The organism is Paraburkholderia sp. Cy-641 (assembly GCF_011752945.1).
Lineage (GTDB): Bacteria > Pseudomonadota > Gammaproteobacteria > Burkholderiales > Burkholderiaceae > Paraburkholderia.
Genome location: NZ_VWWM01000007.1, coordinates 1 through 115,343, shown reverse-complemented (window position 1 = coordinate 115,343; position 115,343 = coordinate 1). Strand labels below are relative to the sequence as shown.

103 protein-coding genes and 3 pseudogenes are annotated in these 115,343 nt (G+C 62.4%); 55 read left to right on the top strand and 51 right to left on the bottom strand.

Annotated features, from left to right (window positions below; genetic code table 11):
- Positions 1-108 precede the first annotated feature (108 nt).
- Positions 109-1,035: a LysR substrate-binding domain-containing protein gene (locus tag F3J20_RS06010; protein WP_167282463.1), complete on the bottom strand. Its 927-nt coding sequence runs from the start codon at positions 1,033-1,035 to the stop codon at positions 109-111.
- Positions 1,036-1,159: 124 nt separating this feature from the next.
- On the opposite strand from F3J20_RS06010, the gene F3J20_RS06005 reads away from it, so the two are divergent.
- Positions 1,160-2,251, top strand: a complete 1,092-nt coding sequence (locus F3J20_RS06005) for a tartrate dehydrogenase (protein ID WP_167282461.1) — start codon at positions 1,160-1,162, stop codon at positions 2,249-2,251.
- A 289-nt stretch (positions 2,252-2,540) separates the two neighbouring features.
- Entirely contained in the window at positions 2,541-3,851 is a 1,311-nt protein-coding gene (locus F3J20_RS06000; protein ID WP_167038802.1) for an MFS transporter, read from the top strand.
- Positions 3,852-3,949: 98 nt separating this feature from the next.
- Here F3J20_RS06000 and F3J20_RS05995 read toward each other — a convergent pair whose 3' ends face one another.
- Positions 3,950-4,366 carry a DUF4279 domain-containing protein gene (locus F3J20_RS05995; RefSeq protein ID WP_167282459.1) on the bottom strand — a complete coding sequence of 139 codons (417 nt, stop codon included), beginning with the start codon at positions 4,364-4,366 and terminating at the stop codon, positions 3,950-3,952.
- A gap of 371 nt (positions 4,367-4,737) precedes the next feature.
- Between F3J20_RS05995 and F3J20_RS05990 the strand changes: the two genes are divergently transcribed.
- Positions 4,738-5,481, top strand: a complete 744-nt coding sequence (locus tag F3J20_RS05990) for a hypothetical protein (protein WP_167282457.1) — start codon at positions 4,738-4,740, stop codon at positions 5,479-5,481.
- A gap of 64 nt (positions 5,482-5,545) precedes the next feature.
- Here the strand turns inward: F3J20_RS05990 and F3J20_RS05985 are convergent, their stop codons facing one another.
- Positions 5,546-6,805 carry a multidrug effflux MFS transporter gene (locus F3J20_RS05985; RefSeq protein ID WP_167038796.1) on the bottom strand — a complete coding sequence of 420 codons (1,260 nt, stop codon included), beginning with the start codon at positions 6,803-6,805 and terminating at the stop codon, positions 5,546-5,548.
- A 356-nt stretch (positions 6,806-7,161) separates the two neighbouring features.
- Between F3J20_RS05985 and F3J20_RS05980 the strand changes: the two genes are divergently transcribed.
- Both F3J20_RS05980 and F3J20_RS05975 read left to right on the top strand, forming a co-directional pair.
- Complete coding sequence (locus tag F3J20_RS05980) at positions 7,162-7,971, top strand: class I SAM-dependent methyltransferase (protein ID WP_167038794.1); 810 nt, start codon at positions 7,162-7,164, stop codon at positions 7,969-7,971.
- A 137-nt stretch (positions 7,972-8,108) separates the two neighbouring features.
- Positions 8,109-8,285, top strand: a pseudogene (locus F3J20_RS05975) (transposase); the annotation flags it as partial.
- A gap of 11 nt (positions 8,286-8,296) precedes the next feature.
- Here F3J20_RS05975 and F3J20_RS05970 read toward each other — a convergent pair.
- On the bottom strand, positions 8,297-8,704 hold the full coding sequence (locus F3J20_RS05970; protein WP_167282455.1) for a DUF1493 family protein: 408 nt from the start codon (positions 8,702-8,704) through the stop codon (positions 8,297-8,299).
- 170 nt (positions 8,705-8,874) lie between these two features.
- Positions 8,875-8,967, bottom strand: a pseudogene (locus F3J20_RS32010) (IS5/IS1182 family transposase); the annotation flags it as partial.
- Positions 8,968-9,261: 294 nt separating this feature from the next.
- Here F3J20_RS32010 and F3J20_RS05965 point away from each other — a divergent pair.
- Together F3J20_RS05965 and F3J20_RS32370 are read left to right on the top strand one after the other, a co-directional pair.
- Positions 9,262-10,506 carry an aromatic ring-hydroxylating dioxygenase subunit alpha gene (locus F3J20_RS05965; protein ID WP_167282453.1) on the top strand — a complete coding sequence of 415 codons (1,245 nt, stop codon included), beginning with the start codon at positions 9,262-9,264 and terminating at the stop codon, positions 10,504-10,506.
- A gap of 150 nt (positions 10,507-10,656) precedes the next feature.
- Positions 10,657-10,782, top strand: a complete 126-nt coding sequence (locus tag F3J20_RS32370; RefSeq protein WP_275691441.1) for a hypothetical protein — start codon at positions 10,657-10,659, stop codon at positions 10,780-10,782.
- A 413-nt stretch (positions 10,783-11,195) separates the two neighbouring features.
- Here F3J20_RS32370 and F3J20_RS05955 read toward each other — a convergent pair whose 3' ends face one another.
- Positions 11,196-11,876 carry a hypothetical protein gene (locus F3J20_RS05955; protein WP_167282449.1) on the bottom strand — a complete coding sequence of 227 codons (681 nt, stop codon included), beginning with the start codon at positions 11,874-11,876 and terminating at the stop codon, positions 11,196-11,198.
- A gap of 811 nt (positions 11,877-12,687) precedes the next feature.
- Between F3J20_RS05955 and F3J20_RS05950 the strand changes: the two genes are divergently transcribed.
- The 4 genes from F3J20_RS05950 (at position 12,688) to F3J20_RS05935 (ending at position 20,121) form a co-directional block, all read left to right on the top strand.
- Complete coding sequence (locus F3J20_RS05950; protein WP_167282542.1) at positions 12,688-14,697, top strand: amylo-alpha-1,6-glucosidase; 2,010 nt, start codon at positions 12,688-12,690, stop codon at positions 14,695-14,697.
- 51 nt (positions 14,698-14,748) lie between these two features.
- Positions 14,749-17,469, top strand: a complete 2,721-nt coding sequence (locus F3J20_RS05945; protein ID WP_167282447.1) for a glucosidase — start codon at positions 14,749-14,751, stop codon at positions 17,467-17,469.
- A gap of 81 nt (positions 17,470-17,550) precedes the next feature.
- Positions 17,551-19,170, top strand: coding sequence for a glucose-6-phosphate dehydrogenase (gene zwf, locus F3J20_RS05940; protein ID WP_167282445.1), 1,620 nt, complete (start codon positions 17,551-17,553; stop codon positions 19,168-19,170).
- 135 nt (positions 19,171-19,305) lie between these two features.
- Positions 19,306-20,121, top strand: a complete 816-nt coding sequence (locus tag F3J20_RS05935) for an ROK family protein (protein WP_167282443.1) — start codon at positions 19,306-19,308, stop codon at positions 20,119-20,121.
- 56 nt (positions 20,122-20,177) lie between these two features.
- Here F3J20_RS05935 and F3J20_RS05930 read toward each other — a convergent pair whose 3' ends face one another.
- Positions 20,178-20,624: a hypothetical protein gene (locus F3J20_RS05930; protein WP_167282441.1), complete on the bottom strand. Its 447-nt coding sequence runs from the start codon at positions 20,622-20,624 to the stop codon at positions 20,178-20,180.
- 239 nt (positions 20,625-20,863) lie between these two features.
- Between F3J20_RS05930 and F3J20_RS05925 the strand changes: the two genes are divergently transcribed.
- Positions 20,864-21,430, top strand: coding sequence for a YbhB/YbcL family Raf kinase inhibitor-like protein (locus F3J20_RS05925; RefSeq protein WP_167282439.1), 567 nt, complete (start codon positions 20,864-20,866; stop codon positions 21,428-21,430).
- A 25-nt stretch (positions 21,431-21,455) separates the two neighbouring features.
- On the opposite strand, the gene F3J20_RS05920 is transcribed toward F3J20_RS05925, so the two are convergent.
- Positions 21,456-22,451 carry an aldo/keto reductase gene (locus F3J20_RS05920; RefSeq protein WP_167038776.1) on the bottom strand — a complete coding sequence of 332 codons (996 nt, stop codon included), beginning with the start codon at positions 22,449-22,451 and terminating at the stop codon, positions 21,456-21,458.
- 468 nt (positions 22,452-22,919) lie between these two features.
- On the opposite strand from F3J20_RS05920, the gene F3J20_RS05915 reads away from it, so the two are divergent.
- Together F3J20_RS05915 and F3J20_RS05910 are read left to right on the top strand one after the other, a co-directional pair.
- Complete coding sequence (locus F3J20_RS05915; RefSeq protein WP_167282437.1) at positions 22,920-25,166, top strand: TonB-dependent siderophore receptor; 2,247 nt, start codon at positions 22,920-22,922, stop codon at positions 25,164-25,166.
- Between the two features lie 53 nt (positions 25,167-25,219).
- Positions 25,220-25,951, top strand: coding sequence for a PepSY-associated TM helix domain-containing protein (locus tag F3J20_RS05910; protein WP_167282435.1), 732 nt, complete (start codon positions 25,220-25,222; stop codon positions 25,949-25,951).
- Positions 25,952-26,054: 103 nt separating this feature from the next.
- Here F3J20_RS05910 and F3J20_RS05905 read toward each other — a convergent pair whose 3' ends face one another.
- The 4 genes from F3J20_RS05905 to F3J20_RS05890 all read right to left on the bottom strand — a co-directional run bounded on the left by F3J20_RS05905 (position 26,055) and on the right by F3J20_RS05890 (position 30,313).
- Positions 26,055-27,302, bottom strand: a complete 1,248-nt coding sequence (locus tag F3J20_RS05905; protein ID WP_167038770.1) for an enolase C-terminal domain-like protein — start codon at positions 27,300-27,302, stop codon at positions 26,055-26,057.
- A gap of 24 nt (positions 27,303-27,326) precedes the next feature.
- Positions 27,327-28,625 carry an MFS transporter gene (locus tag F3J20_RS05900; RefSeq protein ID WP_167038768.1) on the bottom strand — a complete coding sequence of 433 codons (1,299 nt, stop codon included), beginning with the start codon at positions 28,623-28,625 and terminating at the stop codon, positions 27,327-27,329.
- A gap of 101 nt (positions 28,626-28,726) precedes the next feature.
- Positions 28,727-29,494, bottom strand: a complete 768-nt coding sequence (locus F3J20_RS05895) for an SDR family oxidoreductase (protein ID WP_167282433.1) — start codon at positions 29,492-29,494, stop codon at positions 28,727-28,729.
- 99 nt (positions 29,495-29,593) lie between these two features.
- Positions 29,594-30,313, bottom strand: coding sequence for a FadR/GntR family transcriptional regulator (locus F3J20_RS05890; RefSeq protein ID WP_167038764.1), 720 nt, complete (start codon positions 30,311-30,313; stop codon positions 29,594-29,596).
- Between the two features lie 275 nt (positions 30,314-30,588).
- Here F3J20_RS05890 and F3J20_RS05885 point away from each other — a divergent pair, with 275 nt between their 5' ends.
- The 4 genes from F3J20_RS05885 (at position 30,589) to F3J20_RS05870 (ending at position 34,102) form a co-directional block, all read left to right on the top strand.
- On the top strand, positions 30,589-31,719 hold the full coding sequence (locus F3J20_RS05885; RefSeq protein WP_167282431.1) for a hypothetical protein: 1,131 nt from the start codon (positions 30,589-30,591) through the stop codon (positions 31,717-31,719).
- 1 nt (position 31,720) lies between these two features.
- The gene (locus F3J20_RS05880) at positions 31,721-32,545 is read left to right on the top strand and encodes a hypothetical protein (protein ID WP_167282429.1); all 825 of its coding nucleotides are present in this window, start codon (positions 31,721-31,723) and stop codon (positions 32,543-32,545) included.
- Between the two features lie 101 nt (positions 32,546-32,646).
- Positions 32,647-33,570, top strand: a complete 924-nt coding sequence (locus tag F3J20_RS05875; protein ID WP_167282427.1) for a hypothetical protein — start codon at positions 32,647-32,649, stop codon at positions 33,568-33,570.
- A 214-nt stretch (positions 33,571-33,784) separates the two neighbouring features.
- Positions 33,785-34,102: a high-potential iron-sulfur protein gene (locus F3J20_RS05870; RefSeq protein WP_167038756.1), complete on the top strand. Its 318-nt coding sequence runs from the start codon at positions 33,785-33,787 to the stop codon at positions 34,100-34,102.
- 89 nt (positions 34,103-34,191) lie between these two features.
- Here the strand turns inward: F3J20_RS05870 and F3J20_RS05865 are convergent, their stop codons facing one another.
- Together F3J20_RS05865 and F3J20_RS05860 are read right to left on the bottom strand one after the other, a co-directional pair.
- Positions 34,192-34,554 (bottom strand): DOPA 4,5-dioxygenase family protein, encoded by a 363-nt coding sequence (locus F3J20_RS05865; RefSeq protein WP_167282426.1) that lies wholly within the window; start codon positions 34,552-34,554, stop codon positions 34,192-34,194.
- A gap of 24 nt (positions 34,555-34,578) precedes the next feature.
- Entirely contained in the window at positions 34,579-35,064 is a 486-nt protein-coding gene (locus F3J20_RS05860; RefSeq protein WP_167282425.1) for a GNAT family N-acetyltransferase, read from the bottom strand.
- Positions 35,065-36,129: 1,065 nt separating this feature from the next.
- Between F3J20_RS05860 and F3J20_RS05855 the strand changes: the two genes are divergently transcribed.
- Entirely contained in the window at positions 36,130-36,600 is a 471-nt protein-coding gene (locus F3J20_RS05855; protein WP_167282423.1) for a hypothetical protein, read from the top strand.
- Positions 36,601-36,726: 126 nt separating this feature from the next.
- Here the strand turns inward: F3J20_RS05855 and F3J20_RS05850 are convergent, their stop codons facing one another.
- Positions 36,727-38,688 (bottom strand): carboxypeptidase-like regulatory domain-containing protein, encoded by a 1,962-nt coding sequence (locus F3J20_RS05850; RefSeq protein WP_167282421.1) that lies wholly within the window; start codon positions 38,686-38,688, stop codon positions 36,727-36,729.
- Between the two features lie 450 nt (positions 38,689-39,138).
- On the opposite strand from F3J20_RS05850, the gene F3J20_RS05845 reads away from it, so the two are divergent.
- The 4 genes from F3J20_RS05845 (at position 39,139) to F3J20_RS05830 (ending at position 41,844) form a co-directional block, all read left to right on the top strand.
- Positions 39,139-39,492, top strand: coding sequence for a YciI family protein (locus tag F3J20_RS05845; RefSeq protein WP_167038746.1), 354 nt, complete (start codon positions 39,139-39,141; stop codon positions 39,490-39,492).
- A 185-nt stretch (positions 39,493-39,677) separates the two neighbouring features.
- Positions 39,678-40,091, top strand: coding sequence for a YciI family protein (locus F3J20_RS05840; RefSeq protein ID WP_167282420.1), 414 nt, complete (start codon positions 39,678-39,680; stop codon positions 40,089-40,091).
- Between the two features lie 48 nt (positions 40,092-40,139).
- Complete coding sequence (locus F3J20_RS05835) at positions 40,140-40,559, top strand: VOC family protein (RefSeq protein WP_167282419.1); 420 nt, start codon at positions 40,140-40,142, stop codon at positions 40,557-40,559.
- 10 nt (positions 40,560-40,569) lie between these two features.
- Complete coding sequence (locus tag F3J20_RS05830) at positions 40,570-41,844, top strand: RNA polymerase sigma factor (protein WP_167282417.1); 1,275 nt, start codon at positions 40,570-40,572, stop codon at positions 41,842-41,844.
- Positions 41,845-42,089: 245 nt separating this feature from the next.
- Here F3J20_RS05830 and F3J20_RS05825 read toward each other — a convergent pair whose 3' ends face one another.
- Both F3J20_RS05825 and F3J20_RS05820 read right to left on the bottom strand, forming a co-directional pair.
- Positions 42,090-42,266, bottom strand: coding sequence for a DUF1427 family protein (locus F3J20_RS05825; RefSeq protein ID WP_167038738.1), 177 nt, complete (start codon positions 42,264-42,266; stop codon positions 42,090-42,092).
- 43 nt (positions 42,267-42,309) lie between these two features.
- Positions 42,310-43,284 (bottom strand): zinc-binding alcohol dehydrogenase family protein, encoded by a 975-nt coding sequence (locus F3J20_RS05820; RefSeq protein ID WP_167038736.1) that lies wholly within the window; start codon positions 43,282-43,284, stop codon positions 42,310-42,312.
- Positions 43,285-43,574: 290 nt separating this feature from the next.
- On the opposite strand from F3J20_RS05820, the gene F3J20_RS05815 reads away from it, so the two are divergent.
- Both F3J20_RS05815 and F3J20_RS05810 read left to right on the top strand, forming a co-directional pair.
- Entirely contained in the window at positions 43,575-44,669 is a 1,095-nt protein-coding gene (locus F3J20_RS05815; RefSeq protein WP_167282415.1) for a porin, read from the top strand.
- A gap of 181 nt (positions 44,670-44,850) precedes the next feature.
- A complete protein-coding gene (locus F3J20_RS05810) occupies positions 44,851-45,306 on the top strand; it encodes a VOC family protein (RefSeq protein WP_167282413.1) in 456 nt (151 codons plus the stop codon).
- A gap of 13 nt (positions 45,307-45,319) precedes the next feature.
- Here the strand turns inward: F3J20_RS05810 and F3J20_RS05805 are convergent, their stop codons facing one another.
- On the bottom strand, positions 45,320-46,264 hold the full coding sequence (locus tag F3J20_RS05805) for an AEC family transporter (protein ID WP_167038730.1): 945 nt from the start codon (positions 46,262-46,264) through the stop codon (positions 45,320-45,322).
- Positions 46,265-46,422: 158 nt separating this feature from the next.
- Between F3J20_RS05805 and F3J20_RS05800 the strand changes: the two genes are divergently transcribed.
- Positions 46,423-47,289: a LysR family transcriptional regulator gene (locus F3J20_RS05800; RefSeq protein ID WP_167038728.1), complete on the top strand. Its 867-nt coding sequence runs from the start codon at positions 46,423-46,425 to the stop codon at positions 47,287-47,289.
- A gap of 78 nt (positions 47,290-47,367) precedes the next feature.
- On the opposite strand, the gene F3J20_RS05795 is transcribed toward F3J20_RS05800, so the two are convergent.
- Positions 47,368-48,105, bottom strand: a complete 738-nt coding sequence (locus F3J20_RS05795; protein WP_167282412.1) for a GNAT family protein — start codon at positions 48,103-48,105, stop codon at positions 47,368-47,370.
- A 110-nt stretch (positions 48,106-48,215) separates the two neighbouring features.
- Here F3J20_RS05795 and F3J20_RS05790 point away from each other — a divergent pair, with 110 nt between their 5' ends.
- The 3 genes from F3J20_RS05790 to F3J20_RS05780 all read left to right on the top strand — a co-directional run bounded on the left by F3J20_RS05790 (position 48,216) and on the right by F3J20_RS05780 (position 51,329).
- Complete coding sequence (locus F3J20_RS05790) at positions 48,216-49,973, top strand: PLP-dependent aminotransferase family protein (RefSeq protein WP_167282410.1); 1,758 nt, start codon at positions 48,216-48,218, stop codon at positions 49,971-49,973.
- Positions 49,974-50,188: 215 nt separating this feature from the next.
- Positions 50,189-50,521 carry a hypothetical protein gene (locus tag F3J20_RS05785; RefSeq protein WP_167038719.1) on the top strand — a complete coding sequence of 111 codons (333 nt, stop codon included), beginning with the start codon at positions 50,189-50,191 and terminating at the stop codon, positions 50,519-50,521.
- Positions 50,522-50,738: 217 nt separating this feature from the next.
- The gene (locus tag F3J20_RS05780; RefSeq protein WP_167282408.1) at positions 50,739-51,329 is read left to right on the top strand and encodes a flavin reductase family protein; all 591 of its coding nucleotides are present in this window, start codon (positions 50,739-50,741) and stop codon (positions 51,327-51,329) included.
- Positions 51,330-51,361: 32 nt separating this feature from the next.
- Here the strand turns inward: F3J20_RS05780 and F3J20_RS05775 are convergent, their stop codons facing one another.
- The gene (locus tag F3J20_RS05775; RefSeq protein ID WP_345889847.1) at positions 51,362-51,691 is read right to left on the bottom strand and encodes a low molecular weight protein tyrosine phosphatase family protein; all 330 of its coding nucleotides are present in this window, start codon (positions 51,689-51,691) and stop codon (positions 51,362-51,364) included.
- A 40-nt stretch (positions 51,692-51,731) separates the two neighbouring features.
- Entirely contained in the window at positions 51,732-52,229 is a 498-nt protein-coding gene (locus F3J20_RS05770) for a GNAT family N-acetyltransferase (protein WP_167282407.1), read from the bottom strand.
- Positions 52,230-52,590: 361 nt separating this feature from the next.
- Here F3J20_RS05770 and thrS point away from each other — a divergent pair, with 361 nt between their 5' ends.
- Together thrS and F3J20_RS05760 are read left to right on the top strand one after the other, a co-directional pair.
- Entirely contained in the window at positions 52,591-53,799 is a 1,209-nt protein-coding gene (gene thrS, locus F3J20_RS05765) for a threonine--tRNA ligase (protein WP_167282405.1), read from the top strand.
- Positions 53,800-54,335: 536 nt separating this feature from the next.
- A complete protein-coding gene (locus tag F3J20_RS05760) occupies positions 54,336-54,800 on the top strand; it encodes a hypothetical protein (RefSeq protein ID WP_167282404.1) in 465 nt (154 codons plus the stop codon).
- A gap of 242 nt (positions 54,801-55,042) precedes the next feature.
- On the opposite strand, the gene F3J20_RS05755 is transcribed toward F3J20_RS05760, so the two are convergent.
- On the bottom strand, positions 55,043-55,426 hold the full coding sequence (locus F3J20_RS05755) for a hypothetical protein (RefSeq protein WP_167042840.1): 384 nt from the start codon (positions 55,424-55,426) through the stop codon (positions 55,043-55,045).
- A gap of 149 nt (positions 55,427-55,575) precedes the next feature.
- Between F3J20_RS05755 and F3J20_RS05750 the strand changes: the two genes are divergently transcribed.
- On the top strand, positions 55,576-56,448 hold the full coding sequence (locus F3J20_RS05750; protein ID WP_167282403.1) for an AraC family transcriptional regulator: 873 nt from the start codon (positions 55,576-55,578) through the stop codon (positions 56,446-56,448).
- 87 nt (positions 56,449-56,535) lie between these two features.
- On the opposite strand, the gene F3J20_RS05745 is transcribed toward F3J20_RS05750, so the two are convergent.
- The 5 genes from F3J20_RS05745 to F3J20_RS05725 form a co-directional block, all read right to left on the bottom strand.
- Complete coding sequence (locus F3J20_RS05745) at positions 56,536-57,120, bottom strand: hypothetical protein (RefSeq protein WP_240162710.1); 585 nt, start codon at positions 57,118-57,120, stop codon at positions 56,536-56,538.
- Positions 57,121-57,229: 109 nt separating this feature from the next.
- Positions 57,230-57,622 (bottom strand): hypothetical protein, encoded by a 393-nt coding sequence (locus tag F3J20_RS05740; RefSeq protein WP_167282402.1) that lies wholly within the window; start codon positions 57,620-57,622, stop codon positions 57,230-57,232.
- Positions 57,623-57,638: 16 nt separating this feature from the next.
- Positions 57,639-58,010 carry a hypothetical protein gene (locus F3J20_RS32515; protein ID WP_345889846.1) on the bottom strand — a complete coding sequence of 124 codons (372 nt, stop codon included), beginning with the start codon at positions 58,008-58,010 and terminating at the stop codon, positions 57,639-57,641.
- A gap of 271 nt (positions 58,011-58,281) precedes the next feature.
- Positions 58,282-58,869: a hypothetical protein gene (locus F3J20_RS05730; protein ID WP_345889845.1), complete on the bottom strand. Its 588-nt coding sequence runs from the start codon at positions 58,867-58,869 to the stop codon at positions 58,282-58,284.
- The gene (locus tag F3J20_RS05725) at positions 58,844-59,860 is read right to left on the bottom strand and encodes a hypothetical protein (protein ID WP_167282401.1); all 1,017 of its coding nucleotides are present in this window, start codon (positions 59,858-59,860) and stop codon (positions 58,844-58,846) included. Before F3J20_RS05725 ends, F3J20_RS05730 begins: the two co-directional genes overlap by 26 nt.
- A 221-nt stretch (positions 59,861-60,081) precedes the next feature.
- Here F3J20_RS05725 and F3J20_RS05720 point away from each other — a divergent pair, with 221 nt between their 5' ends.
- The 3 genes from F3J20_RS05720 (at position 60,082) to F3J20_RS05710 (ending at position 62,346) form a co-directional block, all read left to right on the top strand.
- Entirely contained in the window at positions 60,082-61,164 is a 1,083-nt protein-coding gene (locus F3J20_RS05720) for an META and DUF4377 domain-containing protein (RefSeq protein WP_345889844.1), read from the top strand.
- A gap of 80 nt (positions 61,165-61,244) precedes the next feature.
- Entirely contained in the window at positions 61,245-61,859 is a 615-nt protein-coding gene (locus F3J20_RS05715; protein WP_167282400.1) for a LysE family translocator, read from the top strand.
- A gap of 28 nt (positions 61,860-61,887) precedes the next feature.
- Complete coding sequence (locus F3J20_RS05710) at positions 61,888-62,346, top strand: GNAT family N-acetyltransferase (RefSeq protein ID WP_167282399.1); 459 nt, start codon at positions 61,888-61,890, stop codon at positions 62,344-62,346.
- A gap of 57 nt (positions 62,347-62,403) precedes the next feature.
- Here F3J20_RS05710 and F3J20_RS05705 read toward each other — a convergent pair whose 3' ends face one another.
- Entirely contained in the window at positions 62,404-63,927 is a 1,524-nt protein-coding gene (locus tag F3J20_RS05705) for an MFS transporter (protein ID WP_167282398.1), read from the bottom strand.
- Positions 63,928-64,270: 343 nt separating this feature from the next.
- On the opposite strand from F3J20_RS05705, the gene F3J20_RS05700 reads away from it, so the two are divergent.
- Both F3J20_RS05700 and F3J20_RS05695 read left to right on the top strand, forming a co-directional pair.
- Complete coding sequence (locus tag F3J20_RS05700; RefSeq protein ID WP_167282397.1) at positions 64,271-64,939, top strand: hypothetical protein; 669 nt, start codon at positions 64,271-64,273, stop codon at positions 64,937-64,939.
- A 172-nt stretch (positions 64,940-65,111) separates the two neighbouring features.
- Positions 65,112-65,378 (top strand): hypothetical protein, encoded by a 267-nt coding sequence (locus tag F3J20_RS05695; RefSeq protein ID WP_167042827.1) that lies wholly within the window; start codon positions 65,112-65,114, stop codon positions 65,376-65,378.
- A 31-nt stretch (positions 65,379-65,409) separates the two neighbouring features.
- Here F3J20_RS05695 and F3J20_RS05690 read toward each other — a convergent pair whose 3' ends face one another.
- The 10 genes from F3J20_RS05690 to F3J20_RS05645 form a co-directional block, all read right to left on the bottom strand.
- On the bottom strand, positions 65,410-66,633 hold the full coding sequence (locus tag F3J20_RS05690; RefSeq protein WP_167282396.1) for a dienelactone hydrolase family protein: 1,224 nt from the start codon (positions 66,631-66,633) through the stop codon (positions 65,410-65,412).
- A 24-nt stretch (positions 66,634-66,657) separates the two neighbouring features.
- Positions 66,658-68,298: an AMP-binding protein gene (locus tag F3J20_RS05685; RefSeq protein ID WP_167282530.1), complete on the bottom strand. Its 1,641-nt coding sequence runs from the start codon at positions 68,296-68,298 to the stop codon at positions 66,658-66,660.
- Between the two features lie 65 nt (positions 68,299-68,363).
- Positions 68,364-68,759 (bottom strand): RidA family protein, encoded by a 396-nt coding sequence (locus tag F3J20_RS05680; protein WP_167042823.1) that lies wholly within the window; start codon positions 68,757-68,759, stop codon positions 68,364-68,366.
- Positions 68,756-69,208, bottom strand: coding sequence for a thioesterase family protein (locus tag F3J20_RS05675; RefSeq protein WP_167042821.1), 453 nt, complete (start codon positions 69,206-69,208; stop codon positions 68,756-68,758). The genes F3J20_RS05680 and F3J20_RS05675 overlap by 4 nt, the downstream gene beginning before the upstream one ends.
- Positions 69,205-70,395 (bottom strand): acyl-CoA dehydrogenase family protein, encoded by a 1,191-nt coding sequence (locus F3J20_RS05670; protein WP_167282528.1) that lies wholly within the window; start codon positions 70,393-70,395, stop codon positions 69,205-69,207. Before F3J20_RS05670 ends, F3J20_RS05675 begins: the two co-directional genes overlap by 4 nt.
- Positions 70,396-70,429: 34 nt before the next feature.
- Complete coding sequence (locus F3J20_RS05665) at positions 70,430-71,281, bottom strand: enoyl-CoA hydratase family protein (RefSeq protein WP_167042819.1); 852 nt, start codon at positions 71,279-71,281, stop codon at positions 70,430-70,432.
- Positions 71,282-71,323: 42 nt separating this feature from the next.
- Positions 71,324-71,896: a MarR family transcriptional regulator gene (locus F3J20_RS05660; protein ID WP_167282395.1), complete on the bottom strand. Its 573-nt coding sequence runs from the start codon at positions 71,894-71,896 to the stop codon at positions 71,324-71,326.
- The gene (locus tag F3J20_RS05655) at positions 71,893-72,666 is read right to left on the bottom strand and encodes an SDR family NAD(P)-dependent oxidoreductase (RefSeq protein ID WP_167282394.1); all 774 of its coding nucleotides are present in this window, start codon (positions 72,664-72,666) and stop codon (positions 71,893-71,895) included. The genes F3J20_RS05660 and F3J20_RS05655 overlap by 4 nt, the downstream gene beginning before the upstream one ends.
- Entirely contained in the window at positions 72,663-75,035 is a 2,373-nt protein-coding gene (locus F3J20_RS05650) for a bifunctional salicylyl-CoA 5-hydroxylase/oxidoreductase (protein ID WP_167282393.1), read from the bottom strand. The genes F3J20_RS05655 and F3J20_RS05650 overlap by 4 nt, the downstream gene beginning before the upstream one ends.
- 208 nt (positions 75,036-75,243) lie before the next feature.
- On the bottom strand, positions 75,244-75,540 hold the full coding sequence (locus tag F3J20_RS05645; protein WP_167042811.1) for a hypothetical protein: 297 nt from the start codon (positions 75,538-75,540) through the stop codon (positions 75,244-75,246).
- 215 nt (positions 75,541-75,755) lie between these two features.
- Between F3J20_RS05645 and F3J20_RS05640 the strand changes: the two genes are divergently transcribed.
- Complete coding sequence (locus F3J20_RS05640; protein ID WP_167042809.1) at positions 75,756-75,896, top strand: hypothetical protein; 141 nt, start codon at positions 75,756-75,758, stop codon at positions 75,894-75,896.
- A gap of 196 nt (positions 75,897-76,092) precedes the next feature.
- Here the strand turns inward: F3J20_RS05640 and F3J20_RS05635 are convergent, their stop codons facing one another.
- Entirely contained in the window at positions 76,093-77,226 is a 1,134-nt protein-coding gene (locus F3J20_RS05635; protein ID WP_167282392.1) for a citrate synthase family protein, read from the bottom strand.
- Between the two features lie 175 nt (positions 77,227-77,401).
- Between F3J20_RS05635 and F3J20_RS05630 the strand changes: the two genes are divergently transcribed.
- Together F3J20_RS05630 and F3J20_RS05625 are read left to right on the top strand one after the other, a co-directional pair.
- Positions 77,402-78,757: an MFS transporter gene (locus F3J20_RS05630; protein ID WP_167282390.1), complete on the top strand. Its 1,356-nt coding sequence runs from the start codon at positions 77,402-77,404 to the stop codon at positions 78,755-78,757.
- A gap of 48 nt (positions 78,758-78,805) precedes the next feature.
- Positions 78,806-79,792 carry a 2-hydroxyacid dehydrogenase gene (locus tag F3J20_RS05625; protein WP_167282389.1) on the top strand — a complete coding sequence of 329 codons (987 nt, stop codon included), beginning with the start codon at positions 78,806-78,808 and terminating at the stop codon, positions 79,790-79,792.
- 90 nt (positions 79,793-79,882) lie between these two features.
- Here the strand turns inward: F3J20_RS05625 and F3J20_RS05620 are convergent, their stop codons facing one another.
- Both F3J20_RS05620 and F3J20_RS05615 read right to left on the bottom strand, forming a co-directional pair.
- Positions 79,883-80,143 carry a hypothetical protein gene (locus tag F3J20_RS05620; RefSeq protein WP_167042801.1) on the bottom strand — a complete coding sequence of 87 codons (261 nt, stop codon included), beginning with the start codon at positions 80,141-80,143 and terminating at the stop codon, positions 79,883-79,885.
- A gap of 207 nt (positions 80,144-80,350) precedes the next feature.
- Positions 80,351-81,949 carry an MFS transporter gene (locus tag F3J20_RS05615; protein ID WP_167282387.1) on the bottom strand — a complete coding sequence of 533 codons (1,599 nt, stop codon included), beginning with the start codon at positions 81,947-81,949 and terminating at the stop codon, positions 80,351-80,353.
- A 140-nt stretch (positions 81,950-82,089) separates the two neighbouring features.
- Between F3J20_RS05615 and F3J20_RS05610 the strand changes: the two genes are divergently transcribed.
- The 3 genes from F3J20_RS05610 to F3J20_RS05600 all read left to right on the top strand — a co-directional run bounded on the left by F3J20_RS05610 (position 82,090) and on the right by F3J20_RS05600 (position 87,556).
- Positions 82,090-82,995 carry a LysR family transcriptional regulator gene (locus tag F3J20_RS05610; RefSeq protein ID WP_167282386.1) on the top strand — a complete coding sequence of 302 codons (906 nt, stop codon included), beginning with the start codon at positions 82,090-82,092 and terminating at the stop codon, positions 82,993-82,995.
- A 164-nt stretch (positions 82,996-83,159) separates the two neighbouring features.
- Positions 83,160-84,161, top strand: a complete 1,002-nt coding sequence (locus F3J20_RS05605; protein WP_167282384.1) for a DMT family transporter — start codon at positions 83,160-83,162, stop codon at positions 84,159-84,161.
- Between the two features lie 680 nt (positions 84,162-84,841).
- On the top strand, positions 84,842-87,556 hold the full coding sequence (locus F3J20_RS05600; protein WP_167282383.1) for a hypothetical protein: 2,715 nt from the start codon (positions 84,842-84,844) through the stop codon (positions 87,554-87,556).
- 445 nt (positions 87,557-88,001) lie between these two features.
- Here F3J20_RS05600 and F3J20_RS05595 read toward each other — a convergent pair whose 3' ends face one another.
- The 4 genes from F3J20_RS05595 to F3J20_RS05580 all read right to left on the bottom strand — a co-directional run bounded on the left by F3J20_RS05595 (position 88,002) and on the right by F3J20_RS05580 (position 92,019).
- A complete protein-coding gene (locus F3J20_RS05595) occupies positions 88,002-88,826 on the bottom strand; it encodes a hypothetical protein (RefSeq protein ID WP_167282381.1) in 825 nt (274 codons plus the stop codon).
- 188 nt (positions 88,827-89,014) lie between these two features.
- Positions 89,015-89,839, bottom strand: a complete 825-nt coding sequence (locus F3J20_RS05590; RefSeq protein ID WP_167282379.1) for a hypothetical protein — start codon at positions 89,837-89,839, stop codon at positions 89,015-89,017.
- 1 nt (position 89,840) lies between these two features.
- Positions 89,841-91,010: a hypothetical protein gene (locus F3J20_RS05585; RefSeq protein ID WP_167282377.1), complete on the bottom strand. Its 1,170-nt coding sequence runs from the start codon at positions 91,008-91,010 to the stop codon at positions 89,841-89,843.
- Between the two features lie 13 nt (positions 91,011-91,023).
- Positions 91,024-92,019, bottom strand: coding sequence for a DUF2345 domain-containing protein (locus F3J20_RS05580; protein WP_167282375.1), 996 nt, complete (start codon positions 92,017-92,019; stop codon positions 91,024-91,026).
- An 810-nt stretch (positions 92,020-92,829) separates the two neighbouring features.
- Here F3J20_RS05580 and F3J20_RS05575 point away from each other — a divergent pair.
- The 3 genes from F3J20_RS05575 to F3J20_RS05565 all read left to right on the top strand — a co-directional run bounded on the left by F3J20_RS05575 (position 92,830) and on the right by F3J20_RS05565 (position 97,754).
- Positions 92,830-95,178 carry an alkaline phosphatase family protein gene (locus tag F3J20_RS05575; protein ID WP_167042785.1) on the top strand — a complete coding sequence of 783 codons (2,349 nt, stop codon included), beginning with the start codon at positions 92,830-92,832 and terminating at the stop codon, positions 95,176-95,178.
- 243 nt (positions 95,179-95,421) lie between these two features.
- Positions 95,422-96,915, top strand: a complete 1,494-nt coding sequence (locus tag F3J20_RS05570; RefSeq protein ID WP_167042783.1) for a cytochrome c peroxidase — start codon at positions 95,422-95,424, stop codon at positions 96,913-96,915.
- Between the two features lie 167 nt (positions 96,916-97,082).
- Complete coding sequence (locus F3J20_RS05565) at positions 97,083-97,754, top strand: hypothetical protein (RefSeq protein ID WP_167282373.1); 672 nt, start codon at positions 97,083-97,085, stop codon at positions 97,752-97,754.
- A gap of 93 nt (positions 97,755-97,847) precedes the next feature.
- Here F3J20_RS05565 and F3J20_RS05560 read toward each other — a convergent pair whose 3' ends face one another.
- Positions 97,848-98,738: a 2OG-Fe(II) oxygenase gene (locus F3J20_RS05560; protein ID WP_167282371.1), complete on the bottom strand. Its 891-nt coding sequence runs from the start codon at positions 98,736-98,738 to the stop codon at positions 97,848-97,850.
- Between the two features lie 521 nt (positions 98,739-99,259).
- Here F3J20_RS05560 and F3J20_RS05555 point away from each other — a divergent pair.
- From F3J20_RS05555 to F3J20_RS05520, 9 genes are all read left to right on the top strand, one after another.
- On the top strand, positions 99,260-100,561 hold the full coding sequence (locus tag F3J20_RS05555) for an efflux RND transporter periplasmic adaptor subunit (RefSeq protein ID WP_167282369.1): 1,302 nt from the start codon (positions 99,260-99,262) through the stop codon (positions 100,559-100,561).
- A gap of 15 nt (positions 100,562-100,576) precedes the next feature.
- Positions 100,577-103,738 (top strand): efflux RND transporter permease subunit, encoded by a 3,162-nt coding sequence (locus F3J20_RS05550; protein WP_167282367.1) that lies wholly within the window; start codon positions 100,577-100,579, stop codon positions 103,736-103,738.
- Positions 103,735-107,046, top strand: coding sequence for an efflux RND transporter permease subunit (locus tag F3J20_RS05545; RefSeq protein WP_167282365.1), 3,312 nt, complete (start codon positions 103,735-103,737; stop codon positions 107,044-107,046). Before F3J20_RS05550 ends, F3J20_RS05545 begins: the two co-directional genes overlap by 4 nt.
- Positions 107,043-108,701, top strand: coding sequence for an efflux transporter outer membrane subunit (locus tag F3J20_RS05540; RefSeq protein WP_275691440.1), 1,659 nt, complete (start codon positions 107,043-107,045; stop codon positions 108,699-108,701). The genes F3J20_RS05545 and F3J20_RS05540 overlap by 4 nt, the downstream gene beginning before the upstream one ends.
- Before the next feature lie 257 nt (positions 108,702-108,958).
- A complete protein-coding gene (locus F3J20_RS05535; RefSeq protein ID WP_167042873.1) occupies positions 108,959-109,507 on the top strand; it encodes a chromate transporter in 549 nt (182 codons plus the stop codon).
- A gap of 358 nt (positions 109,508-109,865) precedes the next feature.
- Positions 109,866-110,078, top strand: coding sequence for a hypothetical protein (locus F3J20_RS32510; protein WP_345889843.1), 213 nt, complete (start codon positions 109,866-109,868; stop codon positions 110,076-110,078).
- Positions 110,079-110,084: 6 nt separating this feature from the next.
- The gene (locus tag F3J20_RS32505) at positions 110,085-110,309 is read left to right on the top strand and encodes an RNase A-like domain-containing protein (RefSeq protein WP_345889848.1); all 225 of its coding nucleotides are present in this window, start codon (positions 110,085-110,087) and stop codon (positions 110,307-110,309) included.
- Between the two features lie 11 nt (positions 110,310-110,320).
- Positions 110,321-110,614, top strand: a complete 294-nt coding sequence (locus F3J20_RS05525; protein WP_167282363.1) for an ABC transporter ATP-binding protein — start codon at positions 110,321-110,323, stop codon at positions 110,612-110,614.
- Between the two features lie 148 nt (positions 110,615-110,762).
- Positions 110,763-111,299 (top strand): chromate transporter, encoded by a 537-nt coding sequence (locus tag F3J20_RS05520; RefSeq protein WP_167042769.1) that lies wholly within the window; start codon positions 110,763-110,765, stop codon positions 111,297-111,299.
- Positions 111,300-111,316: 17 nt separating this feature from the next.
- On the opposite strand, the gene F3J20_RS05515 is transcribed toward F3J20_RS05520, so the two are convergent.
- From F3J20_RS05515 to F3J20_RS05495, 5 genes and pseudogenes are all read right to left on the bottom strand, one after another.
- The gene (locus tag F3J20_RS05515) at positions 111,317-111,886 is read right to left on the bottom strand and encodes a hypothetical protein (protein ID WP_345889842.1); all 570 of its coding nucleotides are present in this window, start codon (positions 111,884-111,886) and stop codon (positions 111,317-111,319) included.
- 200 nt (positions 111,887-112,086) lie between these two features.
- Positions 112,087-112,857: a hypothetical protein gene (locus tag F3J20_RS05510; RefSeq protein WP_167282359.1), complete on the bottom strand. Its 771-nt coding sequence runs from the start codon at positions 112,855-112,857 to the stop codon at positions 112,087-112,089.
- A 257-nt stretch (positions 112,858-113,114) separates the two neighbouring features.
- Positions 113,115-114,440, bottom strand: a complete 1,326-nt coding sequence (locus F3J20_RS05505) for a ferric reductase-like transmembrane domain-containing protein (protein ID WP_167282357.1) — start codon at positions 114,438-114,440, stop codon at positions 113,115-113,117.
- A 215-nt stretch (positions 114,441-114,655) separates the two neighbouring features.
- On the bottom strand, positions 114,656-114,994 hold the full coding sequence (locus F3J20_RS05500) for a hypothetical protein (RefSeq protein WP_167282356.1): 339 nt from the start codon (positions 114,992-114,994) through the stop codon (positions 114,656-114,658).
- Positions 114,991-115,343 (bottom strand): annotated as a pseudogene (locus tag F3J20_RS05495) (cytochrome ubiquinol oxidase subunit I); the annotation flags it as partial. The gene F3J20_RS05500 and the pseudogene F3J20_RS05495, both read right to left, overlap by 4 nt.

Below are 115,343 nucleotides of genomic sequence, written 5' to 3'. Positions count from 1 at the left end.
AGCACGAAGAAGTGTCCCCGAAGCTTGTAGCTTCAGGGGCCGCAAGACCAGCATCAATAAGACAACTCGGAAAACACAACCACAGCCGCTCATTCTCACCCGATCACCCTACCCAGCCACCCTCACCTCACCACCCAGATCCCGCGCAATAAATTCCACGAACGCGCGAATACGATTCGACATCTGATGGCGCGGCGAATACACCGCAAAGATATCCGCGTTCGGCGTGTCGTGATCGGGCAGTAGCCGGACCAGCGAGCCGTCGGCGAGATACTGCTCGATGTCCCACTCCGCGCGCATCAGGATGCCGTGTCCCTCGAGCGCCCACTTCACGGCGATCTCGCCGTCGTTGGTGGTCAGCGAGCCCTTGATGCGCACCACTTCCGTCCTGCGTGCCGCGCCCCGTCCCGAAGTCAGGCGCCACACGCCATAAGCTTCGTCACCCTGACGGATGCCGATGCAGTTGTGGCGCGTCAGATCATGCGCGGTCTGCGGCACGCCGTGCGCCGCGATATACGACGGTGCCGCGCACAGCAGGCGCCGGTTCGCCGCGAGGCGGCGCGCGACCACGCGCGTATCGGGCGGCTCGCCGAAGCGGATGCAGACGTCGAAGCTGTCGTCGGTCAGGGGCGGGGGCGTGACCGAGAGCTGCAACTGCACCGACACCTGCGGATACTTCGCGACGAAGCGCGAAATGGCCGGCCCGACGTGGCTGCGCCCGAAGCCGAGCGTTGCGTTCACGCGCAGCAGACCTTTCGGCGTCTTCTTCGCCGAGCCGAGCAGTTCGGCCAGTTCGTCGATTTCATCGAGAATCCGCCGCGCGCGCTCGACATACAGCTCGCCTTCGGGCGTCAGCATCATGCGGCGCGTCGTGCGATTGACGAGCGCGACGCCCGCGCGCTGCTCCATCTGCGTGAGGTGCTTGCTGACCGCGGCGGCCGTCAGCCCCAGTTCGCGCGCGGCCGCGCTCAGGCTGCCGGAGGCGGCGAGCGTCGAGAAAAAGCTCAGATCCGATGGCTGGACGGTAGCGCTCATCGCGTTCTCAGCCCCCTTTTATTTGTGAATACAGGTTAAAGATGCTTTGAGTCTAGCACCGGTTTTTACCCGCGAGACAGCGCTAGAGTGCGATCACACCCTTCACACAGCACAGGACGGAGACATGAAAACCTATCGCATCGCAACCATTCCCGGCGACGGCATCGGCAAGGAGGTCGTGCCGGCCGGCGCGCAGGTGCTCGATACACTCGCGAAGAGCACGCGCGCCTTCACGTTCGAGTTCGAGAGCTTCGACTGGGGCGGCGACTACCATCGCCAGCACGGCGTGATGATGCCGGAGAACGGGCTCGACGCGATTCGCGACAAGGACGCGATCCTGTTCGGCTCGGCGGGCGACAAGGACATTCCCGATCACATCACGCTGTGGGGTTTGCGCCTGAAGATCTGCCAGGGCTTCGATCAATATGCGAACGTGCGCCCGACGCGCATCCTCCCAGGCATTGACGCGCCGCTGAAGTACTGCAAGCCCGAAGACCTGAACTGGGTGATCGTCCGCGAAAATTCGGAGGGCGAATATTCGGGCGTCGGCGGCCGCGTGCATCAGGGCCATGCGATCGAAGCCGCAACCGACGTGTCGGTCATGACGCGCGCCGGTGTCGAGCGCATCATGCGTTTCGCGTTCCGGCTCGCGCAGTCGCGTCCGCGCAAGCTGCTGACCGTCATCACGAAGAGCAATGCGCAGCGTCACGCAATGGTGATGTGGGACGAGATCGCGCTCCAGATCTCGAAGGAGTTTCCGGACGTCACGTGGGACAAGGAACTCGTCGACGCGGCGACCGCGCGCATGGTCAATCGTCCGGCGACGCTCGACACGATCGTCGCCACCAACCTGCACGCCGATATTCTCAGCGACCTCGCGGCCGCGCTTGCCGGCAGCCTCGGCATTGCGCCGACCGGCAACATCGATCCGGAGCGCCGCTATCCGTCGATGTTCGAGCCGATTCACGGTTCCGCGTTCGACATCATGGGCAAGGGGCTCGCGAATCCGGTCGGCACGTTCTGGTCGGTCGTGATGCTGCTCGAACACCTCGGCGAATTCGACGCAGCAAAGCGTGTGATGCAGGCCGTCGAAGCGGTCACCGCGAACGAGTCGCTGCATACGCGCGACCTCGGCGGCACGGCCACGACCGCCCAGGTGACGGCGGCCGTTTGCGCGTTCATCGAGAAAGCGGCGTCGGTGCCGAACGCCGCGTGAGTGCATGCGAGGTGTGAACGGAGCGCACCTCAGGCGCGACCTGAGCGCGCGATCGAGCACCGGCCAAAGCCTGGCCGGTGCTCGATCCGGCGGTTGCCTAAGTGTGACCTAAGCGCGACCCGAGCGCGACCTGAACGCACGGACCGTATTCGCTTCAGACAAGGCCGACGCGCGGCTATACCGCGCCATGACACGGCCAGAACACCATCCCAACCCGACTGGCGCGACCCGGAGCCGGCCAGCGTGCAAGCCGCGCGCGGCTCACGGCTGCGCGCCGCAGGAGGAGACAATGACTTCCGAACTCGAAAGCCGGGTGACTCGCAAGCTGATGCTGCGGATCATCCCGTTCGTCATGCTGCTGTACTTCGTGAGTTTTCTCGACCGCGTGAATGTGGGCTTCGCCGCGTTGTCGATGAACAAGGCCATCGGGCTTTCGCCGACCGCCTTCGGACTCGGCGGTGGGCTTTTCTTCATCGGCTATTTTCTGTTCGAAGTGCCGTCGAATCTGATCCTTCACAAGGTCGGCGCGCGCCGCTGGATCGCTCGCGTGATGGTGTCGTGGGGGCTCGTGTCGCTCGCCTCCGCGTTCGTCGTCGGACCGAACAGTTTCTACGCGCTGCGCTTCATTCTCGGCGTTGCGGAAGCGGGTTTCTTTCCCGGCATCATCCTGTATCTGAGCCTGTGGTTTCCGGCGCGCCAGCGCGCGGTTGCGGCCGCGTGGTTCATGGCCGCCGCGCCGATCTCCACCGCAATCGGCTCGCCGATTTCCGGCGCGATCATGAAGCTGCCGCCCCTCGCCGGACTCGCCGACTGGCAAATGCTCTACATACTCGAAGCGTTGCCCGCGATCGTGCTCGGCTTCTTCGTGCTCAAGTATCTGACCGACAAGCCCGCGCAAGCGCAATGGCTTCAGCCGGAAGAGCGCGACTGGCTGATCGCGAAGCTGAAGCTCGAAGCCGACGCGCGGCATGCGCATGCGGGCCACACGGCGGGTGCGCTCAGCGCATTGCGCGATCCGCGCGTGCTTGCGCTCGCGTTGATCTACTTCGGCACCTCGGCGGGACTGTATACGCTCGGCTTGTGGGCGCCGCTGATTATCCGCCAATACGGTTTCGGCTCGTTCGAAACGGGGCTGCTGGCCGGCGTGCCGAGCGTGCTCGCGGTGATCGCGATGGTGTTGTGGGCGAGGCACTCGGACCGCACCGAGGAGCGCACGTGGCACGTCGTGATTCCGTGCGCGCTGGCTTGTGTCGGCTTCGTGTTCGCCGGCCATGCGAGCACGGCGTTGATGATCGTGCTCGCACTCGTGGTCGTGAACGTCGGGATCAGCGCGGCGAAGGCGCCGCTATGGGCGATGCCGAGCATGTTCCTGTCGGGTGCGGGCGCGGCGGCGGGGATCGCGATGATCAACTCGGTCGGCAATCTCGGCGGCTTCGTCGGTCCGTTCGCGATTGGCTGGCTCAAGAACGTGACGGGCGGATATGCCGCGGGCCTCTATGTGGTCGGCGCGACGCTGGCGGTGTCGGCGGTCGTGACGTTGATGCTGAGCCGGCAGTCGAAGCAGGATGCCGTGGCGATGGGGGAGCGGCACGGGCATTAGCGCGTTTCAGGCAGGCTGTTCCACCGCATGGATGAGTGGCGCCGTGTTCGATTTTTCGGGGCGCGCTGGGCCGTCAAGGCCAGCCCCGCGCAGTGATTCTAATCGCGGTACTCGTCGATCTCGATGGTCCCGCCAAGGGCTTCCATCATCGTGCGGATATCCTGCGGGATATCCGTTACACGGTCGCCACTTCGAGTGTTCCAGTAGCAGAAAAAGCGCAGCTTCACCTCTTTTTCGGCGACGACTTGTGGAAGATCGACGCGAGCGAGATTCAGTCTTTGGACGAGAAAGCGAAGATGCGGGGTGAGGTCGTTACTGTGTATGAATCGCTTGCTGCTCGAGCCCCACAGGCCGACACGACCGGGGCCGGCCAGGCGCCCCGATGGCGTCACAAAAGGCTCTCCTTTCGCTATAGCCGTGTCGGGCGACAAGCTGAAGTACTCGGTCCAGAACATGGGCACGACTGCATTGCCCATGACGTGAAACGTCGCATATGCCAGAGGATGGTTGGTCATTGGCCGATTTCGTTAGTTTGCCCAATCGTGGAAGTTTGCGATTGTGCAGCATGAAACCATCCAAAAAACTCCGCCGAAGCGGTCATCCCGTTCAGAAGCACACAACTCGGGCATCAGTGCATGCCGTGGTGTCGATCATGTTTTCGTCTTCGTTGTGAACTACGTGCATCGCATCGGCGCGTGTGAGGTTCACTCATTCGATCATCATGCATGCGACGCCGAAGCACTCTGGAACAGTCAGATCGAAAATGTATGACAAATAGGCCGCCTGGCATCTATGCTGAGGCATAGGAAGCACTCGCGGCTTGCCCGCTGCGCCGCGTTTCGAATCACTGGCCTTGCACCGTGACGTCACAAAACAGGGAGACAAGATGGCAACGCACGACTCTTCGCAGGCGCTCGACCCGTCGGACTATGTCGCTCAACATCTGCAGAATTTTTCTACGCCGGGACCAGCTTCGGTTACGAGCGGAACGCATCCGGCGTTCTTTGTATGGAGTTCTTATATTCTCGCGATAGCGGTCGTGCTATTTGCCGTATTGGCCGGCTTTGCCGCGCTAAAGGACGGCGGCGCGCCCTTCCGTCTCGGCAGGAGCATGAGCTTCGGCCGACGTCTGTACGTGTGGTGGTCGTGCGCGTGGCGTCAGTACCTTGCTGGCATCCTGTTCCTTGTGATCTCGATGTTCGCTTTTCACTTTCTGATTCCCAGGGCGGTGGTGCCGCTCATGACGTTCTCATTCGACGTGCTCACGCCTGATTTTGCGAGGAATTCGCGGGCATGGTCGCTTGCGATCGCGGCAATGCCGGCGATCGTGCTGTTCCTGATTTACATGCTCGCGAGCTTGCCGCTTGCAGGGTACATGGTGCGCGGCGGACTCGTTGCGCATGCGATACGCGGATCGGGCCGCTTCGGCTTCTGGCAGGCCACGCTGCTCGGGGTAACGACGTATGCGTGGGCCGTGCCCGCCAGCCTCGCGATGGCCGGCTTGGCCATTGCGTTGCCGCATCATGCGGAGAATCTGCTGCGTGCGGTTTTTATCGCGGCGTGGGGGATGTATATCGTGTTGCCGCGCCAGCTGCGCAGGATCGAGCGGTTGGGCGGCACGCTTCATTGATTGCGGGCTGCCAGTTTGGATGCGAGATGAGTGGCTTACTGCGTTGCGTCGCGTGTACCGGTGCTCACGCAACCTCACTACCCGCACACACAGCAGCCTCCGGCCGCGCCTGCTCCAGATGGCGCAGCAGCTTCGTCACCATCAGCACCACGACGAACGCGACGATCACGAAGAACACCGCGAGCGGCGTGAGAATCTGCACCGACACGAAGCCGGCGAGTCCCATCAGCGCCGACGACACGAGCAGCAGCGCGCAGCCGAGGATCGCGCTCGTCAGGCCCGCGATGTGCGGGAACAGCGAATTGCCCTTGGCCATCAGCGTCGGATACATCGCGCCCGCGCAGAGGCCCATCAACAGGACGGGTATCGAGAGCGTCCACACGCGCAGGCCGACCGTCAGCGCGAGCAGCAGCATCGCGAGCGAGGCGCCCGCCATCACGCGCGCGCCGATGCGCAGCCGTTGCTCGGCGCTCGGCAGACGCGGACCGTGCAGACGGTTCGACAGGCCGCCGAGGAAATACATCATGCCGATGCCGAGCGCGAGATAGCCGAAGAACGTCGGCGGCCGGTGCAGCGTGTTCTGCACCATGAACGGTCCGATGATGTTGAACACGAGCAGGATGCTGTAGCACAACCCTTGCGCGAGGAAGCAGCTCTGGAACACCGGGCTCGATATCACCTTGCGCGCGTTTGCAATCAGCGTGCGCGGTTCGAGATGCACGGGCTTCGGCAAGGTCTCGCGATAGCGCCACAGCATCGCCCACATCACGATCGAATAGAGAAGCAGGAAGACGAGGCACGCGCGCCAGCCGAACAGGGTTTGCAGATGCGCGCCGATCACCGGCGCGATGATCGGCGCGAGTCCCCACGCGATCGACATGTACGTGAACGCGTGCATCAGCGCGGTGCCCGCGAACGAATCGGTGATGATCGCCTTCGAGAGCAGGTTGGTGGTCGCGATGCCGAAGCCCTGCAGGCAGCGGGCGAACACGAATGTTTCCAGATTCGGCGCCGTGAGCGACAGCAGACAGCCGATCGTAAACACCACGAGCCCGAAAGCGAGCACGCGTTTGCGGCCGTACGCATCGGAGACCGGTCCGAAGATCAGCTGGCCGAACGCGTAAGCGATCATGTAGCCGGTGACGCTCGTCTGGATGGCCTGCGGCGAGGTGGCGAAGTAGCGCGCCATCGCGGGCAGCGCGGGCACGTAGATGTCGATGGCGAGCTGCCCGGCGGAAGCGAACAGGCAAATCATGTACAGCAGGAAGCGCGGCGAGTTCGGCGCGGACTGGGGAAGGACGGACGTAGGGGTATCGGGGGTCATGACTGCGTCAAAAGGGGATTCTGGCGGCGCGGCATCGGCGTGGACGTGTTCGGATTTGGAACAAATCCCGAACGAAAGCGGAGGCGCGGCACATGGTTGGTGCGTATTGTGCCTGTGGTTTGCGGGGAAGACGGGATTTCCCTGGTGGGGGAATGGATTGGGCGGCCTGTGGGGCGGCCGGGCGAGGTGGCGATTCGCATGGGCGAACGCGCAGGGCGAACTCGATGCCGCCGATGCCGGCGCGCCCTCGGCGTTGCCCGCGAAACTGCGCAGCAATGGTGCGTGCGCCGATAATGGACCCCCGTACGGCGAGTTTCCCGATCGCCTCGCTATCACCCTCACCGGACGGAACCGCCATGACCGCCCCGATTCCCTTTGTCCCCGACCGCTTCAGGTTCAGCGCGCCCCACTATCTGCTGGGCCGTCCCGCGTATTCTCCGCAACTGATCCGGCGCGTCGCGCAGTCATGCGAATTGCGCGGCTCGCATCGGCTGCTCGATCTCGGCTGCGGGCCGGGGCAGTTGTCGGTGGCGTTTTCGTCGTGGGTCGGCGCCGGTCTCGCGCTCGATCCCGAAGCGGAAATGCTGCGCATCGCGGCCGGCCTCGGCGCGGGGCTCGCGCCGAACATCGAGTATCGCCACGGCAGTTCGTACGATCTGTCGCCCGCGCTCGGATCGTTCCGGCTCGCGGTGATCGGCCGCGCATTTCACTGGATGGACCGGCCCGACACGCTCGCGCGGCTCGATGCGCTGATCGAAGCGCAGGGCGCGCTGGCGTTGTTCTCGACTTCGCCCGTGGCGGATGCGTCGATTGCATGGCTCGCGCCCTATCGCGCGCTGCTCGATGAATATTCGAGCGACGATCCGGCGCGCGAGCAGCGCAGGGCCGAAACATGGGAGAGCCACGAGACGGTGCTCGCGCAGTCGGCGTTTTCGGCGCTCGAACGGATTGCGGTTATCGAAACGCGGCGCGTGTCGGCCGAAGCGCTGCGGGCGCGGGCCATGTCGATGTCGAGTCTGTCGCGCGAACGGCTCGGCGCGCGGCTCGACGAATTGCTTGCGCGTATCGACGTACTGCTGGAAGCCCATGCAAACGACGAGGGCTGGCTCGACGAGCGCATCGAATCGATCGCGTTGATCGCGCGGCGGCCGGTGAGTGGCGCGTGATGTTACTCCGCTTCGGCTTCGTGTCGGATAACGAGCCCTGAAAACGAGCCCTGAATCGAGGCCGTTTCCTGAGGCTGTTTCTTGAGAGTGGCTAACACAACCGGGACATGAGGCTATGAAGGCCATATCCTGGCAGCATGTCCAGACGCAAAATCAGTAACGAGTTATGCGCGGCGCTGGAGCCGCTGATTCCGGTGTTCGCACCGTGGCCCAAAGGCGGGTGACGCCGAACGGTAGATGACCGTGCGGCCTTGAATGGCATCCTGTATGTCCTGCAAACGGGGATGCCATGGGAAGACCTGCCGCAGGCACTTCTGACAAAAGGCTAAATGGGCGGCTTGTGTGCGCGTTCAATGGCTTTGGTATCCCATCGGCCTACGCGTATCGCATCGAGCAGCATGCCGAGAGTCAGCGTGGGCTTACGGGGTAACAGGTTGACTGGCTTAAGCCTGAGCACGAAACGAACGAACGCCACCACAAGCACGGGAACGATGAGCAGGGCAAATAACGTATTTCCTTCGGGGCCGAAGTAGCGAAGAACGGGAAAGTTTTCACCGCCCGCAACATCGAACCGCTCAAAAAACTGATCGATGAATTCGAACGCATCGTCACCATCGATGCGCAGATCGTCACTGATGCTTGTTGATGGTGTGAGCGGCTCGGTTTTTCCGGCCCAAGGTATTTCTTCACGCGTGAATGCAACGAGCGCTTCCCATTGTGGATCATTCGCCAAGTCTGTCCTCCGGTTTGACGATCTCGTTGTAACGCTTCATGGTGCGATACATGATGAGCGTCGCATCATAGCCGAACACCATGAAGTCAAGAACCGGAACCATTCGGCCAACGACAGCGGCCAGGTGTGTTGTATATATCCACCTCACGCGAAACGGGATCAAACACCGTTCGGCGTCGCCCGCCTTTGGACGACGATGCGAACACCGGAATCAGCGGCCCCAGCGCCGCCCATAACTCGTTACTGATTTTGCGTCCGGACATGCTGTCAGGATATGGCCTTCAGCCTCATGTCCCGGTTGTGTTAGCCACTCTAAGGCCACTTCCCGAGACCATTTTTCACCGTTGCCTCACAGGCCGTTTTTTTCATAGCACCGGTACGCCGCAGGTCGTTCGTTCACACGTGTGCGTCGACGTCGCGGAGCGTTTGCGCCAGGTCATGCCGGGTGTGCCGCCAGCGACGCCACGCTTTAGCCGCTTCAAGTAGACTGGCAAGGACGCCGGCCTCGATATGCGGGGCGGCAACCTTCCATCTGCCCGCGAACGGAGGCTTGATCCATGCATGCTGTTCCCCCGCTCGAACACGATATCGCCGATGCGGCCGTCGCCGCGGAGCCTCTTCAGGCGCCGTCGCAGAATGCCGCTTCTGCCGCATCGCCAGCCGGTGCGCATGCCCCCGGCCGTGCCGCCCATGAGGCGCCCGTGCGCGATCTGCGCCGCGTTGCCATTCACCCGGACCATTGGTATCCGCTTGCGTGGTCGCACGAAGTGAAGCGCGGCAAGACGCATGGCGTGACCTTTGCCGGCGAGCCGATCGTGCTCGCGCGCACAGAGACCGGCAAGGTGTTCGCGCTCGAAGACCGCTGCGCGCATCGCCAGGTGCCGCTGCACCAGGGCGTCGTCGATGGCGAGTCGATCCGCTGCGGCTATCACGGCTGGACCTACGACTGCTCGGGCAAGTGCATCGACGTGCCGTACCTCGGCCGCGACCGGCTGCCGAACGGCGTGCGCTCGTATCCGTGCCGGGAAGTCGAGGGGTTGATCTTCGTGTTTCCCGGCGATGCCGCGCTGGCGGACCAGCGGCCGCTGCCCGGTTTCGGCTCGGTGTCGGACCCGAAGTACAGGACGCGCCGCTTCGGCCGTCCGGTCAATTGCCATTACTCGTTCATGCACGAGAACCTGATGGACATGAACCATCAGTTCCTGCATCGCCGGCAGATGGGCAAGATGCGTGCGCGTTCGGTCGGACGGCGGCGCGGCGAGGGCTGGGTCGAAGTCGATTACACGTTTGCGCGCATGGAGGGGCAGCAGCCGCTCGGCGAGGCGATCGTGTTCGGCCAGAATCGCAAGACCGGCGGCAACAACGACAAGGACATGATGACGATCCGCACCGAGTATCCGTACCAGACGCTGCAAATCCGCAATGCCGAGCAGACGCTCGTGATGGACCTGTGGATCGTCTACGTGCCGCTCGATCGCGAGCAGCGCACCAACCGGACGTTCGGGCTGCTATCCATTCGCAAGCCCGGCATTCCGGGCGCGATGACGTTGCTGTGGCCGCTGCTCGTGTGGTTTACCGAGCGTATTTTCAAGGAGGATCGCGAGATCGTCGAGGCGGAGCAGCGCGCGCACGATGCGCAGGGCGCGGACTGGAATCACGAGGTGTTTCCGGTCATCAACGAACTGCGCGCGCTGCTGCGCGAATGCGGGGTGCCCGATCAGGTGGTGGGCGCGGGTACGGGCGATACCGCGGTGATCCGCTTCCTGGATTCGCGGCACGGCAACCCGATTGCGAAGACCTGAGCGGGGCAGTGTGCGGCGTGCGTTGCACGCCGCTCGCGAGTGGCGATTGGGGCAAGCGGTGCTTGATTGCACGCGAGTTTGCGCCAGTCGAGACGGGTCGCATGCGCGCCCGTGTACCATTGCGTTTTTTCCGAACTTCAAGAAACGCTCGTGACTACGCAACAGACCCCCACCAATTCGCGTAAATCCCTCACTCTGCTGCAATTGCTCGGCCTCATCGGCGGTGTGGCTTTGATCGTTGCGATCGCGCTGAATCTGTTGGTTCAGACGCGCTGAGGCACTGCTTGCTCCGCGAGCGATGGCGATGGGAATGCCACTTCGGCTGCTGAAACGGCTCCGACCGTCATTGCCCGCGCCGTTGTCCCGTATGGCGTTTCGATCGTAGTTGCAGATTGCCGGCGCCAGCCAGGTGGAGAATGATGCGCCGGATGGAGGAAGGCCTGTCCGAGTCGTCTCCGCCCCTGGGGCGCGGCAGAGATTACCCATCGTCCGGGCGCTACTGCGGATTTAATCCGATCCGACGGAACCGATCCTGCCACGAATGACACTCGGCCAGCTTTGGCACTTTGGGATTCTTATGTGTCAAGCCTAAGCCAAATCACGTGCAGGACGACAGCATATGGCCAACGCGTCCCGGCACACACCAACCCACAGTCGTCGTGCGTCGGGACGTTGAAATCGCATCCGCTTTAGCGAGCCGCAAATGCGCGAATCAACTTGTTATGCAGTGGCCGTTGTTCCTCGTTGGCACTCCACCACTGGCGTAACGTCTGGTCACAAACCTGCATCGGGGGCAGTTGTCGATTGGCTGTTACTGCCTGCTGTAGTCCCTGCATGACACTCTGTGCGAACCGACTCAGTTCCGGGTGCCGGCGGAGCTGCAATGCGTATTCGATTCTGTCCTGGGGGCTGGCCTGTCCCAGTTGTGTTTGAAGCTGTAATTCAGCTTGGGGTATAGTTCGTGGAATATCCTGGACGAGGCCGGATTTGTGCATTCGCCGGCTCAGAAGCAAAGTGCCGTTAACGTTTGACCACTTATTGCTCTGTGCCGGGCGAAGTTCCATGAGCCCTCCGCCGAGATCCTTGAAGCCGACCGATTTGTAGAAAGTCTGCCCCGAGAACGCCATCAGCCTGACGGTACCGCCAAACCCCTTGCTTGCCGACATCGCAACGGCTTTTTCGATCAGCAACTCACCTGCTCCGGCAGCACCAGGGTGCGTGACGATGTTGTCGATCCAGAAAGCATCCTTTGCGTCTTCCTCTTTCGGAGAGACGCTGACGGTCATGATGCCGGTGGTATGTTCGCCAGCTGTTACCCGTACCGCATCCCCGGGCATGATTGACCCGTCGTTGACTTGATTCTGGATCATATCCACGACTTCTTCTACGGCACCGAGTCGGGTCGTCCAGTCCTCGTATTCCGTGGATTGTCTTGCTGCTCGAGGCGGTTATCGGCGGGCAGATTCGCCAAAATTCTCAATGCCCGCGCGAAGATTTTCGGCTTCCTGACGGACCCGAGAATTTTCAATCGAAGAAATCTGTACATGACGGCCGACTGGGTTAGCTCGCGTGGAAGTCTGCGGGCGTGTCTCCATCGCCGGCAATCCGGATAGCGTCCCCATGGCAGGCGCCGCCGTGGGAAATCTCTGAGTGCTGCCAGTCGCTTGTTGATGTGTCGAATGCGCTGAGGGTGCACCGTAACCACTCCTCGGGAGATCGAAGTTGCTGCCAAGCCGATGGGGATTTGCCACTTAGGTTGCCTCAATAGGTGCGAAAAAGAGCTGTTATATCCGACGGAGGCGAGATTGTTCTCGACCGAGGCGAACATATGAACATCTGTGAGAAGCACTATTTGAGATTCCCATTTCACATGCACTCGCGGATCGCCATGAGAATTTGCCAGCCAGCAAAAACTGATTCGCGATAACTGTTGCTGAGCGTTACGCGTTCTCTGCCGCAGTCTGGTTTTACACCGATGATCACCTGCAGGCAGTCCTCGTCCGAATCCTCCTCGCGGGCTTGCGTCTGGATGCCGTCGGCCCGTCAGTAGATCCGGCGCGCGGTGGAGACAGAGGCGAGAGTAGAAAGTACCGGCAAGAAGAACGGTCCCGCGAACACCCTCTGCGTGAATGTTTGGCACACTACGCCAATCGACGATTTCGCATGAGCGCGACCGACTTCATGACACGCATCGGATCACCCTTCGACCTCTCGCATCTCGAAGACGAATGGCTGGAAGCGGACGGCTTCGGCGGTTTCGCCTCGGGCACGGCCGGCATGCTGCGCACGCGTCGTTATCACGCGTTGCTGTTGAGCGCGACGCGCGCGCCGGGCGGGCGCATGGTGCTCGTCAATGGCGTGGAGGTGTGGCTCGAAGCGCACGGGCAACGCTTTCCGTTGAGCATGCAGCGCTATGGACCCGACGTGATCTACCCGGACCTGCGCGGGAGTCTCGATAGCTTCGATACCGTGCTGTGGCCGACGTGGCGGGTGCGGGTCGATGCACGGACGGTGGCGATAACTGAAGCGTTCGTCAGCAAGGCAACCGGCGCAACAGTGCTGCGCTGGCGGCTCGAAGGCAACGGCCTCGGCGATCTTGGCGTGCCCGTGCTGAAGGTCAGGCCGTTGCTGTCGGGCCGCGATTATCATGCGCTGCATCATGAGAATCCCGCGTTCAACTTCAGCGCGCAAATCAGCGGCGACCAGTCGTGCGTAAGCTGGCAGCCGTATGGCGGTTTGCCTGTCGTTGGCGCGGCGACGAACGGCGTCTACACGCATGCGCCCGACTGGTATCGCAACTTCTGCTACGTGCGGGAACAGGAGCGCGGGCTCGATTACCGCGAAGACCTCGCGACGCCCGGCGTCTTCAGCTTCGACATCGCAAGCGGCGAAGCGGTGATGATCCTCAGCGCTTCGAGTGCTTCGAGCGCTTCGGGGAAGTCGGACACGGCAACATCAATCCTAATTGCCAACGACAAAACCACAGCCGCCACCCACGCCGCCTATCTCGCCCAAACCGAACAGCAACGCCGCAACGCACTCGGCTCGCGCCTGCAACGTTCCGCCGATGCCTATATCGTCACGCGCAACGAAGGCCGCACGATGCTCGCGGGCTTTCCGTGGTTCACCGACTGGGGCCGCGACACCTTCATCGCGATGCGCGGCCTGCTGATCGCGTCGAACCGTCTCGACGACGCCGAAGCGATCCTGCTCGAATGGGCCGGCACGCTCTCGGAAGGCATGCTGCCGAACCGCTTCCCTGATTATGGCGACGCGCCCGAATACAACTCGGTCGATGCGTCGCTCTGGTTCGTCGTCGCCCTGCACGAGTATCTCGCGACGCAGCATGCGAGCGCCGCGACGCGCGCGCATCTGCAACAGGCGGCCGAAGCGATCCTCACCGGCTATACGAACGGCACGCGCTTCAACATCGCCGCCTGCGCCGACGACGGCTTGCTGCGCTGCGGCGTCCCCGGCGTGCAGCTTACGTGGATGGACGCGAAAGTCGGCGACTGGGTCGTCACGCCGCGCATCGGCAAGCCGGTCGAGGTGCAGGCGCTGTGGATCAACGCGCTGCGTATCGCCTCGGCATGGAACCCGCAGTGGCAGCAACCGGCCGAGCGCGCCACGCTCTCATTTCGCCAGCGCTTCGTCGACCCCGCCACGCAGGCGCTATTCGACAACGTCGACGTCGATCACGTACCCGGCACGGTGGATCGCGCGATCCGGCCGAACCAGGTCTTCGCGATCGGCGGTCTGCCGTTTCCGCTGCTCGAAGGCGCGGCGGCGCGCGCGGTGCTCGGTCAGGTCGAAGCGCAATTGCTCACGCCGCTCGGCCTGCGTTCGCTCGCGCCATCCGATCCCGCCTATCGCGGACACTACGGCGGCTCGCCGCTCGAACGCGACGGCGCTTACCACCAGGGCACGGTCTGGTTGTGGCTGATCGGGCCGTTCGTCGAAGCGTGGCTGCGCGTGAACGGCGCGAGCGCGCCGAATCTCGCTCAGGCGAGGGCGCGTTTTCTCGCTCCGCTGTACGCGCATCTCGATTGCGCAGGCCTCGATCATCTGTCCGAAATCGCCGACGGTGATGCACCGCACACACCGGCGGGCACGCCGTTTCAGGCGTGGTCGCTCGGCGAATTGCTGCGCGTCGAAAACCTGCTGGCCCGATTCGAGCGCGGCGGCGCGTAAACCGCGCTACGATGTGGGGCCGACCGCCAGGCCTGTTGCAAGGACTCCGTCATGCCACCGCTGCGCGCTGCCAATCTGCTTGCCACCGTCGAAGGTTCACGGCTGCATTCGGCCGAGTGCGGCCGCTGGCAGCGCTGGGGGCCGTATCTGAGCGAGCGCCAGTGGGGCACGGTGCGCGAGGACTACAGTGCCGACGGCACCGCGTGGGACTCCTTCCCGCACGACCATGCGCGCAGCCGCGCATACCGCTGGGGCGAGGACGGCCTTGCCGGTTTCGGCGACGACCGTCTGAGCTGGTGCGTGTCGCTCGCGCTCTGGAATCGCAAGGACCCGATCATCAAGGAGCGCCTGTTCGGCCTCACGAATGCGCAGGGCAATCATGGCGAGGACGTGAAGGAGCTGTACTTCTATCTCGACGGCACGCCCACGCATTCGTATATGCGCATGCTCTACAAGTACCCGCATGCGGCGTATCCGTACCAGGACCTCATCGAAGAAAACGCGCGGCGCGGCGGCGACATGCCGGAGTACGAAATTCTCGATACCGGCGTATTCGACGACGCGCGCTATTTCGACGTGCAGGTCGAATACGCGAAACATACGCCCGACGACATCGTGATGCGCGTGACGATCGAGAATCGCGCCGACGAAGCCGCCTCGCTCGACGTGCTGCCGCAAATCTGGGCGCGCAATTCGTGGTCGTGGAAGGAGAACGGCAACAAGCCGAAGCTCGTGATGGGCGCCGATCATGACGGCACGCTTCATCTCGTCGGCCATCATCCTTTGCACGAGCCGATTATCGTGACCGCCTGGTCGAAGGATGCGCCGCTTGCGTGGCTGTTCTGCGAAAACGACACCAACGTGAAGCGTCTTTTCAACGTCGACGGCGCGGGCCCGTTCAAGGACGGCTTCAACGATTACCTCGTGCACGGCGACGCAAATGCGATCCGTCACGATGCGGGCACCAAGGCCGGCGTGCATGCGGCGCTCGAACTCGGCCCGCATGCGCGCGCGGTCGTCTATCTGCGCTGGCGCACGCAAGCGGCCGGCGATGAAGCGCCGCTCGACGCCGATGCGGTATTCGCGCGCCGCCTCGCCGAGGCCGACGCATTCTATGGCGCGTTGCAACACGAGATCGCCGATGCCGATGCGCGCCTCGTGCAGCGCCAGGCGCTCGCGGGCATGCTGTGGTCGAAGCAGTACTACCAGTACGACGTGCAGCGCTGGCTCGACGGCGATCCGTTGCAACCGCGCCCGCCCGCCGAGCGTAAGCACGGCCGCAACGTGGACTGGCGGCATCTGTGCAACGCGGACATCGTGTCGATGCCCGACAAGTGGGAGTATCCGTGGTACGCGTCATGGGACCTCGCGTTTCACGCGGCCGCCTTCGCGCTGATCGATCCCGCGTTCGCGAAGAAGCAGTTGCTGCTGCTCGTGAAGGACCGCTATCAGCATCCGAACGGGCAACTGCCCGCCTACGAATGGGCGCTCGGCGACGCGAATCCGCCCGTGCATGCCTGGGCCGCGTGGCGCGTGTACGAGATCGATCGCGCGCTGACCGGCAAGGCCGATCGCGATTTCCTCGAACTCGTGTTTCACAAGCTGCTGCTGAATTTTTCGTGGTGGGTCAACCGCAAGGACGCCGACGGCCACAATATTTTCCAGGGCGGTTTTCTCGGGCTCGACAACGTCGGCATTTTCGATCGCTCGTCGCCGCTGCCGACCGGCGGTCATCTCGATCAGGCCGACGGCACCGCGTGGATGGCCGCGTATGCGCTCGACCTCATGCGCATCGCGCTCGAACTCGCGTACGCGAATCATGTGTTCGTCGATATCGGCGTGAAGTTCTTCGAGCACTTCCTGTATATCGCGGAAGCGGTCAGTTGCGACGACGACTGCGAGACGGGCCTGTGGGACGGCCAGGACGAGTTCTTCTACGACAAGCTGCGCCTGCCCGACGGCAGCAACATTCCGATGCGCGTGCGCTCGATCGTCGGGCTGATTCCGCTGTTCGCAGTGCACGTGCTCGAAGAGCGTCTGCACGGCGGCTTGCCGGGGCTGCGCGAGCGGCTCGTGTGGTTCCTCGAACATCGCCCCGATCTCGCGCGGCTCGTGTCGCGCTGGAACGAGCCCGGCAAGGGCAATGCGCTGTTGCTCTCGCTGCTGCGCGGCCATCGCATGAAGGCATTGTTGCGGCGCGCGCTCGACGAAAGCGAATTTCTTTCCGATCATGGCGTGCGCGCACTGTCGCGCTTTCATCGCGATCAGCCGTTCGTGTTTCAACACAACGGCAACAGCTTCTGCGTCAAATATCTGCCGGCTGAGTCGGACACGCGCGTATTCGGCGGCAATTCGAACTGGCGCGGGCCGGTGTGGATGCCGGTCAACTATCTGCTGATCGAATCGCTATACGAATTCCACCGCTATTACGGCGACGATTTTCGCGTCGAGTACCCGACCGGCTCGGGGCAGAAGTTCTCGCTGGCCGAGATCGCCGACGAACTCGCGCGCCGCGCGACCACGCTGTTTCTGAAGAACCGGGACGGCGAGCGGCCCGTGATGGGCGCGTATCCGCTGTTGCAGGCGGACCCGCGCTCGCAGGATCTGGTGCTGTTCCACGAGTATTTTCATGGCGATAACGGCCGTGGCGTCGGTGCTTCGCATCAGACCGGCTGGAGCGGGCTCGTCGCGTTGTTGTTGCAGCCGCGCGCGATGGCCGCGTCGGGCAACGTGCCGCTCACTGGCGAGCCGGCGCTTGCGCCGGTCGCGTGAACGCGATTGAACTGTGCGGGTGCGCGTGTGGTCTTTCATATATCGCTATATCCGGTCCATTGGCTTGCACGAGTGAATCCCATGTCGACTCCATCGAATACCCCCGCTGCTTCTTCCGCTCAAACCGGCGTGACGCCCGCGCGTAGCTGCAAGGTCAGCGCGAGTCCGCACGATGCGTTGCCCTCGCCGGCCGGCAAGAACCCGGCGCCGCCCTGCACGCTCGTGATCTTCGGCGCGGGCGGCGATCTGACCAAGCGTTTGCTGATGCCCGCGCTCTACAACCTCGCGGTCGACGGCCTGCTCGACGGCGGCATGAAGATTGTCGGCGTCAATCATGGCGCGCGCGAAACGGCCGCATGGCGCGACGATCTGCACACGTCGCTACAGCAGTTCGCCGCCGATAAAGCCAGCACCTTCCACGCCGGCAAGCTCGACGACGACGCGTGGAACTGGGTCGCGCAACGCCTCGAATACATGGCGGGCGAGTTCGAATCCGACGACACGTTCGCGCAATTGAAGCAGAAACTCGCGCAATCGCCGGGTGGCAACGTGATCTTCTATCTCGCGGTTGGCGCGCGCTTTTTCAAACCGATCGTCGAGCATCTCGGCAAGGCCGGTTTGCTGAAGGAAGGCGAGAGCGCGAACGGCGGCTTTCGCCGTCTCGTGATCGAAAAGCCGTTCGGCACCGATCTCGCCTCGGCGCGCGATCTGAACGCGCATATCCTGCAGTACGCGCAGGAATCGCAGGTGTATCGCATCGATCATTTTCTCGGCAAGGACACCGTGCAGAGCATTCTCGCGGTGCGCTTCGCGAATGCGCTATTCGAGCCGATCTGGCGGCGCGAGTACATCGAGAGTGTGCAGATTACCGCGGCGGAAACGATCGGCGTGGAAGGGCGCGGCAAGTTTTACGAGCAGACCGGCGCGTTTCGCGACATGGTGCCGAACCATCTGTTCCAGCTGCTCGGCATGGTCGCGATGGAGCCGCCCAATTCGTTCGATGCCGAAGCGGTGCGCGACAAAAAGGCCGACATCTTCGACGCGATCCAGCCGCTCACGCCCGACGACGTCGTGTTCGGCCAGTACGAAAAAGGGCCGGCCGGCATCGGCTATCGCGAGGAGCCGGACGTCGCGCCCGGCAGCATGACCGAAACCTATGCGGCGGCGCGCGTGTTCGTCGAGAACTGGCGCTGGGCGGGCGTGCCGTTCTATCTGCGCACGGGCAAGCGGCTTGCCGTGCGCCGCACCGAAATCTCGGTGCAACTGAAGCCGGTGCCGTTCCGTCTGTTTCGCGATACACCGGTCGATGCGCTTACGCCGAACGTGCTGACCCTGCGCATCGATCCCGCACACGGCACGAGCTTCGACTTCAACGTGAAGACGCCGGGGCCGGTCATGCAGGTCGGCGCGGTGCAGTCGTCGTTCGATTACGCCGACTTCTTCGCGGAGCGCGCGAACGTCGGCTATGAAACGCTGCTCTACGACTGCATGCTCGGCGACGCCACGCTGTTCCAGCGCGCCGACAGCATCGAGACGAGCTGGTGCGCGGTCGACGACGTGCTGCATCCGAAGCGCGGCGGCGCGCTTGCCGTACACGGCTATGCGGCCGGCAGCGAAGGGCCGGCCGCGGCCGATGCGCTGCTCGCGCGCGACGGTCATGCATGGCGGCCGTTGCAGCGAAGCGCGGTGGAGAAGAAGTGAGCGCGGCATTCGCCAATTCTGCCAATGCAGATAGGCAATCGTATCAACCACATTCGGGGGGATATCGTGGCGACACGCAAGAAGAGCGCGGTAAAGAAGAGTGCAGTGAAGCAGAGCGCGGCAAAACGGAGCGCAATGAAACAGGCCACACCGAAACAGAGTGTCTCGAAGGGCGGCGGCGAAAACATTCTCGCGATCGACGTCGGCGGTACGGGACTGAAGGCTGCGATCATCGATGCCGATGGCCGGATGAAAACGGAGCGCGTGCGCGTGGCCACGCCGCATCCGTGTACGCCCGATCAACTGGTGGACGCGCTCGCGCAACTCGTTGCGCCGCTCGTCGAACAGGCGCCGCCCACGCTGATGTCGATCGGCTTTCCGGGCGTGGTGCGCAACAACCGCATCCTGACCGCGCCGCATTTCGGCGTCGAAGGCTGGCACGACATTCCGCTCGCGGATGCGCTCGCGCGGCGCCTCGGCGGCTTGCCTGTGCGCATGATCAACGACGCCGAAATGCAGGGCTTCGCCGCGATCCAAGGGCATGGCCTCGAATTCGTGCTGACGCTCGGTACGGGCGCGGGCACTGCGATGTTTCGCGATGGCGAGCTGATGCCGCATCTCGAACTCGCGCATCATCCGGTCAGCAAGAAGGGGGTGGCCTACGACGAATACATCGGCGAGGCGGCGCGCGCGAAGGTCGGCAACAAGCGCTGGAATCGGCGCGTCGAGAAAGTGATCGGCATTCTCAATGCGCTCGTGAATTACGACAAGCTGTGGATCGGCGGCGGCAATGCGGCGCGTCTCAAGTTCGAATTGCCGGCGAACGTGGCGACCGTCTCGAACGACGCGGGGATCGAGGGCGGCGCGCGGTTGTGGCATCCGCTGTCGGTGCGCGAGACGCGGCAGCTGCCGGAAGCGAATCAGCGTACTGGCCCGTTCAAGTGGCGATAAGTGGTGGACTGCGCGAGGCGGGTGCCTCGCGTTGCGTTGTCGCGCGGGCTGGCTAGCTAGCGTTTGAACTCGCTCGCGGTCTTGCGAAGGCTGAACGTTTTGCCGTCGAATGCGTAGTGGTAGGTGCCGTGTTCCGCGCTTTCGTTGCGACTGCCGCGCACGATCAGCAGGCAACTGTCGGCGCGATAGGCGAGCGGCTCGGTCACGTCGATCGGCCAGTCGGAAACGGTGAACGGCAACGAGGTGACGCGGCCTGTTTTTACGTCGATGGCCGCGGCCATCACGCATCCAGCGCCGCATCCCCATGTCGCGAGAATGTAGTGGCCCGCGAAATTCACCGACCCCCGCGCGGCGTTGCGGATGACGCTGCTGTAGCGCCTGGCCTGGGCGTCGGTGAAGGTCAGGCGTGGCACGGGGCCGTGTTTTGCCGCGACGGCGACGGGGCAATCCGCGAAACCGGGAAGCGACCCGGCGCGGGCCGCACCGGGCAGCGTACCGATCATGCCAATCATGAAGACCGCAAGGAGCGAGGACGTTACCCGCATTGTTCAGTACCCATTGTTCAATACCTATAGGGCTGCGGCCGGAATGCCCGGCGACAGAGTGAGTGGAGTGTGAGATTGGCGCACTATGCCAGCGGTTCTGTCTCGAAACAACGTTCTCGCGAGAGAGGCCGCCGAAGCCGCCGCGCGTGCGCGTTCCTGCCGAAGCCCTCGGCGATTTTCCAGCCAGAGAGACTTAAATGATCCGAAGCAATCTCAACATCGTCCGGCGCCTCTCCTCAGTCGGCGTTTGCGCGCTGCTTGCCTGGGCGAGCGCACATGCCTACGCGGTGCAGGCGTTCGCTCTGTCGTCGCCTGGACTCGCCGATGGCGGCACGCTCGATGCGCGCCATGCCGCGAGCGCGAACAATTGCGGTGGCGGCAACGTGTCGCCGGCGCTGCAATGGCAGAACGCGCCGGTCGGCACGAAGAGTTTCGCCGTCACGATTTTCGATCCCGACGGCGCGAAGGGCCTCAGCATCGTGCATTGGATCGTGTACGGCATCGCGCCGACCACGATGGGGCTCGCTGCGGGCGAGGCAGCGCCGCCGGGCAGCGTCGCGGGTACCAATCGCACCGGTGGTCCCGGCTATTACGGGCCGTGTCCGCCGGTCGGCGAGGTGCCGCATCACTACATCGCGCAGGTCTATGCGCTCGATCTGCCGCCCAGCTCGCTGCCGGCCGGCTTGACGCGGGACGCGTTCCTCGCGGCGATCAAGGATCATGTGATCGCCGCGACGAGTACCGTGCTGCGCTATGGACGCTGAAGTACTTCAGCGCTGAAGCGCCGGACTAGCGCGCCGCATCCCCCCAGCGATACTGCACGCTCGCCTCATCGAGTTGTGCCTTGATTTCGCTATCGAGCACGAAGTCGACGGTCGCGAGCGTGTCGGTCAGCTGCTCGGCGCGGCTCGCTCCGATGATCGCCGACGTGACCAGCGGATTGGCGAGTACCCATGCGAGCGAAATCTTCGTGAGCGACTCGCCGGTCGGCGCGACGATCGACTTGAGCCGCTCGATCGTCTCGAACTCGCGTTCGTGCCAGTAGCGCTCCTGATACATCGCGCCGGCCTTGCCGACGCTCCCGGTGAAGCGTCCTTCGGTGGGTGCCGTGTCGTGACGGTGCTTGCCGGTCAGCAGGCCGCCCGCGAGCGGGTTATACGGCATCACGGCCAGTTGCTCCTCGGCGGCGAGCGGCAGCAGTTCGCGCTCGATCTGCCGGAACAGCAGGTTGTAGCGCGGCTGGACCGACACGAAACGCGCGGCGCGCAGCACGTCCGCGCGTCCCAAGGCGCGCGCGAGCCGGTAGGCGAGGAAGTTCGAGACGCCGATATAGCGCGCCTTCCCCGAACGCACGATCACGTCGAGTGCTTCGAGCGTTTCGTCGAGCGGCGTTTTCGCGTCGTCGGAATGGAGCTGGTAGAGGTCGACGTAGTCGGTGCCGAGGCGGTGCAGCGATGCGTCGATCGCATCGAGCAGGTGCTTGCGCGAGGCGCCCTGATCCCATGCCGAGGGGCCCATCTTGCCGACCGCCTTGGTCGCGACGATGAAGCGCTCGCGCTTGCCCTTCAGCCAGCGCCCGACGATTTCCTCGGTGCGCCCGGCCACGTTCTCGCTGCTGCCGAGCGGATAGACGTCGGCGGTGTCGATGAAATTCACGCCGGCATCGGCGGCCGTGTCGAGGATGCGGTGCGAGGCCGCTTCTTCGGTTTGCAGGCCGAAGGTCATGGTGCCGAGGCACAGGCGCGAAACGGTCAGGCCGGTGCGGCCGAATTGGCGGTATTGCATAGATCGACTCCAGAGAGGGGAACGGAAACCTGCATAAGCGTAACCGGACAGCGGTGTTGTAAAAAGGATAAACGGACTTGCGATCCCGTGCGTTCAACCGTCACTCGCGTTTGTTATTTATTTGAAAGTAAATTTGTAATGTTTGGATGAATCAAGGCCTTGCTGTTGTGAGGAGAGGCATGAATTAGACATTACTAAACGTAATAAAACTGAGCGAGATCAGCCTTAAAAATTACAAAATACTTTCGTTAGTAAAGCGTGGAAATAAATTCCTTACGCGAAGTAATACAGGTCGAGATTGCTGGCACATCATGCATATGGAATGATAGTGATTCTCATTTAAACCAAGCCAGCCATCCCGTCATCTCCGGTCGAAAAATGGAGAGCGGCAGCCAGCCAATTGCGGCTTTGTCATGAATTGCATGCCGGACATGCGAATTCGACAAGCGCATTCCTGACGGGATATCCATGCTCAACCACACGCCGCTCGCGACAGCGCTTGCGCTAGCTTTTACCGTTCCTTTCGCGACCCCGGTGATCGCGCAGACCGCTCCGCAAAGCGCACTGCAACCGGCTGCCGCGAGCGCGCCGGCAACAGCGCCGCATAGCGCGACGACGCTCGCCCAGAACAACGCGACCAACGCGACCAACGCGCCGACCGCCGACGGACAGACGCTGCCGACCATCGGGGTGCAGGGGCAAGCCGTTCAGCAGGACTTCCAGGCCGAGCGCTCGAGCGTCGGCGCGAAAACGCCGACCGCGTTGCGCGACATTCCGCAGACCGTCACCGTGATCAATCGCGACCTGCTCGCCTCGCAAGGCGCGACGTCGTTTACGGACGCGCTGCGCAACGCGCCGGGGGTGACGATCGGCGCGGCCGAAGGCGGGCAGATCGGCAACAACATCAACCTGCGCGGCTTCACCGCGCAAAACGACATCTATCTCGACGGCTTCCGCGATCGCAACCAGTACTACCGCGACACGTTCGATCTCGAATCGCTCGAAGTGCTGTACGGCCCGTCGTCGATGCTGTTCGGCCGCGGCTCGACCGGCGGCGTCATCAACCAGGTCAGCAAGAAGGCGAACCTGACGGATTCGGCGGAAGTCTCCGGCATGATCGGCACCGACGACCGCTATCGCTCGACCGTCGACGTGAACCACAAGCTCACCGACACCTCGGCGATCCGCCTGAACGCATTCGGCCAGAGCCTCGGCTCGACGCGCGACGTCATGAAAAGCAAGGACTTCGGCATCGCGCCGGAAGTGCGCTTCGGCATCGGCACGCCGACCGAGATCACGCTGTCCGCGCTGATCCAGCACAACGACGACATGCCCGACTACGGCATCCAGGCGCTGAACGGCCGGCCCTCGCCGGTGCCGAAGAACACGTTCTACGGTTTGACGAGCGACCGCACGATCCAGGACGTGCAGATCTTCACGGCGGCGATCAAGCACAAGTTCTCCGACGACCTCACGCTGACCAACCAGACGCAGCTCTCGCACTCGATGACCGACGCGCGCGAAACCGCGCCGCAAGCGGTGCTGCCCGGTTCGCCGTCGGCCACCGCGCTGACCAATGGCAACTTCACGACGCTGTCTCCCTCGCAGTTGTTCATCAAGCTGCAGAGTCATGACCGCGTGATCGAGAATCACGCGATCTACAACGACACGATGCTCGAATACAAATTCAATACCGGGCCGATCAAACACGACGTGATCGCCGGTGTCGAAGTGGGCCACGACAGCTATACGAACCAGGCCTATACGCGCAACAACCTGCCGATCGTGCCGATGCTCAATCCGCCGATCATGGGCACGCCGTCGAACGTGACGACCACGGTCGGCAACTATGCCGATTCGAGTGCGAACGAAATTGCCGCCTACCTGAACGATACGATCACGCTGACGCCGCAATGGAAGGTGATCGGCGGTCTGCGCTGGGATCGCTTTTCGGCCGAGATTCATAACACGATCAGTGCGCCGGCTTACGCGAGTCAGACCAACTACTTCACGAGCGTGCGCGCCGGCGTGATCTATCAGCCGACCGACTGGCAGTCGTACTACGTATCGTACGGCACGTCGTTCAACCCGTCGCTCGAAACGCTGACGGTGACGAACCTCACGCAGAACCTCGCGCCGGAATCGACGAAGTCGTATGAAGTGGGCGGCAAGTGGGACCTGTTCGGCGGCAACATTTCGCTGACCTCGGCGCTGTTCCGCGAAGAGATGGACAACGCGCGCACCCAGGTCTCGCCGACCGAATACTCGCTGGCCGGCGACATTCGCGTGGACGGTTTTCAGGCGGGCGTGACCGGGCACCTCACCGACAAGTGGCAGATTTTCGGCGGCTACACCTATATGGACGCGATCATCCTGAAGGCCGCCGACGGCACTCAGGGTCACACGCCGGCCAATACGCCGCGCAACACGCTGACGCTCTGGACGACTTATGCGATCACGCCGCACTGGGAAATCGGCGGCGGTCCGATCTATATGTCGCCGCGTTATGCGTCGAACACGAACTACGTGAAGGTGCCGGGCTATACGCGCTGGGACGCAACCGCTGCCTATCACGCGAAGAAATTCGACGTGCGCCTGAACCTGCTGAACCTGACCAACAAGTACTACTTCGATGCGCTGATTCCGTCCGATGGCGGACGTTCGGTGCCGGGCATCGGCCGCACGCTGCTCGCGACGTTCGATTACCGCTTCTGATGCGGCAAGCGCATCGCGAGCCATCACAATCTGTTGCGTACCTGGAGTGAAACGTGAGCGTATCGGACACAATCGACCTTCAACCGCCCGCCGTCGGCGAACACGAGACGCACGAAGCGCACGAACCGCGGCGGCTCGATGGCGATGAACTGAAACTGCGCCGGCAGCGCTCGCGTCGCGCGACGTTCATCAAATGGCTGCGCAAGGTGCATGGCTGGATCGGCTTGTGGGGCGCCGCGCTCGGTCTGCTGTTCGGCACGACCGGGTTCTTTCTGAACCATCGCGGCGGGCCCCTCAGGGTATCGACCGGCGAGCCGCAGGTGTCCGTCGTGCAGGTGCCGTTGCCGCAACCGGCGCCCGAGTCGCCGCGCGAACTCGCGAAGTGGCTCAGGCATGAGTTGAAAATCGCGGGCAATCCGGGCCGCGTGCAGAAGGAGTCAGGGCATCCGGTTGCGTGGGGCGATCGTAGCGTGATGCAGCCCGAGCACTGGCAACTGAATTTCGCGTCGCCGAAGGAGAATACCTCGGCCGAGTACTGGGTCGGCAATAACTATGTGACGGTCAAGCGCAGCGCCAACACCTTCCTCGCGATGTTGACGAACCTGCACAAGGGCGTCGGCCTGAGCGTTGGCTGGGTGTTGCTGATCGATACGCTCGCGGGCAGCATCATTCTGCTGTCGCTGACCGGCGTGTTGCTGTGGACCGAGTTGAACAGGCGCAAGACCGTCGGCGCGGTGCTCGTGCTTGGATCGATTGCGGCTGCCGTGTGCATGGGCATGATGTAAATGCGCGCATGGCCTGGCTATGCAGCGCAGGCCATGTTCGATGTTTCCGAAGCGCGACGAGCCCGTTTATCCGGGCTCGTCGCACGCGCTTACCTACGTTGCATCATGGCGTTTGCAGGGCCCCGTCGCGCAAGCGCGTTTGAGTCCACGTCGTGACCGTGTTTTCGCACGGATATTGGGCAGCTTGTGCTTCGTCGATGTCCACGCCGAGTCCCGGCTTGTCGTTGGCGTACACGTGACCGTTCCTGAATTCGGGTAAGCCCGGGAATACGTCGAGCAATGCGGCCTTCGGTCCCTTCAGTTCCTGAATCACGAAATTCGGCGGCTCGGTTCCCGACCATTCCTGAACGCCAAAATTGCGCGACGCCAGATCGATATGGATGTTCGCCGCATGCGCGAGCGGCGACATATCGCCGGGACCATGCCATGCCGTTCTCACGCCGAACTGCTCGGCGAAGATCTGCAATTTGCGGCCCGCGGTGATGCCGCCGATCTGGCTCAGATGAACCCGAATGAAGTCGATCAAGCGTTCCGTAATCAGGAAGCGCCATTCATAAGGATTATTGAAGAGTTCGCCTTGTGCCAATGGCGTCGTGGTCTTTTCCCGTAACTGGCGCATCCATTCGCCTTCTTCCAGCGCGATGGCGTCTTCGAGGAAGAACAGTTCGTATTGTTCGAGTTCGCGCGCGAACCGGATGGCCTCGACCGGCTTCAGCCTTTCGTGCACGTCGTGACACAGTTCGACGTCGAAGCCGACCCGGCTGCGGATGCCGTCGAACAACTTGAGCGTTTCGCGCTGGTACTTCCGGCTATCCAGATACACGCCATCGAGGGCGCCGGCCGGTGCGGTCGATGGCGCCTTGCCATACACGCCGCCGCCATAGCCGCCGCTCTGGCAGCGAATATGCGTGATGCCCTGCTCGCGGTACTTCTGGATGTTCTCGCAAAGCTCGCTGAGATCGCGGCCGTCGGCGTGACGGTAGATGGGCACGCCCTCGCGGCATTTGCCGCCGAAAAGCTGGTACAGCGGCAGGTTCGCCATCTTGCCCTTGATGTCCCACAGCGCCATGTCTACGCCGGAAATCGCGTTGTTTTCGATCGGGCCATTGCGCCAGTACGCGTTCTGGTGCATCAGTTGCCATGTTTCCTCGATCGCTTCGGCGTCGCGGCCGATCAGCAACGGCCGCAAATACTCCTCGATCAGACACTTGACGGCAAGGTGACGGTACGCGAACGTCGCGCATCCAAGGCCATATAGGCCCGGCTGATTCGTCTCGACCTTCACGACGATCAGGTTGATGCCTTCGGGCGCGGTCAGGATAACCTTGACATCGGTAATAAGCGTAGCCATTTCAGTTTCTCGGTAGCGGCGGAGTTAGTGGGTTTCCGTGGCGGCCGGCAGTGCCCCGTCGCGCTGTGCGCGTTGCGCCGGAGCGCCGGGAAGCAGCATCGTCAGGATCACGGACAACAGCAGCGTGACCGCCATGAAGACATAGGAAGCGGCGGGGCTGCCGGTCGCGCCGTTCAGGTAGCCGACCAGCCACGCGCCGAGGAATGCGCCGAGTGCGCCGCTCGCATTGATGAAGCCGATCGCGCCGCCGAGCACGTTGCCGGGAATCAGTTCCGGCACGAGCGCGAAGAACGGTCCATATGGTGCGTACATCGTGGCGCCTGCCACGACGAGCAGCCAGAACGAAATCCAGAAATGCGCGCTGCCGATCAGGAACGATGCGACCAGCGCGAGCGTGCCCGTCAACAGCAGCGGCCAGACGAACAGTTTGCGATTGCGCGTCTTGTCCGAGAGCCAGGACGCAATCAGCATCAGCGCGATGGCGCCGACATAGGGCACGGCCGCGAGCCAGCCGACCGAGACGATGTCGATTTGCGCTGCCATCTTGAGGATCGACGGCAGCCACATGATGAAGCCGTACACGCCGACGCTCCACAGCGCATGAATCGAGCAGAACTTCAGAACCGTCGGCGAACGGAAGGCTGCCTTGTAGTCGCGCACCGGCGCGATATGGGCCTGCTCGGCGACGAGGCGCCTTTCGAGTTCGGCCTTTTCGGCGTCGCTCATCCAGGGCGCGTCGGCGGGACGGTCCCGGACCGTGAACCACCACACGATGGCCCAGACCAGCGCGGGCATGCCTTCGAGCACGAACATCTCACGCCATCCGAAGCTATGCACGAGGTAGCCCGATACCACCGACATCCACAGCACCGTCACCGGGTTGCCGAGGATCAGATAGGTGTTCGCGCGCGAGCGTTCGCTGCGCGTAAACCACCGGCTGATGTAGAGCAGCATCGACGGCATCACGGCGGCCTCGACCACGCCGAGGACGAAGCGCAGCGCCATCAGCATCGGAATGTTGCTCACCACGCCGGTTGCGGCCGCGCAGATTCCCCACAGGATCAGGCTGAAAAAAATCAGCTTCCTGACGCTGTGGCGCTGCGCATAGATTGCGCCGGGCACCTGAAACAGGCAGTAGCCGAGGAAGAACAGCGAGCCGATCAGTGACGACATGCCGTGCGAAATGCCGAGGTCCTTGTCGATGCCGGCCGCCGAGGCAAAACCGTAATTGGCACGGTCGAGATAGGCGAGACTGTACGTGATGAAGATGATGGGCATGAGATACCACCACCTTTGTGTTGCAACGGGTTTGACGTCTTCCATGATGTCTCCTGGGTTAATGCGGCATACTAATTAAATGGTCGACTCACCCGCTCGGGTGAGTCGTGTCCTGTCCTGATGGGTTTTTCCGAAGGTGTTCCGCTTCAGAGTACGGCGAGCCAGCCGCCGTCGACGAAGATGATTTGCCCGTTCACGTAGCTCGATGCCGGCGACGACAGATAGACCGCGGTGCCGACGAGTTCTTCCGGCTTGCCCCAGCGTTGGGACGGGTTGCTGCTCTTCACCCACGCATCGAAACTCGCATTCTCGATCAGCGGCTTGTTCATGTCGGTCAGGATGTAGCCCGGCCCGATCGCGTTCGCCTGAATGTTCGACGACGCCCACTCGGCGCTCATGGCACGCGTCAGCATCTTGATGCCGCCTTTGGCCGCGGTATAGGCGCCGACGGTTGCGCGCGCCGCTTCGCTCGTCAGCGAGCCGATATTGACGATCTTGCCGCCGGTGCCGCGCGCGATCATGCGCTTCGCGGCATGCTTCGCGACGATGAACGCGCTCGTCAGATTGGTGTCGATCACGCGTTGCCAATCGGCGAGTTCGAGTTCGACGAGCGGCTTGCGAAACTGAATGCCCGCGTTGTTGATGAGGATGTCGATCTGCATGCCGGCCGCGTCCCACGCCTCGAAGGCCGCCACGACCGCTGCTTCGTCGGTCACGTCGAAGGCGCGCCCCTGCACGTCCAATCCGTTTGCGGCGAGACGCTCGACCGCGTCCGCCACCGTGTCCGCGCGCGTGCCGTTCAGTACGACGCGCGCGCCGGCCGTCGCGAGACCTTCCGCGAGCGCGAAGCCGATACCGCGGGCCGAGCCGGTCACGAGCGCGGTGCGCCCGGTCAAGTCAAAAAGCTGGGTCATCTCATCTTCCTTTTCAATGTGTCGAAACCGGGCGTACGGGCGCCCCTCGCGGCCCGTTATGCGGGCGCGATGCATGCGTCGTCGTAGAGGCGAATCGGCTCAGGCCGGCTTGCCGTTCACCGTCGATGCGAGTTTGGCCCGATCCTCGAAATCCTGTTCCGCGCGCCGGATCAGCGTGAGCACCGCCTGTTCGGCGGCAACGCCGTCGCCTTGCTCGATCGCGACGCACAGGGCCTCGTGCATCGGCAGCGAACGCGCGGGGCCGCCGGCGATTTCGGAACTCAATTCGAAGCTCGTGCGCAGAATCGCCGATAGCGCGTTCTGCATCTGTTCGACGAACTGGTTGTGGCAAGCGGTGAGAATCGCGCCATGAAATGCGAGGTCGGCCGGCACATATTCGCCGTGGCCGGCAACCGCCCGCTCCATCGCGTTATAGGCGCGGCGGATGGCTTTTTTGTCTTCAGCCGTGGCGCGCAAGGCGGCGAGCCTGGCCGCATTGGGCTCGATGATCAGACGCAATTCCATCAGGTCCTGGATCAGGCTCGCATCGGCGCTGCTCGCGCGAGCCCGCCAGGTCATCACGTCCGGATCGAACAATTGCCACTGCGACCGGGGCAGGACGACCGTGCCGTACCGGCGCCGGACCTGAAGCATGCCCTTTGCCGACAGCGACTTCATGGTCTCGCGGATCGTGATCCGGCTCACCTGCAGTTGTTCGGCCAGTTCTGGTTCGGACGGAAGAACGTCGCCCGGAGCGAATTTGCCGGAGCAGATTTGCTCGCCCATCTGATTGAGAACCTGTCGATGCAGGGTCGCCATGCTACCTTCTCTATGTCATACGTATGATGTAGAAAGATAAGCGTGGTGCATTTTCCTCGCAATCAGGGTTGACCCTGGCGAGAGGTGGGGGCGTGGCTCGTCAGGTTGATTGCTTACTTGAGATAAAAATTAGTCCAATTCCTATAGACCGTGGGGTGGGGGCTTTCGATACTGTGGGTTCGCCCGTCGCGCCAAGGGCGTCAGCACGAAATCCGATTGACAGGAGAAAGCCAGGAATGCCCGCTAGACGCACACACAAGGTTGGCAACCATATCGTGGAGATCAATCAGCCAGGCCTCACCAGCGCCGGCAGAATCCCGACCTATGCACTCTGCTCGGCCGAGCGCTGGGGGATGCGCTTTTCTGACCTGGATCCGGAGCGCAAGGGGAAGCTTATGTTTCCGGTTGCCAGGGATTACGCGTTTGCGGTGGAGTCGCTGTTCGAGAAGATTCAGTGGGGGAATACTTTCTTTGGGAAAGGGGGGCCGGAGAAGGTGCTCAGGTGGCCGATTGACCGATCGGGACAAGACTTTCTGATTGAAGCGATAAAGCCGCTCATTACGAAGGCGATGACCGATCGACCGGAGGCTGGGGGTATGCCAGGGAAAGCGGTACCTCAGGCAATCTCCCTGGATGTAGCGCAAAGTTCAGCCTCCGAGCAGGGCTTCTTTGATTCCGCGAACTGGAGTCTGCTCCTGTATCTCAATGATCTTAAAGACCTCATTCTTATGAGCCGGTTAGCGGACGAGGATGCGGGTCAACGCTATCTGCGCTTCAGAACGCTCAAGGCATTTGTCGATACGATTTACCACGAGTCGCGACATTGCCAGCAATGGTTCTGGAGCTACGCGATGGCGCAGCAACATCCGGATAATTTCCCTGATACACGGATCGATCAGTGGCCGGGTGCTGTAGTCGCAGATAGCGATGATGGACTTGTCGCAGTTGAGCTCGCCAGAAAAACCACCATACCTGACGATCCCTTGATGCTGGCGAGTATCAAACGTATAGCCATCGCGCAGTATGTCTGGGTACTCAATCTCTGGCGTACTGGCAGGGTTAGGCCGCCAGGCTATCTGTCCAGCACGCAGTCACTGGAAAGTGAATTCGAAAAGGTCAGGGAACTGGCAGTCGATCTTCTACAGAAATCAGGTTACGGCGGCACTCCGATCATGATCGACAGCATGGTGGCCGAGCCTAACAGATGCTCAGAGGACTACCGGGGACGTCCCTGGGAAAACGATGCGTTTTACTGTGGAGATATGGCAGGTGCCTATTTCATGCAAGCCGGTCACTATGGGATTTATACGCATGCGGAAGATGAGTGCAGTGCTCCTTATGCCTTTGCTCATGAGCATCCCGATTCTTCGGGCACAGAGCAGCCCATTGCCAGTCAAGGAGAGTGACGTGCAGGACATTCCGAAACCCATGTCCGTGCAGGAGCAGGCGCAACTGTTTCCGTTCTTCGAAGCCGGGCTGGCCTGGGCAACAGGTACACTTTCATTCGACGAGATAGTCCGTCGATTCGGAAAACCGAAGAAATACGATAACCCTGGCGTTACCACAGTCGACTACACTTATTTCCTTGGGGATAACGTATCGATCAAATTCATGTTCGACAGGTTATATCCCGTAGACGGACAGCCTAGTGTCAAGACGGCCCTGATCGGTGTTGACAGTCTAACGACGACCGACATTCCGAAGGAAAGCTATGAGGCCAGGCTGAACCTGCATCGCGTGGTCAGAGGAGAGTCGATTGACGGTGTGCGTAACGAGCGAAGCTCCTACTTTTCACCTCGAGGCGTAATCATTGGGGGTGACCCCGACACTGTCGATTTTGTCTATCGTCAACTACTACCACCTGATTCCCTATACGACGTGTATGTCACAGTGACATATAAAGGAAAATACGGACACGACGGTCCCGAATTCCGAAGCCTGCAAAACCCGCGCGACCTGCGCAGTATCAAGATCACCCGCTGGTATTTAACGCCGGAGCAACTTGAGCAGCGTTACCTTGCCAAACGCCAGAAGTACGGCATGATGAACCTGCGCACCGGCATGGTGTGCCCTGAAACAGGCCTATGGGAAAGCTGGACGCAAGCCGGAATAGTTGGCAAGGCAGTGGTACGCGCTGGCGACAGGTTCAAGCCACACCTACGACTCGACATGCCGCCTGCTGAAGTGCGCTGGATGTGGGCCGGTGAGTATCGCCCGGAGCGGTTGGCTTGATCCGATCCATAAATCGCGGTGTGTCCAATTTTACTGTGGAGATATGGCCGGTTGCTATTTCATGCAAGCCGGCCATTACGGGCTTTACACGCATGCGGAAAATGAGTGCAGTGTTCCTTGTGTTTTTGTTCATGAGCATCCCGACTCTTCAAGCGCAGACCATTCTGCCTTCAGCGACGGGAAGTGACTTGCAGGACATTCCCAAACCCATGTCCGCTCGGGAACAGGAACAACTGTTGCGCTTCACAGAAATCGGCCTGCAATGGATCGCAGGGCAAATCACGTTCGATGACGTAACACGGCGCCTTGGCAAACCGCAATATCAATCGGAACAGATAGACCTGGTTAAATACGCGTATTACCAGGAAGGTGTGATGTCGATTTACTTCATCTACAACAAGCTCAAGCTAGTCGATGGAAAACCCTGTATCGATTCCTTTGCCATCAAGATCAGCGATGACATTCACACAAACATACCCTACGAACGCTTCGAAAGCCTGGGTCTGCACCGTCTGGTCCGGGGCGAATCGATAGACGGTGTACGCATCGAACAGGGAGACTTTTTCGTACCAGTCGGAGTCGCCGATGCATCAAGGTTTTACCCCGAGAATTTCTTCGGGTTCAACTATCGTCTTCCAATGCCGCCAGATTCGCTTTTTGATGTGTATGTGGGTCTCGGCTATCTGGGCGAATGGAGAGATCAGGGTGGCGGAGAGGCGAAGCTTTCGAAAGTACGAAAGGCCGTTGATTTACGTAACCTCGGCATCAGCCGTCACTATCTGACACCCGAAGAACTGGAACAACGCCACCTCGCCAAGCGCCAGAAGTACGGCATGATGGATTTGCGCACCGGCATGGCGTGTCCTGAAACAGGCCTATGGGAAAGCTGGACGCAAGCCGGAATAGTCGGCAAGGCGGTGGTACGAACTGGCGACAGGTTCAAGCCACACCTACGACTCGACATGCCACCTGCTGAAGTACGCTGGATGTGGTCCGGCGAATATCGCCCGGAACGACTGGCCTGATCCGATCCGACCATAAAAGCAGCGGGTCCAAGTCAACCCACCGCATGGCCTCGCTCCATGCGTGATATATATTCGTCTGTCGTTACCTTCTTCAACGAACGCATACCGCGCAACGCTCGCCGCGATCGACCGCGAACCTGCCAATTGCGTCGAACATGGTCCCGCGCCACCCCACACGAGTCCCCATCCGAAACCCATTCAGAGCCATACGGAAATGAAAAAAACATCACGCCGTCATTTTCTTTTGTTGAGCGTCAGCGCGGGTTCAGCGCTCGCACTGTCCCGCACCGCTTTCGCGGCCAGCCCGGCCAATATGCTGAGCGAATCCGATCCGCAAGCGAAGGCGGTCGGCTATACCGAGGACGCATCGAAAGTCGATAAGGCGAAATTCCCGAACTTCGCGGCCGGGCAATCGTGCGCGACGTGTTCGCTATTCCAGGGCAAGGCGTCGGATACGTACGGCGGCTGCACGTTGTTCGGCGACAAGCAGGTCGCGTCGCGTGGCTGGTGTAGCTCGTATTCGAACATGTAAGCGAACATGCAAGCGGGCACGATAACGCAATGACACCATGACGCAATAACGCGTCGCCCGCCTTCCTCGAACGATATCGAGCGCCCCGCCTACATCAACGCCTTCAACACCAGTTGATACGACCGGCCAATCCACACCGCCGCATCACGATGATCGCGCAAGGCATCGCCGGTATTCGGATGCAGAAACACGTCGAGCGCGCCGTGATTGAGCGTGAGCCAGCCGACCACGTCGCCGAACTGCGCCTGCGTGAACGCGAGCTGATACGACCACATCGGATGCGGGCCGACCGGCCGTTCGTGAAAGCGGCCGATCTGCAGCTTGTCGCCCCAGTGTGCCGCGATCTGCTCGCGTAACGTCCATGCGGCGTCGCGGCTTGCTGCATCGAAATAGATGTGTGCGTGCCAGCTTTCGATAGCTGACGAATCACGAAAGATCGTATCGGTGTTCATGCTGTACCTGTCTTTATCCGACATTCATTCTGCTTCGCTTTCCGCCGCGGCGCGCGGTGCGAGGCGCATGTGAAACTGGGTCTCATCCTCGCCGACGGTCTCGAAGCCGAGGCGCTCGTACAGCCGTTTCGCGCGATTGCCTTTGAGTACGTGCAATGTGACCGGCAGCGCGTCGGCCTCGGCGGCGCGCAGCACGATGCGCAGCGCCTGCCCGCCGATGCCGCGCCCTTGCAACGCCGGCGCGATCTGCAATTGTTCGACGAACCATCCGTTGTCGCTGTGATACGCCTTGAGCAGACCCGCGGGCGCGCCGTCGATGCAGATCACCTGCGCCACCTCGTAGCGATGCAGCAGGCGCGCGCGATGGGCGTCGGCGTCGGTCGGTTCGCCGGCGCGGTCGAGATGCTCGGTCATCGTGGCCTTGCGTAGCGCGAGCAGAAACGCTTCGTCGTCGGGGAGCGCGGGACGCAGGCTCAGGCTGGATCGTTCTGCTGTGAATCGGGCGGACATATCGGCAATTTTTTCGGCGCGTTCGGGCGCGTTTCGGCGCATGGAGCGCGAATAAGAATTGTCGCGCCGGCCGCGTCTTTTTACCACGCGATCATCCCGGCCTTGCCACTTTGTCATGCAACGCGGACATCCGGCGCTCGAACGAGCCGTCACGCGCGAGGCGTGCGTTCCGGCGATAGAAGATGTTTGCGGGCGGGCGCAAACGTATCACCGCGAGCGCTACAAGAAAAAATGCCCGCACGTTCCCTCCACTTACGTCTGACCAAAGTCCCGTTGTTACATCGATTCGGCAAATTAACCCGCCAATGCCCCTCGCTTCGCGCAATTGCTTCCGTATGTGCTCGCCTACACTGTTTTCCATGGAGCGACAAATCACCGAGCCCATCGACGCACTCTTCCTCTGCGTCGTGTTTGAACCGTACCGTTGATGGCCGTACGCCGTGGCAGTCGAGCGCGGCGAGCAGCAGGGCAGTGGCAGTTCGCAGTGAGCAGTTGCATGGGTAGTACGCAGTAGACGCACCGCAGTAGAGGCAGTGAACACACCGCGCAATCCACCCAGAAAAACAGGCGCGAATCAGCAGGGGGCGGCCAGGCGCAGTTAAAAACGAGGGGCCGGCTGTATGCAGTAGCAGTACCCGCGCATACGGTAGAAATTGCAGTCGCCGTAAAGTAGCGGGTTGAAGCGAATGTTTCAAACAATGTTTGACGCAGCAGTCATCGCGGTAGCAGTACACGTAGCAACAGCTTTGCAGGTTTGGTGGTTAGAAGTCGGCAGGCTCCACGCACATGTACGACGGTTCCATCCTGTCAGCCCTGTTCCTCGCGGAACAGGGTTTTTTTTCGTCATCGTGGATTGCTCGACTTGTTTCCGGCGGGTTCGAACCGATATGCGGGCATTGCATTCTGCGCTACGGTCAGGCAATGTCGGGCAACGCAGCAACGCATAGTGCGTTGCGTGGTGAACTGACGGGCGCCAGATGCGTCGGATGAGAGAGAGCGGCGTTTGCCGCCGGCGCGGGCCGGAATCGGGCCGCGCAGGAGCAGTGAGAAGGAGGATGAATCGATATGTCCAGTAAATCGCGAGTTCGCAAGCACGGCCGGTCGGCCATGTCCCCGTTATTGCGCGCGTTGACCCATAGCCGCACCGCCCACGAACCGGTCACGCAGACGATGCTGCTGCAAGCCTATGCCGCGCTCGATGCTTTCCGCCGCGGCCACGGCGCGCGCGGCTCGCATACGACACTGAGCCGGCATCTGCTGATATCGCGGGAACTGGCGCGGCTTGGTCTCGGCGAGGACGCGTTTGCCGACATCGAAAGCGCGCATGCGGCGATGGTGCGGCTCGACGCGCGCGAGCGCGAAAGCGGCCGCTGGTTGCTCGAAGACGATGACTACGCGCGCCTGTGTACCGCGCTGGCGATTTTCGACGGCCAGTTGTCGGCGGCCTCGCTGAGCGAAATCGCGAACGCGGAAGCGAAAATGATTGAACGTCTGATGCGGTCCGCGCAGGTGCATTCGCTCGCCGAAGCGGTCTGAGCGAGCGGCAACACACCGACACACAGCATACGAAAAACGAAAAACGCCCCAACGTGGGGCGTTTTTCGTATTCGGCGCGCGTGAGGCAAAAACGCGCGCAAGACAAGACACATCCAGCCCTGGTCGTCAGTCGTTGTACTGCGTAACGTCGTGGAACGCGATGCCGTCCCGTCCGCCGCCAAGATCGATGAGCCGCGAGCCGCCCGTGGCCAGCGCCGGGAACGGGCAGTTCGTGCAACTCTGTGTGCCCGATGCATCCACGCCCGCGCTGACCGTCGTCTGATATTGCCCCACCGTCGTGTTGTTCGGCTGGCCGACCGAGAAACCGTCCACGGCGTCCAGACCCGCTGTTGTCTGCGCGGTCGCCTGAATCTGCGCCGACGTGACCAGATACGCGAGATTCATCCCGTTGACGAGGCTCGACCACGTCACGCTCAGCGCGTACTGCGCGGCGGCGAGTTGCGTGCCCGGCGTGAGGAACTGCGTCGTCGCGCCGTTCATTACCAGCGACGGCCAGGCGACCGAGCCGCCGGCCGCCGCGCCGAGCGGACTGCCCGGATTGATGACCGCCGCTTGCCCGAGCTGCGCGCCGTTCTTGTCGTAGAACGTCACGGTGTAGGTCGAGTAGAGCGGCACGCTGCCCGCATCGAGCGCTTGCGCCGCGTAGTCGCCGCTCGACGCGGGCGGCGTGAAGTTCGCCGTCGACGAGAGCGATTGCCACGACCAGCGGTATAGCGAGGTGTTGCTCGCGGTCGTCGCGGGCGCAATGGGCGGCGCGCTCAGCGTGCTATCGGCAAGACCGAGCGTGCCGCTGCCCGACGCGCTGCGCGGCATCAGCCATACGGGTGCGGCAAGGCCCGGCCCCGTGACCGACGCCGAATAGACGTTCGGATTCGCGGTGGCCGGAATCGAAATGTCGAGCCCGGATTCGTAGCGGTTCACGTCGTTCAGGCGCGTATCGAGGAACGTGCGGCGCTCGATTTGCGACTTGATCGCCACCGCGAACGACGACTGATCGCCGATCAGGTCCCAGCCGAGCTGCGCGCCGTTCGCGAGCGCGACCGGCGTGGCGACTGGCTGCGCGATGCTGTAGAGCACGGCGGGCGTGCCGCTCGCCAGCGTGAGCGGCAACTGCACGAGCGCGAGCTGCTGGCCGTTGCGCGCGAAAAAGGCGAGCGTCTTCGGCGAACCGAACACCGCACCGGTCAGCACCGCGTCCGTCAGGCCGTGCGCGATCGCAAGATCGGTCGAACCGCTTTCCTTGTAGGCGGCGTCGATGGCGGGCGCGCACGACGCGTTGAGCGTGCCGCTCGCGGCACACGCGGTAAGCAGCGCCGCGAGCGGCTCCAGATAGTTCGCCGCTACCGGCGACGCGGCGAGCACTGTGCCCTGCGCGGTCTTGTTGTCGAGCGCGACGGCCGTGCCCAGTGCCGCGTTCGACACGAGCGACGAGCCGCCGTTGGCGCTCGTCACGACCGAGACCGAATCGATCACCGCATCGGCGCCCGTGTGATTCGGCGTGAACGCGGTGCCGACCGGATCGAAGCCGGCCATCTGGATGCCGTTCTGCGCGAGCAGGTTCGCGAGGATCGTGTCGAGTGTGATCGTGGCGATCTGCACGGACGGCAGCGTGACTTTCGCGAGCGCGCCGCTTGCGGCGAGATCGAGCGGGTTGCCCGAACTCGTGAGCATCGCGGCGAGCGCGGTGGTCAGCGTGGTGACGTTGGCGACGGCCGGCGCGCTGCCGGCCGGCAGCCGCGCGACGACGGATGCGAGCGGCGCGGCAAGGCCGCCCGGTGCGCTGGCGATAATGAAAAACGGCAAGGTCATACCCTTGACCGCGATGCTGTACGCACCCTGCGTGTCGGTCGTGGCGGTGGCCTGCTTGCCGGCCGCGTCGATCAGCGTGACGCTGGCGCCGACGAGCGCAGTGCCGGCCGCGACGGTGCCGCTTATCGAGGTCGCGGTCGCGGGCGGCGTGCCCGACGATCCCGAGCCGGCATCGCCGCCCCCGCCGCAGCCGCCGAGTTGGAAAAAGACAAAGGCGATGGCGGCTGCGATGCCGGTGCGCACGGTCGGTCGATGCATGAAGTCCCCTGAGGCTCGGATTGTTCGATTTGTCGCGATGCCCGTGCATGAGGCGAGGCCGCGAATCGCGGTCACGCGGTGATGCGGTTTGGCGGCGGGATGGTGAAGCGGCCGTTTTAGCGCGGGTTCGAGCGATCCCGGAGAATACTTCAAAGCGGCGTCGGCGTGTCGCGTGTGCACATGAGCTGTGCGGGCTGCTTATCAGGTTGTCGATGGGCTGCCTGCGGGTACGGGCGTACGCGTGTACGAGTGTCCGCAAAAGCCCGGCCAAACGCCCGGCGCAAACGCATGGCGCGCGGCCCCGCGCACGCCGCCGCGCGTTTGCCGCTGTCATTCTCGCTTGCTAGACTGGCTTGGCCTGTTTGCCGCCGCTGCGCGCCGTGGTATGCGCTGCGCGCGCCGGCGCTCGGCATCGACCACCGACGCTCCCTGACGACAACTGGAAACGCCATGTCCTATATGCTCCTCATCGTCGAACCCCCGAATCAACGCGCCGAACGTGGCGAAGCCGCGGGCCGCGAAGTCTACGGCCAGATGGTGCAGTTCGCCGAGGGCCTGAAGGCGCGCGGCAAGCTGCTCGCGGCCGAATCGCTGACGTCGCAGAGCGACGCCGTGCGCGTGCAGGTGCGCGACGGCCAGCCGAAGCTCGTCGACGGTCCGTTCGCCGAGGCGAAGGAAATGATCGGCGGCTTCTTTCTGCTCGACTGCGAGACGCGCGAAGAGGCATTGGCGATCGCCGAGGCCTGCCCGGCCGCCGCGTGGTGCACGGTCGAGGTCCGCCAGCTCGGGCCGTGCTTCAAGTAGCCGCACGCGCATCTTTTAAGTACTTTCCCTGGGGCCCTGTCGCGGATGTCGATCGGGCCGCGCATGGCTCGTCGTGTGAATAAGGAGCGAACCTGGACGGCCTGGGGCTTGGGGCCTGGTGTGGCCGCCGCCGGATCGCGACCGACTCAGAACATCAATCATTCATAAAAAATGGAGCAACGACGATGCGATTCATGATCCTGGTCAAGGCCACGGCCGCGAGCGAAGCGGGCGAGATGCCCGAGGCGTCGCTGATCGCCGCGATGGGCGCGTACCACGAACAGCTGGCCCAGGCCGGCGTGCTGCTCGACGCAACCGGTTTGCAGCCGAGTTCGAAAGGCTGGCGCGTGCGCTACAGCGGCGGCCAGCGCACGGTCGTCGACGGGCCGTTTGCGGAAACCAAGGAACTGATTGCCGGCTACACGCTGATCCAGGTGCGCTCGCGCGAGGAAGCGATGGAGTGGGCGCGGCGTTTTCCCGCGCCGTTCGGCGAACAGGCCGAGGGCGAGATCGAAGTGCGGCAACTGTTCGAACTCGACGACTTCGAGCCGGGCCCGGAAATAGACAACTTCCGCAAACTGGAAGAACAACGGCGCTGAAACGGCGCTGAACGCGCGAGCCTCTCCGACTACCGACTGGACGCCATCATGCACAAGCAGATCTACATCAATCTCGCGGTCGACGACCTCGAACGCTCGAAAGCGTTTTTCAGCGCGCTCGGCTTAAGCTTCGAACCGCGCTTTTCCAATGAGCAGGCCGCGTGTCTGGTTCTCGGCGAGAACATCTTCGCGATGCTGCTCGTCAAGAACATGTTCAAGGATTTCACGCACAAGCCGCTTGCCGATCCGAAGACAGGCACCGAGGTGCTCGTGTGCCTGTCGTGCGAGAGCCGCGAGGAAGTGGACGCGCTCGTCGCGAAGGCGCTGGCCGCGGGCGGCACCGCGCCGCGCGCGCCGCAAGACCACGGCTTCATGTACGGGCACGGCTTCGAGGACCCCGACGGCCATATCTGGGAACTCGCGTACATGGACCCGAACGCGCAGCCACCGGCAGCGGCTCAGGCCTAAGGCGAAGTCCGTGACGATACAGGCCACCCATCGTGCGATCGAGGCTGTTTGGCGCATCGAGGCCGCGAAGGTCATCGCGCACGTCGCGCGGATCGTGCGCGACGTCGGGCTGGCCGAGGAACTCGCGCAGGATGCGCTGGTGGCCGCGCTCGAACATTGGCCGGACGCGGGCGTGCCCGACAATCCCGGAGCCTGGCTGATGACGACCGCGAAAAACCGCGCGCTCGACCGCTTGCGCCAGGACGCGCTGCATGCGCGCAAGCGCGAGGAGCTGGGCCACGACCTCGACGCGTTCGAGGCGCACGTGGTGCCCGATTTCGTCGATGCGCTCGATGCCGCGCGCGCCGACGACATCGGCGACGATCTGCTGCGGCTCATCTTCACCGCGTGCCATCCGGTGCTCTCGACCGATGCGCGCGTCGCGCTCACGCTGCGCCTGCTCGGCGGCCTCACTACCGAGGAAATCGCGCGCGGCTTTCTCGTGCCCGAGCCGACCATCGCGCAGCGGATCGTGCGCGCGAAGCGCACGCTGTCGGCGGCACGCGTGCCGTTCGAAGTGCCGCAGGCCGACGCGCGCGCGGTGCGCCTTGCGTCGGTGCTGCAGGTGATCTATCTGATCTTCAACGAAGGCTATTCGGCCACGGCCGGCGACGACTGGATGCGTCCCGCGCTATGCGAGGAAGCGCTGCGGCTCGGCCGCGTGTTGAGCGGGCTCGTGCCCGGCGAAAGCGAGGTACATGGCCTCGTCGCGCTGATGGAGATTCAGGCCTCGCGCATGCGCGCGCGCACCGATGCGCAGGGGCGTCCCGTGCTGCTGCTCGATCAGGATCGCAGCCGCTGGGACCCGCTGCTGATCCGCCGCGGACTCGCTGCGCTGGAGAACGCGCATGCGCTCGGCGGCGCGAGCGGGCCGTACGCGTTGCAGGCCGCGCTCGCCGCGTGTCATGCGCGCGCGCGGCGCGCCGACGAGACCGACTGGGCGCGGATCGTCGCGCTCTACGATGCGTTGGCGCAGGTTGCGCCGTCGCCGGTGGTCGAGTTGAACCGCGCGGTGGCGGTGGGGATGGCGTTCGGCGCGGCGGCCGGCCTCGAGATTGCCGATGCGCTCGCCGCCGATGCGGCGCTCGCGAATTATCACTGGCTGCCGAGCGTGCGCGCCGATCTGCTCGTCAAGCTCGGCCGCATCGACGAAGCGCGCGCCGAGTTCGAGCGCGCGGCCGCGATGACGCGCAATGCGCGCGAGCGTGAGTTGCTGCTCGACCGTGCGCGCGGGCTGGCGAATTGAAGCTTATTTGACGCTCATGTATTGAAGCGCGCGCCGCTGCAAGGCAGCTTGCTTCGCGCTTACCGCGCAACGTACGTTGCCGCAAATACGGCAACCCGTACCGCAACAAGCGTGCTAAGTGTGCCGGCCTCAACGCATCAATTGCCGCCTGTTCTCCGAGGCGACGCTTTGCTGGTCGTCGCCGGGCGGCGCGCGGGTCCGCTGGCCTCAATCTTAGCGTGTGACGACCGGCGTGCGCTGTCGCTTCAATGCAGACCCGACGCGAGCCACGTCCGCACGAGCGGAAGCAGATGTTCGCCACCGAGCATGCCGAGCAGTCCGACGAGCGCGACGGTCGGCGGCGCGGGCGATTTCACGTCGAGCACGCTGTAGAGCAGCCCGACCAGCACACCGGCGGCGAGCGAGATCAAATACGCTTTCATGGTTCGGGTACCTATGCGAAGGTTGGCGGGGGCGAGCGGTTCGTCAGTGCTCGTTCATGCGAATCACGACGCGGCCGCGCGTGCCGCTTGCGACCGCTTCATACGCTTCGCGCGCGCGTTCGAGCGGGAATTCCTGCGCGATGGCGGGAGCGCTCAGCTTGCCGTTTTCGAAGCCTTCGACGAGCGCCGTCATCAGCGGCGCCGATTCCGCGACGCCGAGCTTCGCGCTGTCCACACCGAGCAATTGTGTCTCGTTGTGATAGAAATCGATCAGATCGAATTCGACTCGGCGCTTGCCCGTGCCGCTGATTTCGAGCACGCGGCCGCGCCGTTTCGCGAGACTCAGCGCGGTTTCGAACGCGACGCCGCCAACCGTGTCGTAGACCACGTCTGCGCCCGCGCCGCCGGTCAGTTCGCACAGGCGTTCGGTGGCGCGTTCGTCGAACGGCACGTAGGCGTCGATGAGGCGGCCAGCTGGCGTGTTCGCATCGAGCGGACGACGGTCGAGCGCGATCACGCGCGCGCCGCGTGCCTTCGCAATCTGCACGACCGCACCGCCGACGCCGCCGCCCGCGCCGATCACGGCAATCGTTTCGCCGGCCTGCACGCGCGCGTATTCGACGGTGCCGAGCCACGCGACCACGAAGTTCACGCCGATCGCCGCCGCTTGCGCGTGACTCAGCGTGGCAGGCTTGCGCGACAACGCCGCGAGCGGCACCTCGATGAACTCGGCATGCGTGCCGTCGCGCGTGAAGCCGATGTCGCCGCCGGTGCCCCACACCTCGGCGCCGAGCCAGTCCTGCGGGCCATCCACGACCACGCCGCTGAAGTCGCGACCGGGTATGCGCGGCAGGGCCGTGTGTTCGAAGTGTCCCGACACGTTCTTTACGTCGCTCGGATTGACCGAGGCCGCCATGGCACGCACGACCGCGTGCTGCGCATCGGCCTGCGGCGTCGGCAGATCGACGTATTCGAGCACTTCAGGGTTGCCAAAGGATTTGAACTGGATCGCTTTCATCGTGCGTTGCTCCGGTTGTTTGCGCTGCGTCGTGCAGCGAATGGAGCCTAGTCTAAGTGACGCAGGCAAAGGCATCAGGACAAGGGTTTTCGAATTTCGGACAAGACGCGGGTTGGCGCAGCCGGGTCCGGCTAACCGGTTATCGGGGCAAAGCGATGTCCGCTAAATGACCGTTGTTCAAAACACTCAATAACAACACCTGAAATCTTGGCGAAAGCTTCCCACCCTAGAATCGCGAGTCATCAAAAGGTACTTAAAAAACGCGGTATTCAGGGCGCACGGGGAAAAAAATGAACTTGGCGAAAGGCCTCTTCTTATCCGCACTTGGCTTGCTGACGAGCAGCGCCTATGCGCAGAGCAGCGTCGCACTCTACGGCTCCATCGACGAAGGGCTCGAATACGTCAGCAACATCGGAGGCCACTCCGCCTACGCTTTGGTGAGCGGCACCCAGCAACTCGGCAATCGCTGGGGACTGAAAGGAAGAGAGGACCTCGGCGGCGGTCTCAGCGCGGTCTTTCAACTCGAAAACGGTTTCAGCATCAACAACGGCAGCGCATTGCCGAACGGACAATTGTTCGGCCGTCAGGCCTATCTCGGCCTCGCGTCGAACCGCTTCGGCACGCTGACGTTCGGGCGGCAATACGATTCGATCGTCGACTACGTCTCGCCGCTCACCGCCGCGGGCGCTTGGGGCGGCACGCTGTTCTCGCATCCGTTCGATGCCGACAACGTCAACGAATCGTTCCGTATCAACAATGCGGTGAAATACAGCAGCGCCGATTACGCGGGATTGCAGTTCGGCGGCCTGTATGGATTCAGTAATCAGGCAGGCGCCTTCGCCGACAACCGCGCCTGGAGCCTCGGCGCGCGCTATCTGAACGGGCCGCTGTCGGTTGCCGCCGCGTATCTGGACATCGATGGCGCGAGTGCCAACTCGAGCGGCGCCGTCGTCGGTTCGCCGTATCTGTCGGCGGAGCAGCGCGTCGCGGGCGTCGGCGCGAACTATTCGATCGGACCCGCGGTGCTCGGCCTCGTGTACACGCACACCGATATCGTCGATCGTCCGACCGTGCCTGCCAGCACCGTGAAGTTCGACAACTTCGAATTCAACGCGAAGTACAACATCACGGCCGCATGGTATGTCGCCGCGATGTATCTTTACACCGACGAGTCGATTTCCTATTTGGGCGTCCGCAATTCGCCGCACCGCAATCAGTTTGGCCTGATGGCCGACTATCGGCTCTCGAAGCGTACCGACCTGTACGCGCAGGGCGTCTATCAGAAAGCCTCGGGGCACGACGTGTTCGCGGCGATCGGCGACAATGCCGAATCGTCGTCGAAGAACCAGGCGGTGGCGCGCGTCGGTATTCGCACGTCGTTCTAACTTTTTGGCGTAGTCGGCGTAGTTATAGAAAAAGCCTGCAATCCTCACCGGGTTGCAGGCTTTTTCATTTCATCACGACACCTTGCTCACGCACCGGACTCGCCAGGGCGATGCTTGAAGTGGTCCGCCAACAGCCGTACATTATGCTCACTCGCAAGCGGACTCTTTGGGAGTACTGGGAATGAACCGTCAACATGTTACGTTGGACCAGATCAACATCGTAAGCGGCGATGTTGAAGCGTCGATCGCGTTTTATCGTCGGCTGGGTGTCGATATCCCGGAGCAGCGCGTTTGGCGCACTGCAAGCGGGGCTCATCACGTTGGCGTTGGAGAGGGCGGGAATGCGGCAATCGATTTCGATCTCGACAGTGTGGGCTTTGCCCGGATCTGGAATAGCGGTTGGCAGGGGCGCCAGGATCTCCGCGGCAAAGTCGTTGTCGGCTTCAAGCTCCCATCGCGCGATGCGGTCGACACCACGTATGCCGATCTGACCAGCGCCGGTTACACCGGACTTCAGGCACCTTATGACGCATTCTGGGGGGCGCGATATGCCGTCGTCGAAGACCCTGATGGGGTTGCCGTTGGCCTGATGAGCACGCCCGTTGCGGAACTACGCTCCGCGCCGCCGGAAGTCTGATTTCGCGCGCCGCTCAGGTGCGATGTCCCATCAACGCCAGCAGTAGCGACAACGTCACCACCGAGCCCACCGTCGAAAGCAGAATCGTGCGCGACGTGATGTGCGCTTCACGTTCGTAGAACTCCGCGAGCATGAACGGCCCGGTGCCGGTCGGCAAGGCGGCGAGCACGACCGCCATTTCGACCAGCATCGGCGGGAGCTCGAACACGCGCGCCGCGAGCCACCACGTCAGCGCGGGCTGGCCGATCAGCTTGGCGCCGGTCAGCCACAGCGAGACGCTGCCTGCGCCGGCGTCGGACGGACGTTTTTCGGCGAGAAAGAGGCCGAGGCTCACGAGCGCGCACGGGCTCGCCGCGCCGGCGAGCAGCTTCAGGAACGTGTCCGCGCTCGCGGGCATTGCGATGTGCAGGCTCGCGAACAGCACGCCGGCGATCGGCGAGACGATCAGCGGATTGCGCGCGAGCGAGCGCAGCACCTTGAGGCCGAGCTTGTGCGGCGTGCGCTCGGTTTGCAGGCCGATTTCGATCAGCACGATCGCGAACGCAAACAGCACGCACGCGACGAGGATCGTCGCGATCGTGGTCGGCGTGAGGCTCGCCTGGCCGAACGCGATCACGCCGAGTGGAAAGCCGATATAGCCGGTGTTCGGATACGAGGCCGCAATTGCGTCGACACTCGCGTCGGCGAGGTGCCGGCCCTTCAGCAGGCGTATCGCGAGGATCAGCACGAACACGGCCACGCAGGCAATCGAAAACGTCGCGACGAAGGCCGGCTGATAAAGCTGCTGCCAGGTCGCGTGCGCCATCGTGTTGAAGAGCAGCGCCGGCAGCGCGAGCCACACCACGAATCGATTCAGTTCGGAAGCGGAGTGCGGTCCGAGCACGCCGCGCCGGCGGCACGCGAAGCCCGCGAAAATCAGGCCGAAAACGGGAAGCAGAATCTCGAGAGTGGCTAACATCGGTGTAAAAAATCGTGCGAAAAGTGCCGGGCGAGCGACGGTGAATGGGTACGGCGAATGGGGCGATCCGCCAGCGTAGTGGTTTACGTTGATACAATCCAATACTGTTTTCGAGCTTCAGCAATACCTTTTCTGCATCGTTAATCCGCGAGGGTATCGTGATCGACATCAAGCCGTTGCGCTACTTCGTGACGCTCGCCGAAACGCGTCATTTCGGCCGTGCCGCGGCGCGTCTGAATCTGTCGCAACCGCCGTTGAGCCGGCAACTCGCGGCGCTGGAGGCGAGCCTCGGCGTGAAGCTGATCGAGCGCAACCCGCGCAGCGTCACGTTGACTGCTGCCGGCGAGCGCTTTTATGCCGACGCGCTCGCGATTCTCGCCTCGGTGGAGCAGGCGGTTAGCAATGCCCAGGCCGCCGCGCACGGCGAGGCCGGCAAGCTCGCGATCGGCTTCACGATGTGCTCGGCGTATAGCGTCGTGCCTGGCTACGCGCGCACGTTCGGCGCCGCGTATCCCGAGGTCGAGTTGAAGCTGCGCGAAGTGGTGTCGAACGACCTGGCCGAGCAACTGCACGCCGGTCAGATCGATGCGGCGATCATGTTTCCGAACGTGCCCGACAAGGGACTCGAAACGCGCACGATTCTCAGCGAGCCGCTGTGCGTGGCGCTTGCGCGCAGCCATCCGCGGGCGCGCGCGCGGCGCCTGAAGATCGGGCAACTGGCGGGCGAGCCGTTCGTGCTCGCGTCGGAAGAAGTCGCGCCGAGTCTGCGCGCGACGATTCTCGACCATTGCCGCTCGGGCGGCTTCGAGCCGGACATCCGCTTCGAGGTGCAGTTGCAGCAGACGGTGCTGAGCCTCGTCGACGAAGGCGTGGGCGTCGCGCTCGTGCCTTCGTCGATGCGCAAGGCGCAGTTGGCTGGCGTGGTGTTCAGGCCGCTCGTCGATGCGCCGTTGATCGAGCAGGTGCTCGCGTGGTCGCCGGCGAATCGTAATCCGTGTCTGGTGAGGTTTCTGGAGATGGCGTGAGGAGGGCGAGCTTTCTGCAAAAAACAGCGCGCCCCTACCCTGCCAAGCGTTGCCGTTCATTCCACCCACCACGCACCATCAAACGTCCTTCCCACCCACCGCCCGCTGCTGCGCAATCAGATCCGCGAGCCGTGCAACCTGCTGCCCCTGCGCATCGAAGTTGCCGGCTTCGAGCCAGCGCGTATAACACGTACGCAACTGCGGCCATTCCTTGTCGAGGATCGAAAACCACGCCGTATCGCGATTGCGTTCGCGATACACGATCGCCTGGCGGAAGATGCCCTCGAACGTAAATCCATAGCGCAACGCGGCCGCGCGCGACGGTTCGTTCAGCGAATCGCATTTCCATTCGAAGCGCCGGTAGCCGAGCGTGTCGAACACTTCGCTCATCAGCAGGAACATCGCTTCGGTAGCGACGCGCGTGCGCTTCACACGCGGCGAGTACGTGACGTGGCCGACTTCGATCACGCCGTTTGCCGAGTCGATGCGCATCAGCGCGAACGTGCCGACGGCCTTGCCGGTCGCGAGATCGATCAGCGCGTAATGGCGCGGGTCCGCCGACGCCGCCATGCGCGTCAGGTGCTCGCGATACGCGGCGAGACTGTCGAACGGACCGACCGCGAGATAGGTCCAGTCGCGGCTATCGGCGGCCGAGCTGTAGGCCTCGAACAGGTCCGCTGCGTGACGCTCGACGTCGACCGGCTCGATACGGCAATAGCGGCCCGCCAGCGGTTCGCGGCGCGGGGGCTGCGCGCCTTGCCAGCCCGGCACGGGCGCGCCGATCGGCTGCGCGAACGCGTTGAGTCTCGGTTCCATGTCTGCTCTCCTTGTCGGATGAAATGAGTCGTCGATGATGGAGTACGATACGGCAAACGTGGCATGTTCAAAAGAGCCATGAAGCGCTTATTCGATAGGTCCAGCCAACGATGATCGAAATCATAGGTCCGCTTGTTCATGCGACGAACGCCGAGGGCACGGCCAAACCGGCGTCGCTGCAAAAGCAGTTGATCGAGCGTCTGCAACAGGCGATTCTCACGGGCCGTTTGCCGGCCGGCTCGCTGCTGCCCTCGTCGCGTTTGCTTGCGACCGAAATGGGCGTGTCGCGCAACACGGTCGTGATCGCCTACGAGCATCTGGCCGCGGTCGGCTACGTGTTTGCCGACCGCAAGGGTACGCGCGTAAGCCGGCTGTCGAACCTTGCCGCACGCGGCGCGGCACCGCTGCGTTCCGCCGCGTCCGAGGTCGCCTACGCGGCGCGTGTCGGCCAGTTCGCGGCGACGCGCGCGCCCACCGAAGACAGCTATGCGCTGACGCCCGGCACGCCCGCGCTCGACCGCTTTCCGCTCGCCGCGTGGCGGCGCGCGCTCGAACGTGCGATGGAGCGCTCGTTGCCGCTCGCGCTCGGCTACGGCTCGCCGGCCGGCGAACCGGCGCTGCGCGACGCGATTGCCGCGCATCTGCGCGTCGCGCGCGGCGTGCGTTGCGATGGCACGCAGGTCGTCATTACCGAGGGCGCGCAAGAGGCGCTGAACCTGTGCGTGCGCCTCTTCACGAATCCCGGCGACGTCGCGTGGGTCGAAGACCCCGGTTATCGCGGCGCGAAGGCCGCCTTCAATCTCGGCGATCTGCGCACGGTGCCGATTCCCGTCGATGGCGAAGGCATGGCCGTGCCCGCCGACGCGTGGGGCGCGCATCCGCCGAAGCTCGTCTACACGTCGCCTGCGCATCAGTATCCGACCGGGGCGGTGCTGTCGGTGGCGCGGCGGCTGGAGCTGATCGCGCAGGCGCGGCGCTGCGGCGCGTGGATCATCGAAGACGACTACGACGGCGAATTCCGTCACACCGGCGAGCCGATCGCGAGCATGCAGGGTCTGGTCGATGACGCGCCGGTGCTCTATGTCGGCTCATTCAGCAAGACGATGTTTCCGGCGCTGCGGATCGGCTTCGTGGTGCTGCCGCGCACGATTGCCGACGAGACCGCCGTCGCGTTGCAGGAGATGCTGCGCGGCGGGCATCGGCTGGAGCAACTGGCGCTTGCGCATTTCATCGGGAGCGGCGAGTTCGGACGGCATCTCGGACGCATGCGGCGCTTGTATCGCGAGCGGCAGCAGGCGTTGCGCGATGCGCTTGCCGTGCATTTCGTGTCGCGTTTTGCGGTGGATGCCGAGGCCTATGCCGTTGCCCAAGCGGCGCCGCAGGCCGCGCCGGCGCAGATTCTCGGCGGCGATTGCGGTATGCATCTGACGCTGCGCTTGCCGGCGCGGCTGTGCGATCGGACGCTCGTCGAGCGCGCGCGGGCCGAAGGGCTCAATCCGCGGACGCTGTCGGGTTTTGCGTTGCATGCCTCCGAAGACACGAATGGAATCGTGATCGGGTACGGCGATACGCCTGCCGAGCAGTTGGGGCCTGCGATTCGGGTGCTGGCAGAGTTGGCCGGGGAGATTGAAGCTGAGGCGGTTGAGGTCGAGTCGGTGGAAGCAGCGCGAACGGTGGCGAAAGGGATGGCGAAACGTGCCGTTAAAAGTACGGCTGGAAGTGCGGGGCAAGGCGCGTCGAAATCGCGCGTTAAAGTGACGCCGGAAGCGAGGCCAGATGCCGGGCCCAATGCGAGGCTTGAAGCAAAGCCCAAAGCGGGCTCAAAAGCGAAGCCCAAACCCCGCCGGGCCACCCCTTCGCGTCCGTAAGTTTTACGTCTGTCCGCGCGGCCCATGTCGCGCTATCGTGTTGCTTATGCGCGGCGGGTTTGCCATGTCGATGTTCCCACCCCGCATGCCACGTCCGGCCCACGGCCTGCCGCGCCGCAACATCGCGCGCGGCACATCGCGAGTCGCCACGGGCATAGGTATCAAGAATGCCCTGGTTATGCTTATCTTTGACGTTCTATCCGACCGGAGACGACATGAAGGAAATCGAACCGACCCCGTGGTTTGAGCTTGCCGACCATAGCCCCGTCCGCGAAGGGTGGTACGAGGTGCGGTTGACGAGTGGCGACACGGCGTTTGCCAAATTCGGCAACGGCATCTGGACCGAGAAGCCGTTGCTCGTGTTCACGCACTGGCGCGGGCTGTCCGCCGATCCCTCGAAAGCGGCCGACGGTGCAGCCGAATCGATCGGCGCCGAGGTTGCCGCGGCCGAAGGCGTGCGCGCCGCGTGGAATGTGTTCTTCCCCGGGCTCGGGGACGAGCAGCACAAGCCGCTCGATGCGCTGCCGAATGGGAAGGCGCCGCATTGAGCGTGCGAGCCTTGGCGTTTCGCCGCGTGCATAGACCAGCGAAGCGGCGAGGGCCACGCATCATGGAACGTTCGACGTTCATCGGCGGCACACCCCTGCGCCGCCGATGAACGCATGCACTGCGCACCGCCACTCCGTCACCGTGCTCGCACCCGCATCACCTCACGCCGCTACAATTCCCTTCAGTCCTCCGACGCATACCCCAAGCCCCTCAAGCATGAATGCCACCCGAAACCCCGTCGACCTGCCGCGCGCCACACAACTGCTCAATCATGGACCGGTCACGATCATCACGAGCGCCCACGGCGGCCGCTCGAACGTCATGGCGGCGTCGTGGGCGATGCCGCTCGACTTCAATCCGCCGAAGGTGGTGGTCGTTGTGGATAGCCGCACGCTGACGCGCCAATTGATCGAAGCGAGCGGTGTATTCGGCCTGCAACTGCCGAGCCGCGGATTCGCCGCGCAAACGCTCGCGGTCGGCACCAACGCGGGCACCGAACTCGACAAGTTCTCCGCATTCGACCTCGCAACTTTTCCCGCGCAAAAGATCGACGTGCCGATGCTGGCCGGCTGCATCACGTGGATGGAATGCAAGGTGATTCCCGACGATAGCCAGCGGCACGATCTGATCATCGGCGAAGTGGTGGCCGCGTATGCGGACAGCCGCGTGTACTCGAACAACCGCTGGCATTTCGGCGACGATCCCGACTTGCGTACCTGTCACTACGTGGCGGGCGGCACGTTCTTCGCGACTGGCGATGCGTTCGAAGTGACGCCGGTGAGCGCGGCGTCGGTGCAGCCGGAGTGAGCGCGCGAGGCGGCTCGCTGAGGTGAGGCCGCCTATTTCGCGCGCAGAAACTTCCCCGCTTTCTGTTCGAGCAGCGCGACGAGTTCGGGCTGCATGAGCGCATAGTGATCGGGAATATCGAGGCATACCACTTTTTTGCCGTTCAGGCACGCACGAAATTTCGCCGCGAGCCGCGCGCGATGCGCCTTTTCCATCACGAAGACGACGTCGGCCCAGCGCAACTGCTCGGGCGAAAGCAGTACATCGGCATCGGCGGCGAGACCCGCCGAATCCGTTTCGACGCCGGGCCAACTGGCGAACACCTGCTCCGCAGTCGGGCTGCGCAGACGGTTCTTGCCGCAGACAAACAACGCGTGCATCACGATGGCAGCGAGTGCTCAGCAATAGCGAAGCGCATGCGGCTTATGTATTCGTCTCGACGTCGCCCTCGGCGAATGCCTTGAGCGCATCTCCCGCGAGACGGTAACGTACCCATTCGCTTTGCGGGGCCGCGCCGATCGACTTGTAGAAGCCGATGGCCGGCTCGTTCCAGTCGAGCACGCTCCATTCGAAACGGCCGCAGCCGGTATCGCAGGCGATCTGCGCGAGATGACGCAGCATCTGTTTGCCCGCGCCGCTGCCGCGCGATGCCGGTGACACGTAGAGGTCTTCGAGATAAAGCCCCTGCCTGCCGAGCCATGTCGAATACGAAAAGAAGTACACGCAAAAGCCGACGGGCTCGCCATTCATTTCGCAGATGAGCGCTTTGGCGGGAACGCCCGCGGAAAACAGGCTCGTTTCGATGTCTTTGACGGTGGCGACGACTTCGTGCTCGGCTTTCTCGTACACCGCGAGTTCGGTGATGAAGCGAAGGATCAGGGCGGCGTCGGCGGTGATGGCGGGGCGGATCTGGATGGTCAAGGTTGGGGCTCGATGAGTTGTTTGAGGGATCGTGGGTACATCGTAGCGTTTAATGTGTCGTTGTGGCGAGTGTGTCGTGATTGCGCTGGCCATGACGATTGACGTACCGGATCGAATTCGTTTACTGTTGCTCCATGAACTTCCACTCTCTTCTCCTTTCAGCCGTCACCACCACGACGACCACCTTCACAGGCGGGTCGTCTGGAGATTGCACGCGCTAGCAGGAAGTACGGAAGCAGAGCAGCAGTGGCAAATCCCCAAAGGCCCCGCCGGAAACGGACGGGGCCTTTGGCGTTTTGGGTCTCTCCGTTTGCGGCATCCCTCGTGGTAATCGCGACATTCGAACCGACGGAGCATGACCGTGAACGACATCGACCATCGTGTACTTGGCAATAAGCTCGATCTTTTTCATCAACAAGAAGAAGGCGCCGGAATGGTTTTCTGGCACCCGCGCGGCTGGACGCTGTATCGCGTGCTTGAAGATTATGTGCGGGCGCGCATGCGTCGCACGGGCTTTCGCGAGATTCGCACGCCGCAATTGCTGGCGCGCTCGCTGTGGGAAAAGAGCGGCCACTGGGAGAAGTTCGGCGGCGCGATGTATTCGCTCGCCGATGCCGAAGAAGGGCGTGCGCTCTGCCTGAAACCGATGAGTTGTCCGTGCCATGTGCAGGTTTTCAATCAGCGCGTGCGTTCGTATCGCGAGTTGCCGGTGCGCTATAGCGAGTTCGGCGCGTGTCATCGCGATGAGCCCTCGGGGTCGCTCGAAGGTCTGAAGCGCACGCGCGCGTTCGTGCAGGACGACGCGCATGTGTTCTGCGCGGCCGCGCATATCGAGGCGGAAGTGGGGCACTTCTGCGCGCTATTGCGCGAGGTGTACGCGGATCTCGGCTTCCCGGAGTTCAAGGTTGTATTGGCGACGCGGCCCGCGTCGCGTGCCGGCAGCGAGCAGACGTGGGATCGCGCGGAAGAAGCGTTGGCGAATGCCGCGCGAGCGGCGGGACTCGAATTCGATGTACTCGAAGGAGAGGGCGCTTTTTACGGGCCGAAACTCGAATTTCATTTGACGGATAGCCGCGCGCGCAGTTGGCAATGCGGCACGATCCAGCTCGATTTCGTGTTGCCTGAGCGGCTCGATGCGGAGTTCGTCAATGAGCGCAATGAACGCGAGCGGCCTGTGATGATTCATCACGCGGTACTCGGCAGTATGGAGCGGTTCATTGCGATGCTGCTCGAGCATGATGAAGGATGGTTGCCGGTTTGGCTGGCGCCGGAGCAGGTTGCAGTTGCGACGATTAGCGATGCGAGTTTGGGGTATGCGGAGGAGGTTTTTCGCGCGCTTGAAGATGTGGGCGTGCGGGCGGTACTCGATGGACGGCCGGAGCGGTTGGAGAAGAAGATCGTGGATGCGCGGGGGATGAGGGTGCCGGTTTTGGTGGTGGTGGGGTCGCGTGATGAGCGGGATCGGACGATGAGCGTTCGGTGGCGGGATGGGAGGAGGGAGGTGTTTGCGGTGGGGGACGGGGTGGAGTGTTTGAGGGGGATGGGGGTGGCGCCTTTGAGGGTGAGGTAGACGGGAGATGTCGATGACGGTTTGTTACGTGTGGCTGCATATATAAGTATTATCGACTGAATCCGCAGTCGGTTGCAGTCTTCCGCACGCTGAGCGTGATAATTCGACAAGCTAAGATAGAGCTAGGTCTGAATGACTGCAACAACGATCAATCGGCCACGGATTTGTGTCCGAATCTGCTGATTAGCGGCGAAGTGTTTTCCGCTTGGGGGCGCCTGTTCCCTTCTGTCCAACCAAACATTTAACTTTCGAGATAGAAGAAAACCAAGGTTCCTTGTTTTATACTTACCCAATCGCTGGGAAACACCCGGCGATCAGGTTTAGCAGCCTGAACGTTGCGTCCGCACTCCCGCCCAGGTGGGAGTGCGTTTACCTCTGCATGTCTATATTCCAATGGGCGGGCTGTGGTGGGGGAGCCGCAAGGCTCGCCGGTTTGACGCAACGCCGGTCTGCTAACCCTGCCACGTGCCCGCTCACCCCTTCCTCAAAAAATCGGTTGTCCAGGCATCCCCATGAAGCAACAGGGAGATCGCACAATGACCAGGTCCGTCAAAAATCAACCGGCTTCGCGTCCGCCCGTCGACGCACTTCAGTACGAAAAGCTCGCTCTTTCCGCATTCGATCTATGCGACCGGCAGGTGGCTCAAATGGATACGCTCATCACACTCGTATCTTCAATATGTAGTAATCCTGCCATTACGCGCGACGAAAGACGGCGTCGTCAGAAGCTTCTCGAATTGCTTCTGGACACAGCGGAGCAGTATCAAATGGAACTCGAATTCGACCGCGAACTGTTCCAGGTGATCGCGCTCGATGCGAAGGGTGTCCCGCGCAGCCGCATCACCGCACAGCATGCGACGAACTTGCTGACCGAGGCATCGCAGAGAGCGAAAGCGCCTATCGCTTGTGCAAAAGGATCGCGCGGCAGGAATGCATCCGCGAAAACCACGGTCACGTTGACTGCGGACGCCGCACAACAACCGGTAACCGGCCCACACTAGACGATCGCATCAGGCCGAAGCAGATCGAATCAAATCGCGCAAAGCCGATGAGCGCCAAAGCAATTCCTGAGTACAACGGAGCCGATGGTAGTAATCGCTACGATCGGCTCCGCACGTGCTGCGCATAATCGACAGGGCCATGCGAGCGTCTGACGCCGCAAGTATCCGTACATCGCCACCCAACAAGCCACACCCGAAGCTCACGCCGAAAATAAACGCAGAAAAATCCCCACCGAACCGCCTCAATCATCCGGCAACGCCGACTTACTCCGCCGCTTGCGCGGCTTCGGCTCTACCCCCACACGCGGATCGCGGGCCAGCACGAGCTCCGTCATCCTCTCCACAGTGCTTTCAAACGCCAGATCATCCTGCGGCACATAAAGCCATTTCCCGAGCACCGGATGCGGCCGCAACGCGGGTATATCGGCGATGAGCGCGGCATGGCGTTCGTGCGATGTACAGACCAGCAGACCATTCCAGGGTTTGTCGCGATCGGCGGCGATCAGACACAACAGGCCGTCGATATAAGCGGCGTCACAGCCGAACATCCGCCGGCGGACGTAGGTCGGATTGCGCTCGAATGCGTCGAAGATCCAGAGGAGCGAATTGCTGATCGAAGAAGGCATCGGCGGAAAGTCTCTAGTGAAGGAGGCGAAGCCAAGTTTACGCAAATTCGCGGGGCTCGGCAGCGGCACCGATCGGCAATCGAGCAAGCGCGGCTAGGTATGATGTGCCCAACCTCGGCGACCATATCGGAACTCGCACAAACCAGACCATGCAAGCTCACACCGACGCCACCACTGCCTATACGAAGCGTTTCGACGCCGTCCTCGCCTATATCGACGCGAATCTCGAGGGCGATCTGTCGGTCGACGCGCTGAGTCGCATCGCGAACTTCTCGAAGTTTCATTTTCATCGACAGTTCGCCGCGTATGTCGGCGTGCCGGTCGTGCGCTACGTGCAGCTGATGCGCTTGCGTCGAGCGGCCCGCCGCCTCGCCACGCAAGCGTCCTGCTCGGTGCTCGATGCCTCGTTCGACGCGGGCTTCGACAGTCCCGAAGCCTTCAGCCGTGCGTTCAAGCGTGTGTTCGGCGCGGCGCCGAGCGCGTTTCGGCGGCATCCGAAATGGCATGTCTGGAGTGCGAATTTCGTTGTTCCCTATCTTTCAAGGAAGCTGACCATGCAAGTGCAAATTGTCGATTTTGCTGAAACCCGCGTTGCCGCGCTCGAACATTGCGGCGCGCCAGGGCTTGTCAACGAGAGCGTGCGCAAGTTTATCGACTGGCGTATGCAAAGCGGACAATCGCCGGTATCGTCGAGCAGGACTTTCGGCATCCCGCACAATAACCCGGATACGACGCCGGCCGAGGCGTTCCGTTTCGATATCTGCGGGGAGATCGGCGAAGCGGTCGCGCCGAATGACTATGGTGTGCGCGAACTGCTGATTCCGGGCGGCCGGTGCGCGGTGGTGCGGCATACGGGATCGACCGACCATATCGGCGAGACGATCTATCCGATCTATCGCGACTGGCTTCCTTCGAGTGGCGAAGAGTTGCGGGATCAGCCGCTGTTCTTTCAGTACTTGAGTGTGTATCCGGAGACGCCGTTGGATCAGTGGCAGACGGATATTTATATTCCGTTGGTGTGAGGGGCGGAGCTGACCTTGATGGGGCGGCTTCGATATTTTTCAAATTCTCGGTAAATAGTTTCGGTTCTGCTCGAAGGAAAATTTCTATCACTTCGCCATGTTGTCTGTTTCAATAGGCTTGGGATCGAAGGCCAGCGATGCAAGGCAATCGGGATTTCGCTCCAGGAAACTGAATGACAATTTTCCCCACAATGGGAAAGCCGAGTACCCGGTAAAGGCATATGTCGAATCGGGGCGAGGAGGGTATGTCAGTTTGAGGTCACCATAATGTGCACATACGTCACTCATACCGACGCAGGTGCCATTCAGGTAGAGCACAAGCAAGCCGGGGTGTCCCGCTTTGTTGCGGATGCGTAAGTCTACGTTTCTGATTATCATGCCATCTGATAGTCTGATAGGACCGCCTGTGTAGAATTGGAATGCGGTGTTCTTGATCGGGTTATCGCTAGTGTCCTTCTTGACGAGATGAGTTGCGAGGGCATCTTCAACATTGTTCCTGCTAAATGGGATTTTTTGCGTTAGCGCATCGATAGCCTGCCACAATGTCATGGATGGTTGCATGATCTGTGAATCTATTCGATGTGGTTTAGCCGCTTGAATACATCCAGCGGCCTCTATTGCCAGACTGAGTACTGCAAGGGCCTTGAGCGAATTAATTAAACGAATAGGCATTGATTGGCAATCCAAGTTTATCGTGGAGCAGATATTGACCTTATTGCGTCAGATGACGAGGCAATCTCTGGTGCTGAAAACGAACCTCAGGGCGGCAAGTTGACGAAGATCATGTGCAATTTGAGACTCGTGTCGACTCTATGTTGAGTTTGTCAAATTCAATGGCGGTTTCCATACCAACTGTTGAAAAGATGTATACAACGTGTTCGGCACGGCGCTTTCCGAAATACGCCGATCTCTTCAACATCGCCATTGCAGTGGGATATGCGTCATCGTTAGGTTGCAAGACTTCAATTGCATTGACGATGTTTAGCATCCCGCCGTCAACGATGCTTGCCCGCGTAACACCCTGGAAAGTTAAGAGGGCACGATGGTTTTGGTCGTACAACCCAAGTGTCAAGGTGTTCGGCGTGTCGCCATTGCCTTCTTTGCCGGTCGCGATCATATCGATGTACCAGTCGTGAAATCGGCCGAATTTTTCCAGTGTCTTCTTGGTCGTCATGCAACTTGAGTGTGCATCACTTCGCCGCGTCGTCTATTTCAATAGGTTTGGGATCAAAAGCCAATGATGAAAGGCAATTCGGATTGCGCTCCTTGAAGCTGAAAGACAGATCCCCCCAATGGAGCGCTGTTGTGTATGAGGTGACTTCATCGAGTGATCTGCCACGCGGACGGTCCGTAACTCTGAGGCTACGGTAATACGCGCGCACCATATCGAGCGTAATACAGCTACCGCTAAGGTTAAGCACGAGAAAACCAGGGTGTCCTGCTCGATATCGGATACGCAAATCCACATTGCTGATTACAACATCGTCAGCCAGATCGACCGGTCCGCCCGTGTAGAACTGGAATGCGGTGTTCTGAATGGGGCTCTTGCTGTTATCTTTCACGACAAGACGAGTCGCGAGAACGTTTTCAATCTTGTCCGTGGTGAAGGGAATCTGCTGCGCTAGCGTAGCGATAGCCTGCCATAGCGTCCTCGACGATTGCGTCGTCCGCGAATCCTTTTCGTACCGTCCGGTAGTCGATCCACATCCGGCAAACCAGATTGTCAGGCTGAATATGGCAATCGTCCTGACCGAGCTATGTGAACAGGGCGGATTTCTACAATTAAAAAACATCTGGTAAGTGCGCTAGGACCGGGCTCAAGGGTAAATTTCCCTATTGTGCAATGTTGTCCGCATTGTACTTCGGGTTGAGGACAACATAGGCCAAGCAATTGCGATTACGTTCCAGGAACCCAAACGACAGTTTTCCCCATTTCAGGAAAGCCGAATACGATGTGGCTTCATCGAGCGAATGCCCATGAGGGTGTTCGGTGATTCTAAGGTCGGGATAGTGCTCTCGAACTGCATCGAGAGTAGTACAACTGCCACCAAGATTGAGTACGAGAAAACCGGGGTGCCCAGGACGGCGCCGGATACGCAAATCTACATCATTGATTACGACTCCATTCGCTAGTTTGACAGGGCCACTCGTGTAGAATTGGAATGCGGTACTCTGAATAGGCCCCTTATCGGTATCTTTCTCGATAAGATGAGTCGCGAGCATGTTCTCAACCTTGGTTTTGGTGAAGGGAATCTGTTGAACCATTACGTCGATGGTCTGCCACAGCGTCATGTCGAGTTGTGTCATCTGTGAATCCTTTCCATGTTCTTCAATTGTGTGGCTACATCCGGTCAGGCCAATTGCCAAGCCAAGCACTGCAAGTTTCCGGGTTAGATTACCGGGACGGATGAGTCTGGTCATACCAGCTCCCATAGTAGTCGGTGTAACTTTGGCCTGTATTCGAAGTGATTTCGTTACCGAATTCCGCCCCGATTTTTTTCCGGCAGGCAGCGGCATTACCGTCCTGCATGAACGTGTTGTATGCGGCGTCATAAGCTGCGGTATTTGCGCCTGCAATACCGATATCTGGGCCGTGATTCGCAAGAATTTCTCGCTGTGTTCTGATATTGCTCATCGTCGCCGCAGCCTCGTCTTCTAGTGTGCCACTTACATAAGCGACCTTCGACGACAAATCTTCCTGATACGGATACATTGCATGTCCAACCTCATGGGATAGGATTTGCAGGTATTTAACGGGATGGCCCTGAAGACTGCGATCCAGGTTGATAACTTGTCTATCACGATTAGTGAAGGACCCGTACCTCGGATCGACGTATTCTATCTGCCACCCCGCATCCCCCAACTTCTTCAAATCCGCCTGCAAACCCGGAGACATGCCAACCAGTTTGCCAACGTTCTCACCTGCTTCGTTAGCCATAAAATCAGCCACAGGCGATGGTGCCACCGGACCACGCGACGCATTGCCGTAGGATGTGACAGCACGCGAGATGGAAAGAGCCACGGCCTGTTCTTCAGGCACAGCGGATCTTCCTCTCCCCATCACCTGCTCACGCCTCCTCCGCGTGTTCTCGATGTACCGTCCAACCGCCTCCCGTGGCGGAATAAAAATCAGCTGACCGCTTCTGAGTTTCTCATGTACTGCCCGGGCGACCTCATGATTGCTCATAATATGGATAAGCAATGTGTGATCGGTGCTTCTCAACAGATGCCGCAGCTGGTGCATGTCCGCACAATTCGTTGTCCACGAATCAGGATCGAACCACTTCACGAAGTCTTCATGCGCAATTCTCAATACCTCCTTTATTTCATCCTGCTCCTCGCGCGTAAGCTGCTTACGGCCCCAAATCAACCAGGAGTCGAAGGAGAAGTCTGACTTCTCGTATATGTACAAAGTTTCTCGTCTGAAAAACATTAGGAATCCGGTGCGTATGCCTGAATCGAAGCGCAGATCGTATCAGATAGAAGCGCGCTAAAAAATAGCGTTGAACGAAAACCTTTACAAACTGTTAAACCTATCTGAATATTGATGCGGCATCGAATGCCGGTCACTACGTTGAGAATCAGATTCGGCATCCAGAACTTCGCGACATAAAGCCGAATAAGGTCACAGCTGTGATTCAACCTCGAATAAGAATCTCACCAACAAAAAACCACACGCACGAGTATTGGCAATCCGCTTGGGTTATCCTGTCGAGCATCGAGTCGACATTCACTATCAGGACTAAATCAGCCCGAAAACCCGGTATAACGCAGTCGGATGTACCATTCGAGGGTTCTCCTTGGAATTCCCCTAAGCAACCCGAATCCCTCGTTCATCCGTCTTTAACGCGGCCAGCCGCCAGGAACATCCACCGAACCACCGGAGGTACCGACGTGAAATACCGCACGCTATTACTGCCGCTCGCTTTAGCCGCCTGCGCGCATTCGCCTGAAGCGACGAATCCGGCTCCATCATCGTCCGCCTCGTCCGCCGCTGTTGCGAGCACGACATCGACCAGCGGCACGACCATCCTCGGGCAGTACCATTGGCAACTTAACAACGCGATCGACAGCCAGGGCACGCGCATCGACGCGCTGTTCGTGAGACCGGACCAACCGCTGCAACTGGACTTCAGCGATGACCGGCTGAACGTGGTGAATAGCTGCAATAACCTGGGCGCCGCGTACAGCATCCGGAAAGGCCGCATGCAAATCGGCTCGATGGCGAGCACGATGATGGCCTGCACCGATCCGAATCTCGCCGCACTCGACGACGCCATTTCGCAGCGCCTGCGCGGTAGTGTCAGCGTGAACCTGCTGGCTCGCGGCAATGTGCCCAGCCTGCAACTGGTCATGGATAACGGTGATACGCTGAGCCTTACCGGTGTGCCCACCGCGCAAACACGCTTTGGCGGTCCCGGCGAAACGGCCTTCCTCGAAGTGGCCCCGCAGACCGTGCCATGCAACCATCCGCTGATTCCGAACAGGCAATGTCTGCTGGTGCGCGAACGCCACTTCGACGAGCAGGGTTTGCCCACCGGCAAGCCTGGCGAATGGCAGCCACTGAACCAGGATATCGAGGGTTATTCGCATGCGCCGGGCATTCGCAACGTGCTGCGCGTGAAGCGCTTTACTGTCAATAACCCGCCCGCCGATGGGGCGTCGGTCGCTTACGTGCTGGACATCGTCGTGGAGTCGGAAAAAGTCGGGCAGTAAGGCCATTCATATTCGGCGCACCGGTTTCGATCGTCGCCATTTCACGAAGACGATCCCACAAACTCGCCAGGGAAATCCGCATGGAACTGTTATCCGTCGCTATCTTTGCAGGTGCATTGCTGCTCAACGCGGCGACTCCCGGCCCGAGCGTCGTCGCACTGGTCTCGCGCGTTATCGCGAGAGGATGGCGCGGTGTGATTCCTTTCGTCGCGGCGATGTGGATCGGCGAGGTGATCTGGCTCAGCATGGCAATGGCCGGGCTCACGATGCTGGCCCAGACCTTCCAGTTCATCTTTCACGCAATCAGATGGCTGGGCTGTGCTTACCTGTTCTGGCTCGCAATCCGGATGTGGCGGCAACCCGCAACGGAAGCCGAAGATACGCTGCCGCGCCGATCTTCGGCACTGTCGATGTTCGGTGCGGGCATGGCCGTTACCTTGGGTAATCCGAAGATCATGGTTTTCTATATTGCGTTGCTGCCTGCGTTGATCGATCTTTCGTCGGTGGGTGTGCGGCAGTGGGCGATGCTTGCGTCGGTTACTCTCGTGACGTTGGCCGCGATCGACCTGAGCTGGATATTGTTGGCCCATAAGGCGCGCTTTATTCTGCGCACGCCTCGCGCGGTTCGCTTTGCCAATCGTGTTGGCGCATTTGCGCTCGGCGGTGCGGCGGTGGCTATTGCGAGCCGCAATTGAGCACGTCATAACTAAGTGGGCCACGCCAATGCAAACCGAAATCAGAAACGCGACGTTACAAGATCTTCCCATCGTGCGGCGAATCACCGAACGTGCCTACGCGGTGTGGTTGCCGGTTCTCGGCTTCCACCCACAGCCCGTTACGGAAGATCACGCACCACGCATCGCGCGCGGTGAAGTGATGCTGGCGTGTGTGCATGACGAAGTCGCGGGCCTTATCGTCGTCGAATCCGGCGATGCACATGATCTGATTTTCAATGTCGCGATAGACCCCGATTATGCCGGCAAGGGAATTGGCGCTCGCCTGATTGCCGAGGCCGAGCAGCGTGCCAAAGCGAACGGTAAGTCGAGCATGAAGCTCTACACGAATGCGTTGATGAGCAGGAACATCGCTCTCTATTCGAAACTCGGCTACGTTGAAACAGGGCGACGTCCACATCCGTCGCGCGTCAATTCCACGATCGTCGATATGGCGAAAGCACTTTGATCTGACAGCGCTGTTTCTCTTCGACCGCATTCTGTTATCGAACGACGGGCGGCGAGTTCAGTAGTTCTCTGTCGTCGTTGTATTGTCCGCGCTGCGCGAATGTTCTGTAGAAGAGGTGGCCGCAGTCGAATCGGACTCGGGCCCGGAGTCCAACTGCGAAGCCGCTCCCGCACCACCCGCCTGCCCCGGCCTCAACAACAAGCCACCCAACACGCCGGCCGCAGCCGCAAAAACCGCTCCGAACAGAAACGCCACGTGATACCCGCTATTGAGCGCGGCCGCCGCGCTCGCCGTGGCCTGCATCGCTTCACTGCGCGCCGCGGCGAGACTCGCGAGCACCGCGAGTCCAAGCGCTCCACCCATCATGAAAGACGTGTTGACGATGCCCGATGCGAGACCCGAGTCGGCCGCATCGACGTCGCTCATCGCGGCAAGCAGCAGCGGATTGAACGCGATGCCCGCGCCGAAGCCGAGCAGGATCATGCCGGGCAGTACATCGGGCACGAAGCCGCCGTCCACGGGCGCACGCACGAATAGCGCGAGGCCGCACGCGGCGACGAGCAGACCAACTGCGAGCGGACAACGCAGCCCGAAGCGCATCACGACGCGCGCAGAGAGCCCGAGAGAGAAGAATCCCATGATCAGGTTGGCGGGCAGAAACGCGAGCCCGACCTGCAATGGTCGATAGCCGAGCACGCGTTGCAGGTACAGCGCGGAGATGAAGAACCACGCGAACATCGCCGCAGCCCACAACACGCCGACCACGTTGGCGGTCGCGACATTGCGCAGACGCAGGAGGTCGAGCGGCATCAACGGATGCCCGACTTTCGCTTCGATCGCAAGGAACGCGCCGAGCAGCGCAAGCGCGGCGCATAGCAGGCCGAGCGTTTGCAGCGAGGTCCAGCCCGCTTCGTTGCCGTTCACGACCGCGTAGACGGCAAGCATCAGCGATACGGTGATAGTGACCGCGCCGGCCACGTCGAGCCGTTCGCCGTGCGCGTGTCCGCGCGCGGCGGGCAGCAGCGCGAGGCACAGCGCATACACGGCGATGCCGATCGGCAGATTGACGAGGAAGATCCAGTGCCAGCTCAAGAGGTTCGTCAGCAAGCCGCCGAGCAGCACGCCGATGCTGCCGCCGCCCGCGCAGACGAAGCCGTACACGCCCATCGCTTTCGCGCGTTCGCCGGGTTCGGTGAACAGATTCATGATTAGCGACAGCGATACCGCCGAGACGATCGCCCCGCCCAAGCCTTGCACGGCGCGCGCGGCGACCAGCAGCACTTGCGAGTTCGCCATGCCGCACGCGAGCGAAGCGAGCGTGAAGAGCGTAATGCCGCTGAGAAACAGCTTGCGATGCCCGTATAGATCGCCGAGCCGTCCGCCGAGCAGCAGGCAGCCGCCGAACGTGAGCATGTACGCGTTGACGACCCACACAAGCGAGGTTTCGCTAAAACCGAGATCGGCCGCGATGGAAGGCAGCGCGACGTTCACGATGGTGGTGTCGAGCACGATCATCAGTACGCCGAGGCATAGAACGATTAGCGCGAGCCAGCGTTGTCGGCCGTGAATGGCATGGGTCATGCGGGCGCTCCTGTGGCGCAGTGGATCGGGTTTGCGGCGAGTCGGCCGGGGGCTGTCCGATGCCGGACGAGGCCGCGAGCCGGGGCAGTGCGTCGGCGGCCGTGGTTTGGCGATACTCGCAGGCCAGGTTCAAGGGGCCGAACCCTGCAGCCGTTTGTCGATTGTAAGGGGATGGTCGAGTCTAGCCTGATGAGTTGTGCGACACAATAGATGGGAGTTTTCAGCGTATTCCGATTGTGACCGATTGCCTTGTTCGTCGAGAATCGACGGGAGTGGGAGGTAAGACTTTCCGCTTCGACATTTCAATGTAGGAAGTTCCGTGCCACAAGAATAAGAGGTCCATGTGTCCTTCTTCAAACGCAAGGCTGAAGAGCTACAGATCAAGCGGGCAGAGCGGGAGAGTACCCGGAGTCTGGAAAAGACCTTCCGGAAATCGCTCAGCGAGTTGAAAGCTCTCTTTGCTACAGGCCCTCATGATTTAGAAAAGCTTCGGCATTCGGCTTATCCCAAACCGATCTATCAAGGCGACGTGGGTATCCATGCCTTTGGACTGGTTTACCACGTTCAACCTCATCAGTTTCCAGTCTTGCTGAATTTGACGAGGCAAGGAAGAAAAGAGGTTTCCTACCTTCATTTCGAGCGAGTGCTCGACGGGTATTCGCTCCATACCATCGTCTCTCCCGAGTGGCGGTTTGCGCAGCGCGATGTGCGACTGCTCTCCAACGACGTCGAACTGCTCGCTGCCTTATCGACGCAAGGTTTCCAGCCGCCGCCCCCGTGGATTACCTTGTATGAGCTTGGTCTCGTTTTATACGTCACCCAAGGCGATGCTCATTTCTGGCTGAACTATGTATGGGACCCGTTCTGGGAAAGCCTGAGTCTTGAAGAGCAGGATGGGTATCTCGCTCGGGCAAGGATGGAGACTGCTACCTATATTCTGGAAGGAGATTGGGCCGAGTGGGTCGAGAGCGTCAGGATGCGTGATGCCCGATACCGAAAACTCGAGGACTAAAATGAATCCGGATTGGGAAGAAGCAGACAAGATGACCAATCCATGACAAAGCCTACTTATGAAATTAAGCTCTCTGGCAAAGTGGTGGATACCCATATTCCTGTTCGGGTTCGTCATTCTCCGACTCGCCACCCACACGACCGACCTCAGTGCGAGCGAATGCATTAGACGCATGTCCGAAAACCGCCACTACATCGCAGAGCGATGCCTGCTTCAATGGAGAGGCGGCAACAATCCGGACTACGTCGGCCGAGTCTACGACGCCGGCTCAGGCGAGTTACTCGTGCGCAGAACCTTCAGCACGCCAGTTCCCGAACTGGTTTGGCTGAATAACGACGCGGTTTCTTTTTCTCGTGGCGGCGACAACACATCGTTTGTGAAGCTGCCGCCGTCGCTTTATGACCGGCTCGACGCGAAACTTTCCTTGCGCGTGTTCTGAGTCAAGTAACAGCGACGTCGGCGGCCACCACTCACACCTTCGACTTCCCACCCATCAACCGATTCGAAGGCAACGTTTCATCGAGCAACTTCCGCGCACTCTCGATTCCCGCCACCGGCAACCCCTCAGGATCAAGCAATCCCACCTGCACGAGCACCGAAGCCTGATCCCAATAGATGTGCTCGTTATAGAGCTTGTCGCCGCGGAAGCACACCACCGCGAGCATCGGCACTTCGAAGTACTTGCCGGTCGGCGCAACGCCCGGCAGCAGCCAGTCGATTTCGCAGCTATGCGTGCAACTGAAAATGAATTCGTCGACAATGCGGTCCGCGCCGATCGTGCGCGAAATCGGAATCAGCCTGGTATCGGGCGGATTCGAGTTGACGAAGTGATGCGTGTAGAAGCGTTTGAGATTGTCGTGGCCGACACCGCCCGTCATCGTTGGCACATGATTGACATACGGTTGCGCGACCATCGTCGGCATGACCGCATCGACGTCGCGCGTCGCGAACTCGTGATAGCAATGCGCTTCCCACAGCGCGTTGAGATCGTAGACGGGGCCGAGCACCTTGCGCAGCAGCGCGAGCGTGCGCGAGTACGCCATCATTGCGGCGGGCTTGTCGTATTGCTTGCGCGCCGGCGCCGCGAATGCATGATCGCAGCCGGGGTACAGGTATTGCTCGATGTGCGGCCGCGTGCGCAATGCCGCGCCGATGCGCTCGCGCGTTTCAGGTGGGCAATGCGCGTCGTTCTCGGGGAAGTGAAACACCATCGGGCAGTGGATCGACGGCACTTCGTTCAGATGGGCGTCGAGGCCCACGCCGTAGTAACTGACCGCACAGTCGACGTCGGTGCGCGCTGCGGCGAGAAACGCGAGCTTGCCGCCGAGGCAGTAGCCGACTACGCCGACCTTACCCGCCTGTTCGGGCAGCCCGCGTAACGTGGCGATGGTGGCGGCGATGTCCTTGACCGCGAGGTCGGCGTCGAACTGGCCGAGATAGCCGAGCGCCTGTTGCATGTCGGTCTCGCCGTAACCGAGGTCGATGCCCGGCTTGATGCGCCAGAACAGGTCCGGCACGAGCACGACGTAACCTTCTTCAGCGTAGCGGTCGGCGGTCGCTTTCATCGAATCGTTGACGCCGAAAATTTCCTGCAGCAGCACGAGCCCGGGGCCGGAGCCCTGCGCGGGCCGCGCGACATAAGCGTTGAAACGGCCGCCGTCTTCGGCGACGACTTCGATGAAAGAGCCTGTCATGCGATTTCGATCCCATGAAGTGGGTTACGTCATCGTACGCAACTCGAAACGTTTGAGCTTGCCGGTTTCGGTGCGCGGCAGTGCGCCGACAAAAGTGATGACACGGGGATATTTATAAGGCGCCACGCTATTCTTCACGAAATCCTGTAGTTGCGCGACCGTTTTGTCATCGGCGGTATAGCCGGGGTTCAGCACGACGAATGCCTTGACGATCTGTCCGCGCGTTTCGTCGGGGATGCCGATCACACCACATTCGGCCACCGCTTCGTGTTGCAGCAGCACGCTTTCCACTTCGGGGCCGGAGATGTTGTAGCCGGCCGAGACGATCATGTCGTCGGCGCGCGCCTGGTAGAACACGTAGCCGTCCGCGTCGAGATAGACCGAATCGCCGGGCAGATTCCAGCCGTCGCGCACGAAGCGCAGTTGCCGGTCGTCGGCGAGATAGCGGCAGCCGGTCGGGCCGCGCACCGCGAGCTTGCCGATCGTGCCGGGCGGCACCGGCCGCATGTCGTCGTCTACCGCTTGCACGACGTAGCCGGGCACCGCGCGGCCAATCGCGTTCGCGCGAATCTCCTCGCCCTGCGCCGCAATGAAAATATGGATCAGCTCGGTGCCGCCGATGCCGTCGATCATGTCGATCCCGGTCGCGTCATGCCATAGCCGGCGTGTCGAATCGGGCAGCGCTTCGCCGGCCGACACGGCTTTCTTCAGCGTCGACACGTTGTGTTGCGCGACGAGCGGCGCCATTTGCCGATAAAAAGTCGGTGCCGTGAACATGACCGTCGCGCCGAAACGTTCGACGAGCACGAGCAGCGTTTCGGGCGTGAGCTTTTCGACGAGCACCGTCGAGGCGCCGACACGCAGCGGAAAGCACAGCAATCCGCCGAGGCCGAACGTAAACGCGAGCGGTGGCGTACCGCAGAAGATGTCGTTCGAAGACGGCTTCAGCACATGGCGCGGAAACAGATCGCACATCGCGATCACGTCGCGATGGAAATGCATGCAGCCCTTCGGCGCGCCGGTCGTGCCGCTCGTGAACGCGATCAGGCAGACGTCGTCGGCGGCCGTATCGCATGCGGTGAAGTGCGCGGGCTTGCTGGCCGCGAGCGTGTCGAGCGAATCGGCGGAGTCGTCGTGAAAGCGACGCGTTTGCGTGAGCGTCGGGCAGTAGAACTCGTCGGCGGGATCGGTGCAGCGCGCGAGTTCGCCGGTCAGGCGCGCATCGCATAGCGCGGCGCTGATCCGCGCTTTTACGATAATCTGCTTCAGTTCTTTCGCGCGCAGCAGCGGCATGGTCGGCACGACGACGAGTCCGGCCTTCAGCGCCGCGAACATCGCCACGGCCATCTGCAAGGTATTCGGTCCGCGCAGCAGCACGCGGTTGCCCGGCTGCAAACCCATTTCGTCGACGAGCACATGGGCGCTGCGATTCACGAGCGCGAGCAGTTCGCCGTAGGTCGTCGCGTGCGGCTTGCCGTCCACGTCGGACCAGATGGCCGGCCGGTCGCGATAACCGGCCTCGATGGTCCGTTCGAGCAGTTCGGTCGCGCAGTTCAGCCGCGCCGGATAGTCCACGTCCGGGTTGTCGAGCAGAAAGACGGGCCATTGATCCTGCGGCGGAAGATTGTCGCGCGCGAAAGTATCGACGTGTGCTGACGGTTCCATCATGGTCTCCCGGTGTCGTTGAGCCGGTTAATGCACTGCGTTTGGCGTGTGGGGCGGCGCGGCTTTCAATGAGGAATCATGGCGGTGGCCTCGATCTCGACCTTGGCGCGATCCTCGATCAGCGCAACGACCTGCACCGCGCTCATCGCGATGTCGTAATCGCCGATCAGTTCGCGAAACGCGCGGCCGATGTCTTTCAGCGCCGCGAGGTATTCGCGCTTGTCGGTGACGTACCACGTCATGCGCACGAGGTGCTCGGGCTTGCCGCCCGCTTCGCGCAGCACGGCGAGCAGGTTCTTGATCGCCTGCACCGCTTGCGCGGCGAAGTCGTCAGTATGGAACTGGGCCTGTTCGTCCCAGCCGATCTGACCGGCGATGAACACCTGCGTGCCGGTGGCCGCGACGCCGTTCGCATAGCCGCGTGGTTTGATCCAGCCGGCGGGAAGGAGAGCTTTTTTCATGAGCGTTGCGCCTCGGTGCGCTTCGATGGATGGGACGATGGAGCGTATGCCGCGAGCGCGCTCGCGATGTCGTCGGGAATCCCGATGGATTTGCCGGTCTCGAACGACATCGTCACGAGCACCTGTTTCGCGCGAAAGCGCGTTTCGCCGTTGCAGTGACCGACGATGTCGAGGCCGATCGAACTGCGGCCGATCACGGTGACGCTCAGCGTCAGCGTGATCGTCTCGCCCATCTGGCTCGGCCGCGAGAATTCGCAATCGAGCTTGACGATCGGCAGGCCGATGCGGCGCTGGCCGATCATGTGCGCGTAGTCGATCAGCAGGCCCTCGTTGAACCAGTCTTCGACAAGCGCATTGGTCATCACGAGATACTGCGGAAAGAACACGATGCCGGCCGGATCGCAGTGCGAAAAGCGGATGCGTACGGGTCTTTCGAACGAAGCGCTCATTGGGCGTGCTCCCCGGCGACGGCAACGGTGGCGGCGTGCGCTTTCAGCAGATCGCGGCCGACGATCAATTGCTGCACTTCGGTCGCGCCTTCGTAGATGCGCAGCGCGCGAATCTCGCGATATAGCATCTCGACCGCGGTGCCGCTTTGCACGCCCATGCCACCGTAAAGCTGCACGGCGGCGTCGATCACCTGCTGCGCGCCTTCGCTCGCGTGCCACTTCGCGAGCGCCGCTTCGCGCGTGACGTTCTCGCCCTGATCGCGCAGCCACGCGGCGCGATAGACGAGCAGCGCACTGCTGTCGATGGTCAGCGCCATTTGCGCGAGCTTCGCTTGTGTGAGCTGGAAGTCGCCGAGCGTCTGGCCGAACATCTTGCGCGACGACGCGCGTGCGAGACCCTCGGCCATCGCATGACGCGCGAAGCCGAGCGAGGCCGCCGCGACCGACGTGCGGAAAATATCGAGCGTGCGCATTGCGAGCTTGAAGCCTTCGCCGGGCACGCCGAGCATCTGGCTCTTCGGCACGCGCGCGTTCGTGAAGCGCAGGCGCGCGAGCGGATGCGGCGCGATCACGTCGATACGCTCGGCAATGTCGAGCCCCGGCGTATCGGCATCGACCACGAACGCGCTGATGCCGCGTGCGCCTGGTGCTTCGCCGGTGCGCGCGAACACGACGTAGAAGTCTGCGATGCCGCCGTTCGAGATCCACGTCTTCTCGCCGTCGAGCACGTAGGCGTCGCCGTCTTCGCGAGCGGCGAGCGCCATCGCGGCGACGTCGGAGCCCGCTTGCGGCTCCGACAACGCGAATGCGGCGATGGCCGTGCCGTTCGCGACGCGCGGCAGATAGCGCGACTTCTGCTCATGCGTGCCGCCGAGCGAGATCGCGCCCGAGCCGAGCCCTTGCATGGCGAGCGCGAAGTCCGCGAGACCGGAATGCTTCGCGAGCGTTTCGCGCAGCAGGCAGACGGCGCGCGTGTCGATCGTGTCGCCGTGGCCGCCGTATGCAACGCCGCCGACGCCGTATTTCAGCCAGCCCGCCGCGCCGAGTTCGCGCACGAGACGGCGGCAGGTCGCATCGGTATCCTGATGATCGTCATGCGCGAGATTGGCGCGGCACCATGCTTCGATGCCGGCGGCCAGTTCGCGATGACGCGGCTCGAAGAACGGCCACGCGAGTGCGCTGTGCATGTCGATCTTATGGTCCTGAGTGGCGGCGCTCAACTCAATCTCCTTCGAACACGGGGCGCGACTTCGCCGCGAACGCGTTGTACGCGCGCTCGAAATCGCGCGTGCTCATGCAGATCGCCTGCGCCTGTGCTTCCGATTCGATGGCTTCGTCGATGCTCATGCTCCATTCCTGGTGCAGCATCTTCTTCGTCATGCCGTGCGCGAAGGTCGGGCCTGCGGCGAGATCGGCGGCGAGCTTCTGTGCTTCTTCGAGCAGCGCCGCCGGTTCGCAGAGGCGGTTGTAGAAGCCCCACGCATGGCCTTCGTCGCCGCTTGCCGAGCGCCCCGTGAACAGCAGTTCGGCGGCGCGTCCCTGGCCGACGATGCGCGGCAGCATCGCGCAGGCGCCCATGTCGCAGCCCGCGAGGCCGACGCGCGTGAACAGGAACGCAAGCTTGCTGCGCGCGGTGGCGAGGCGCATGTCCGAGGCCATCGCGAGAATGGCGCCGGCGCCCGCGCAAACGCCATCGATGGCGGCGATGATCGGCTGCGGGCAATGGCGCATGGCCTTGACGAGATCGCCGGTCATGCGCGTGAACAGCAGCAGTTCGGGCATCGGCAGATCGATCAGCGGCGCGATGATGTCGTGTACGTCGCCGCCAGAACAGAAGTTCTCGCCCGCGCCGTGCAGCACGACCGTCTTCACGTCGGTGGCGTAGGCAAGCTGGCGGAACAGGTCGCGCAACTCCGCATACGATTCGAACGTGAGCGGGTTCTTGCGCTCGGGGCGGTTCAGCGTGATCGTCGCGACTTTGCCCGTCACCGACCAGCCGAAGTGTTTCGCTTCGTATCCGGCGAGCGTGAGGCGGTTGCCGGCCAGCAGCGCGTCGGCGTTGGATCGTGTCATGTGTGTGTCCCCTGCAAGGTAATGGCGGCGGGTCGGTATGGGTCAGTTCTTGAGACTGTCGAGCAGATGTTGCTTCAGTTTGCCGAGGCGGTCATGCGTGTGCACCTTTTCGTCGATGCTCAGGCCACCGAACATTTCGACGACCCATTGCTCATGCGCGGCCGCCATGCGGTCGAACGCCTTGCGGCCGGCGGGCGTGAGGCACACGCTGATCGAGCGGCGGTCGTTCGGATCGGCGCTGCGCAAGACGAGCCCTTCTTTTTCGAGCTGATCGGTAATGCCGGTGACGTTGCCGCCCGTCACCATCATGCGGCGCGACAGTTCGGTCATCTTCAGGCCTTCGGGATGGCGTTCGAGTTGCGCCATCAGATCGAAACGCGGCAACGTCGTGTCGAATTCGTTGCGCAGGCGTTTGCGCAATTCGGCCTGCACGAGATTCGTCGTGGTCAGCATGCGCAGCCAGAGACGCAGGCCCATGTGACTGTCCGCGCCCGTACTCATTTCGAGGTCCACGACGTTCTCCGCGGGTTGGGCGACACCTTTGCGCGACGGCTTCTTTTCTACGGCCGCGGCGGTGGCCGCCGCGGGCTTGCCTGCGTGTGTCGATTTGCTCACATCACTTCTCCGCCGGAGATCGAAATGGATTGGCCCGTGATCGCGTCCGAGCCGGGCTGGCACAGCCACAGCACCGAGTTGGCGACCTGCTCGGGACTGACGAAGCGGCGCTGCGGGTTCGAGCGCAGCAGCGCTTCGCGTGCCTGCTCTTCGGTGCGCGAAGTTTTGCTCGTAATCTGTTCGAGCGAAGCGTGCAGCAGTTCGGTTTCCGTATAGCCGGGACACACCGCATTGACCGTGATGCCGCGCGTCGCGACTTCGAGCGCGAGCGAGCGCGTGAGGCCGATCACGCCGTGTTTCGCCGCGCAATACGCGGCCACGTAGGCATAGCCGATCTGCCCCGCGGTACTCGCGACGTTGACGATGCGCCCGTACCCACGTTCGAGCATGCCCGGCAACACCGCGCGCGCGCCGAGAAATACGCCGGTGAGGTTCACATCGAGCATGCGCTGCCAGAGCGCCATGTCGGTATGCGCGAACGGCGCGGCCTGCGCCTGCCCCGCGTTGTTGACGAGCATATCGACCGCGCCCGCCTGGTCGAACGCCCGCGCGACCGCTTCTTCCTGCGTCACGTCCACGCTGATGCAGGCCACGTTGCCGAGTGCCGCGCATCGTTCGCGCTGCGCTTCGAGCCGTTGCGCGTTGCGGCCCATCAGCGTGACACGCGCGCCCGCGCGCAGCAGCGCCTCGGCGACCGCCGCGCCGATGCCGCTGCCGCCGCCCGTGACGACGGCATGCTGTCCAGTGAGCCATGAGGTTGGCGTGTTCACGTCGTTCCTTCCGCGCGCTGGGCGCGTTGTTGTGAGGTGAGGCCCGCGTTCGCGATGGCCTGCGCGCGTTCGCGTTCGAGATTGCGTTCGAGCTGGACCTTGGCTGCCGTGTAGGGCTTCGGCCACGCGACGTCGAGATAGCCGATCTTCGCGGCTTCGTTCAGCGTCCACGCCGGATTCGCGAGATGCGGACGCGCGATCGCGCAGAGGTCCGCGCGGCCCGCCGCGATGATGCTGTTCACGTGGTCCGCTTCCGAGATCGCGCCGACCGCGATCGTCGCGATACCGGCCTCGTTGCGCACGCGATCGGCGAACGGCGTCTGGAACATGCGGCCATACACGGGCTTTTCTTCCTTGCTGACCTGGCCCGACGAGACGTCGATCATGTCCGCGCCCGCTGCCTTGAAGGCCTCGGCGATCTTCACGGCGTCGTCGGGCGTATTGCCGCCTTCGACCCAGTCGTGCGCGGAAATACGCACCGAAATCGGCTTTTCTTGCGGCCATACCGCGCGCATCGCCTTGAACACACGCAGCGGATAACGCAGACGGTTTTCGAGCGAACCGCCGTATTCGTCGGTGCGTCGATTCGTGAGCGGCGACAGGAAGCTCGACAGGAAATAGCCGTGCGCGCAGTGTAGTTCGAGCCAGTCGAAGCCGGCTTCGACCGACATGCGCGTTGCCTCGACGAATTGCGCCTCGATCTCGCGCAGTTCCTCACGCGTGGCTTCGCGCGAATGCTGGCTGATGCCGCGCAAGTACTGTTGCGGCGATGCCGAGATAAGCGGCCAGTTGCCTTCGGCGAGCGGCTGATCGATGCCTTCCCACGCAACGCGCGTCGAACCTTTTGCGCCCGAGTGGCCGAGTTGAATGCCGATCTTCGCATCGGACTGGCTATGCACAAGATCGACGATGCGCTTCCATGCGGCCAGATGCGCGGGAGCGTACATGCCGGGGCATGCGGGCGTGATACGCGCTTCGGGCGACACGCAGGTCATTTCCGTCATGACGAGCGCGGCGCCGCCCATCGCGCGCGCGCCGAGATGCATGAGGTGATAGTCGCCGGGCACGCCGTCGACGGCCGAGTACTGCGCCATCGGCGAGACCACGACGCGGTTTTTCAGCGTGACGCCGCGCACCGTGAACGGCGTGAACATCGGCGGAATGGAGTGCTTTTTCGGCGCGCGCTCGATGCCGGAACGCTGCGCGAGCCAGTCTTCGAAGCCCGACAGATAGTGCGCGTCGCGCTCGCGCAGGTTCTCGTGCGAGATGCGCTGCGAGCGCGTGAGCAGCGAATACGCGAACTGTTCCGGCTCGAACGACGTATAACGGTCGACGTGTTCGAACCACTCCGTCGAATTGCGCGCGGCGTTCTGAATCCGCAGTACGTCGATGCTGCGAACTTCGGTGTAGTGCGCGAGCGCAGCGGCGAGGTCGCCGGGATGCGCGCTCATGCTGTTGGCGAGCTCGATGGCGTCTTCGAGCGCGAGCTTGGTGCCCGAGCCGATCGAGAAGTGTGCGGTGTGCGCGGCGTCGCCCATCAGCACGACCGGGGTTTGCGTGCCGTTCGCGTTCGCGCGCCAATGCACCCACTCCGTGTTGACGACGCGCGGGAAGCGAATCCATTGCGACGAGCCGCGCAAGTGCGCTGCGTTCGACATCAGCGCATGGCCGTCGAGGTACTTCGCGAACAGCTTCTCGCAGAATGCGATGCTGTCTTCCTTGCTCATGTCGTCGAGACCGGCGGCGCGCCATACGCGCTCGGGCGTCTCGACGATGAAGGTCGAGGTTTGATCGTCGAAGCGATAGGCGTGGGCCTGAAACCAGCCGAATTCGGTTTCTTCGAACGCGAACGTGAAGGCGTCGAAGAGCTTTTTCGTGCCGAGCCAAACGAAGCGGCAGTCGCGCACGTCGATGTCGGGCTCGTAAGTGGCCGCGTACTTTTGCCGGACCATGCTGTTCAGGCCGTCGCATGCGATGACGAGGTCGGCGTCGTAGGCGGTGTCGTCCATGACCTGCGTTTCGAACACGAGCTTCACGCCGAGTTCTTCGCAGCGCGCTTGCAGGATATTGAGCAGACGTTTGCGGCCGATGCCGCAGAAGCCGTGACCCGACGAGCGAACCGTCCGGCCGCGGAAATGAATTTCGATGTCGTCCCAGTGATTGAACGCGTCGAGGATCGCCTCGGCGCTCGGGGCGTCGGCCGCGCGCAGATTGCCGAGCGTCTGGTCGGAGAATACGACGCCCCAGCCGAACGTATCGTAGGGGCGGTTGCGCTCGACGACCGTGACGTCATAGCCCGGGTTGCGTTTTTTCATCAATAGACCGAAGTACAACCCGGCCGGGCCGCCACCGATACAGACGATGCGCATGCTGGTTCCCCAAAAAATGGACTCTGCGGTGAGATTAATTTAGGTTTTGATAGTTTAGATGTCAAGTAAATTTCGAGAAGAAGGGCAAGGACCTGAAAGACAAACACCCCGAAAGCCGGACCTATGTCCAGCCTTCGGGGTGCGGTTCAGCTCGAAGCGCGTGCTCGCCTTGCGCCTATGCGCGCCTCGCTATCATTCGCGATAACTGTTACTGGCCGGCCGGCGACGCGACGGACGGGGTCGCCAGCGTGTTGTGGCTCCCGTACGCGTTGCCGCCGGACGTCGTGCTGCTCATGCTCTTCTGCACGTTCGAGTTCTGCGAGCCGGTGCCCATGCCGCTGTCCGAGCCAGTGGCGCCGGGCGTGCCGTAGCCGCTCGTCTGCTGCGGGGCGGCCGGCGATACGACCGAGGGGGTGGCGAGCGTGTTGTGGCTCTGTGCGTATGCGCCGCCCGACAGCGCAAGTGCGGCGACGGCCGCGATTGACATGCTGATTGCCTTGTTCATGATTCGTGCCTCCACGATTGGACTGGAATGTCGACGCAGCCGATCGTCATCGGCTTGATCGTGAATCGAGCAATTATCGTGACTGGTGCTCTTATTCACCTTGAGACGAGGTGCGTCGTGCAGAGCGTTTCGTTTGTACCTGGCAGAGCCGCCGCCCCGTTCAGCCGCGTCCGCCCTATGCGATTTCGTCGCGGGACAGATGCGGGAGACGCCGCGTGACCGGAATCGACGCGAACGAATTGATGCAACCAGCATGCACCATCGAATCGATCGAGATCGTGATGACTGGCGGCTGCGGCGACATGACTGCTCGATACCAGGAACAATGGAAAACATCGAATGGATCGATTTCCTGAAGCGCTTGCAACAGTATAGGCGAAGCAGCGATTTCGCGGCGCCGGTGCCGCCGCAGTGCCGGCAAAGCATGCTTCGATGGTTGACCGGACCCAGTTGACCCGTGTTTGCGCCGCGCAGTCGACGGCCGCTTATGCGGCGCATTGATCGACCCCGCCGCAATCCAGTTCGTGGAGACAATGGGCGAAACGAAGCCCCTCACTTGAGCAGACCGACGTAATGGGCCCGTGGCCGAAGCAGCGTCCCGTCGGCGATCTGCTCGATGGCATGCGCCATCCAGCCCACGCTGCGGCCGATCGCGAACATCGAGAACACCGAGTCGTCCGGCAAGCCGCAGTACCTGGCCAGCGCGGTGAGCGCGATGTCGATCGTCGGCGCGAGGCTGCTCGTCCGATGCACGTATGCGGTCAGTTCGCGCACATCGTCGGGGGCGTCGAACGCGGCCAGCAGGTCCGCCGCACGCGGATCGCCCTGCGGATACAGCTCGTGACCGAAGCCGGGCAGCGGGCCGTGAGTGGCCCTCCAGTGCTCGACGGCCGTTGCGACACCGTGTTCGCGCACTTCGCCGAGCAATGCCTGCACGCGTGCCGGGGCGCCGCCATGCAGCGGTCCCGACAACGCGGCCAGGCCCGCCAGCATGCAGGCGCCGAGCGATGCGCCCGTCGATGCGGTCACGCGCGCGGCAAACGCCGAGGTCGTCAGCTCCTGGTCCGCCAGCCACACCAGCGCGCGGCGCAGCAGATCCGCCTGCGCTTCGCAGCGCCACGCACGCGCGATGCGCAGATGCAGGGGACCGTCGCCGTTCAGCGCGACGAAGCTGCTGGCGAGCCGGCCCACCAGGCTGGCCGCTTCGTCGTGCAGATGCCGCGGATCCGTCGTGAGATTCGAACCCGGGTTGGCGGCCGCGAGCGAGATCGATACATACGCTCGCGCGAGTGGCGTGGTGTCCGGCGTAGCCGGCAGCGCGTCGCGCAGCGTCGGAAAACGCGGCGAGTGCTCGCAGTCCCACAGGCATTGCGCGGCGTCTTCGAGCGTGGCCCGCGCGGCGAGTTCGAGCGCATCCGTGCCGCGGTAATAGAGCCGCCCGCGCTCGATCGTGGAAATGCGCGTGTTGATGATGGGCTCGCCCCACGCCATCGTGCTCGCGGCAATATTCTTGTGGGCACGCCCGAGATTGCGTTTCTTCATCAGCGCGGCGACATCCGACGCGCTATAGAGCTTGCGGCTCACATGCTCCGGGTCCCAGCGCACTTCGATGCGCCCGCGGCTGACATACGCATACAGGGTCTGCTTGCGCACACCCAGCGCGCGGCAGGCCTCCTCCTGAGTCATCCAGCTTTGCACGTTGATTGTCTCAATCAAGATTGACGCCCGGTGGCAGCGTGCGTCAAATTCGCTCCACACGTTCGCATGCGCCCATCGCGCACGAGCGCGGATACCGGCAATCATAGCGCGCCGCCGCCCCCGAGCCGTCATGGCGGCGCGGCCGCGCCAACAGGAGACAACGATGTTCACGCAAAGGACGGGTGGCTATGCCGCGACGGACGCGGTTCGCGTCACGCGCACCCGCTTCACGATTCTGGCGGTGATTCTGCTGCTCGCGACGGTCGCTTATGCCGATCGCGCGATCCTCTCGATCGCCGGCCCGGGCATCGCCAAAGAGTTCGGGCTCGACCATGTGCAGCTCGGCTATGTGCTGTCGGCGTTCAGCTGGGCCTATGTGGTCGGGCAGATTCCCGGCGGCCTGCTGCTCGATCGCCTCGGCACCAAGACCATGTATGGCGCCACGCTCGTTCTCTGGTCCATCGCGACGATACTCGTCGGCTTGATTGGCCATGTGACCACGGACCTCTCGGTCGCACTCGGCTTGCTGTTCGCGCTGCGCTTCGCACTCGGGCTGATCGAGGCGCCCAGTTTTCCGGCCAATAGCCGCGTGGCGGTCATGTGGTTTCCGAAAGAAGAGCGCGGGCTGGCTACCTCGCTGTTCGCGTCCGCATCGTATTTCGCGGTAGCGATTTTCTCGCCGCTGGCCGGCTGGCTTACCGCGAAGTTCGGCTGGCCCGCGCCGTTCTTCGCGCTCGGGTTGATCGGCATCGCGTCCGCCGGGGTGTGGGCCGTCGTGATGCACGAACCGGGCAAGCACCCGCGCGTATCGCAAGCCGAACTCGACCGGCTCGTCGCGGGCGGCGCGATGATCGACATCGACTCGGCCCACGAGCGTCTTTCGCGTCCCGTGATGTCGGGCAAGGCGCTGCGTCTGCTGCTCGGCAATCGCATGCTCTGGTGCTCGTACATCGGCCAGTATTGCGTGATTGCGCTGAGCTATTTCTTCATCACCTGGTTTCCGATCTATCTGGTGCAGGCGCGTGGCATGAACGTCATGCAGGCGGGGCTCGCGACGATGCTGCCGGCCGTGTCGGGTTTTCTCGGCGGCATTGCGGGCGGCGTAATTTCGGACTGGCTGATCCGCAAGGGCTGGAGCGTGTCGTGGGCGCGCAAGACGCCGTATATCGTCGGCATGGCGGTCGGCTGCTGCATCGTGTTCTCGGCGTTTACGGAAAGCAATACCGCCATCGTTCTGCTGATGACGCTCGCGTTCTTCGGCAAGGGCGCGGCGGCGGGCGCGGGCACGTGGGCCATCGTCAGCGATACGGCGCCGCGCGAGGCCGTGGGTCTCGCGGGTGCGATCTTCAACTGCGTCGGCAATATCGGCGGTATCGTCACGCCGATCGTGTTCGGCTATATCGTGCAGGCCACCGGCGGCTATACCGCCGGACTTTATTTTGTTGCGGCACACTGCCTGATCGCCGCCGTGGTGTATCTCGTGTTCATGGGCCGCATCGAGCGCGTGAAGGTGAACTGAGCGCGGCGAAACGCACGCGCATCGCAACGTATAACGGATTGATCCATCATGTCGAAACCCATCATTCTCAATGCCGCCGAGTTGCCGGCGCGCACCCAGGCGGAACTCGCCTCGCTCTTTACCGTGCTCGACCTGCCGCAGCAAGCGGACGAAGCCGCCGCGCTGCTCGCGCGACACGGCGCCTCGATTCGCGGCATTGCGCTGCGCAAGACGAAGATCGACGCGGCGTTTCTCGCTGCACTGCCCGCGCTGGAGATCATCGCGAGCTATAGCGCCGGGCTCGACAATCTCGACGTTCAAAGCGCGCAGGCGCGCGGCATTCGCATCGAGAACGCGTCGCGCGTCCTGGCCGAGGACGTTGCCAACACCGCGATCGGTCTCGCGCTCGCCGTCACGCGCGATCTCGTGCAGGCGGATGCCTACGTTCGTTCCGGCCGATGGCCCGAGCAGGGCGCGCTGCCTCTCGGCCGCTCGATCTCGCGCATGAGGATCGGCATCGTCGGGCTCGGCACGATCGGCGCGGCGATTGCGAAGCGCCTGCAGGCATTCGGTTCACGGCTTGCGTACTATGGCCCGAACCGCAAGCCGGTCGATCTGCCGTATTACGACGACGTGGCGCGCCTCGCGGCGGATAGCGACATGCTTATCCTGACCTGTCCGCTCTCGCCGCAAACGCATCATCTGGTCGACGCGCGAGTGATCGACGCGCTGGGGCCGCAGGGCTTTCTCGTCAACATCGCGCGCGGGCCGGTGGTCGACGAGGCGGCACTGATCGCGGCGCTCGCGGACAAGCGGATCGCGGGCGCGGCGCTCGACGTGTTCGAGCATGAACCGCATGTGCCTCGTGCGCTGATCGACGATCCGCGTGTCGTGCTCACGCCGCATATCGGTTCGGCTACCGAAGAAACGCGCACGGGCATGGCGGATAACGTTGTCGATATGCTTGCGAGCCACTTCGGCATTGCCGGTCCGCGCAGCACGTCGACGCGTGTGGCCGAGGCCGGGAATGCGGCGCCGGCAGTGCCGGCACTCTGAACGTAGATAAAGGGCGTCGCGGAAGAGTCTTCGCGGCGCCTGTTTGGTTGAATGCCTCTCTGGGGCGTGCAGTCGCCAGTCACCCGCGATCTAGCGATAGTTCACAAAGTCGATGATGTCGTTGAGGAACCACGGCAAGATCAATTGGGTGTCGGAATAGCTGGTGCCGACCGTGAGTCTCGGCGGTCGCGAGGCACCATCGCCGGGCCTGGCGCCCTCGGGCGTGTGCAGGATGTAGCTATTCGCATGGGCCGGGCTCGACCACCCAGCCTGATCGCTCGCGGACGACGACGTCGAGGTGCAACCGGCAGTGAGTACGAAAAGAACTGCTGCGAAGCAAAGGGACTTCATGGTGGTTTGAACTCCAGCAACACGACTTTGGCGATGTGCCGATGGCGAATCCAGTGCGGATCAATTCGCCGTGGTGAATCGATTGTGCCAAAAGCGGCGCTGTACGTGTCGAAAACCCTTGTGTCGTCCGGCATCCCGAGCGGGTCTGCCGATAGATGGTCCCAGTCGTGACGCGCAGTTCTTTCGATGTGATGCTTGCGATATGAGTCAGCGTGGGTCCGCGATCGTTTCTCGCTTCACGTGCGTGACTTTTCCGCCCGAAAAGATCAGGTAACTCACGACGGCGAGAGTGCAGACCGCGATGCCGCCATAAAGCATGAGCCACTCGAAGCCATGGACGAGCGCGCCGCGGCTGATGGCCGCAAATCCGTCGCTGGACAAAGCCGGCCATTGCGCCGCCGCCGCGGGATGCAGGTCGCCGATGGCGATGCGGTTTGCCATGGCGTCCCACGAGATGTCGAGCGGCGCCGCGGGCAGCGCATCTTGCAGACGATGCGCAACGCCCTTGACGAGAAGGAGCCCCATCATCGCGATGTTGATGGCGAGCGTAATCATGCGGGCGCTCATGTCGATGCCCGATGCCATGCCGGCGCGCGTGCCCGAAGCCGAACCGGTCGTCGTATTGGTGACCGGCGTATTGGTGATGCCGAGTCCCGCGCCGGCAACGAAGCAGCCCGGAAGAATCGCGAGCGCGCTCGTGTGATCGAAAGCACTGCCCACACGCATCAGAAAGAACCCGAGTCCGATCGTGAACAGGCCCGCGGGAATGACAATAGCCGGCGAATAGCGCAATGCCAGACGCTCGCCTATCGGCGGGAATACGAGAGTCGGCAATGTATAGGCCAATAGAAACAGTCCCGCCACCATGGGGCTTGCGCCCAGTGCATGCTGGAAATAGATCGGCAGATAGATGATGAACGGCCAGAAGCTGAAGTTCATGCCGACCGAGCCGAGCAGCGCACCCGAGAAATTGCGGATTCGGAACACGGAGAAATCGAACATCGGATGCGCACTGCGCATTTCCGCCACGAAGAACGCCACGAGACTCGCAGTACTCGCGACGAAAATCGCGATGCCCGAGCGACTCGTGAAGCCGATATCGGCCCCCTGCGTAATAAACGAAACGAAGCCGAATACGGCGCCCGACAACGTCACCATGCCGGCGACGTCGAGCTTGCTCGCGTGCGGGTCGCGCGACTCGCGCACGCCGGGTACCGCGAGTACCAACGTCACGATGGAAATGAGCACGTGAACCCAGAAGACCCATTGCCAACTCGATAGTGCGACGATCGCGCTGCCGATCAACGGCCCGAAGCCCAAACCGATACCGAGGATGATGCCCCACGCGCTGAATGCCCGGGCGCGTTCGGCGCCTTGCGGAAACTGATGCGACAGCACGGCGACGAGACAGATGAGCATCGCGCCGCCGCTTGCGCCCTGCAGAAAACGGCTCGCGATCAGCACGGGCGCACTCGATGCGAGTCCGCACCACAGCGAGGCGATGCCGAACAACACGATCGAGACAATGAACATGCGCTTGCGGCCGAAGCGATCCGCGAGCGTTCCGGTTGCCATGAGTACGGTCGTACACGCGATGGTGTACGCGTTCATGATCCACTGCATCTGCTTGAAATCGGCGTGCAGCACGCCTTCCAGTGTCGGCAATATGGCCGGCACGCTCGAAATTTCGAGGCCGAACATCATCGCCGCGAGACACACGGCGAATAGCGCGAGGATATTCCGTCGAGCGTCGCACGGAAGGCATTGCTTCGTGGTTGCTTGCGGTTCGAGGTCGCATACCTGCATGTTTGACTCCAAAGGGTGGCGCGCCATTGCGATGGCATGGCGGTGAACGACCCAATCCAGTTTAGGGGAATAAGATTCCCTTATTGGTCCATTAAATTCCCATGATAGATTCCTGTTTGGAACCAATGAAGGGGCATCCAATGACAGATAATCTGGACGGCGTGGCGACGTTCGTGCAGGTGGTCGAGGCCGGCAGCTTTGCGCTGGCAGCGGAGCGCATGAACCTCACGCGCTCGGCGGTCGGTAAGGCGATTAGCCGGCTGGAAGCGCGGCTCGGTGTGCGGCTGCTTCATCGCAGCACGCGCAGTCAGACTCTCACGGCTGAAGGGCAGGCCTATTACGAGGGATGCGTGCGGGCACTCGCGGAACTCGATGTTGCCGAGGCCGCGCTCGATCATGGCCGGGCTGAGCCTGCCGGCAGGTTGCGAGTGAGCGTGCCCGAAGCGTTCGGGCATTTTTGCGTCGCGCCGATTCTGCTCGATCTCGTGCGGCAGTATCCGAAGTTGCAGATCGATCTTTCGTTTACCGATCGCTTCACGGATCTCATCGAAGAAGGCTTCGATCTTGCCGTGCGAATAGGCGAGTTGCGCGACAGCAGCACACTCGCGGCGCGGCGGCTCGGTACGCAGCACGTTGTGATCGGCGCGTCGCCCGCGTATCTCGAGCGCTACGGAACGCCAACCTGTATCGAGCAACTGGAGAACCACGTCGGCATTGCGCTCTCGCGTGCCGGCGCAGTTGCTCCATGGAACGCAAAAGACGCGGACGGCAGCGCGCAGCCGGTACGTATCCGCTCGCGTGTCAGCATGGACGACATTCAGGCGATTGCGGCGGCGGCAATCGACGGCTACGGACTGGCGTGGCTACCGTGCTGGCTGTTGACGCGTTACGCGAAAAGCGGGGCGCTGGTGCCGGTTCTCGATAACTATCGGGTCCGCTCTCAGGCGATCTATGCGATCTGGCCGAAAGTGCGTCATTTGCGGGCGAAAACGCGAGTTGCCATCGATGCGCTGAAGGAGAAAGTACCGGAGATGATTGGGGACTAGTGCGGCATTGTTCAACTGTTCATATTATAATTTCATGTCGCTTACAAAAAACTGCCATAGGCCAATTGCGCCGCGCCGCAGCGGCACGATAAAACGACAAGGCAATAAAATAGGCACGCCGGCGGCCAGCCCATGCGTTGCGTAATAACAGTGTTATTTGAAATATGACCACGCCCATTGAGACCATCGAAGCGCGCGATTCCGCGCGTTTCTTTACGCAACCCAAAGTACTCGTTATCCTCGCGACCGTATGCTGCCTGCTGTGGGGCAGCTCGTATCCGGCAATCAAAATCGGCTATTCGCTGCTCGGCATTACGCAAGGCGACATTCCGTCGAAACTGGTTTTCGCTGGCTACCGGTTCGTTCTTGCGGGACTGTTTCTGCTGATTCTCGCTGCACTATCGAAGAAGTCGCTTTTCAATTTGACCCGCCGCAACGCGGGACAGTTGATGCTGCTGGGCGTTACGCAAACGGCCATTCAATATGTGTTCTTCTATATCGGCCTTGCATACACCACTGGAGTGCGCGGCTCGATCCTGAATTCGACGACGACCTTCTTCAGCGTGCTGCTCGCTCACTTTATCTATAAGAACGACAAGATCTCGCCGCGCAAGGCGGTTGGGTGCCTGTTGGGATTCGTGGGCGTCATGGTGGTCAATTTCAGCGATAGCTCGTTCGAGTTTGCGTTTACGCTGCTCGGCGAAGGCTTTATCGTGATCGCCGCATTCGTGCTGTCGGCCGCGTCGATCTACGGCAAGCGTATTTCGCAGGGCATGGACGTCATGGTCATGACGGGCTACCAGCTCGGGTTTGGCGGCGTCGTGCTCGTCGTGGCAGGTTATGCGACAGGCGGTACGCTGAGCGGATTCACGGTGGAATCGGCGGCGCTGCTCGGCTACCTGGCGCTTCTCTCCTCGGTGGCTTTTTCGTTGTGGAGTTTGCTGCTCAAATACAACCAGGTCGGCAGAGTGACCGTGTTCAACTTCCTCGTGCCGGTGTTCGGTACTGCGTTGTCCGCGATATGTTTGAACGAGAACATCATGGAGTTGAAGAATCTGCTTGCGCTCGTTCTCGTTTGCAGCGGGATATGGCTGGTTACGCGTGCGCCGCAAGTGCGTTCCGTGTATGCGAAGACGGGTGGTGCGCGGGGGTGTCGGGAGAGTTGAGGCTCAGCGTGATGGGTGTGCGAGCCGCGGCAAGTACACCCATGCCTTTTAACGTCGACACGTAACAACGCGTTCCGCTATCGCCCCCACTTGCAACCGCGTCCCGCCGATTTCGATGTCGAGTAGACGCGCTTCCACCAGCCGATAACTCCCCTGAGACAGCGCATCGCGGACACTCGTGCAGTCCGGCCCGATGTCGAGTCTGCCGAGCAATGGCAGTAGCCACGACATCAACGTGAGCAGCAGCTTACGTGTGCCACAAATGAAATTGTTTCTTACGTTGGTGATATTCAAACCGGCGGCGAATGCCAATGTGCTGACTGTACGGGTGCGACGTAGAGGAGGACCAGGAGGGACGGAAAGAAAACCGCATGGGGGATGACCGAAGATGGGCCTCCCGCTATTTCCAGAAGGATGTACAACAGTATTCCTTGTGCTATTCCGACTGCTATGCGATACGCAAAGAGACTCGCGATGGGCAGCGCGGTTTCTCCCCGAACAGCTTCGGGATTCGCTTCGTTCATGTAGTTTTTCCTGTCTGCGTCAACAGGCTATGAGCGGTACTGGATGAAAAACCCGTTCCATGTTCGCAATAAGCGTTGCAGATTCGCATCCACGGCTACTTGACGGCGCCATGTATTCAGACTCCAAGGTATCACGTCTTACAACGGGAGTACTGAGTGAGCAGCCATATCTCGCGCACGGGACGCAGCGAACGTTTTCAGAGTCAGCAACAGGCAATTCGGCAACAGGCAATCGACACACCGTCGCCTACTCAAGCGGCATCGCCTGCCTGCACACCTTCGCTTCAGGGGCTTTCTCCGCTGTCTCGACCCGTGTCGAGCGCTCAAGGCAACATGGCACAGCCAATTCGCCGCTCCAATCTTAGGGAAGTCGGGGCCGCGGCGTCACCGGAAGTATCGCGCCAGCAGTTCATGATGAAACTGGTCCATCAAGGCGTTGAGGATTACACCCGGGCACTGGTCGCTTATCCGAGAACTCGGACAGGCATAACACAAGTTGCCGACCACAGTGAGCCGTTGATCAGAACGCTTAAAAAGCTGGCAGATACGCTAAAAATCGCTATGGGGGAGGCAAAGAAGAACCTCAAGTCCAATACGAACGAGCGATCATCCGCCGGTCTGTTAAAGCGCTTTAGCGAGGAGCTGGAGGACCTCAATCGCGAATGCCAGAGTGCGTCCGATCTTGTGAAAGATCTCGGGGACGTGCTAAATAAGTTCAACCCTTATCTCCGGAAAATGGCAGGGGGGGTATCCCTCGTTCTTAATCCTAATGAGCCTGAAACGCAGAAATTTTTCGAGAAAAATATTAAGGATATCTCCGGGAAGATAGCCAGGAGCCGTGCATGCTTCGATACGATACTCGCGGGCATTGACCGGGACATGCCATCGTTGCGAGACGTGAAGATTGACGGTAATTCCCTGGATGAGACCTGGAAATGGGCTCTCAAGAAAACGCGGGACAGCCATATAAAGGAACTGCTGTACTTGGGGAGAATGGCTGATACAGTGGGCAAGACGTTAGTCTCTACGTGCGTCAGTGAGCTACTTGGCAGATTCGGTCAATTAGGCGAGGTGATCAATAGAACGACCCGAGCCGAAGATCGACGTACAGGGAACATAGGCGGTGGGTACGATGACAGGTTTGCTGCCCTGTTGCGGGAATCGTCCAATGTCGGCAGCCAGTACGCCACCTTTGCAAAGTCCATGGACGAAAATCTCCGGTGGATCGATGGACTACGCGGTAAGCCCGGCATCTTCGATTCTATAGTACTGGACGAACACCGCCATCTGATCAATGCGGGTATGCCCATCGACACCAAAGCCGTCATTCTGTTCGACAATATTCGTAAGTCTCTCCGGTACAGGAATCAAGGCGAGAGGATTGCGGGCACCTCTGACCCCGCAGTGACCGCACAGTTTGACGAGGTATCAGTCAGCACGATGGTTCGCATCAGCGTCGAGTTGCTCCATAACGTTTCACATTGCCTCACGGCATTTCCAGATAGCGATCCTTTAGCATACTGTCGCCGCGAAGACGCGATGCGCCAACCCGTGCTCGACGCGGTCGCACTACACTGCGGCGAAATCGAAACCGACCTGGAGTGGCTGCGCAACAGCATGAAAAGCGATAGCCCTCGATCTGCTAGCAGCAACGAAGTTGACGCCGCGTATGAGCAGCTACAGGTCGCAGTATCGCGCGTCCGGCGGAATCTGCAGTGGAACATCGCCACTGCCAACGCGATGAGGACGTCGCTGGCTAGAGACCCCAAGTATGCGCGCATGGTCACCGCGGCACTTGTTACCCCCAGCGAAGTTGCGGTGCGCGATTACACGGCGAAGTATCTAAAGGGCTTGGCGGTGCCCGCGCCTCCTGAGGTGAAAATCCCGGAGATCGACTGGGACGACGAGCCGTCGAGCCGGATCGCCGCGAATAGCGGCAAAGGCAAGGGCAAGGGCAAGAAGACTGTGCGCCAGCGGCAGGCAATCGCCGAGAGCAAGCGAAACCAGGCGGCACGGGAGGTTGCCCGCGAGCAGGAGCTTGCTGCGGCGAAGGAGTCGCTGATTCAACTGTGCGCGACTCCATTCGACGTCAAAAGGGTACGACAGTATGCTGCTTCGCTTGCAAATCTCGCGCGCACCGAGGCTGATGCGAGCGGCCTGAAGCTGCTGAGCGGCTTCGGCATCTACGGCAAATTCATGCGCGCGGCAGACGCGCTCGACAAAGGGCGTCAGGATGTGCTCGCCCGGATCGCCACGATCGATAAGCTAATCGAAACGCTCACCGATCCGGATGAGAATGGGCAAGCGGCCCTCGATGCAAAGCGTATGGCGCTGCCTGTTCGCATAGCGTTGACGCAGGATGTCAACAAGTTGTCGGGAGGTATCGCCGCATTGCGCAACGAGGCCGCCGTCCAGCAAAAGCGCCGCAATCTGAAGCTGTTCGCGCAGAAGCCTTCGCGCGAACTGTTCCAGTGGCTCCAGAAACATGATCGCAATAGCCTCGTATCAGTGAGCCAAACGATCCGCCGAAAGCGACTGGCGGGGATCGCGCCGAACGGCGAGCCCCATCCACACGGCGACTTCCTCGACGAATACGTGATCACGCTAAGGGACGCGCAGCGTATTGCCTACCTCGATCCCGGGGAAGACAAGCCGCGCATCAAGACTGTCACGACAGTGCCACTGCATGTGCACTACCGCTCGGAAACCGCGACCCGTCCGGAAGCGTGCCACTTCAAGAATGAGCCGCAAAGCAAGGTGGGCGGTGGGGACGCGTACCGCTCGGACGATGGCGTTGCGTTGATGGAGCGTGTGTTGGAAGACGTTAGCAAGATGGCCAACGTAGGGGCTGAACCGCGCCGGATTGGGTGACGGTTCCAACTCCTGACGCTGTGTTGTTCGTCTAGGGGGTAGAACCTGTCGAACCTGAATTTGATCGATGCGTTGTTTCCGAAAAAATAGCTATAGTCGACAGTATTAACGCCAGGATTATCGTATTTCTGCGGTTTTCCGAATCTACGGACTACATCGTCGAATGAAAGCGTACCCATTGCCAGGGCCAGTCCGGCTCGAAGAAGACGAAAAGTCGCTCCTGTTCCTGCACAGACATGAGTTTCGAAATATCCTGCATTTCACTGTGCTCCGTTGTCAGTGGACCGGTCTGTGCTCGAAGGGGCGGGGTGCTCATGAGCAAAAGCATAAGGAGCGCTGCACTCGTCTTCCGCATGCGTGTAAAACCCCTAGTGACTGGCTTGCATAAAATAGGCACGGACTATATCCCTACGGCAATTGGACACACTGCAATTTATGGATCGGATCAAGCCAATCGCTCCGGGCGATACTCACCGGCCCACATCCAGCGCACGTCAGCAGGCGGCATGTCGAGTCGCAGATATGGCTTGAACCTGTCGCCAGCGCGTACCACGGCCTTGCCAACTATTCCCGCTTGCATCCAGCTTTCCCATAGGCCTGTTTCAGGGCACACCATGCCGGTGCGCAGGTTCATCATGCCGTATTTCTGGCGCTTGGCGAGGTAACGCTGCTCAAGTTGCTCCGGCGTTAAATACCAGCGGGTGATCTTGATACTGCGCAGGTCGCGAGGATTTTGCAGACTCTGGAATTCGGGACCGTCGTGTCCGTATTTCCCTTTATATGTCACCGTGACATACACGTCGTATGGGGAATCAGGTGGTAGTAGTTGACGATAGACAAAATCGACAGTGTCGGGGTCACCCCCAATGATTACGCCTCGAGGTGAAAAGTAGGAGCTTCGCTCGTTACGCACACTGTCAATCGATTCGCCTCTGACCACGCGATGCAGGTTCAGCGTGGCCTCATAGCTTTCCTTCGGTATGTCGGTCGTCGTCAGGCTGTCAATACCAATCATGACTGTTTTGACACTCGGCTTTCCGTCAACAAGCAGTAGCTTGTCGAACCGGAAATCAACCGTCACGTTCTTCTGAAGGAAGTATGTATATTCAACGATGATGTCTTCAGGCGAGCTATATGACACTGGCTTTCCGAATCGACGGACTATATCGTCGAATGAAAGCGTACCTGTAGCCCAGGCCAGCCCGGCTTCGAAGAAGGGAAACAGTTGCGCCTGCTCCTGTACGGACATGGGTTTCGGAATGTCCGGCATGTCACTCCCCCTTACTGGCGATGGGCTGGTCTGTGCCCGGAGAGTCGGGATGCTCATGAACAAAAACATAAGGAACACTGCACTCATTTTCCGCATGCGTGTAAAGCCCGTAATGGCCGGCTTGCATGAAATGGCAACTGGCCACATCTTCACAGTAAAATTCGACACACTGCGATTTATGGATCGGATCAAGCCAATCGCTCCGGACGATACTCGCCAGCCCACATCCAGCGCACTTCAGCAGGCGGCATGTCGAGTCGTAGATATGGCTTGAACCTGTCGCCGGCGCGTACCACCGCCTTGCCAACTATCCCGGCTTGTGTCCAGCTCTCCCATAGGCCTGTTTCGGGACATACCATGCCGGTGCGCAAATCCATCATGCCGTACTTCTGGCGCTTGGCGAGGCGGCGTTGTTCCAGTTCTTCGGGCCTCAGATAGACTCGATCAATTGCAATACTGCGCAGATCGCGCGGATTTTGCAAACTCCGGAATTCGGGGCCGTCTTGCTCGTATTTCCCTTTATACGTCACCGTGACATACACGTCGTATGGGGAGTCGGATGGCAGCGGTTGACGATAGACAAAATCGACAATATCGGGGTCCCCCCCAATGATCACGCCCCGAGGCGAAAAGTAGGAGCCTTGCTCGTTACGCACACCATCAATCGACTCTCCTCTGACTACGCGATGCAGGTTCAGCCTGGCCTCATAGCCCTCCTTCGGAATGTCGGTCGTCATCAGGCTGTCAATATCAATCATGACTGTTTTGACACTCGGCTTTCCGTCAACAAGCAGTAGTTTGTCGAACCGGAAATCAACCGTCACGTTCTTCTGAAGGAAGTATGTATATTCAACAATTATGTCTTCAGGCGAGCTATATGACACTGGCTTTCCGAATCGACGGACTATGTCGTCGAATGAAAGCGTACCTGTTGCCCAGGCCAGCCCGGCTTCGAAGAACGGAAACAGTTGCGCCTGCTCCTGCACGGACATGGGTTTCGGAATGTCCTGCATGTCACTCCCCTTTACCGGCGATGGGCTGCTCTGTGCCCGAAGAATCGGGATGCTCATGAGCAAAGGCATAAGGAGCACTGCACTCATCTTCCGCATGCGTATAAATCCCATAGTGACCGGCTTGCATGAAATAGGCACCTGCCATATCTCCACAATAAAAGGCATCGTTTTCCCAGGGACGGCCGCGGTAGTCCTCTGAGCACCTGCTGGGTTCGGCCACCATGCTGTCGATCATGATCGGAGTGCCGCCATAACCTGATCTCTGTAGAAGATCGACCGCCAGTTCCCTCACCTTTTCGAATTCACTTTCCAGTGACTGCGTGCTGGACAGATAGCCTGGCGGCCTAACCCTGCCAGTACGCCAGAGATTGAGCACCCAGACGTACTGCGCGATGGCTATGCGTTTGATACTCGCCAGCATCAAGGGATCGTCAGGTATTGATACCACCCTGGCTAGAGCCACTGCCGTGCGCCCTGGAGCACTCGCAGCGACTACAGCACCCGGCCACTGATCGATCCGTGTATCAGGGAAATTATCCGGATGTTGCTGCGCCATCGCGTAGCTCCAGAACCATTGCTGGCAATGTCGCGACTCGTGGTAAATCGTATCGACAAATGCCTTGAGCGTTCTGAAGCGCAGATAGCGTTGACCCGCATCCTCGTCCGCTAACCGGCTTATAAGAATGAGGTCTTTGAGATCATTGAGATGCAGGAGCAGGCTCCAGTTCGCGGAATCAAAAAAGCCCTGCTCGGGTGCCGAACCCGGCGACACATCGAGTTTTATCTGCGAGGGAACGGCCTGAGCGGGAATACCGCCGTCTTGCGATTGATCCGTCATTGCCTTGACGATAAGCGGCTTTATCAGACTGAGTAGATATTTTTGTCCATCATCGTCAACCGGCCACCTGAGCACCTTCTCCGGCACCCCCTTACCAAAGAAAGTATTCCCCCACTGGATCTTCTCGAACAGCAACTCCACCGCAAACGCGTAATCCCTGGCAACCGGAAACATAAGCTGCCCTTTGCGTTCCGGGTCCAGATCAGAAAAGCGCATCCCCCAGCGCTCGGCCGAGCAGAGTGCGTAGGTCGGGATTCTGCCGGCGCTGGTGAGGCCTGGCTGATTGATCTCGACGATATGGTTGCCGACTTTATGTGTGCGTCTAGCGGGCATTCCTGGCTTTCTCCTATAAATCGGATTTCGTCCCGGCATCCCGGACCAATATCGACCGATGCGTCGAGGCGACCGCGCCACACGCGCGTAGCAGGCTGACGGATGCAATCCGCACGCTGTCGCTCATCGCAACGGATGTTTCGCCGCGTCCATTACTGATCCCTTCGATCACCTGTCCGTCTGCAAGCTCGATCCGGTAACGCTGGTTCGTCATCACCCACCCCGAAACCTGTTCCACAAGCTTGAAATGCTCCGCCACCTTCGCCTGCCCGATATCCGTCATCGGCACGACAAACGGCACCGCCACCGGCGTATCGTTCAGATAACTCGCCGCATGAACCCGATGCCCGCCGTCGGTGTAGACGCTGTACCCCTGCGCATTGATCACGACCTTCGTGCCGGCCGCATGGAACACGATCTCCTTTCCGGCAATCAGATTGATCGATTCCGCCCGGCTGATGATGTTCACCACGCGCTGCGCAATGACCTCGATGTCATCGTGTTGCGCCTCGATCTGCACCTTGCCGGACGCTGCCTTGAGCCTGATGCCGAGGTTCTGCGCGAACACCCGCACGCCATTGACCGCCGACGCCAGCAGCGATCTCGCCGCGGCGATGCTGACGTGTCCGCCGGCCGTGAGCGCGAGATGTTCGCCACTCGCCACGTGCGTGCTTTCCGCGGCCGCGAGACTGATACCCATCTGCCTGACGCCGGTGATGAGGCCAGAGATCGTGCGGCTGCCGGTGGCTGCGCTTATCGCGTCGCCGCCGCAGGCAATCGACACGTCGATCACCTGGCCGATCAGGCGATCGGGCACGACCTGTTGCCGCGCCTGCCATAGCGGAAGCGTCGGTCTTTCGATCGTCGCCACGTCGAGCGCGTACCGGTAGAGCTTGCCCAGGGCTTCGGTGCCGTGCAGACGCAACGGCGCGAGCAGTGGCTCATTGCCCCAGGTCGGCAGCGTGTCACAGAAGATAGCTAAAGTGCGGTCCCACGGTGGTTTGGACATGCGTGCATCGAGTGATGGGTCGAGCACACAGTATCGAAAGCACCTATCCCACCGTCTATAGGAATTGGACTAATTTTTATCCTGAGCAGGCAAATTACTCAATCTGCATAGCTAATTGAGATAGGCCGGTTTGATCTGTTTAGTGATCCTGTACAGCAATACGAATTAATCCCGTTGAATCCGCTGCAAAGAGAAATACAAATAAAAAATCAGAAAAGAAACGGCGAATATGATTGAAGCCGAGGGCCATCCGGGGCGGGCCCGCGCAACCGTGCCGTACTGAATAACACTTCGGCGGTATTAAAAAAGAATGGCAGCCGTGAGCGAACCCGATAACAAATCGCCGCGAATATAAATTACTGCGCGCTTGCACGAACCTGAACAGGAACGACAGTTCTGCGTAAGCAGGGGAATAAACAAAGTGGCGAACAGGGCGGCAAGCAACGCAACCGGCAGAGCAGCGAACAGAACAGCAAATCTCCGCGAAAAGCGGAATCTGGCGCATCGAATCCTAAATATTGGTGATTCGAAGCATGTATTCACGCATTTGCGCACTCATCGTCCTCGGCGCCCGCCGTACGTGCACAACCCTACGGCGATTCGGCCCCGGTGCGAGCGTCGCTCCTGTTTATTACAATAAAGTTTAAATTTGAAAGGTAATTTAAGTAAATTGAAAGTAAAATTTCTTAAAGGTTCCCTGTCATAAAAAAAGAACATACGGACTCGATAATCCCGCTGCGTTAGAAAAATACGGATTTGTTCCGTTTGGGCGGAAAAAAGTTGTACATGCAAACCACCAGGGGTCCCATAATGCCGGTCAGTTCAACACCACGTACTACCCTTCTTTTAACCTCGATCGCGGCGGCCTGCGTGCTGGCAGCTTGCGGCGGCAACGACAATCCGTCGACGGCAAGCAACGGCGGCGGCAACAGCCCGACCCCGACGCAAACCACGACGTTCTCGGGCGTCGTGACCGCCGCGGCTTTCAAGCCGGGCAACGCATCGGGTAACCCGACGATCGCCGCCGGCTACTACGCGGGCGCGACGGTTTGCGTCGACGCGAACGGCAATGGCGTGTGCGATGCGTCGGAAACGAGCACGACGACCGACAGCAAGGGCCACTTCACGCTGAAGACCTCGGCGACCGGCCAGTTGATCGCCGACATCAGCACCAAGGCAACCAACACGGCAAGCGGCGCGGCCGTGCCGAGCCACCTGATCCTGCGCGCTTCGGCCGCGCAGATCGCCGACCAGGGCGCGGCTAACGTCGTCATCAGCCCGATGTCGAGCGAAGTGCAGCGTCTCGTCGAAGCGAACGGCAGCAGCTACGCCACCGAGAAGGCCAACCTCGCAACGCGCCTGAGCGGCCCGGCCCTCGGCGCATCGTCGGTGACGGTGAGCGCGACCGACGCGCTCGGCGACGTGAACACGCTCTCGGGCGCCGAACAGCAAGCGCTGCTGTTCGAAGACAACCAGCTCGAAAACCGCTACACGTACGCGACGACCAAGCTCGATCGCGGCGACATGTATCCGGACAACCTCGCGATGACGGGCGGCGATCCGTCGCTCATCGGCACCTCGGGCGTGATCCAGGCAACGGCCGTGAAGTCGTCGCAGACGCAGGCGAAGATCACGTACGCACAGGCGCAGCAGGCCGCGTTCAACGTCGAAGGCGTGCCGCGCTACGACAACGTGTTCGTGATCATGCTCGAAAACCACAGCGTGGGCCCGACGCCGGGCACGCCGGGCATTTTCGGTTCGACGAACGCACCGTTCATCAACCAGTTCCTGACCAGCAACAACCAGTTCACGACCTACTACGCGACCGGCAACCCGAGCGAGCCGAACTACACGGCACTCGGCGGCGCGGACGACTGGGGTATCGTCGACGACAACTGGTGGGGCTGCGGCGCGGGCACGAGCGGCGCGAACGCACCGACCGACGCGGCCTTCGCCGGCGGCACCGCTTCGGACGGCCAGCCGCTCGTCGCGACGACCGCACTGCCGCCGCAAGACACGAACCATCTGACGGGCCTGACGAGCGCGGCCTGTACGACGGTCGGTTCTTCCGCGAACCACAACGTCGCGGCGCCGAACCTCTTCACGCTGCTGTCGCAAGCGGGCATGACGTGGCGTACCTACAGCGAGTCGATGAACCCGGGTCAGGACCCGCGTTCGGACAGCATCGCCGAACCGACGATCTCGGCCGCCTACACGGGCCCGGGCGCGAACGGCACGGCCTACCCGATGCCTGGCGCGCTGTACAAGACCAAGCACAGCCCGGCAATGCCGTATCAGCTGGCGCGCAATCTGCCGGAGTTCTTCGCCGACAACCGCACGATCTTCGGCACGCAGTACCCGGCGTCCGCCCTGGCTACGTCGAAGGACTATTCGATCCCGACGAACTACAACTACGACCAGTTCAGCACCGACCTCGCGAACGGCGACGTGGGCAACCTGAACTTCATCATGCCCGACCAGTGCGACGACATGCACGGCACCGGCTCCGATCCGTCCTGTTCGAGCGGCAGCACCGCCATCGTGCAGCGCGGCGACGACTACGTGCGTCAGGTCGTGACGAAGATCCAGGCTTCGCCGCTGTGGACCAACAAGAAGCGCAAGGTCGCGATCGTCGTGATGTTCGACGAAGGCGAAGGCAGCTCGACCTCGTGCTGCGGCTGGAACCCGGTGACGTCGAACGTCAACCAGGCACCGCTCACGTTCTCGAACGGCAAGTACTCGCCGGTCACGACGACGCTGTACAACCAGGGCAACCATGGTCACGGCAACTCGGTGTTCGGCGTAGCGACGAACCAGGCGAGCGCGGGTGTGGTCGACAGCGACGAGTACAGCCACTTCTCGTTCGTGCGTACGATGCAGGACATGTTCCAGATCGGCGACCCGGCACAGCCGCAAACGTACCTTGCTCGCGCGAAGTACACCGAGTCGTTCATCGCCGCGAACGTGCTGAACCTGCCGGAACTCGCGGGCAGCGCGGATACGCACTTCGACTCGGTCCGTCCGATGAACCACGCGTACATCACGCCGGCGACCTACACGCAGAAGCTGAACCCGGTCGACGTGACGGGCACCTCGCTGGCTTCGCGCCAGGCGGGTCCTGACGCGAACCAGACCAACGTCTGGGCGCTGAGCAAGTAAGCGGTCGACCTAAGCGGCGGACCGACACACGCCGGGCGCAGCGCGCGCCCGGCGTGTGCAACCCGGCGCCGCAACGCTGCCTGCCGGACCACGGATCATGTGGTCCGGCAGTTTTCCATTCCGTTCGTCCCATTTCCACGCGGCCTTAAGTCGTACGCGCACTCAGCCAGGTCCTTCCACGGACCAAGCCAGGACCGCCCGGCAATCGGACTCAGGTAACACGATCAGGCTCAACACATCGATATGCGAAAAGTTTCTCTCGGCGTGCTTTGCGCGCTTTCCCTCGTATTGGCCGCCTGCGGCGGCGGGGGCAGCGATAGCGGCAGCAACGGCGGCAACGGATCGAGCCAGACCTCGGCGCCGGGCGGCGGCGAAACGGGTAGCGTTGCGCCGCCCGCCGCCGTCACGCTGAGCGCGGCGGCCCAGGTCGGCAAGCAACTGTTCTTCGATCAGAATCTGTCGGGCGGCAAGAACATGTCCTGCGCGACCTGCCATAGTCCGCAGTACGCGTACGGACCGCCGAACAGCCTGTCGGTGCAGCTCGGCTCCGATCCTTCGCTGGCCGGTCAGCGCGCGGTGCCCTCGCTGCGCTACAAGTCGATGACGCCGCCCTACAACGACGTCGCCGACAACCCCGACGGCATCACGCAGAACGCGCCGGGCGGCGGCTTCATGTGGGACGGCCGCGCGACCACGCTGGCGACCCAGGTCTCGCTGCCGCTGCTCAATCCGCTCGAAATGAACAACACGTCGGCCGCGAACGTGGTCAAGGTCGTGCAGGGCGCCTCGTATGCGCCGCTGTTCCAGCAGGCCTTCGGCTCGGGCGTGTTCGCCAACACCGACGCCGCGTTCGCCGACGTCGGCCTCGCGATCCAGGCCTACGAGACGGAAGACCCGAGCTTCGCGCCGTATTCGAGCAAGTTCGATCTGTTCGAATCGAACAAGGTGGGCGGCACGTTGACGGCGGCCGAGCTGCGCGGCCTCGAACTCTTCAACGACACCGACAAGGGCGCCGGCTGCGTGGCCTGCCACTACGCGGGCGCGAACTTCAACGGCTCGGTCGGTCTGATGACGGACTTCACGTATCAGGCGATCGGCGTGCCGCGCAACGACACGCAGATTCCCGATAACCCCGACCCGATCCCGAGCAACGCGACGACCTCGTACTACGACCTGGGTCTGTGCGGTCCGCTGAACAACCTCCACACGCCCGGCACCGCGACGAGCGGCGCGGGACCGGATTCGTTCACGGGCGTCAACGTGCCCGATCCGTATTGCGGCCGCTTCAAGGTGCCGACGCTGCGCAACGTCTCGACGCGCACCGCGTTCTTCCACAACGGCGTGTTCCATTCGCTCGTGCAGGTGCTGAACTTCTACAACACGCGCGACACGAACCCGGAATACTGGTATCCGAGCACCGGCGGCGATACGACCCACATGGTGCAGAACCCGTCGTTCGCGCTGTTCCCGAGCGCCGCATCGGGGGCGACGGCGACGCCGTTCAACGATCTGCCGGTCGCCTACCAGGGCAACATCGACGAAGAACTGCCGATGGGCCAGGGGCAAACCGACGCGGGCGGCACGACCGCGGCGGACGGCGCGCTGGCCCGCCCGGTCCACTCGACGCCGCAGCTGACGCAGCAGAACATCGCCGATCTGGTCTGCTTCCTGAACACGCTGACGGACGGCTATCAACCGCCCGCCACGCCCCCCACGAGCGGCGCATGCGTGAACTGACGACGCATCGATGACGATCCGCGCGCGGCCGGCTTCTCGTGGAGCGGCCGCGCGCCGGCGTTCGGGCCGTCGTGCCTCGGACCGCCGGCACCGCTGCCGCGCGCGCATCGCCTGCCGCCTGCCGCACCTAGCCGTTCAATAAGCCATCCAACCTGAGCAACAACACCATGACGCGACGTACCACCGCCGTCCGCCTTGCCGGCGGCGCGCTTTCCCTGTTTGCCCTGACCTTCGTCGCCGGCTGCCATGACAAGAGCCAGGACGCCAATCAGGAAAACTTCACGGCCGCCATCAACGATTTCCTCGGCCAACGCGGTCACCTGTGCCTCGCCAAATACGACTGGCCGATCTACACCACCACCGACGATCGCGCCGCGGGCACGCGCGACGCCGTGCAGATGCCGGTGCTCGAAAAGCTCGGCCTCGTGAAGGGCAAGGACATGATGGTCGAGCGCGTCGACGCCGGCGGCAAGAAGATCACCGCGGCCGCGCGCCAGTACGAACTGACCGACGAAGGCAAGAAGTACTACCTGCACATTCCGGAAGTGGTCGCGACCGGCACGTCGCGCGTCACGCATCCGGCCGACTTCTGCGCGGCCACGCTGACGCTCGACAAGGTCGTGGGCTGGGAGCGGCCGATGCAGCTCGACGGCAAGACCGTCACGTCGGTGGTCTACACGTACAAGGTCGAGCCGGCGCCGTGGGCGAAAGATGCCGACGCGCAGCGCGTGTTTCCGATGGTCAAGCGTGTGATCGAAGGCGCGGGCACGATGCAGTTGCGCGAGGGCATGCACCTGACCTCGAAGGGCTGGGTCGCCGACGAGATTTTCCAGCGCTGAAGCGGAACGCGCAGGCGGCGCAACGTGCGGGCCGGGCGCGCTGCCCGGCACCTGGGGTGCCTCGAACCTGAAACGCTCAGGTGCGCCCGGCGCTCAGGCCTGCTGACGCGGCACGAAGCGGCGCGCGCGCAGCCATTTCGTCGCGACCCACTTCTCGCCCGAGCGCAGCGGCGTGCTCGCATGCAGCGAACTCGGATCGGCGAGGCCGAAGCGGTTGCCGTATTCGAAGTAGAGCGCGTGACCGCGCTGCGGCGTCACCGACCAGCCGATCTGCGGGAACACCGTTTCGCCGCCGTCTTCCACGTCGTTCAGATACATCAGCAGCGTGCCGACGCGCTGGCCGCTGCGCGCGATCGACTCGCGATTCGCCTCGTTGCCCGCGATCAGATAGTCGACGTGCGGCGTCGATTCGGCGCCTTCCTCGTAGTTCAGCATTTGCAGCCCCTCGCCGTTCTCGGCCGGCAGGCCCGTGAGTTCGGCGATGCGCGCTTCGAGGCGCGCGATCAGCGGCGTCTCGGCGAGGCGGAAAAACATCCCGTAGCTGCTGCGATGACCGGCCACGACGTTGCGGCCCGTCACCGGATCGACGACGGTCGAGCGGTCGAGGCGCGGCCGCGCGAGCGCAATCAGCTGCTCGCATTCGTCGGCGCTCAGAAAGTTGGCGAGATGCACGGCGGCGGGCCGTTGCAGGCGCGACAGCACGCGCACCTTGCGCTCGCCGAGCTGAAGCTGCGCGCCGTCGCGCACGCGCAGCGGTTCGGCTTCGTAGCTGAGCGGCGCGGCGCCCACTTCGAGCTTGTCGCCCGGCATCGGCGTGCCGTAGAGGAACGCGGCGGACACGGCGTTGACCATCGCCGCCGCGAGTTCGGCCGCGTTGTTGCGGCTGACCAGCTCGTTGACGATCGCTTGCGGCGCGACGCCGCGCGTGAGATTGGCGGCGATCCAGTCGCGCACTTCGGCGGGAAAATTGACGGTGATGGACATCGGGGTGACAGGCGCGCGGCCTGGAGGGTTATGTCGCGGAAAGAGGCGGGAAAGAAGCCGGGCTCGCATGATAGCGGTCGATTGTGACGCGCTTTAGACAGCGGAGCGGGTCCTGCCGGGGCGGCCCAGCCGTTTTTCGTTACCGCATATTGCAGCCGCGCGCGGCCGGCCACGGCCGATCGATCCCCTTCCACGCGGCCCCGAGCCCGCCTGTCCGGGCGCCGCGCGGGGCCGCGTTGCCTTTCACCGCGTCAACTGTTGCACCGCTGTAACTCAAGCGTTCGGCAGCCCGGCTACATTGGCGCCATGCGGGCATCGCGCTTGCGTGCCGTTGGCGCCTCGATACGCGGCCCGATACGCGGTCCCAAGCACGGCCCCGCTTCCTTACGTTCAGATAACAGCACGTCCAGAGGACTTCGACTGATGACAACGCGCGCAAACCATGGCACTTTTGCGCAGTCCCATCAGAGGACGACGTTTCCACCGATCATCGACGCTACTATCCGTCCACGGAGATCAACATGAGCGAAGCCGTGTCCCCGCCGCCGAAGCGCTCCCGACGCGGGCTCGTCATCTTCGTGGCGATCGTGCTCGTGCTGATCCCGCTGGTTGCGATGCATGTGCTGACGCGCAAGAAGCCCGCGCGCGAGAACACGGCCATCGTCGTTACGGTCGCGAGCGCGACGCTCGGCTCGATGCCGGTCACGCTGAGCGAGCTCGGCACGGTCACGCCCACCGCCACCGTGACCGTGCTGCCGCAACTGAGCGGCTACCTGACCGAGGTCGGCTATCACGAAGGCCAGGAAGTGCAGAAGGGCCAGTTCCTCGCGCAGATCGATCCGCGCCAGTACCAGATCAGCAAGCAGCAGGCGCAGGCGACGCTCGCCAAGGACCGCGCCTCGCTCGCCCAGGCGCGCGCCGATCTCGCGCGCTACACGCAGTTGAACGAGCGCAAGTCGATCGCGCAGCAGACCTTCGCCGATCAGCAGTTCCTCGTGCAGCAGGACGAGGCGGCCGTGCAGGCCGATCTCGCCAACATCGCGCAATTCGATCTCGATCTCGCCTATTGCCGCATTACCGCGCCGATCGCCGGCAAGGTCGGCCTGCGCCTCGTCGATCCGGGCAACTACGTGACCGCGTCGTCGTCGACGGGGATCGTCGTCATCACGGCGGTCAAGCCGACCACGGTGCAGTTCACGGTGCCGCAGGACGCGCTTGCCTCGATCGTGCAGCGCATGAACAGCGGCGCGAAATTGCCGGTCACCGCGTATTCGAGCGACAACGCGCGCGAGATCGCCACCGGCACGCTCTACGCGATCAGCAACCAGATGGCGACCGCGACCGGCACCGTGACCTTGCGGGCCACCTTCGCCAACGACGACGAGGCGCTGTTCCCGAACGAGTTCGTCAACGTGAAGCTGCTCGTCGATACGATGAGCAACGCCGTGCTCGTGCCGACCGCCGCGGTGCAGACCGGCGCGCCGGGCGACTACGTGTATCTGGTCAATGCGAACGGCACGGTGTCGGTGCACAAGGTGAAGCTCGGCCCGAGCGACGGCAGGAATACGGTGATCCTCTCCGGTCTCGCGGCGGGCAACCAGGTCGTGACGGACGGCACCGACCGGCTCAGCGACGGCGCGAAGATCGAGCCGGCCCATGCGAAGCCCGCGGCGGCGGGCGTGAACGGCGCGAGCGGCGCGGGTGGTGCAGCGGCGAAGCCCGAGGCCGCTTCGGAGAGCGGCTTCAAGCGCCTCCTGCAGCGCGTTTTTCCGCCTGCCGCGAAGCCCGCTGCGCCGGCGTCGTCATCCGCCGCTTCGTCGTAACGGACCGCCGCGCCGATGAACATCTCGCGCCTCTTCATTCTCCGACCGGTCGCGACGCTGCTGCTGATGATCGCGCTCGTGCTCGTCGGGCTCGTCGCGATGCGCGTGCTGCCGGTCTCGTCGCTGCCGAACGTCGACTATCCGACGATCCAGGTGCAGACCTTCTATCCGGGCGCGAGCCCGAGCGTGATGGCGACCACCGTCACCGCGCCGCTCGAAGTGCAGCTCGGCGAAATTCCCGGCTTGCAGCAGATGACCTCGTATAGCTCGGACGGCGCCTCGGTCATCACGCTGCAGTTCGATCTCTCGCTGAACCTCGACATCGCCGAGCAGAACGTGCAGCAGGCGATCAACGCGTCGAACAGCTATCTGCCCTCGGGCCTGCCCGCACCGCCGACTTACGCGAAGGTCAATCCGGCCGACCAGCCGATCCTCACGCTCGCGGTCACCTCGAAGTCGATGTCGCTGACGCAGTTGCAGGACGTCGCCAACAACCGCCTCGGCACGAAGATTTCGGAAGTCTCGGGCGTCGGCGTCGTGACGACGAGCGGCGGCAACGTGCCGGCGATCCGCGTCGAGGCGGACCCGCACAAGCTCGCCGCCTACGGCCTCAATATCGACGATCTGCGCACGCTGCTCAGCTACGTCAACGTGAGCCAGCCGAAGGGCAATTTCGACGGCCCCGACCTCGACTACACGATCAACGGCAACGACCAGATCACCGATCCGAAGGACTATCTCGACACGGTGATCGCGTATCAGAACGGCTCGCCGGTGTTCCTGCGCGACGTCGCGCGCGTGAGCCAGGCGCCGCAGGACGTCGAGCGCGGCGCGTGGTACAACGGCTCGCCCGCGATCGTGCTGAACGTGCAGCGGCAACCGGGCGCGAACGTGATCGCGACCGTCAACCAGATCATGAAGGAGTTGCCGCAGCTCGAATCGACGCTGCCGGCCGGCATGAAAGTGACCGTGGTGTCGGACAGCACCGGCGTGATTCGCGCCTCGGTCGCGGACGCCGCGTTCGAGCTGATTCTCGCGATCGTGCTGGTGGTCGCGGTGATCTTCGTGTTCCTGCGCAACGTGCCCGCCACGCTGATTCCGAGCGTCTCGGTGCCGGTCTCGCTGATCGGCACGCTGGCCGTGATGTACCAGCTGAACTACTCGATCGACAACCTCTCGCTGATGGCGCTCATCATCGCGACCGGCTTTGTGGTCGACGACTCGATCGTGATGATCGAGAACATCGTGCGCTATCTGGAAGAGGGCATGACGCCGCTCGAAGCCGCGCTCGAAGGCGCGGGGCAGATCGGCTTCACGATTCTCTCGCTGACCGTTTCGCTGATCGCGGTGCTGATTCCGCTGCTGTTCATGGGCGGCGTGATCGGGCGCCTGTTCAGCGAATTCGCGGTGACGCTCGCGGTCACGATCGTGATCTCGGCCATCGTCTCGCTGACGGTCGTGCCGATGCTGTGCGCGCGCATGCTGCGCGCGCAGGCCGAGCGGCATCCGAGCCGCTTCGAGCGCATCAGCGAGGGCCTGTTCGACAAGACGCTCGCCGCCTACGAGCGCGGCCTCGCGTGGGTGCTCGACCATCAGACGCTGACGCTGATGGTCGCGATCGGCACCGTCGTGCTGACCGGCCTCCTGTACGTGGTGATTCCGAAGGGCCTGTTCCCGGTGCAGGACGTCGGCGTGATCCAGGGCATCAGCGTGGCCGACAACTCGGTTTCGTACTCGGCGATGGTCAAGCGCCAGAGCGCGCTCGCCGAGGCGATCCTGAAGGACCCGGACGTGGTTTCGCTCACCTCGTACGTCGGCATCGACGGCATCAATGCGACGCTCAACAACGGCCGCTTCCTGATCAATCTGCGCGATCGCGACCAGCGTTCCGACACCGCGCAGGAAGTCGCGCGGCGGCTCGCGCAGGAAGTCGCGCAGGTGCCCGGCGTGAAGCTCTACATGCAGCCCGAGCAGGACCTGACGCTCGATACGACCGTCTCGCCGAACCAGTACAGCTTCGTATTGCGCGGACCGAGCCAGCAGGCGTTCCAGCAGTACGTGCCGGACCTCGTCGCGCGGCTGAAGCGCATTGCGTCTCTCGAAGACGTGCAGAGCGACCTCAATAGCGACGGCCTCAGCGTGAACGTCGAGGTCAACCGGCAACTGGCCGCGCGCTTCGGCATCACGCCCGCGACGATCGACAACGCGCTGTACGACGCGCTCGGCCAGCGCATCGTGTCGACGATCTTCGAGCAGTCGAACCAGTACCGCGTGATTCTCGTCGCCAAGCCGGAGACGCTGCCGAGCGTGCAGTCGCTCGGCAATCTCTATCTGCCGAGTCAGACCAGCAGCACGGGGCAGGTGCCGTTGTCGGGCATCGCGAAGATCGAGATCAAAAAGTCGCCGCTCGTCATCAGCCATCTCGCGCAGTTCCCCTCGGTGACGATCTCGTTCAATCTCGCGAAGGGCGCCTCGCTGAGCACGGCGGTCAAGGAGATTCACGCGACCGAGCAGGCCGTGAACCTGCCGCCGTCGATCACCTCGTCGCTGCAAGGCGCAACCGCCGCGTTCGAGGATTCGCTTTCCAGCGAGGTCTATCTGCTGATCGCGGCGCTCGTCGCCGTGTATATCGTGCTCGGCGTGCTGTACGAGAGCTTCATCCATCCGGTCACGATTCTCTCGACGCTGCCCTCGGCCGGCATCGGCGCCTTGCTCGCGCTGATGCTCGCGGGCAGCGATCTCGACGTGATCGGCATCATCGGCATCGTGCTCTTGATCGGCATCGTCAAGAAGAACGCGATCATGATGGTGGACTTCGCGCTCGACGCCGAACGCAATCACGGCAAGCCGCCGCGCGAGGCGATTTTCCAGGCGTCGCTGCTGCGCTTCCGCCCGATCCTGATGACCACGCTCGCGGCGATGCTCGGCGCGCTGCCGATGCTGCTCGGCACCGGCACGGGGTCGGAACTGCGCCGGCCGCTCGGTCTCGCGATCATCGGCGGCCTGACGCTGAGCCAGATGCTGACGCTGTTCACCACGCCGGTGATCTATCTGTTCTTCGACCGCATGGCGGCGCGCGTGAAGCGCTGGCGCGCCGCGCGCAACCCGCGCGGCGGCAACGACGGCAGCGAGTCCGGTGAGCCGCCGCCCGCGGGCGGCACCGAGGGCGCGCCGTGAACATCCCGGCGCTCTTCATCCGGCGGCCGGTGGCGACCACGCTGCTCGCCATCGCGATCCTGATTTCCGGCACGCTCGCGTATTTCCGCCTGCCGGTCGCGCCGCTGCCGAACATCGCGTTTCCGGTGATCGTCGTGCAGGCGAACATGGCGGGCGCGAGCCCGGACATCATGGCGGCGACGGTGGCCGAGCCGCTCGAGAGGCGGCTCGCGACGATGGCCGACGTCGAGGAGCTGACCTCGATCAACTACGTCGGCTCGTCGCTGATCGTCGTCGAGTTCGGCCTGAAGCGCGACATCAACGGCGCGGCGCGCGACGTCGAAGCGGCGATCCAGGCCGCGCGCGCCGATCTGCCGACCACCTTGCGCAGCAATCCGAGCTATCGCCAGTACAACCCGGCCGACGCGCCGATCATGGTGCTGTCGCTGACCTCCGACACGCTGACCAAGGCGCAGCTTTACGATTCCGCCGATTCGGTGATCCAGCAGCAGCTCTCGCAGGTACAGGGCGTCGGCCAGATCACGCTCGGCGGCGGCGCGTTGCCGAGCGTGCGCGTCGAGTTGCAGCCGGGCAAGCTCAACAGCTACGGCATCGGCATGGAAGACGTGCGCGCGGCGATCAGCGCGGCCAATGCCGACAGCGCCAAGGGCCATCTCGACGTCGGCGCTCAGCGCTATGTCGTCACGTCGAACGATCAGATCACGAAGGCGGCGCCGTATCGCGACCTCGTGGTCGCCTATCGCGACGGCGCGCCGGTGCAGTTGCGCGACGTCGCCGAGGTGCGCGACTCGAACGAAAACATCCGCAATGCGGGGCTCTTCAACGGCAAGTCGGCGATTCTCGTGATCGTCTATCCGATGCCGGGCAGCAACGTCGTGAGCACCGTGCGGCAGATCCGCAGCGTGCTGCCGTCGATCGAGGCGACGTTGCCGAGCAGCGTGCACGTGGGCGTCGCGATCGATCGCTCGGAGTCGGTCACGTCGTCGGTCGGCGATACCGAGCGCACCCTGTTCATCGCGATGCTGCTGGTGGTCGGCGTCGTGTTTATCTTCCTGCAGTCGCCGCGCGCGACGCTGGTGCCGGCCGTGGCGCTGCCGCTGTCGATCATCGGCAGCTTCGGGCCGATGTATCTGCTCGGCTATAGCATCGACAATCTTTCGCTGATGGCGCTGACGATCGGCACCGGCTTCGTCGTCGACGACGCGGTCGTCGTGCTCGAAAACGTCGTGCGCCATATGGAGCTGGGGCTGAGTCCGAAAGAGGCCGCGCTGAAGGGCGCGGGCGAGGTCGGCTTCACGGTGATCTCGATGAGCCTCTCGCTGATCGCGGTGTTTCTGCCGATCATCCTGTTTCCGGGCATCGTCGGGCTGATGTTCCACGAGTTCGCGATCACGCTGTCGATCGCGATCGTCATTTCGCTCGTGATCTCGCTGACGGTCACGCCCGCGATGTGCGCGTACGTGCTGAGCCGCGAGAACGCCGGCCATTCGAAAGCGCGCTGGGCGCAGTGGATCGAACGGCAATTCGAGCGCTTCAAGGCGCTCTACGCTCGCTCGCTGACGGCCGTGCTCGATCATGCGCGGCTCGTCATCCTGCTGCTGTTCGCGCTGCTGATCGGCAACGTGTTCCTGCTGAAACTGGTGCCGGCCACCTTCTTTCCCGAGCAGGACACCGGCATCCTGATCGGCCAGATCATCGCCGACCAGAGCATCTCGTTCTCGGCCATGCAGAAGAAGCTCGCGCAGTTGCAGGCGATCGTGCAGAAAGACCCGGCGGTGCTGTCGGTCGCGGGCTTCACGGGCGGCCGCGCGCTCAATAGCGCGAACGTGTTCATCGAACTGAAGCCGCTGTCGGAGCGCCACGCGACGGCCACCGAGGTCGTGAACCGGCTGCGGCCCAAGCTCAACGAGGTGTCGGGCGCGCGGCTCTTCCTGCAGGCGCAGCAGGACTTGCGCATCGGCGGCCGGCAGTCGGCGGCCGAGTATCAGTACACGCTGACGAGCGACGATTCCGCGGCGCTCTTCAAGTGGACGCCGAAGCTCGTCACCGCGCTCGCGAAGACGCATGGACAACTGCTCGACGTGAACTCGGACCTGCAGCAGAACGGCCTGCAAACCTATGTGAAGATCAATCGCGCGACGGCGGCGCGCTACGGCTTCGCGCCGAACCAGGTCGACAACGTGCTGTACGACGCGTTCGGCCAGCGCACCGTGTCGACGATCTACAACCCGCTCAACCAGTACTTCGTCGTGATGGAAGTCGCGCCCGAGTACTGGCAGTATCCGCAGGCGCTCGACCATATCTATCTGAGCACGGCCTCGGGCAACCCGGCCGGCACGGCCGCCACGCAGATGCCGGGCGCCACGGTGTCGGCGGCGAGCGCGCAGAGCGGCAGCGCCTCATCCAACACCAACGCGCGCAATGCGAATGCGCAGTCGAACGCGACGAACAACAGCATCGCCAACAGCAAGGGCGGCAGTTCGACCGGCAGCGCGGACAGCACGGCCGCCGAAACGATGGTGCCGCTCTCGGCGATGGCCTCGTATTCGAACAGCCACACGGCGACCCAGGTGAATCACCAGAGCGGCCTCGTGGCCGCGACGATCTCGTTCAACCTGCCGCCCGGCGGTTCGCTGAGCCAGGCGGGGCAGACGATCGAGAGCACGAGCCGCGAGATCGGCATGCCCGCGAGCATTCACGGCGCGTTCGCGGGCGCGGCGGCGGCCTATTCGCAGTCGGTCGGCACGGTGCCGCTGCTCGTGATCGCGGCGCTCGGCGTCGTGTATATCGTGCTCGGCGTGCTGTACGAAAGCTCGATCCATCCGCTGACGATTCTCTCGACGCTGCCGTCGGCGGGCATCGGCGCGACGCTCGCCTTGCTGATCTTCAACACGCCGTTCTCGGTGATCGCGCTGATCGGCATCATTCTGCTGATCGGTATCGTCAAGAAGAACGGCATCATGATGGTCGACGTCGCGATCCAGTTGCAGCGCCAGGAGCGCATGCCCGCGCGCGACGCGATTCACGCGGCCGCGCTGATCCGCCTGCGGCCGATCATGATGACGACGTTCGCGGCCGTGCTCGGCGCGGTGCCGCTCGCGGTCGGCATGGGCCAGGGCGGCTCGCTGCGTCAGCCGCTCGGTATCACGGTGATGGGCGGCCTGCTCCTGAGCCAGGTGTTTACGCTGTACACGACGCCGGTGATCTATCTGTACCTCGACCGCCTGCGCGCGCGGCTCGTCAGATGGTCCGACGGCCTGCGCTGGAACCGCGACGCGAAGCCGGGGCAACCGGATACGAAGGCATGACCATGAAGATTTTCATCACACGTTTGGGTGCGCGGGATTCGGCGCAGCGTGCGCGTAGCGCGAGCCGTGCTTCGGCCCGTGGCGGCGATGTCGGCCGCGCCGGTTCATGGCGTTGGCCGTCCGCCGCGACGCTCGCCGTTACGCTGCTCGCGCTGCTGAATGCCGGCTGCATGGTCGGCCCCGACTATCACCGGCCGCAGGTGCGCGTGCCCGCTACCTATGCCGAACTGCCGGGCTGGACCCAGGCCGAGCCCAACGCGGGCGCGCCGAAGGGTACGTGGTGGACCGCGTTCAACGATCCGCTGATCGACGAACTCGAACCGCTTGTCGCGGTATCGAACCAGACCGTGCGCGCGGACTACGCGAACTACCAGGAAGCGCTTGCCGAAGTGCGCGCCGCGCACGCGAGCCTGTTCCCGACGCTCGGCGCGACCGGCTCGGCCACGCGCGAGCGCGCCTCGGCCACGACGCTGAACGGCACGGCGACGCGCATCGCCAACGCGGGCTCGCTCGAAGGCAACGTCAGCTGGGCGCCGGACCTGTGGGGCCAGGTGCGCCGCACGGTCGAGGAGAACGCGGCGAACGCCCAGGCCACCGAAGCGACCCTCGCGAACGCGACGCTCTCCGAGCAGGTGGCGCTCGCGACCGCGATCATCGAACTGCGCACGAGCGACGCGAACATCGACCTGTTGCAGCAGACCGTCGTCGCGTATCAGCACTTTCTCGACGTCGTCACCGAGCAGGACCGCGCGGGCACGATTGCGCCGAGCGACGTGATTACCGCGCGCACGCAGCTCAATACCGCGAAGTCCGATCTGATCGCGCTCGGCGTTGCGCGCGCGCAGTACGCGCATGCGATTGCGGTGCTGGTCGGCAAGAACCCGGAAGAACTGTCGATCGCTCACGATCCCGCGATGCCGGTGCTGCCGTCGGTGCCGGTCGGCGTGCCGTCGACGCTGCTCGAACGCCGGCCCGACATCGCCGCGGCCGAGCGCAAGATGGCCGCGCAGAACGCGGCGATCGGCGTCGCGGTGTCCGCGTATTACCCGGAGATTTCGCTCTCGGGCGCGGCCGGTTTCACGCAGTCGCCGCTGGCCGGTCTGCTCAAGGTGGCGAACTACGTGTGGTCGCTCGGCGCCAGCGCGAGCGAAACGCTGTTCGACGGCGGCCTGCGCAGCGCCGACGTCGATGCGGCGAAAGCGGCCTACGATTCGGCCGTCGCCAGTTATCGCGGCACGGTGCTGACCGCGTTCCAGAACGTCGAGGACGATCTGTCCGGCTTGCGCATTCTCGCGGAGCAGGCCGACGTGCTCGAAGCGGCCGTGCGCGACGCGAACCGCGGCGCGGAGATCGCCTTCAACGAGTACCAGGCCGGCACCGTCGACTACACGACGGTCGCGACCGCGCAGGCCACGCAACTGAGCACGCAGCAGACCGCGTTGAACGTGCAGGAGTCGCGGCTGTTGCATGCAGCGTCGTTGTTCGGCGATCTAGGGGGCGGGTGGTCGGCGGATCAGTTGCATGACCCGCGTGGCGGGAGTGCGCGCGCGGCGGCGCAAAGCGGGGAGGCGGGGGCGGCTTCTGCGGCGGCGGTTTCCTCTGCGGCTGCGGCTGCATCCGCTGCCGTGAGCAACGGTGGCGCGAATCCGCCATGACGGTGCATCCACGGGCGGGTTGGCCCGTCTGCCGGTAACACGACACGACAAAAGGCCGCGCGCCGTTGCGGATATCATGCGCGGCTTGTCTTATACGAAGGCACATGACGGCATACGAAGACATACGCAGCATCACACAAGGAGAAACAGGCGTGGCAGGCACCAACGAGCACGAAGTCGACGAGAACGACAGCCGCGACCCGGCCGCACCGCGCGGCGAGCTGGCGGCGCAACCCGGCGAACCGCCGTCCGGCAACATGACCGTGCTCGGGCTGTTCATGATTTTTGCGCGCATCGGTCTGACGAGTTTTGGCGGCGGCCTGAGCGGCTGGTTCCTGCGCGAGTTCGTGCACGACCGCCACCTGATCAGCGAGGACGAATTCCTCAACGGCCTCGCGCTGTCGCAGGCGTTGCCGGGCGTCAACGTGAAGAATCTGGCGATCTGGGTCGGCTATCGCCTGTTCGGCTGGCGCGGCGCGATTGCGGGGTTCTGCGGCATCATCCTGCCGCCGGCCGTGGTGATCGTTCTGCTCGGCGTGTTCTTCGCGGCCATCGCCTCGTTTCCGCTCACGCATGTCGCGCTCGCGGGTGCGGCAGCCGGCGCGATCGGCTTGTCGCTGTCGATGGCGATTACGGCGGCGCACCGTCTGCCGCGCCGCGTGTTCCCCTATCTCGTGCTGGTCGCGACGTTCGCGGCTGTCGCGCTGTTTCGCGTGTCGCTCGTGTGGACCGTGCTGATCGGCGGCGCCATCAGCATCGGCTATGAATATGTGCGCGCTGCGCGAGTCATGGATCGTGAGCCGTGAGTGGTAGTAGGCCGTGTCGTTATACACAATGTGTCTGCTGTGCCGTGGCATCGAAATAGCCGGTTGACTTTCAATGACATGGTGCAGCGTTTGTAAGCTGTTCGTGCTCCACGTTTGCAATCCGCTTCGCGCGTATGCCTTGATGTCTGCGGCAAAGTCCATCGCAGGCGGCAAGCCATAGCAAATGGTCCTGACGCCGTGTTTTCTGTCGCTTTTGCGAGGCACGATGGGTATTCCAGCGTACACAAATGTTGACATTTCGTTGTCCAGCGGAACCCCAAAATCATCCATCGCCCATTCCATATCCCTGTAGGCACCTGTTAGCTTGGCAGCCCAAACAATGACAGAGGAATTCGGAATGTTGGATCAACAGGATTCCGACGGCGTGCGCGTGGTGTTCAGTGCGCCGCAATTGGCTGCGGTACTGGCTCGCCAGTCGATCAGCCGGTCGGAGATGTCTTTCAATCGGATCTGGGGCGGTCTTCGGATCGTGGGGGGCGTGCTGGAAATGGTCGGGGCTGGGGCGCTCTGCGTGCTGCCCGAACCGACCATGGCGAGCAAGGCGGGATAATGGGCAATATCAGAAGTAGTGCGCGTCCACACGACACAAGTCCAGAATTGGGCGAAGTCTTCAGGTAGTGGTGGTCCCCTCACACTGATGCAGCACGTTGCGGGTGATGTCGGCTATGGAATAGAGAGGCAGACAGGAAAACTGACACGGATGAATGAGGTTGTCGTTGTGCTGAAATATCAAACCTGCAATGGAATGCCATACTACATTCTCACAGCTTACGTCGGATGAAGGAAAAAGTTATGCTGTCGGATCGCTACCCGAACCTGTATCAGTTGTTTGGCGCATACTTTAATCAGGATTCTGATTTATGGGGAGACACGATTCCGGAGATTGTTTCGTGCTACAGAAGGGACTGCCCACGGGAAAATCACCTCGAAATGATCCGCGAGATAGACTCGTTCATAAGCGAGCACCCGAATGATCTGGATTCTGCATTTGAAAAGGATTACGGACAGGATTTTGACCCGATGTTATGGGGCCATACAACTGCTTCGTTTCTCGAAGAATTGAAACACCTTCTGAGTGAGCAATAATCCGCCGGTTGCCGCGGGCACGGAAGGGCCGCGGCAACCAGGCACCCTTATCTCGCAGGCCCCCGCTTCATAAGGGGCTGGCGAGATAGGTATAACGTCATGGCGTTAGCCGCACCTCGGGCAGTCAAACTTAAGAAGAACCCATCACGTGTCCAGAACGCTCATCGCACTGTTTTCGGTTTTTGCTCCGCTGTCGATCGTGACCGTCGGCGGCGGCCAGGGTGTCGTCGCCGAGATTCAGCGGCAGGTCGTCGACGTGCATCACTGGATGACGCATGCGCAATTCCTCAGCGACTTCGCGATTGCGCGGCTCGCGCCCGGCCCGGGATCGTTGCTCGCGACGCTGATCGGCTGGCAGGTCGGCGGACTCGGCGGCGCGGTCGTCGCGACGCTCGCGTTATTCGGGCCGACCGCGTTTCTGATGTACGCGGTCGTGCACGTGTGGAACCGCCACGAGGGCGCGCGCTGGCTCAACGCCTTGCAGGCCGGTTTGCGGCCCGTTGCGGCGGGCCTGATTCTCGCGGCCGTCTACGTGCTGGTCGAGCAGCTCGAAGGCGGCTGGATTGCATGGCTTACGGCCGCGATTGCCACGCTGCTCGTGATGAAAACGCGCATCAACGCCTTGGTGCTGATTGCGGGCGGCGCGGTCGTGTTCGTGCTTGCGCATTTCGCGGGGCTGCTTTGAGTTAAGGCGCGCGCGATTCAACGCCCGGAAAGAACCGCATCCTCTATTTCATAGCGCTCATCGCCGATCGAAATCAGATTGATGCCGGCGTTATTCCGGGTCAGCGTATTGCCCGGCATCGGTCGATCGCCTGCTTTCATGGCCGCGCCGAGTACTCGTCCGTGCGCGTTGAACAGGATCACGCGCGTATTGCCATCGGGCCAGTAGATTACGACGCTCGCGGAGTGATTGCCATGACGAACGACACCGTACTTGCACATGGTCTTCGTCTTGCCGCCGCCGCGCTCGCAGGGCAGCGTGCCGGTCGTGCTGAAATGCATGTCCTTGTCTTGCGTCTGCGCGGGCCAGCTTCGATCGTCGGCGGCGGGACCGTCCTCGGTGGCAATCGAAATCAGCGTCACGCCATCCGCTTCTCCCACCACGCGCGCACGTCGATGGTCGAGAATCGCATGCACGTCGGCGCTATTGCGCAGGCCCGGACAGCCGACGAGCATTGCCGTATGGTCGAGATAGTTCGCGGTCGCGGACGATTCGCCGAGCCGCCGGCATACATCGCCCGCATGCGGATAGCCATCGCCGAGCACCACGAACGACGCGGGCCACGCAAAATGCTTCGCGTTTGTCGGCGTGTTTGTTGCTGTGTTTGTTGCTGTGCTTGCCGCGGCGATTGCCGAAGCACTGCTCCAACTCAAAGCGGCCGCGACGAGCGCCGTCAGCGTGGCATTCGAAGCAAAAGTGGCAGCAAAAGACCGGCTCGCGCATTTCATCGACTGTCTCCTTGCGTCGCTCATTGCCGTGTCGAGCCGCTTGCCAACGCGGCCTGCGCGCGCTGCAACCACTCGCGGTTATGTTCCCGCGCGTGACGCGGCCAGTGCCGCGCATCCTGAACGATTTCCGCGTACAGACTCTCGGCGCGCTGGCGATCGGCGGCGTCGGCCTGCGTGGCCAGCCAGTCCGCGAACAGGCAGCGCGGCGCGACATCGCTCGCACAGGTGAGCGCCTGCTCGAAGGCGGCGCGCGTGCCCGGCGCACCGAGCGCGGCCAGCGTGCGCGCATACAGCAGCGCCGGCTCGCCCCGATTGCGCGCCTGCGGATTGCCCGAGAACAGATTCGCCAGCGTCGCGTCGGCGGCCGTGTAGTCGCGCAGCGCGAACTGCGAGCGCGCGAGACCGAGCAGCAAGACCGGATCGTTGGCGAAAGGTCCGTTTGCCGCCGCCTGGAAATGTTCGAGCGCCTCGCGCGCCTCGCCGGCCGCGAGCAAGGCCTCGCCGAGCCGCATGCGATGCTGCACGGTCGGCGCCTGATCGAAAGCGGCGCGCGCTTCACGCAGCGCGCGATTCGGATCGACGAATTGCGTAATGGCCTGGGTTGCGACGCGCGCGCCACGCGAATGCCGCAGACCCGGCAGATAGATCGCGAACAAATAGACGATGCTGCCGAGCATTGGGAAAGCGAACAGAATGAACAACCAGTAAAGGCCTTGTCCATTGCGTATCGCGTGGACGGCGAAAAAAATCGCAATGATGACGTGAAGACCGATTCCGAAGAAATAGGGCATATCGATTCAACCTTGGAGCCTGAAGGAGCGCGAGGGCGCATGAGCCGACGCCTGAGCCACACATGGTGGCATATGGTGGCACACGGCCGCGCCGGATTTCGACCGCACAGTGTATTACAGCGCGGCCCATGCGTATCCCCCGCAGCTGCCGAGCTTAACCGGCGCGCAGATACGCGAACAGCAAGGACAGCGCCACGACGACGATGCCCGTCGCCACGACGAGGTGATTGGCCAGGAGTCGACGCATCGCAAGTCTCCTAAACGAAGCTGTAGCGTTCGGAATGGTAGCGCGTGCGCGGCACGTCCATCTGGCCGAGCGCGCGTTCGATCGCATCCATCATCGGGTCCGGTCCGCAGATGAAGTACTCGTGATCGGCATAGCCCGGCGGCAGATGGCGCCGGAACATGGCCGCATTGATGTGCCCGGTCTCGCCGCTCCAGCCCTCGGGCGGTTCCGCCAGCACGTAGACGACGCGCAGATCGAGCCTCGCCTGCAGCGCATCGAGTTCCTCGCGAAAGGTCAGCGAATCCTGGTTCTTGCCGCCGTACAGCAGCACGAGCGGACGTGAGTCGCCGCGATCGGCGAGCGTGCGGATCATGCTCATCATCGGCGTAATGCCGATGCCGCCCGCGATCAGCACGTGCATGTCGGTCGGCCGGCCGATCGTGAACGCGCCGTACGGTCCGTCGAGATAGACGCGCTGGCCGGCCTCGATCGTCTTGACCCGGCTCGTGAAGTCGCCGAGATTGCGGATCGTCATTTCGACGCGGCCCTGCGCGGCTTCGGCGCTCGACGAAAACGAAAAAGGATGGCCGGTGATTCTGAACGGACTGCCCCATACGGTAAGCCAGCCGAATTGCCCCGGCTTGAAGCGGAAGCCCGCATGTCCGTCGGGCTGCATGACGAGCGTCGTGGTGTCGCCGCGTTCGCTGCGCACTTCGGTGATGCGATAAGGCCGACGCAACATGAAGAGCGGCTTGAAGAGCCGCACGTAGAGCAGCAGCGCGATCCAGAACAGCGTCATGCCGATCCACAGCGCGCGCTTGAGCGGATCGGCGAGATAGAAGCCCCAGCCGATCATGTGCAGCACGCCGCCGAAGATCGCGATCAGCGCGAGGGCGATGTGCGACAGATGCCAGAGTTCGTAGGGGATTTTCAGTTGTTTGCGCCACAGCGCGGTAATCACGAGCACGATCACCGCGCCGATCGACAGCACCGCGAACCATGCGCCCCACGGTACTTCGCCGAGCGACGCGGGCATGGCGAGCTTGTCGGAGCCGATCGCGAGCAGGATCAGCGGATGAACGACGACGAGGCCGACCGCGAGCAGCGAAACGCGCCGATGGAAATGGTAGATGACGTCCTCGCCCCACGGCTCGGTCACGTGACGAAAGCGCGCGGTGAGGCCGAATCGCAGACCCATCATCGCGAGTCCCGAATAGCCGAGCGCCACCGAGAACTCGGTGCCGAAGCCGCGCGCGGGCGGCAGCGTGCCGGCCAGCAGCGCGAACAGCGGGGCGAGAATGAACAGCAGATAGATGGCGGACCAGATGGTCTTGCGCGCGAGATCGTGAGACTGCATGAGTGCCTCTTTATGGGAGCGGCGAATTATGGGAGCGGCGAAACGGGAGAAACGGGCGGACCGCGCGGGCGGCGAAAGGGTCGCGGCGCGCTCAAACGTGGCCCGGAAGTGATGCTCACGGCGCGCTTATGGCGTGCCTGCGGCGTGTTCGTGGCGTGCTTGCGGCCTAATTCACGGCGCGCTCGTAGCACGCTCGTGGCGTATTCGCCTTGCGTTCAGACGCACGTCGTGAGCAGCAGCGCGGGGCCGAACGTAATGACGGTCGCAACGAGCGCCGCGATCAACGTCCAGATGACGACGCTGTGCATGAACGAACTGATGGGCTCGGGTCCGGGGTCGTGCCGCGCGGCGGCGCGGTAGCGCCACAACCCGCCGATCGCGATCAGATGCAACAGCAGCACGATTGCGAGACTCGCGCGCAACGGACCAGCCGACCATGCGAACGCGCAGCCGATCGCATGCAGCGCATAGAGAATCACGAGCGCGAGGCACCAGATCGTGAAGCCGGCGGCGAGCCACCACACACGCCGCGGCGCAAGCGGGCGTCCGTTCATGGCTTTGCTCCGAGCATCGCGACGAGGCCGGGCAGCGCGAGCACGAGGCCGAGCGCGACGATCGCGGTCGCGAGCGTGTAATCGACCCACAGGCGTGTGAGGCGCAAGTCCGTGAGCCGTCGCGCGGAGATGAAGCCGGCGCCGAGGCGCAGCATGTTGCTGGCGAGGAACAGCAGCCCGACGCCCGCATGGATCGCGACGTAGGTGAGCAGCGCGGCGGCGGTCGCGCCGAGCGCATGCTCGCGCGGATTCGGCATCACGCCGTGGATGAGCATCACGTCGGCGACGAGCGCCACGCCCAGCGCGAGCGCGGTCAGCGCGATCGTGCCGTGCGGTTTGCGCTCCGCGG

Excerpts from the sequence above, each read along its gene's own strand:
- F3J20_RS05845 (WP_167038746.1), top strand. The coding sequence starts at position 39,139 with ATGTCCTATATGCTCCTCATCGTCGAACCCCCGAATCAACGCGCCGAA.
- F3J20_RS06005 (WP_167282461.1), top strand. The coding sequence starts at position 1,160 with ATGAAAACCTATCGCATCGCAACCATTCCCGGCGACGGCATCGGCAAG.
- F3J20_RS05580 (WP_167282375.1), bottom strand. The coding sequence starts at position 92,019 with ATGTCCAAACCACCGTGGGACCGCACTTTAGCTATCTTCTGTGACACG.
- F3J20_RS05860 (WP_167282425.1), bottom strand. The coding sequence starts at position 35,064 with ATGTCCGCCCGATTCACAGCAGAACGATCCAGCCTGAGCCTGCGTCCC.
- F3J20_RS05585 (WP_167282377.1), bottom strand. The coding sequence starts at position 91,010 with ATGCCCGCTAGACGCACACATAAAGTCGGCAACCATATCGTCGAGATC.
- F3J20_RS05650 (WP_167282393.1), bottom strand. The coding sequence starts at position 75,035 with ATGCGCATCGTCTGTATCGGTGGCGGCCCGGCCGGGTTGTACTTCGGT.
- F3J20_RS05815 (WP_167282415.1), top strand. The coding sequence starts at position 43,575 with ATGAACTTGGCGAAAGGCCTCTTCTTATCCGCACTTGGCTTGCTGACG.
- F3J20_RS05620 (WP_167042801.1), bottom strand. The coding sequence starts at position 80,143 with ATGAAGTCCCTTTGCTTCGCAGCAGTTCTTTTCGTACTCACTGCCGGT.
- F3J20_RS05665 (WP_167042819.1), bottom strand. The coding sequence starts at position 71,281 with ATGACACGATCCAACGCCGACGCGCTGCTGGCCGGCAACCGCCTCACG.
- F3J20_RS05540 (WP_275691440.1), top strand. The coding sequence starts at position 107,043 with ATGACCATGAAGATTTTCATCACACGTTTGGGTGCGCGGGATTCGGCG.
- F3J20_RS05565 (WP_167282373.1), top strand. The coding sequence starts at position 97,083 with ATGACGCGACGTACCACCGCCGTCCGCCTTGCCGGCGGCGCGCTTTCC.
- F3J20_RS05510 (WP_167282359.1), bottom strand. The coding sequence starts at position 112,857 with ATGCCCTATTTCTTCGGAATCGGTCTTCACGTCATCATTGCGATTTTT.
- F3J20_RS05900 (WP_167038768.1), bottom strand. The coding sequence starts at position 28,625 with ATGGAAGACGTCAAACCCGTTGCAACACAAAGGTGGTGGTATCTCATG.
- F3J20_RS05550 (WP_167282367.1), top strand. The coding sequence starts at position 100,577 with ATGAACATCTCGCGCCTCTTCATTCTCCGACCGGTCGCGACGCTGCTG.
- F3J20_RS05805 (WP_167038730.1), bottom strand. The coding sequence starts at position 46,264 with ATGTTAGCCACTCTCGAGATTCTGCTTCCCGTTTTCGGCCTGATTTTC.
- F3J20_RS05760 (WP_167282404.1), top strand. The coding sequence starts at position 54,336 with ATGACCAGGTCCGTCAAAAATCAACCGGCTTCGCGTCCGCCCGTCGAC.
- F3J20_RS05695 (WP_167042827.1), top strand. The coding sequence starts at position 65,112 with ATGTCCGAAAACCGCCACTACATCGCAGAGCGATGCCTGCTTCAATGG.
- F3J20_RS05755 (WP_167042840.1), bottom strand. The coding sequence starts at position 55,426 with ATGCCTTCTTCGATCAGCAATTCGCTCCTCTGGATCTTCGACGCATTC.
- F3J20_RS05645 (WP_167042811.1), bottom strand. The coding sequence starts at position 75,540 with ATGAACAAGGCAATCAGCATGTCAATCGCGGCCGTCGCCGCACTTGCG.
- F3J20_RS05995 (WP_167282459.1), bottom strand. The coding sequence starts at position 4,366 with ATGACCAACCATCCTCTGGCATATGCGACGTTTCACGTCATGGGCAAT.
- F3J20_RS05850 (WP_167282421.1), bottom strand. The coding sequence starts at position 38,688 with ATGCATCGACCGACCGTGCGCACCGGCATCGCAGCCGCCATCGCCTTT.
- F3J20_RS05920 (WP_167038776.1), bottom strand. The coding sequence starts at position 22,451 with ATGCAATACCGCCAATTCGGCCGCACCGGCCTGACCGTTTCGCGCCTG.
- F3J20_RS05890 (WP_167038764.1), bottom strand. The coding sequence starts at position 30,313 with ATGGCGACCCTGCATCGACAGGTTCTCAATCAGATGGGCGAGCAAATC.
- F3J20_RS05675 (WP_167042821.1), bottom strand. The coding sequence starts at position 69,208 with ATGAGCGCTTCGTTCGAAAGACCCGTACGCATCCGCTTTTCGCACTGC.
- F3J20_RS05715 (WP_167282400.1), top strand. The coding sequence starts at position 61,245 with ATGGAACTGTTATCCGTCGCTATCTTTGCAGGTGCATTGCTGCTCAAC.
- F3J20_RS05895 (WP_167282433.1), bottom strand. The coding sequence starts at position 29,494 with ATGACCCAGCTTTTTGACTTGACCGGGCGCACCGCGCTCGTGACCGGC.
- F3J20_RS05685 (WP_167282530.1), bottom strand. The coding sequence starts at position 68,298 with ATGGAACCGTCAGCACACGTCGATACTTTCGCGCGCGACAATCTTCCG.
- F3J20_RS05825 (WP_167038738.1), bottom strand. The coding sequence starts at position 42,266 with ATGAAAGCGTATTTGATCTCGCTCGCCGCCGGTGTGCTGGTCGGGCTG.
- F3J20_RS05795 (WP_167282412.1), bottom strand. The coding sequence starts at position 48,105 with ATGGAACCGAGACTCAACGCGTTCGCGCAGCCGATCGGCGCGCCCGTG.
- F3J20_RS05670 (WP_167282528.1), bottom strand. The coding sequence starts at position 70,395 with ATGCACAGCGCACTCGCGTGGCCGTTCTTCGAGCCGCGTCATCGCGAA.
- F3J20_RS05570 (WP_167042783.1), top strand. The coding sequence starts at position 95,422 with ATGCGAAAAGTTTCTCTCGGCGTGCTTTGCGCGCTTTCCCTCGTATTG.
- F3J20_RS05875 (WP_167282427.1), top strand. The coding sequence starts at position 32,647 with ATGAGTGCAGTGTTCCTTGTGTTTTTGTTCATGAGCATCCCGACTCTT.
- F3J20_RS05555 (WP_167282369.1), top strand. The coding sequence starts at position 99,260 with ATGAGCGAAGCCGTGTCCCCGCCGCCGAAGCGCTCCCGACGCGGGCTC.
- F3J20_RS05630 (WP_167282390.1), top strand. The coding sequence starts at position 77,402 with ATGTTCACGCAAAGGACGGGTGGCTATGCCGCGACGGACGCGGTTCGC.
- F3J20_RS05935 (WP_167282443.1), top strand. The coding sequence starts at position 19,306 with ATGAAACAGGCCACACCGAAACAGAGTGTCTCGAAGGGCGGCGGCGAA.
- F3J20_RS05955 (WP_167282449.1), bottom strand. The coding sequence starts at position 11,876 with ATGATCCAGAATCAAGTCAACGACGGGTCAATCATGCCCGGGGATGCG.
- F3J20_RS05835 (WP_167282419.1), top strand. The coding sequence starts at position 40,140 with ATGCACAAGCAGATCTACATCAATCTCGCGGTCGACGACCTCGAACGC.
- F3J20_RS05810 (WP_167282413.1), top strand. The coding sequence starts at position 44,851 with ATGAACCGTCAACATGTTACGTTGGACCAGATCAACATCGTAAGCGGC.
- F3J20_RS05710 (WP_167282399.1), top strand. The coding sequence starts at position 61,888 with ATGCAAACCGAAATCAGAAACGCGACGTTACAAGATCTTCCCATCGTG.
- F3J20_RS05950 (WP_167282542.1), top strand. The coding sequence starts at position 12,688 with ATGACACGCATCGGATCACCCTTCGACCTCTCGCATCTCGAAGACGAA.
- F3J20_RS05560 (WP_167282371.1), bottom strand. The coding sequence starts at position 98,738 with ATGTCCATCACCGTCAATTTTCCCGCCGAAGTGCGCGACTGGATCGCC.
- F3J20_RS05625 (WP_167282389.1), top strand. The coding sequence starts at position 78,806 with ATGTCGAAACCCATCATTCTCAATGCCGCCGAGTTGCCGGCGCGCACC.
- F3J20_RS05575 (WP_167042785.1), top strand. The coding sequence starts at position 92,830 with ATGCCGGTCAGTTCAACACCACGTACTACCCTTCTTTTAACCTCGATC.
- F3J20_RS06010 (WP_167282463.1), bottom strand. The coding sequence starts at position 1,035 with ATGAGCGCTACCGTCCAGCCATCGGATCTGAGCTTTTTCTCGACGCTC.
- F3J20_RS05505 (WP_167282357.1), bottom strand. The coding sequence starts at position 114,440 with ATGCAGTCTCACGATCTCGCGCGCAAGACCATCTGGTCCGCCATCTAT.
- zwf (WP_167282445.1), top strand. The coding sequence starts at position 17,551 with ATGTCGACTCCATCGAATACCCCCGCTGCTTCTTCCGCTCAAACCGGC.
- F3J20_RS05610 (WP_167282386.1), top strand. The coding sequence starts at position 82,090 with ATGACAGATAATCTGGACGGCGTGGCGACGTTCGTGCAGGTGGTCGAG.
- F3J20_RS05905 (WP_167038770.1), bottom strand. The coding sequence starts at position 27,302 with ATGGCTACGCTTATTACCGATGTCAAGGTTATCCTGACCGCGCCCGAA.
- F3J20_RS05635 (WP_167282392.1), bottom strand. The coding sequence starts at position 77,226 with ATGACTCAGGAGGAGGCCTGCCGCGCGCTGGGTGTGCGCAAGCAGACC.
- F3J20_RS05930 (WP_167282441.1), bottom strand. The coding sequence starts at position 20,624 with ATGATCGGTACGCTGCCCGGTGCGGCCCGCGCCGGGTCGCTTCCCGGT.
- F3J20_RS05500 (WP_167282356.1), bottom strand. The coding sequence starts at position 114,994 with ATGAACGGACGCCCGCTTGCGCCGCGGCGTGTGTGGTGGCTCGCCGCC.
- F3J20_RS05990 (WP_167282457.1), top strand. The coding sequence starts at position 4,738 with ATGGCAACGCACGACTCTTCGCAGGCGCTCGACCCGTCGGACTATGTC.
- F3J20_RS06000 (WP_167038802.1), top strand. The coding sequence starts at position 2,541 with ATGACTTCCGAACTCGAAAGCCGGGTGACTCGCAAGCTGATGCTGCGG.
- F3J20_RS05750 (WP_167282403.1), top strand. The coding sequence starts at position 55,576 with ATGCAAGCTCACACCGACGCCACCACTGCCTATACGAAGCGTTTCGAC.
- F3J20_RS05525 (WP_167282363.1), top strand. The coding sequence starts at position 110,321 with ATGCTGTCGGATCGCTACCCGAACCTGTATCAGTTGTTTGGCGCATAC.
- F3J20_RS05705 (WP_167282398.1), bottom strand. The coding sequence starts at position 63,927 with ATGACCCATGCCATTCACGGCCGACAACGCTGGCTCGCGCTAATCGTT.
- F3J20_RS05865 (WP_167282426.1), bottom strand. The coding sequence starts at position 34,554 with ATGAACACCGATACGATCTTTCGTGATTCGTCAGCTATCGAAAGCTGG.
- F3J20_RS05780 (WP_167282408.1), top strand. The coding sequence starts at position 50,739 with ATGAATGCCACCCGAAACCCCGTCGACCTGCCGCGCGCCACACAACTG.
- F3J20_RS05730 (WP_345889845.1), bottom strand. The coding sequence starts at position 58,869 with ATGACCAGACTCATCCGTCCCGGTAATCTAACCCGGAAACTTGCAGTG.
- F3J20_RS32510 (WP_345889843.1), top strand. The coding sequence starts at position 109,866 with ATGTTGGATCAACAGGATTCCGACGGCGTGCGCGTGGTGTTCAGTGCG.
- F3J20_RS05680 (WP_167042823.1), bottom strand. The coding sequence starts at position 68,759 with ATGAAAAAAGCTCTCCTTCCCGCCGGCTGGATCAAACCACGCGGCTAT.
- F3J20_RS05925 (WP_167282439.1), top strand. The coding sequence starts at position 20,864 with ATGATCCGAAGCAATCTCAACATCGTCCGGCGCCTCTCCTCAGTCGGC.
- F3J20_RS05745 (WP_240162710.1), bottom strand. The coding sequence starts at position 57,120 with ATGCCTATTCGTTTAATTAATTCGCTCAAGGCCCTTGCAGTACTCAGT.
- F3J20_RS05840 (WP_167282420.1), top strand. The coding sequence starts at position 39,678 with ATGCGATTCATGATCCTGGTCAAGGCCACGGCCGCGAGCGAAGCGGGC.
- F3J20_RS05605 (WP_167282384.1), top strand. The coding sequence starts at position 83,160 with ATGACCACGCCCATTGAGACCATCGAAGCGCGCGATTCCGCGCGTTTC.
- F3J20_RS05785 (WP_167038719.1), top strand. The coding sequence starts at position 50,189 with ATGAAGGAAATCGAACCGACCCCGTGGTTTGAGCTTGCCGACCATAGC.
- F3J20_RS05690 (WP_167282396.1), bottom strand. The coding sequence starts at position 66,633 with ATGACAGGCTCTTTCATCGAAGTCGTCGCCGAAGACGGCGGCCGTTTC.
- F3J20_RS05740 (WP_167282402.1), bottom strand. The coding sequence starts at position 57,622 with ATGACGACCAAGAAGACACTGGAAAAATTCGGCCGATTTCACGACTGG.
- F3J20_RS05980 (WP_167038794.1), top strand. The coding sequence starts at position 7,162 with ATGACCGCCCCGATTCCCTTTGTCCCCGACCGCTTCAGGTTCAGCGCG.
- F3J20_RS05615 (WP_167282387.1), bottom strand. The coding sequence starts at position 81,949 with ATGCAGGTATGCGACCTCGAACCGCAAGCAACCACGAAGCAATGCCTT.
- F3J20_RS05590 (WP_167282379.1), bottom strand. The coding sequence starts at position 89,839 with ATGCAGGACATTCCGAAACCCATGTCCGTGCAGGAGCAGGCGCAACTG.
- F3J20_RS05855 (WP_167282423.1), top strand. The coding sequence starts at position 36,130 with ATGTCCAGTAAATCGCGAGTTCGCAAGCACGGCCGGTCGGCCATGTCC.
- F3J20_RS05915 (WP_167282437.1), top strand. The coding sequence starts at position 22,920 with ATGCTCAACCACACGCCGCTCGCGACAGCGCTTGCGCTAGCTTTTACC.
- F3J20_RS05870 (WP_167038756.1), top strand. The coding sequence starts at position 33,785 with ATGAAAAAAACATCACGCCGTCATTTTCTTTTGTTGAGCGTCAGCGCG.
- F3J20_RS05790 (WP_167282410.1), top strand. The coding sequence starts at position 48,216 with ATGATCGAAATCATAGGTCCGCTTGTTCATGCGACGAACGCCGAGGGC.
- F3J20_RS05535 (WP_167042873.1), top strand. The coding sequence starts at position 108,959 with ATGACCGTGCTCGGGCTGTTCATGATTTTTGCGCGCATCGGTCTGACG.
- F3J20_RS05945 (WP_167282447.1), top strand. The coding sequence starts at position 14,749 with ATGCCACCGCTGCGCGCTGCCAATCTGCTTGCCACCGTCGAAGGTTCA.
- F3J20_RS05985 (WP_167038796.1), bottom strand. The coding sequence starts at position 6,805 with ATGACCCCCGATACCCCTACGTCCGTCCTTCCCCAGTCCGCGCCGAAC.
- F3J20_RS05595 (WP_167282381.1), bottom strand. The coding sequence starts at position 88,826 with ATGCCGGACATTCCGAAACCCATGTCCGTACAGGAGCAGGCGCAACTG.
- F3J20_RS05820 (WP_167038736.1), bottom strand. The coding sequence starts at position 43,284 with ATGAAAGCGATCCAGTTCAAATCCTTTGGCAACCCTGAAGTGCTCGAA.
- F3J20_RS05965 (WP_167282453.1), top strand. The coding sequence starts at position 9,262 with ATGCATGCTGTTCCCCCGCTCGAACACGATATCGCCGATGCGGCCGTC.